The organism is Cupriavidus sp. YR651, from assembly GCF_900101625.1.
Lineage (GTDB): Bacteria > Pseudomonadota > Gammaproteobacteria > Burkholderiales > Burkholderiaceae > Cupriavidus.
In genome coordinates, this window is record NZ_FMYZ01000015.1 from 1 (window position 1) to 113,948 (window position 113,948).

Below are 113,948 nucleotides of genomic sequence, written 5' to 3' on the forward strand. Positions count from 1 at the left end.
AACATGGCCAACACGACGGCTGCACTGATCGGACGCAGCTGGAAGGCAAACGGTTGTACGGCTTTGGGGTTCATCACTATCAACTTCGATGTGGGCAAACTGGCACTTATTCCCAAAGCGGTAACGAAGGCAGCGTGTCCTGAGGTAAATGCTCGCTGGAGCAGCGGCTGGTGCTATGGCTGTGGCGGCGGAACTCGCCCTGGCATGAAGACGAGAGCGCGTTACTTCGGCTGGGGTGCTGCCCCAGACGTTGCGTCGCCTTCCGTGGAGCCGCCGTAGTCGTTGATGGCGCGGTAGTGCACCTTGACGTCGGCGCCCTGCACCGCGTCGCCGGTGAGCGGAAAGACCTTGGTCTCGCCCGGCCCGACCATGCCGCCGTCGTCGGACTTGGCGGTCTTGCCACCACTACGCACTTCAAGCGCGGTGAAGGAGACGTGATACGGGGTGGGATTGCGCGCTTCGACCGCGGGATGATTTCCCGACTGGGTCGCGCGCCAGGTGACTTGCGAGGGAGCGTCGTCCGCCATGCCCTTCAGGCCCGCGGGACGGTAAAAGAATTTGATGCGCGAACGGAAGGCCAGCTGCAGCTGATTGGCATTGGCGGCTTCGCCCGTCGGCTTGGGCGGCACTTCGAGCACGTTGAGCCAGAAGACCGATTCCTTGTCCTGCGGCAGCGGCTCGCCGGTGTAGTGGATGCGCAAGGTCTGACCCTTGCGAGGATCGATACGCGTGACCGGCGGCGTGACGATAAACGGAACATCTACGGAAGACGGCGTGGCCTTGGCGTCGCCGTTGTCGAGCCACGCCTGCGTCAGCGCGGGCGACTGGCCCTCGTTGCTGAGCTTGATCGTGACTTCACTTTCCTTTGCGTGATAAATGACCCGCGTGCCCCCGATGACAACAGAGGCTTGCGCCTGCAGGGCGCCTGCGAGTCCCAGCGCGAGTACGCTGGTGGCCAGAAAATTTCTGATAGCGGGTTTCATTTTGGGGGGGCGAATGATTAATGGCGTAAAACCGGGAGAAATGCGGAGCGGCCGATGGCCGGCTCCGCTGCACTGCGCTACCGCGATTACGGGTAGACGATGGTGTACTGCACCGACGAGTTGACCGCGCCGCCGGTGGCGGCACCGGTCGACACATAACGGGCGATGTAACGCATCGTGGCCGAACCGGCGGAACCGGCCGGCGAGCCGGCAACGAGCGGCACCGAGTGCGAGTTCTGCGAGGCATCGGCAAAGCCAGCCTTGATTTCAGAATCGTCGTCCGCATTGAACAGACCGATTTGCACATTGCTGGCGGCGCCGGAGCCCGAAGCAACGATCAGGCGGCCGGTGGTGGCATCCACGGTCGGGCCCGCTTCAAAGAAGGTGCGGACATTGCCGGAGTCCGGGTTGCAGCCAGTCAGCGAAATGCTGAACGGCGTGGCGCCGGCGACGTTGCCTGCCGTAGCCAGAAGGCCGCTCGACACATTGGGCAGCGCCACGGTGAAGTCCTTGCTGGACGTGCCATTGCCGTTGGCGGTGCAGGTTTGGGCCGTGATGCTGCCCGTGAAGGAGATCGTGCCATCCACGGCTGCGGCATATTGCGATACGGTGGCGGCGGCTGCGAAGGCGAGTGCGGAAAGGAGCTTGGTTTTCATGATGCGGATAAACAATGAGAATTAATGAAGTTTTGCGTAGCAGGGTGAGGAATTAATATTTGCCTCGTGGCATCTGCACGCAAATTTGCAAATGATTTCTGACTTACTGACTTACTGACTTATTACGCTCAGGCTTGAATCTCCATAAAAATCCTTAACTGATCCAATCACAGAATCTTGCGAATCGCCGGTAGCTCGTTCCATCCATTTACGATTTACCTGCCATTCGCGGCGCCACCCATTAGGAATCGACTGGAAGCACTAACTGGGGAGGCGCTGTTTTTCTGATGCCTGTAATGTAGAAAAACGCGCATACCGGGCACATAGAACGATTCCTAAAGTCCCGGACCCCCGGGATATTTAGAAATACTTCGAACACGCCTGCGTGTATTGGCCCGACGAAATGAAATAACAGTCACTTCGGAGTGACGCGGCCGGGATAATCGCCGAGCCTGGGGATGTGCCGAGAAGGGAATTGGGGTGAAATCGTGATCAGAGGATCACTACTGCCGGGTGGGGGTGGGACTTGATCCGCATGTGACGCCTTCGAACAATTCACATGCCGCGGCGTCCGCCATGACGGATCGCCTGGCGAGCCGCTCGGTTGCCGCTTTGCCACCCAGGGGCCACGCACGCCGATTGCCGGCGCCAAACAAAAAACCCGCCGGATTGGCGGGTTTCTTGCTGAAGCAGAGGTCTACAGGTTCAGGACGGCAGCGATTCCGACAACCGGTTGTTGCCTTCGTCGCCTTCCTCATCCGGCCACGTGCGGCCGACCATCCACTCATACAGCGTGGGCAGCACGATCAGCGTCAGCAGCGTGGCGGTGATCAGGCCGCCGATGATGACGATGGCCAGCGGACGCTGCGTCTCGGAGCCGATGGCGCGCGAAATCGCCATCGGGAACAGGCCCAGCATGGCCAGCAGTGCCGTCATCAGCACCGTGCGCAGCCGGTCCATCGACCCCGTCAGCACGGCCTGGCGCACCGGCATGCCTTCGTCGCGCAACTGGTTGAAGTACGTCACCATCACCACGCCGTTCAGCACGGCCTGGCCGAACAGTGCGATAAAGCCGATGGCCGCCGACACCGACAACGGAATGCCGGTGAGGAACAGCGCGAACACACCGCCAATCAGCGCGAACGGGATGTTCGAGATGATCAGCGTGGCGCTCTTGAACGACTTGAACGCGTTGAACAGCAGCAGGAAGATCACCAGCACCGACAGCGGCACCACGATCGACAACCGCGCCATCGCACGTTCCTGGTTCTCGAATTCGCCGGACCAGCTGATCTTGACGTCTTCGGCGTTCACGTTCTTCTTGACCAGCGCCTGCATGTCCTTCACCACGCTACCCATGTCGCGGTCGTGGATGAAGATGCCGATCGACGTGGTGCGCTGGCCGTTTTCGCGGCTGATGTTCATCGCGCCCGATGCGGCACGGAACGTCACCAGCTGCGACAGCGGCACCTGCGCGCCATCCGGGGTCTGCATGAAGATGTTCGGCAGGTTCGGCAGCTCGCGCTCGCCCGGCCTCAGGCGCACGGCCACGCTGAAGTGCTTCTCGCCTTCCCACAGCTCCGTGGCGGCCTTGCCGGCCAGCGCGGTTTCCATCAGGTCCTGCACATCGGCCACGTTGATGCCGTAGCGCGCCGCCTGGGCCCGGTCGAATTCCAGCACGTACTGCGGCAGTTCGCCGTCGCGGTCGATGAACGCGCGCATCACGCCCTTGACCGACTGCACGTTGGCCAGGATCTGGTCGGCCACCTGCTTGTTGTGCTCCAGGCTGTCGCTCTGGACCTTGATGACGATCTGGCCCTTGATCTGCGAAATGCTCTCGAGGATGTTGTCGCGCACCGGCTGCGAGAAGTTGGGCTCGATGCCCGGCAGCTGGCGCAGGTTGCGGTTGATTTCCTCGATGATCTTGCGCTTGTCGTAGCCCGCGCGCCATTGCTTGTCGCCCTTCAGGTCGACCAGGATTTCCACGGTATTGATCAGCTTGGGATCGGTGCCGTCGTCCGGACGGCCCACCTTGGAGATCGTGGTGTTGACCTCCGGCGTCTTGCGGATGACGCTGCGCAGCAGGCGCGCCTGGTCCCGGGCCTCGTCGATCGAGACCGACGCCGGCAGGTCGAAGCTCACCCACATCGATCCCTCGTCCAGTTCCGGCAGGAATTCGCTGCCGAGGAACTTGCCCACGCCCACCGTCGCCACCAGCAGGGCCAGCGCAATGCCGACCACCTTCTTCTTGTTGTCCAGCGCCCAGGCGAGCATCGGTTCGTAGATGCGCTTGCAGTGGCGCACCACGAAATTGTCCTCGTGGGCGATGTTCTTGGTGAGCAGCAGGTGGCACAGCAGCGGCACCACGGTCAGCGACATGATCAGCGAACCGATCAGCGCGCCGGTCACCGTATAGGCCATCGGCGCGAAGATCTTCCCTTCGTGCCGCTGCAGCGTGAAGATCGGAATGTGCGCCGCGATGATGATGACCATCGAGAACACGGTCGGCCGGCCCACTTCCGAGGTCGCCTGCAGGATCGCGTACAGCCGCGCCTTGCTGTCCTTGATCTGGTGCTCCTTCAGCTCGCCCAGTCGCTTGAAGATGTTCTCGACGACGATCACGGCGCCGTCCACGATAATCCCGAAGTCCATCGCGCCGAGCGACAGCAGGTTAGCCGGAATCCCCACCCACGTCAGGCCGATGAACGTCGACAGCAGCGCCAGCGGAATCACCAGCGCCACGATGGCGGCGGCGCGCACATTGGCCAGGAACAGGTACAGCACGGCCATCACCAGCAGCGCGCCCTCCACCAGGTTGCCGAACACCGTGTGCAGCGTCTTGTCGATCAGCGTGGAGCGGTCGTAGTACGGCACGATCTTCACGCCCTTGGGCAGGATCGTGGAGTCCAGCAGTTCGATCTTCTGCTTGAGGGCCTCCAGTACGATGGACGGATTCTCGCCCTTGCGCATCACCACGATGCCCGAGACGATGTCGTCCTCGTTATCCTGGCCCATCAGCCCCTGCGGCGGCGCGGCCCCCACCTTCACTTCGGCAATGTCCTTGACGAGGATCGGCGTGCCGTTGGTCTCCGTCACCACCACGTTGGCGATGTCGGCCGAGGTCCTGAAGCTGCCCAGCGACCGCAGCAGGAACTGCTGGCGGCCCTGCGCCACGGCACCGCCGCCGGCATTGGAGTTGCCACGTTGCAGCGCGGTGAACAGTTGCGACAGCGAGACCTTGGCGTCACGCATGCGCGCCAGGTTCGGATTCACCTCGTACTGCTTGATGGTGCCGCCGATGGTCACCAGGTCCGCCACGCCAGGCACCTGGCGCAGGTTCTTTTCCACCACCCAGTCCTGCAGCGTGCGCAGTTCCTGCGCCGTGTAGCCCTTGCCGGTCAGACGGAAACGGAAGATCTCGCCGATGGCGGTGGAAAGCGGCGCGAGGTCCGGATGGACCCCGTCAGGCAAGTCCACGCTGCGCAGGCGCTCGATGATCTGCTGACGCGCCGTGACGTCGGTGGCCTTGTCGTTGAAGGTCACCATCATGAACGACAGGCCGAACTGGGTGTGCGAGAACACGCGCACCGAATTGGGCGTGCCCGCCAGCGCGGTCTCGATCGGAATCGTGACCTGACGCTCCACTTCTTCCGCGGCACGGCCCGGATAGAGCGTGATGATGTTGACCTGGATGTCGGAAACATCCGGGAAAGCCTCGATGGGCAGGTTCTTGAAGGCGGCCAGGCCGCCGGCGACGAAGATGATCAGGCCCAGCCAGACAAACAGCTTCTGGTGCAGCGCAAAACTGACGATACGGGAAATCATGGGGCCGTCGTCCTCATTGCTTGGACGACGCGCGCGCCGCGTTCACGGCCGTGGCATCGCGCAGGATGTCTTGCAGGTAGAGGTTGCCATCGGTGATCACCACATCGCCATCCTTCAGGCCTTCCACCACCTCGGCGGTGCCGGGCATCTGCACGCCCAGCTTCACCTGGCGACGCTCGAACGTGTTCTGCGCGGTGCGCACGAACACGTAGTTCTTGTTGTCAGCCAGGAACACGGCCTTGGACGGCACCGAGATGCCCTGGAACGACGCTGCCTTCAGCCTCGCCGTGACGAACATTTCCGCCTTCAGGCGGCGGTCGGCATTGGGCACGACCAGCCGCACCTTGATGCTGCGGGAATTGGGATCGACGTAATCGGCGATCTTCACCACGGTGCCCTCGAAGGTCTCGCCCGGATAGGCGGTGCTGGTCAGCCGCACCGTCACGCCGGGCTTGAACAGCCCCATGTCCGCCTCGGCGGCGTCCACCTGCGCCCACAGCGTGGTCGGGTCGGTCACCAGGAACAGCGGCGCGGTGGGCGGCTGGTCGGGACGCAGCTCCATGCCCGAATTGATGTTGCGCTCGACCACCAGCCCCTCGATCGGGCTGCGCAGCGCAAAGCGCTGGTTGACGGCATCGCCACCGGCGGCCGCGCCATACATGCGCAGCGCGGCCTGGGTGCGCTGCTGGTCGGCGGCGGCGCGGGCGCTGTCCGCCTGGGCCTGCTCCAGCTCCTTCTGCGCGATGATGCCGGCGCCGTACAGCTCACGCTGGCGCGCCAGTGACTTGGCGGCCAGGGCACTGTCCGCGGCGGCCTTGCGGGCATCGGCCTGCGCCACGCCGAAATCGGGCGAGGTCAGCATCGCCAGCGGCTGGCCGGCTTTCACGGTGGTCCCGGGCTGGGCCAGGACCTCCATGACACGGCCGGCAAACGGCGTGGTCACGCGCACGGTCTTGTCCTCGTTCCAGACCAGCCGGCCCGGCAGGCTGAGCATGCGGTCGCCGCCGCTCTTGACCGGTTGGCCGACGATGCCCGGCAGGGTCTTGACGCTGGCCGGGAACTGGATCGTCTGCCCGCTGACCTTGGGATCGTCGTCGGGTTCGGGGGCTTCCTTCTTGCCGCAGGCGGCGAGTGCGAGTGCGCACAGCGATAACGCGGCGACCAGCCGCACGGCGCCATTGCGGGGGAAGCTGCGAGACACGGGGGACGGGGACTTCAAATCAAGGACGCGGCGCATCGGTACGGACCTGGGGAAGCTTGTTGATATCGGAATTCGTGGTCTGGAGGGCGGTGAGGTAGGCCGACAGGGCCTTGGCATAGTTGCCCTGCGCCTCGACGGCATCCAGCCGGGTCTGGCGCAGCGCGCGGCGCGCGTCCAGCAAGTCCAGCACGCCGCTGGCACCCTTGGAATAGGCGAACTCGGCGCTGTTGGCAACGGACTCCGCGGCCGGCAGCACGGATTCCCGCATCTGCTGGAGCGATCCGCGTGCCGCATCCAGCTGGCTGCGCAGGCGCTCGATGTCGTTCTGGGCCGACAGCAGGATGCGATTGCGGTCATCCAGCGCCGCGTAGTAGTCCACCTCGGCGCGACGCGCCTCGCCGCCATAGCTGTGGCGCACATACAGCGGGATCGACACGAACACGCCGTAGCTGTTGCCGCTGCCGGTGGTATTGGCTTCGGACACCGGGTAATGCTCGGCCTGCGCCCCGACGGTCACATCCGGCACGCGGCCGGCACGGGCCAGGTCGCGCGCGGCGGAGGCGGCGGCCAGGCGCGCCTCGGCGGCCGTTACGTCCGGGCGGCGCTGTAGCACCTCGGGGTCGATCGGCGGCACCGGGGCGTCCACCGTCGGCCAGTCCGGCACCAGCCGGTTGTCCAGCAGCGTGCCGGGCACGCCGATCGCGGCGGCCAGTGCGGCCTTGTCGCTGACGTGGTCCGCCTGCGCGGCGCGCAGGTCGTTCTGGGCGCGCAGCGTCTCCAGCTGGAGCTTGGTCACGTCGGCGCGGGATACATCGCCGGATTTCAGGCGGGTTTCGTTGGCTTGCTGCGTGCGGCCATACAGGCCGACGGTTTCCGTCAGCACTTCCACGCGCGTCTGGCTGACCACGGCTTCATACCAGGCCTGGTCGACGGCGCCGATCTGCTGCGCCACCACGGCCTGCGTCTGCTCGCCGACGGCGGCGCTGGCCTTGCGGGCCGCATCCACGCGCAGATTGCCCTTGTTGGCGGTTTCGATGACCTGGTCGACCCGCAAGGTCGAATCCACGGTCTTGCTGCGCAGGTTGCCGGACCCGACGCCGAGGTGCGGGTTGATATTGGCCACCCCCAGGCTCAGCACCGGGTTGGGTCGTTGGGAAGCAATCTCGATATCGGCCTGGCTGGCTTCCTCGCCACGGCGGGCGGAAATGATGTCGCGGTTGCAACGCAGCGCGTCAAGGCGCGCCTGGGCCAGCGTCAGGGTTGCCTTGGCAGGCGGGGGAATGCAGGGGCCGTCCGGCGGCATGGGCGCGCTGGCGGCATGGCCAGCGCTGGCCACCAGGGCAAGCAGCGTTGCCGCGGCGGCTCGGGAAACAGGAAAATGCACGATCAGTCTGGCTCGATTCGACAACGATCAGAGGTAAACGACCGTGCCAGTCTAACGGTGCACCGGGATGGCAACTTTTCTCGATATTGATCCCGGAAGCCGTCAAATTTATGTTCGCCTGATGACTGCGCACGATCTCCCGAGCGCATTCAAACCCAATCTCATTACAAACGCCTTTCATCCTGTCGATAAATCTCGGGAATAGCAGGGAAAAGCGGCGTTCAGGGAAAACACCGATTGGCTGGGCAATATTTACGCCCGGATTACCCGGCGCGGCCTAAAGGCGCCATCAAAATGCGGCCCCGAACGGGCGTGGCGAGGGTTGCGGTTGGTCTCTCATGGCTGCCGGGCGGCGACGATCCGCTGGGCACGCTCCAGCACCGGTCGATCGACCATCTTTCCATCCACGGCGATGGCCGCCCCCTGCGCGGCGGCGGCTTGCCCGACCACGCGCGTGGCCCATGCCAGCTCCTCCGCGGAGGGCGCCAGGCCGGCGTGTACGCCCGCCACCTGATTAGGATGGATCAGCAGCTTGGCGCCAAACCCGAAGCGCCGGGCGCGGGCGGTATCCGCCGCCAGCGCTTGCGCATCGCCGATCGCCGTACACACCCCGTCGACCGGCGCGGGCAGCCCGGCCGCCCGGGAGTGCGCCACCAGCTGGCCGCGGAAGTAATGCAAGGGCTCGCCATCGTCGGCCACATCGAGGTCGAACATCAGGTCGATGCTGCCAAACAGCAATCGCGCGATACCGCGCGTGCGCGCGAGCTCCGGCAGGTCGGCAAAACCGGCGGCGGTCTCCAGCAGCGCATGGCAACGCACATCGGGCAGCGTGGCCTGCAGCGCGGCGACCGATCCGGCATCGGCCTTGGGCAACACCAGCGCGGCGACGGCCTGGTCGCGACACCACGCGAGGTCGTCCGCGAAGTACGCCGTATCGGCGCCGTTGATGCGCACCAGCAATGCCACGCCCGCGGCGTCGGCTTCCGCAAGCAGGCCGCGCCACGGTGCGGCGAGTCCCGCACGTGCGTCGGACTTGGCATCCGGCGCCACGGCGTCCTCGAAATCGACAATCACGGCGTCGGCGCCGGCGGCAATCGCCTTGCCGATCCGGTCGGGCCGGGTGGCCGGCACAAACAGGTAGCTGCGCGGCGGGCGGGCGGTGGTGGCACTGGTAGCAGTCATGGCGATCGTGACGGTCGTAGTGGTCATTTTGGTCGTCATTGGCGGCGGCGCGCCACTCAGACCACGCCATCGGCGTGCAGCCGGGCCACCTGCTCGGCGGCGCAGCCCAGCTCGGCCAGGATCGCATCCGTATGCTGGCCCACGGCGGGCACCGGGTCCATGCGCGCATCGGTCACGCCCGGTGGCAGCAGCGCCGGAATGTCGCCCGCCGGCGATGCCACGGACCGCCAGCGCGCCCGCGCGGCCAGTTGGGGATGCTGCCAGACGTCGGCCATGGTGTTGACCCGCGCATTGGCAATCCGGGCATCCTCCAGCCGCTGCACCACCTGCTCCGCCGTCATGCGCGAGAACGCCTCGACAATCCGCTCGCGCAACTGCGCCCGGTTGGCGCTGCGCAGGCTGTTGGTGGCAAACGCCGCATGGCTGGCCAGATCGGGTTCCTCAAGCACCACCTTGCAGAAGATGGCCCATTCGCGCTCGTTCTGCAGGCCCAGCATCACCGTCTTGCCGTCGCCGGTCGGGAACGGTCCGTAGGGATAGATCGTGGCGTGCGCGGCGCCGGCGCGCGGCGGCGGCTCCGCGCCGTCGAACGCGTAATACATCGGGAATCCCATCCACTCGACCATCGACTCCAGCATCGATACGTCGATACGCTTGCCGCGCCCGGTCTGGCCGCGTTCGATCAGCGCGGCCAGCACGTTGGAGTACGCATACATGCCGGCGGCGATATCGGCCACGGAAGCGCCCGCCTTGACGCCCTCGTCCGACGTGCCGGTCACCGACACAAAGCCCGATTCGCTCTGCACCAGCAGGTCGTAGGCCTTCTTGTCGCGATAGGGGCCATCGCCGCCGTAGCCCGAGATGTCACAAACGATCAGGCGCGGATAACGTGTGGAAAGCGTCTCGTAGTCCAGCCCGAGCCTGGCCGCCGCACCCGGCGCCAGGTTCTGCACCAGCACGTCGGCGCGGGCCAGCAGCCCTTCCATCACCGGCCCGGCGGCGGGTGCCTTGACGTCCAGCGTCAGGCTTTCCTTGGAGCGGTTGGTCCAGACGAAGTGCGAGGACAGCCCGCGCACGCGGGAATCGTAGGCCCGCGCAAAGTCGCCGGGGCCGGGACGTTCGATCTTGATGACGCGGGCACCCAGGTCGGCCAGCTGGCGCGTGCAGAACGGCGCGGCAATGGCCTGTTCGAGGGAGACGACGGTAATGCCTTCGAGGGGACGGGACATGGCGGGGCGGGGTCGGTTGCGCAATGCCGCCAATCTACCCGCCAGCCCGGACCCTGTGAAATAGGGATTGCAGAAGGCTCCATAAGTAGAATCAATACCCTTGGCCCAGGGAGACCCGATGGACATCCGAGCAATGCGATATTTCGTGGCGATCGTCGACCACGGCAGCCTGACCCGTGCCGCCGAGGTCGTCTGCGTGGCCCAGCCCGCGCTGAGCCAGCAACTGGCCGCGCTGGAGGAGGAATTCGGCTTGCCGCTGGTGCACCGGGGCGCCAAGGGCGTGCGGCCCACGGAGGCCGGCAAGACGCTTTACCGTCACGTGCGCAACATCCTGCGGCAGGTGGAGATTGCCGGCGCCGATGTGCGCGTGGCCGGCGCGGAGGTGTCCGGCACGGTGGCCATCGGCCTGCCGACCACGGCGGCGGCGGCCTTTGGCATGGCGCTGGTGCGCAGCGTGCGGCAGCGCTACCCGCAGGTGCGGCTGCAGTTGTTCGAGAGCATGAGCGGCTATATCTCCGAGCTGCTAAACCAGAACCGGCTCGACTTCGCCATCCTGTTCCGCGATACGCCGTCACGCGCCGTGGAGCCCGAACCGCTGGCCAGCGAGCCGCTGTACCTGATTGGCACGCCACCCGGGCCGGCACCGAAGCCGGGCAGGCGCGCGGCCGGTGGCCTGGCTTCGGCGGAATCGGCGGCGCTGGCGGCTTCGGCGCCGGCCACCATCGCACTCAAGGCGCTCGACGGCGTGCCGCTGGTGCTGCCGAGCGGCTCACAGGGCCTGCGCGAAGTCGTGGAGCGCAGCTTTGCCAAGGCCGGCATCGCGCTGAACGTGGTGGCGGACCTCGATTCGCTGCCATTCCTGCTGTCCGCCGCGCGCGAAGGGTTGGCCTGCACGATCCTGCCGGAATCCTCGCTGGGCGAAGGCGATGCCGCGGTGGCGCGGCGCCGCATCCTGCCCGAGTTGCGGCGCACGCTGTCCCTGTGCTGGCCCCGCGCCCTGCCACGCTCCAACGCGGCCGAGGCGGTGGCCGAGATCCTGCGCGAGATCGTGGCGGATCGCATCGCTTTGGGCGGATCGCTGGCGCCCCCGGCAACAAGCAAGTGACCACGGGCAAATAACTGCGGGGGGATGACCGCCGTGACAGCGGTATGTCAGACCACCGCATGTCAGGTCTCCGCATGTCAGTTCCCGGTATGTCAGGCCTCCATATGCCGGTTACGCCGCCCGGCGGCCCGCAGGGGGCTTCGCCTTGACATGGCGGCTTCGGCGCACGCATTATCGCCCTCAGCATCTGGCCGTACCCCGTAGCTGTCAGTCAACGCTGTTTCCGCCCCCACCGGCGCCCGCCGCCAGCCTTCGTTGAATCCTCGCGCGCCATGGCGACTGCCCCGGCCAACTACGAGTTCAAGCCTCACGAACGGCCGATGCTGCCGGGGTCTCCGGCCACGCCCGAGCACCCGACGCCGCGGCGCATCGCGTACTTCTGCGTGGGCGTGCTGATCGGCCTGACCGGCGGCTTCGGCAACGCGCTGGTCGTGGCCAACCTCAACAACATCCAGGGTGTGTTCGGCCTGTACAGCGACGAGGCCGCGTGGTTGTCGACGGTGTACGTGATGACCAACGTATGCATGTCGATGCTGCTGATCAAGTTCCGGCAGCAGTACGGCCTGCAGCACTTCACCGGCCTCTTCCTGGTCGGCTACGCGGCGACCACCGCCGCCCACCTGTTCACCCATTCCTTCACCACCGCCCTGCTGGCCCGCGCCGCCAACGGCGTCGCCGCCAGCGGCCTGGCCACGCTGGCGCTGTACTACATCATCCAGGCGTTGCCCGCCAGGCACCGGATGCGCGCCGTCGTCATCGGCTTTGGCGTGCCGCAGCTGGCCACCCCGCTGGCGCGCACGTTTTCCACGACCATGCTGGAAGGCGGCAACTGGCAGACGATGTACCAGTTCGAACTCGGACTCGCGCTGCTCTCCATCGTGGCCGTGGCACTGCTGCGCCTGCCGCCGAACGAGCGCCTCAAGGCCTTCGAGCCTCTCGACTTCGTGACCTTCGCGCTGTTCGCGCCGGGCATGGCGCTGCTATGCGCGGTCCTGGGCGAGGGCCGCATCCTCTGGTGGACGGAAGCGCCGTGGCTGGGCTATGCCTTGTGCGGCGCGGTGGTGCTGATCTCGGCCGCGCTGTGGATCGAGCACAACCGTGTCAACCCGCTGCTCAACACGCGCTGGCTGGGCAGCGCGGCCATGATCCGCTTTGCCGTGGTGGCCACCGCCGTGCGCATGCTGCTGTCCGAGCAGCCTTATGGCGCGGTGGGCCTGCTGACCTCGCTCGGCATGGGCAACGACCAGCTCATCTCGCTCTACATCGTCGTGTCGCTGGCCACCGTGGCCGGCATCGTCACCAGTGCGCTGACCGTGAACCCGAAGAACCTCGGACGGCCGATCCGCATTTCGCTGGTCCTGATCGCCATCGGCGCGTTCATCGATGCCGGCTCCACCAACCTCACGCGGCCGTACAACATGTATTTCACGCAGTCGCTGATCGCGTTTGCCGCCGTCTTCTTCCTGGGGCCGGCGCTGCTGATCGGCATCTCCGTCGCCATCCAGCGCGGCATGAGCCACTACGTGAGCTTTTCGGCCCTGTTCAGCATCACGCAATCGCTGGGCGGGCTGGCGGGGTCGGCCTTGCTCGGCACCTTCCAGACCTATCGGGAGAAATTCCATTCGCACGCGCTGGTGCAGAACATCGTCCTGTCCGATCCCGTGGATGCCGAGCGCCTCCGGCTGCTGGGCAACGTCTACGGCCGCTGGGTCGGCGATCCCACGCTGCGCCAGGCGGAAGCGCTGACGGCGCTGGCCCAGCAGGTGACGCGCGAAGCCAATGTGCTGGCCTTCAATGACGTGTTCCTGCTGATCGGCGTCCTGGCCACCGTCACCTTCGTCGTCCTGCTGGCGCTTTACCTGGCCAATGTCATACCGGGCCATGTGCCGGAGAAGTCCCCGCCTGCCGCACCAGACGAGAAGGAGAAGGCAAAGGAGAGCGCATCGTGACAGACCAGCAGGACCGCCCGTCGCCCGCTCCGGCCGCGCCCGAACGGATGAAGGACCCCGTGGAGGTCGCGGTAGCGCCCAAGGGCTGGGCGCCGCCGAAGGGGACGCTGCGGCTGACCATCCTGATCATCGTGCTGGCCGTGATCGGCGTGCTCATCATCCTCTACGCCTGGGGCCTGCCGCCCTTCACGCCGGCCCTCCAGAGCACCGACAACGCCTATGTGCGCGGCCAGACCACGATCATCAGCCCGCAGGTCAGCGGCTACGTGACCGAGGTGCCCGTGCATGACTTCGAGGTAGCCAAGGCCGGCCAGGTGCTGCTGCGCATCGACGACCGCATCTATCGCCAGCGCGTGGAGCAGGCGCGCGCGTCGCTCAATACGCAGATCGCCAACCTGAACAACTCCGAGCAGACGCAGCGTGCACGCGAGGCCACCGTGGTGTCCCAGCAGGCCAACATCGACAATGCCCGGGCACAGCTCTCGCGTGCGCAGGCCGACATGAAGCGCGTGGACGAGCTGGTGGCCGATGGCTCGGTCTCGCTGCGCGAGCGCGACCAGACCCGTGCGGCGCTGCGTCAGGCGGAAGCCGCACTTGAGCAGGCGCGCGCCGCCATCGAGATTGCCCGGCAGGACGTGCAGTCCGTGCTGGTGGGCCGCGCCGGGCTGAAGGCAGCGGTGGAACAGGCACGCGCGGTGCTGGAACTGGCGGAGATCGATCTGTCGAATACGGTCGTGGTGGCGCCGCAGGCCGGACGGCTGAGCCAGATCGGCGCGCGGCTGGGGCAGTACGTCACCTCCGGCACGCAACTGATGTTCCTGGTGCCGGCCCAGTTGTGGGTCATCGCCAACTTCAAGGAAGCCCAGACGTCCCACATGGCGCCGGGGCAGCCGGCCCACTTCCGGGTGGACGGGCTGGACAACGCGCGACTGAGTGGCCACGTCGAACGCCTGGCACCGGCGGCAGGCTCCGAGTTCGCCGTGATCGTGGCGGACAACGCCACCGGCAATTTCGTCAAGGTCGCGCAGCGGATCTCGGTACGGATCTCCATCGACCCCGGGCAACCGCTGGCGGAACGGCTGCGGCCGGGCATGTCGGTGCAGGCGGAAGTCGACACCAGCGGCGGCAAGCCGCGCGAGCGATGACGCGAGGGAGCAGCCCTCCCCCGCCGTCGGGCGAGATGCCGCGTGGATCGCGAACGCCACCGGCAACCACATTGGCGAGCCCATCGGCGGCCCTATCGGCGGCCAGTCTGGCGACCCGCTTTTTGGCTCGCTTTTTGGCCCGCTTGCTGGCCCGATTGGCCCGCTTGCCGACGGCATTGCCAACGATCTTGCTGGCGGGATGGCTCGCCGGCTGCATGGGTCCTCGGCCGCCCGTGCCCGATGAGGCCGGCGTCACGCCGCCGGTGGCATGGCGCGTGGACGTGGGGCCGACCGCCGCCATCGAGCGAGACTGGTGGCAGACCTACGGCGACCCCGAACTGGCCGCGCTCGTGGCCGAGGCGCTGGAATATAACGACGACATCGCCATCGCCGCCGCCCGGGTGCGCGAAGCCGACGCCCAGGCACGCGCCGCCCGTGCGGACCTGTTTCCCACGCTGGATTTCACGGGCGGCGGCAATCGCGCGCGGGCGATCAATGCCTTCGGGCAGCCCGTCGCGCTCAACACGGGGCAGCTGACGCTGGAGGCCTCCTACGAGGTCGACCTGTTCGGCCGCATCCGCGATGCCGTTGGCGCGGCCCGCGCCAGCGCGCTGGCCAGCCAGGCCGCGCGCGACACCACGATCCTGTCCGTGGCCGCAGCCACGGCGCGCGGCTATATCACGCTGCGCGCGCTCGATGCCCAGCTGGAAGTCGTCAGGCAGACGTTGCTGTCGCGCGCCGATGCGTTGCGGCTGGCGCGGGACCGCGCGCGGGCCGGCTACACCTCCCAACTCGAATACGAGCAGGCCCGCGCCGAGTACGAATCGACGGCACAGGCCGTGCCGCAGGCGGAACTGGCCGTCGCGCGGCAGGAAAACGCACTCGGCGTCCTGATCGGCAAGCCGGACGCCGGCGCCATTGCGCGGGGACGGACACTGCAGTCGCTGCAGCAGCCCGCCGTGCCGGAGGGCCTGCCATCGGACCTGCTGCGCCGCCGCCCGGACATCGCGCAGGCGGAATACAACCTCGCGGCCACCGACGCCAGCCTTTCCGCCGCGCGCAAGGCCTACCTGCCCCGCATTCCGTTGTCGGCAGCGGGCGGACTGGTCTACGTCACCGGCCTGGCCAATCCGATCCGGATCTGGTCGATTGGCGGCAGCGTGCTGGCGCCGATCTTCGAGGGCGGGCGGATCGTGGCGGGTGCCGATGCCGCCGCGGCACGGCGCGACGAGGCCGCCTTCGCTTACCGGCGCGTGGCGCTGACGGCCTTTCGCGAGGTCAACGACAACCTTGCCGCCGTGCAGAAGCTGGGAGAGCAGGAGCAGCGGCTGCAACAGCAGCGCGACGCGCTGGCCGCCGCGTTGCGGCACGCCACCAACCGCTACCGCGCCGGCTATTCGCCCTACCTGGAACAGCTCGACGCCCAGCGCCAGCTGTTCAACGCGGAACTGAGCCTGATCTCCGCCCATGCGGACCGCCTCAATGCCAGCGTCGCGCTCTATCAGGCGATGGGCGGCGGCTGGCGGCAATAAGAATTGCTTATGGCCGTAGTCGGCGATTGAATTTCTCCTGCCGGGCCGGCTCGGCTAGAGTGGGCGCCAGCATGGGCAAGCCCGATGACCGGGCCCCGACAATCGCCCGCTACAGGAGACCACATGCTTCGCACCCACCGCGCCCTGGCAGGCCTTGCCACGGCCCTCGCTCTCGCCGCAACCGGCGCCGCGCACGCCGACACCTATCCGTCCAAGCCCATCCAGATGATCGTGCCGCAGGCACCCGGCGGCACCAACGACATCGTCGCGCGCCTGGTGGCGGCGGACCTGTCGCAGCGGCTGGGGCAGCAGGTCGTGGTGGAAAACCGCCCCGGCGCCGGCGGCAATATCGGCACGCAGACCGCGGCCCGCGCCACGCCGGACGGCTACACGCTGCTGATGACGATCAGCAGCACGCAGGCCATCAACCCGTCGCTGTATCGCCAGATTCCGTTCGATCCCGTCAAGGATTTCGATCCGATCGCCCCGGTGGCCAGCGTGCCCAACGTGCTGGTGGTCAACCCGGCTTTCCCGGCCAAGTCGATGGCCGAGCTGATCGCGCTGGCCAAGGCCAAGCCGGACTTCTACCGCTATGCGTCCGCCGGCAACGGCACGCTGAACCACCTGCTGGGCGAGATGCTGAACAGCATGGCGGGCATCAAGCTGGAGCACGTGCCGTACAAGGGCGTGGCCCCGGCGCTCAATGACGTGCTGGGCAACCAGGTGCCGATGGCATTCGCGAGCCTGCCGTCCGTGCTGGCCCACATCAAGGCGGGCAAAGTACGCGCGCTGGGCGTGAGCTCCGCCAAGCGCTCCCCGTTCGCACCGGATATCCCGGCGATCGGCGAGACCGTGCCCGGCTATAGCGGCGATCTGTGGGTCGGCCTGTTTGCGGTGCGGGGCACCCCGAAGGACGTGACGCAGAAGCTGGCCACCACCCTGCAAGCCGCGCTGGCCGACAAGGCATTGCGCGACAAGCTGGCCGCACAGGGTGCCGAGGTGCTGACCGGCACGCCGCAGCAGTTTGCCGGCATGCTCAAGAGCGACATCGACAAGTGGGGCAAGATCGTCAAGGCCTCCGGCGCACAAGTGGACTAGAGGCACTATCAAAATGATTCTGGCGTCGTTGCGCGGCCTTGCCGTACCACTTGTACTGTCTGCGGCCGCGCCCTTGCAGGGCGCGCATGCGCTGGCAGGCGCATGCCGCTACGCAGGCGGCTCGCAGGTGAGCCGAAACCCCTGCTACGCCCTAGCCAGAACCGCTGACGCTTCACTTTGATAGCGCCTCCAAACCCGCCGGCCGAGTCGAGTGAGTCAATACCAATACACGGTCAGGGATTTCCCGAATGTCTGCGGCATGTCCGCGTATCATCGCGGACGCCTCCGACACGCCTGAAATCCCCGTTCGACCATGCCTGACCATACGTTGCTGTCCGCCCTGCTCATCTTTGGACTCGGGGGGTTGCTCGGCGGCGTGGGCGGGCTCTTTGGCATCGGCGGCGGCCTGATTGCCATCCCCGCGCTGGGCCTGCTCTACGGCATGGACCAGCAGCTGGCGCAGGGCACCTCGCTGGTGATGATCGCGCCGAACGTGGTGATCGGCTTCTGGCAATACCGCAAGCGCGCGAATATCGAACTCAGGACGGCCATCGTCCTGGGTCTTTCCGCCGTGCTGGCCACCTACGCCTCGGCCCGGCTGGCTACTTCCCTCGACGCCCAGCTGCTGCGCCGGATCTTCGCGGTGTTCATGATCGGCCTGGCCCTTTACTTCCTCTGGCGCCTGCTGCCCGGACGCGCGGCAACGCAACCGCAGGCACGGCTCTCATCGCGCTGGATTCCGGCGCTGGGCGCCGTGGGCGGTGCGTTCTCGGGATTCTTCAGCGTGGGCGGCGGCGTCGTGGCCGCACCGGCGCTGGTCGGCCTGTTCGGCATGCGGCAGGCCGTGGCGCAGGGCCTGGCCCTGGCGCTGGTGACGCCCGGCGCCGTCGTTGCGCTTTCCACCTACGCGCAGGCCGGTCACGTCGACTGGTACAGCGGCATTCCGCTGTCCCTCGGCGGCATGCTGACGATCTCCTGGGGCGTGGCGCTGGCGCACCGCATGCCGGAGCGCCGGCTGCGCGCGGCGTTTGCGCTCTGCCTGATCGCCACGGCCATCGTAATGCTGGTGCGCGGCTAGCAACTGGCGGCTGAAGACTCAAGGCTCAAAGCTCCCCCTCTGCCACGGCACGCGGCTGCCGGCACCCGGCCGGACTCGCCGCGCGAAGCGCCCCCTATCCCGCTACGAGTTGCTTGCGCGCGGTCACGCTGTGCATCAGGCCGAAGGACAACATGGTCGCGCCCGCGATCAAGGCCGGGATGCCTACCAGCGCAAACAGCGTCGGCATGCCAAGCCCCATCGACATCATCGTCGCCCCACCCACCGACCCCACGACGGAGCCCATGCGGCCCACGCCATTGGCCCAACTGACGCCGGTGGCGCGGCAATCGGTCGGATAGAAGCCGGCGCTCAGCGCATTGGCGCCCACTTGCGAACCCGAGATGCAGAAGCCCGCCAGGAACACCGCCACGCCGGCGGCGACCGGCGCATCGGCCAGGTTGCCGATGGCGGCGATGAACACGCCCGCCAGCGCATAGCTGCCCGCCAGCACAAAGCGCGGATTGAAGCGGTCCATCAGCCAGCCCAGCGCGATGGCACCGACGGTGCCGCCCACCTGGAACATCGTCGTGACCAGCGCGGCGGTGCGCAACGACATGCCGGTGCTGCGCAGGAACGTCGGCAGCCAGCTGGACAGCAGGTAGATCACCAGCAGGCTCATGAAGAACGTCAGCCAGAACAGCAGCGTGCCGCGCAGCAGTTCTGGCTTGAACAGGTGCCGCGCCGGCGATCCGACCGGGCGTTCGGATACGGTGAATGTGGCGCCGCACAGGTCGGCCGCGGGCGCGATGCGCTGGAGCGTGGCCACCACGCGCGCCGGCTCGGCGCCCGTCATCACCAGGTAGCGCACCGATTCCGGCAGCAGCCTGACGAGCACAACCGCCAGCACCAGCGGCATCACGCCGCCGACCACCAGCACCGATCGCCAGCCATAGGCCTCGATCAGCCCCGCCGATGCCAACCCGCCCAGAGCAGAACCGAGCGTGAAGCCGCAGAACATCGTCGTGACCAGGAACGAGCGGCGCTTTTCCGGACAGAACTCGGAGGTCAGCGTGATGGTGTTCGGCATGGCGCCGCCGAGCCCCAGGCCCGTGAGAAAGCGCAACGCGATCAGCTCCCACAGCTCGCCGGACCACGCCGACGCCAAACTCGCCACGCCGAAGAACAGCACGGAGAAGATGAGGATGCGCTTGCGGCCGTAGCGGTCAGCTAGCGGGCCAAACAGGAACGCGCCCGCCATCAGCCCGGCGAGTCCCGCGCCAAACAGCGGCGCGAGGTGAGCGGGCGAGAGCTGCCAGTCGGCACGGATTGCCGGCGCGATAAAGCCGATGGCGGCCGTGTCGAAGCCGTCGATGGCGACGATCAGAAAGCAGAGCACGACGATCGTGACCTGGAACGCCGATAGCGGCTGACGATCAATGAACGCGGTAACGTTGAGCGGTTGGCTGGCAGGCATGGTGTCTCCTCCGTGGTTGCCAGTGAATGGGCGAGCGAACGGCAGCCGGCGATGTCGATGGCTCGCCTGGCTTGCCGGAAGTACGGCTTGATTCGGAATGCGGTCCGGATGGCGCCCGGGTGCGGTCTTGGTTTCTTGGAGGTTGCTTCAAAATGAAGCGAAGCGGTCCTGGCTAGGCGCGCGGCCGCAGACAGTACAAGTGGTACGGCAAGGCCGCGCAACGACGCCAGGATCTTTTTGAAGCGACCTCTTAGAGCCAAGGCGTCTGGCTCAAAGCGCGTTCGGCGCGCCAGCCATGCAGCCACTGCAGCGCGTCGTAGAACTGCGCTTGCGTGCGGCCGGTCCAGAGCGTGTTGCGCACAAAGCGGTCCACGCCTTTCGCGTGATAGACGCGGCCCATGTCGCGGGCGGCGTACAGCACGCGCGCGGTGCGCGGAATGCGGGCCTGCTCATACAGCCTGAAGGCCTCGACGAAGTCGCCATCGGTCGCTTCCACGGCAGCACCCAGCGTCACCGCATCTTCCAGCGCCTGGCAGGCGCCCTGCGCGACGTATTGCGTCATCGGGTGCGCGGCATCGCCGAGGATCGTGGCGCGGCCAAAGCTCCAGCGCTCCACGGGGTCGCGGTCGGCCGTGGCCCAGCGCTTCCACGATGTCGGGCGGTCCAGCATCTGGTGTGGCAGCGGATGGATGCCTTCGAAGTACGACAGCACTTCCTCCTTGCTGCCATCGCGCACCCCCCACGTCTCCTGCTCGCGGCTGTGGAAGGTGACGACGAGGTTGTACTGCTGGCCGCCGCGCAGCGGGTAATGCACCAGATGGCAATGCGGGCCGGCCCACACCACCGGCGCGTTGACTTGCAGATCCTCGGGCATGTTGCCGACATCGACCACCGCGCGATACACCACGTGGCCGGTCACGCGCGGCTCGTCGCCGATCAGCGCATGACGGATCGCGGATTTCACGCCGTCGCAGCCGATCACCGCATCAGCGGTATGCCGCTCGCCACGCTGGTCGATCACCGTCACGCCGTTGTCGTCCTGATGCAGCGCACTCACCTGCGTGGCCGTGCGGAACGTGATCAGCGGGTGATCTTGCACAGCTTCCAGGATCGACAAGTGAATGTCGGCGCGATGGATCACCGCGTACGGATTGCCGAAGCGCTCGCGATAGGCAGCGCCCACATCGACGCGTGCGATGTCGCTGGCGTCGATGGCATCGCGCAGGTTCAGGTAATCCGTGAAGACGGCGCGGCTGCGGGCCGCCTCGCCCACGCCCAGCGCGTCGAGTGCCGCAAAGGCGTTGGCCGCAAGCTGGATGCCGGCGCCGATTTCGCCGATCTTCTCGGCCTGCTCCAGCAGTTCGACCCGCACGCCCTTGCGCGCGAGAGCCAGCGCCGCAGCCAGCCCGCCGATGCCGCCGCCGACGATCAGGACCTTGCGCGAGGTGTTGGTAGAGAGTTTCATCGTTGTCTCCTGGCCTGCTACGACCTTGTTCGAAAACAGCCGTCAGGCCGTGAAATCGGGTTGGCGGCCCGGGGCCGCCTGGGCAAACGCGGGATGCACGCTGGCATGCGTGTACACCGCCATGGCCCGTTCAAACTTCTCCAGGTCGCAGCCCATGCGCAGCGCGTTGGCCACCTGCGGCACCAGGGCGACGTCGGCCAGCGTCGGCGCGTCGCCAAAGCACCAGCGGCCACGGCCGTGACGCGCCAGCAGCCGCTCCACGGCCGCCATGCCCTCGTCGATCCAGTGCCGATACCAGGCGGACTTCTGCTCGGGCGTCACCTTCAGCACATCCTCCAGATAGCGCAGGATGCGCAGGTTGTTCACCGGGTGCATATCGCAGCTCACCACACTCGTCAGTTCCAGCACCCGGGCGCGCAGCTCGGTCTCCAGCGGAATCAGGCGCGGCACCGGGTGGCGCGCATCGAGGTAGTCGATGATCGCCAGCGACTGGCCGAGCCGGAAATCGCCATCCACCAGCGCGGGCACGGTGGCCGACGGGTTGATGCCCTCGACGTACTCCGCCTCGTGGTGCTGCCCCTTGCGAATGTTCACGGGCAGGTAGTCGTACGGCAGGCCCTTCAGCGCCAGCGCGATGCGCACGCGATAGGACGTGGAACTGTTGAAGAAACTATAGAGCTGCATGATGCGTTCGCCTTTTCCGCCTTGCGACTCAGATGACCGCAACTTTCAGTTCGCCGAGGCCATCTACGCCGGTCACCATGGTGTCGCCACGCTTGACCGCGCCCACGCCTTCCGGAGTGCCCGTGAAGATCACATCGCCCGGTTCCAGGCGGAAGAACTGCGAGAGGTACGCCACGGTTTCCGCCACCGACCAGATCAGGTGCGACACATTGCTGCGCTGCTTCGTCTCGCCGTTCACGGTCAGCCAGACGGCGGCATCCTGCGGGTGGCCGATCTCGCTGGCGCGGTGAATCGGCGCGACCGGCGCGGAGGCGTCGAACGCCTTGCCGATTTCCCACGGCCGGCCCATTTCACGCATCTTCATCTGCAGGTCGCGACGGGTCATGTCCAGGCCGGTGGCGTAGCCCCAGACGTGCGACAGCGCGTCCTCCACGGCGATGTCCGAGCCGCCCTTGCCGATCACCGCCACGAGTTCGGCCTCGTAGTGATAGTTCTGCGTTTGGGTCGGATACGGAAGCTCCAGCGTCTTGCCGTACGGCACCGGCACGATGGCGTCAGCCGGCTTGCAGAAGAAGAACGGCGGCTCGCGATCCGGATCGAAGCCCATTTCGCGAGCATGGGCGGCGTAATTGCGGCCCACGCAGTACACGCGGCGCACGGCGAAGGAGTCATCGCTGCCGACGACGGGGATGGCAACGGTAGCGGGCGGGGGAAAGACGTAGGACATGGTCGGGTCTCGTGAATCGAAAGGGTGAGCGGGGGCTGCGACGGTGCCCGGGGGCACGTCGTGGCAATGGTCTTGAAATGGATGAAGGGCCGGGGTGTTGCGGATCAGGTGCGCGCTTCACGCAGCAGGTTCAGCGCCGACAGCACCGGACGGTCCGAGTAGCTGAACAGCACCGCGTCATCGACGGCGGCAAGCTGCACCGGGGCCCAGGACGGTGCGACGAAAACATCGCGCGGCTCGAACTGGAATTGCTCGTCGCCGATGCGCACGGTGCCGCGACCCTCCACCACGCTGTAGACGGTGGCATCGGTGCTGCGATAGGTCTTGCCCTGGAAGCCTGCGGGCAGGTACTGCATGAACGTGGCGATGGTCGGCATCGGCCAGCCGCCCGTGGCGGGATTGACATAGCGCAGCTTCACGCCGTCCCACGGATCGAGCTCGCCATTGCGGTAGAGCTGGTCGAGCGCTTCGCGCGACCGCGCATAGGGATACGAGAAGATCGGCGAGGTGGGGTCGGTCACGCGATGCCGCACGGGCACCATGTTGTGGCCGAAGCGCGCCAGGCTGTCGCCCTCGGGGCGCGTGACGGGCTGCTGGGCTTCCGGGTAGTTTTCGGCAAACCCGGCGTCGAACTGCTGCACCAGCGGAATGTCCAGGCCATCGAGCCAGATCACCGGCTCGCCGCCTTCGTCCGCCGACGGATTGCCGTGGTCATGCCACGTCCACGACGGCGTGATGATGAAATCGCCGGGATGCATGGTGGTGCGCTCGCCGTTGACGGCGGTCCAGGCGCCCTTGCCTTCCACGATAAAGCGCAGCGCGGATTGCGTATGGCGATGGCTTGGCGCCACTTCGCCCGGCAGGATCAGCTGCAGGCCGGCGTAGAGCGTGGAGGTGATGCTGGACTTGCCGGGAATGCCGGGGTTTTCCAGCACCAGCACGCGGCGCACGGCTTCTTCCGCGCTGATCACGCTGCCGGCCTGCATGACCAGCGGGCGCACCTGCTCGTACTTCCAGATGGCCGGCACGATCTGCGGCCGGGGCTCGCGCGGCACCAGCGCATGCAGGGACTCCCAGAGCGGGGTCATATGGCTGCGGCCGATGCGCTGGTAGTAGGCGACGCGATCCGGTGCGGTCTCCAGACCTTCGACGACGCGGGCAGTGGCGGTATTCGACATGCTGTCTCCGTTACTTTTTTGCCGGCGCCGTTTTGAGGACGCCGATCTGTTGATTGGATTTATACGCCGCGCCCTATAAGATTTGAAATGAAGTTTTGATCTTATGTATATCTTTTACGGTATAGGTGGAACGCAATGGACTGGACCCAGCGGCTCAGGCTGCGCAATCTTCAGATGCTGCTGAGCCTGGCGGAGACCGGCAACATGAGCCAGTCGGCCACGCTGCTCAATACGACGCAGCCGGGGCTGTCGAAGTGGCTCAAGGATCTCGAGGACGATATCGGCCTGCCGCTGTTCGAGCGCCAGGCGCGGGGCCTGCGGCCGACGCCGTATGGCGAATCGCTGATCGAGCATGCGCGCCGGATCGAAGCCCAGCTCGACAGCGCGCGCGACGACCTGCAGGCCATGCGCGATGGCGGCAGCGGGCTGGTGGTGGTGGGCACCTCGGGGGCGTCGTCCGCCGATACCGTGCCGCTGGCGGTGCTGCACCTGTTGCAGCGCCAGCCGCGCGCACAGGTACGGCTGGTGGAGACGACCATGGACCGGCTGATGAGCCAGCTCGCGCGCAGCGAGATCGACATCGTGGTCGGCCGCTCCGCGCCGGAGCTGCAGGACCCGCAGATCCGGGCCGAATCGCTCTACATGGAGCCGATCCACTTTGTCGCGCGGCCACGGCATCCGCTGGCGACCCGCGGCGATGTCACGTGGCAGGACCTGCGCGCGTATCGCTGGGTGGTCTGGCCGCGCGGCACGCCGATCCGCAATGCACTGGAAGGGGCGCTGGCCAGCGCGGAACAGTCGCTGCCGGCCGACATCGTGGAGAGCAATTCGACCGTGCTGAATCTCACGCTGCTGAACAACAGCGACATGATCGGCCTGGCCTCGCACCGGACCGCGCGACGGCTGGAGGAACTGGGCGCGCTGAAGATCGTGCCGCTACGGCTGGCGGGCTTTGGTTCGGTGTCGATGTACTGGCGCGATGACGGGATCAAGCGCGCCGCGGTGGCGACGATGCTGGACTGCCTGCGGCGCGCGGCGGAGCGGGCGCCCGTCGAGGACGTGGCGCCGCTTGGGGCCACCTGACCCGCACGCGCTCTCTTGTCGTCTACTTCCGGAACACCAGGCTGAAATTGTTGGCCGGCATCGCGACGGGCGCGTCGCACGTCATGCCCTGCGCCGCCCCCAGCGCGATGACCGCCTCCATATCCCGCACCCCCCACTCCGCATCGGCCGCGCGCAGTTGCGTGTCGAACGCCTCGTTGCTCGGCGCCGTATGCGCGCCGTTGCGGCGATACGGCCCGTAGAGGTAAAGCACCCCGCCCGGCCCGAGCCGCTTGCCGGCGCCTGCGAACAGCGCCTCGGTGGCCGCCCACGGCGAAATGTGAACCATGTTGATGCAGACCATCGCCGCCACGCCGTCGATCCCCCACGGCTCGGCGCATACGTCGATTGCCAGCGGCGGCAGGACGTTCGGCACGCCGGCATGAGCGGTCCACGCGGCGATCGACTCGCGCGAGGTCGCGTCCGGATCGCTCGGTTGCCATGTCACGCCGGGCAGCGCCGCAGCGAAATGGACCGCATGCTGGCCGGTGCCGCTGGCGATCTCCAGCACGGTGCCGGACGCCGGCAGCACATCACGCAGGACCGCAAGGATCGCCTCGCGGTTGCGATCGGTGGCGGGTGCCATGCGGCGTGCGGAGGGATCGGGGGACGGGCTGGTCATGGGGGCTCCTGTGAAATGCAACCCGGAATGGTGGCACAAATTAGCGCCCCGGATTGGCGGCCCGGATGGCGGCATCCGGGCCGCGTCGCCCACAAGGGTAGCAGGCCCGCTGCCTGTGCACAGATGGCGCGGCGGGCCCGCGCCGTTCAGCCCTTCGACAGACGAATGCTCGACGGCGTGGCCGTCAGGTAGCCCACGGCTGCGCCGAAGCGGTCCTTGTAGTTGGCCCGGATCAACGGATCGAGTGTCGGCTTGACCTTGTCATGCAGCCCCGCTTCCCAGTCGCCCGGATGCTGGAAGTTGCTCATGATGTAGGTCCATCCGTGAATCTCGTCCACCGCATGCAGGCCAGTGGATTCCGCGCCGGCCGGGCAAGAGAGCACGCGCGACAGCACCTTCGTGTCGACGTTGTACGCCCAGAGGAAGTTGTTCACGTGCGTGTTGCTGTCCTCGCCGATAAACAGCGTGCGCAGCGCCTCGGAGAACTTCAGGTTATCCGGCGTCGCCACCTTGTCCGGGTTGGCGAAGTTGCCGAGCGCGTCCTGCGCCTTCCTCGGCCCACCGCCCAGATCCTCCGACACCAGCGCCGGCACCGGCGCCATGTCGACGGGCACCCACTCGCTGTCGATGCGCGCGCCGGCCTGGTCAGACTGGCCGCCACGCAGGTTCAGCTCGTACACCGCGCCCGAATACGGACCTTCCACGCGGATATGGCCGGCATTGGCCGCGTTGCCCGCCAGCATGCTGGTCTCGATGCGCGAGATGGCCGAATACGCCTTCTTGTCGGCGATATTGACCGTAGTGCCTTCCATCTTGGTAAAGCCCAGGCTGCCGCCAGCCAGCGCCGCGTAGCGGTGCGTCTCCAGGAAGGCCGCCGCCTTTTCCTGGCCGGGCATCACCTTCACCCAGTTCGGCTTGCCGTCAAAGAGCACGCGCGTGTAGCTGCCGTCTTCCGGATCGGACCACTTGACGTCCATGATGTCGGCCACCTTGATGCCGCCATCCACGAGCTTGCGGATCTCGGCGCTGCTGGCGCTGCCCAGCGGAATCCAGGACAGCGTGGCCGCGCCCGGGCCGGTGCCCGATGTCTGGTGCCACCGGGCCACGTAGAGCCTGCCGCTGGAGAGGTCGCGCGGCTTGTCGGCGATGAACAGGAACAGGCCGCCGTTGGTGGCGTCATCGCCCATCAGCACGGTGCGCTCGTCCGGCATGACCTGCACGAGTTCATGCGAAATCCGGCCGAGGCAGTAGTGCTTGTGGATCGATCCGGTGCCGTCCGGATGCACGGTGACCTCCGGCAGATGGCCATAGTGATACGGGTTGGCGCGATCGGCGTCGCCATACAGGTTCTGGCTGAAGCCGCGCAGCTTCTTGTCGGTGGCGGCACGCGTGGCGTCCGGCTCGTACTCCTCGCTGGACAGGTGCGTATTCCACGGCGACAGGCTGGCGCCGCACGTGATCCACAGCCCGTTCACGCCCGAGGTATCCACGTTGTGATAGCGCACCGGCGTCAGCTTGCCGGTCTTCGGGTTCTGATCCAGCGTGATGACGGCGATCGGGGACGGCAGCATGCCGTGCATCTCCGCATTGGCCTGGTTGCGCGTGGTGTACTCGAACTGCACGACCGCAAAGACGGGGTTGCCCTTGACGCCCGGCACGCGTGCGCGCGGCAGCGTCAACAGCGAGCTGCCGTCCGGCCCATCGGAGAAGAAATGACGCGCGCGGCCGGGCACCGAGGTATCCATGATCGGCTGGTTGCGGATGTCGTAGTACCCACCTGCCAGCACCGGCTGGCCCTTGGCGTCCGGCAGCATGTCGCCCGTGACGAAGAATGGCTGGTACGCCAGCGTGAAGTCCTGCGCGCTGCCATCGGTGTAGGACACCCTGAGCGAAGATCCGACCGTGGTGGTCGCCATCGCCGCCGGGGTATCGAGCCCGGGGGCCGGCATGCCGTTGAAGGCGGCGGCGGCAAATGTGGCGCCTGCCTTGCGCCGGGGCGCGGCGGCCAGTGCCGCCTCCATCGCCCCCATCCCGCCCAGCAGCCCTGCGGCGGCCGTACCAAGCGGCAGCATCGGTGCGCCACCAAGGATCTTCAAAGCCCGGCGACGGGCGGCTACTGGCATATCGGTCATGGATAAGAGGCACTATAAAAATGATTCTGGCGTCGTTGCGCGGCCTGGCCGTACCACTTGTACTGTCTGCGGCCGCGCGCCTAGCCAGAACCGCTATCGCTTCATTTTTATAGCGCCTCCTGGCGGGCAACGGGAATGAAGCGAGAACCCGGTCCGACGCCGAGCATAAGCCACTTGTGTGACAGCAAGTTGACGTTACTCCAGGCCGTCACAAACCCCGGACCCCGGCTGGGGCGCCGGGCTGCGCTACACTCGCCCTCCTGCACCGCCAGCTTTGACCGACCGGTGCCGCCGGCGCCGCCCGCGCCGCGCGTTTTTGCCCAATTTCGCCGCCTTGCCCACTTATACCCTCGCCGCTCCCGTCCACGCCGACATCGAAATCCGCAAGAGCCGCTTCATCGCGCTGGCCGTGCCGGTGCCGGATCGCGATGCGGCCATGGCCGTCGTCCAGGACCTGCGTACGCAACACCCCACCGCCACGCACGTGTGCTGGGCCCTGCTGGCGGGCGGGCAGTCGGGCATGTCGGACGACGGCGAGCCCTCCGGCACCGCCGGGCGCCCGATCCTGGAGGTGCTGCGCCATCACGACCTGGACGGGGTGCTGGCCGCGGTGGTGCGCTACTACGGCGGCATCAAGCTGGGCGCGGGCGGTCTGGTGCGCGCCTATACCGATGCCATCGCCGGCGCGCTGAAAGATGCCGAACGCGTGGAGCGGATCACCTATGCCACGCTGACCGTCGATGTCGACTACGCCGACGAGCCCCGCGTGCGCCGCTGGCTGGACCAGTCGGCGGGCGAAGGCTGCACGCTGGCCGATACGCACTACGACGCGCTGGCCCGGCTGGTGATCCGGCTGCCGGCCACGCTGCGCGCGCAGGCCATCGACACGCTGCGCGACGCCACGCATGGCCGCGCGCAGTTTCCCGACGCCCCCGACGCGGAGACCTGAGATGGCCGATCCGCACGATGACGACACGGCGTACAGCGCCCGCATCCTGCCCGGCGAGACGTGCTTTGCCGCGCCGGCGTCGCTGAGCCTGCTGGAAGCCGCGCTGCTCGAAGGCATACGCCTGCCAAGCTCCTGCCGCAACGGCACCTGCCGCGCCTGCATCAGCAAGCTCCACGCGGGCACCGTGCGCTACCGGATCGAATGGCCCGGCCTGAGCCCCGACGAGAAGGACGACGGTTTTATCCTGCCCTGCGTGGCCTGCCCGACCAGCGACGTCACGTTCGAACCGGTGGGCATGCCCTGATGTCAGCCGGCCAGACCCGGCCAGCCACCACCCCATCCTGAATGGCTAGTGCTGGCTGGCCCCGGCCGCGCCAATGCCGGTCATCGCCCGCACGAACTGCGCACCGTAGCGCAGGCGTTCGGTGCGCGCCTGCGCGGATCGGTCCAGTACCGATACCAGCCAGGCGCAGGCGAAGGCCAGGGTCATCGAGAACAGCGCCGGATTGGCATAGGGGAAGATCGCCTTGCCATGATGCAGGATCCCCACCCAGACGGTCGGGCCGAGCACCAGCAGCGCCACTGCCGACACCAGCCCGGCCAGGCTGCCCGCCACCGCACCGCGCGTGGTCAGCCCCTTCCAGAACATCGACAGGAACAGCACCGGGAAATTGACCGAGGCCGCAATCGCAAGCACCAACCCGGACAAGAAGGCGATGTTCTGCTTCTCGAACATCACGCCCAGCACCATCGCCAGCAGCCCGATGACCAGCGTGGCAGCCTTGGAGACGCGGATCTCGTCTTTCTCGCTGGCCTGGCCGCTGCGAAACACGTTGGCGTACAGGTCGTGGGAGACCGCCGATGCCCCCGAGAGCGCCAGCCCGGCCACCACGGCCAGGATGGTTGCGAACGCCACCGCCGAGATGAAGCCGAAGAAAAGATTCCCGCCGATCGCATGCGCCAGGTGCACTGCCACCATGTTGCTGCCTCCAATGATCTTTCCGGCCGCGTCGCGATAGGCCGTATCGCCCCCTACCATCACGATCGCGCCGAAGCCCACCACCAGGATCAACACGTAGAAGTAACCGATGAAGCCGGTGGCATAAAGCACGGACTTGCGCGCTTCCTTCGCGTTTGCCACGGTGAAGAAGCGCATCAGGATATGCGGCAGGCCGGCCGTGCCGAAAATCATGCCCACGCCCAGCGAAATCGCGTCGATGGGATTGGACACCAGCCCGCCTGGGGACAGGATCGCCAGCCCTTTCTCGTGCACCTTCGCCGCCCCCGCGAACATGGCTTCCGGGCTGTAGCCGAAATGGGCCAGCACCATCACCGCCATGAAGGTGACGCCACCCAGCAGCAGCACCGCCTTGATGATCTGCACCCAGGTGGTGGCCAGCATGCCGCCGAACATGACGTAAAGCACCATCAGTACGCCGACAATGACCACGGCCGATTCGTAACTCGTGCCAAAGAGCAGCTCGATCAGTTTGCCGGCGCCCACCATCTGCGCCACCAGGTACATGATGACCACGGTCAGCGTGCCAAAGGCGGCGGTGATGCGCACCGGTTTCTGGGCCAGGCGGTACGAGACCACATCGGCGAAGGTATAGCGGCCCAGGTTGCGCAGCCGTTCGGCGACGATGAAGAGGATGATTGGCCATCCTGCCACCACGCCCAGCGCGTAGATCAGCCCGTCATAGCCCTTGTCGAACATCATCGCGGAAATACCGAGGAAGGATGCCGCGGATACCATGTCGCCGGCAATCGCCAGCCCGTTCTGGAAACCGGTGAGGCCGCCGCCGGCCGCATAGAAGTCCGACGCCGAACGCGTGCGCCGTGCGGCCCATCGCGTGATTCCGAGCGTGAAGACCACGAACAGCAGGAACATCGCGATGGCGCTCCAGTTCAATGGCTGCGGCGTGGTGTCGCCCTGGATGGCGGGCGCCGCCATGGCGGCGGTGCCCGCGAGGCCGAGGACAGCGGCGGACAGCAGATGGTGTACGGGCTTCATGCTTTGCACTCCTTGCGCACGCGCTCGTTGAGCGGGTCGAGGTCACGATTGGCGCGGTGCACGTAGATCGCGGTCAGCAGCACGGCCGTGAAGATCACTGCCACCCCAATGGGGATGCCCACCGTCATCACGCCTGATCCGACCGGCGTGCCGAGCGTGGACGGCGAGAATGCCAGCAGCAGGATGAACCCGAAGTAGATGGCCAGCATCGCCACCGTCAACGACCAGCCGAGGCGAGCCCGCCCGCTGGTCAGCCGGATGAAATCGGGGTGATTCTGGATGGATTCCAGTTGTCGCGCGTCCATGATGGTCTCCTTTGGCGCAAAGGCCTGGCGTGGCGGCTCTGGGTGGCCGCCATCGCAAGTGGATCAAGGTGAATGGCGCCCTCTCGTGCTTGCGAGAGGGCTGATTGGTGCGTAAATCGGCGCGTCAGTCGGTGCGTCAGATGGCGCCGACCGGCTGCTCGTGCGTGATCTTCGGGCGCATGTCCACCACGCGCCGCGCCTTGCCGACGACCGTGCGCTCGATACCGTCCGCGGGCACCACCTGCACACGCGTCGTCACGCCCACATAGGTCTTGATCCGCTCCTTCAGCTCACGCTCCAGCCCCGCACGGTCATCGTCCGACAGCGAGACCGAGCGTTCGGGCCGCGCCTCGACGCGCACCTCCAGCTTGTCCAGGTGACCGTCGCGGGTCACCACCAGCTGGTACTGCGGCGCCAGCGCAGGTACCTTGAGGATCAGCTCCTCGATCTGCGATGGAAATACGTTCACGCCACGGATGATCAGCATGTCGTCCGAGCGGCCGGTGATCTTGCCGAGCCGCCGCATCGACCGCGAGGTCGGCGGCAGCAGGCGCGTCAGGTCACGGGTGCGGTAGCGGATCACAGGCAGTGCCTCCTTGGTCAGCGAGGTGAAGACCAGCTCGCCTTCCTCGCCATCGGGCAATACCTCGCCGGTCACCGGGTCGATGATCTCGGCGTAGAAGTGGTCTTCCCAGATCACTGGGCCGTCCTTGCTCTCGACGCATTCGCTGGCCACGCCCGGGCCCATCACCTCCGACAGGCCGTAGATGTCCACCGCATCGATCCCCGCACGCGCCTCGATCTCGGCCCGCATCGCATCGGTCCACGGCTCGGCGCCAAAGATGCCAACCTTCAGCGAGCTCTCGGTCGGGTCCATGCCCTGCCGTTCCATTTCCTCGATCAGGTTCAGCATGTACGACGGCGTCACCATGATGATGTCGGGCTGGAACTCGCGGATCAGTTGCACCTGCTTCTCCGTCTGGCCGCCGGACATCGGGATCACCGTGCAACCGGCCTTCTCCGCGCCATAGTGAGCGCCCAGGCCTCCGGTGAACAGGCCGTAGCCATAGCTGACGTGGACCAGGTCGCCGGGGCGGCCGCCGGCGGCGCGGATGGAGCGTGCCACCACGCTGGCCCAGGTGTCGATGTCCTTCGCCGTGTAGCCGACGACGGTCGGCTTGCCAGTCGTGCCGCTGGATGCATGCACACGCGCCACCTTCTCGCGCGGCACCGCGAACATGCCGAAGGGATAGTTGTCGCGCAACGTCTGCTTGGTCAGGAACGGGAACTTCGACAGGTCGGCGAGCGACTTCAGGTCGTCCGGATGTACCCCTGCCGCGTCGAACGCCTTGCGGTAGTGCGGCACGTTGGCGTAGGCATGGCCCACGCTCCATTTCAGCCGCTGCAGCTGCAGGGCCTGCAATTCGTCACGGCTGGCGCGCTCGATCGGCTCCAGCTCGTTGGGGGTGGGGATACGTTGGACCATTGTCTACTCCATCTCATTATGATTGCGCCGCATGCGTGGGAAGCCCGCACTGGCGTACTACGGCCACTGGCAACACATCAGATATGCGAGCGGCTTTGCACCACGCGGAAGCGGTTGGCGACGAAGGCGGCATCCGACAGCGAGGCATTCGCCGCGGGGTTGGCGCCGGAGGCATGGAAGTCGCTGAACGCCGCCGACTGGTTGACGAACACGCCGCTGGTCAGGTTCAGCGACAGCGCCACGCCCGCATCCTCGGCGGCGTCACGGATCGCCTCCGTCACGCCGGCGTCGGTGGTGTAGGCGGACAGCGTCAGCGCGCCGTGATCCCTGGCGCCGCGATGGGCCAGCGCGATGCTGTGGGCGGTACTGTCGGTGGCAACCACGAAGGAAATCGGGCCGAACAACTCCTGCATGATCTTGCCTTCGTCGCTGGCATCCACTTTCAACACCAGCGGCGTGCGGATGCGCGCGCCGGGAAATTCCGGGTGCTCCAGCACGCGGCTGTCGGCGACGATCTCGCCCAGCGCGCGCGACGCCTCGATGCGCGCCACCACGCCATCGTTCTGAATGGCCCCCAACAGCTCGACGGCCTTCGCCGGGTCGCCCGTAAGGCGAGTCACCGCCTCGCCGATCGCGGCGGCAACCTGGTCGAAGCCCAGATGGCCTTCCGGCGTATCGATGCCATCCTTCGGCACATAGATATTCTGTGGCGCCGTGCACATCTGGCCTGAATACAGCGACAGCGACAGCGCGATATTGCGCACCATGCCCTTGAAGTCGCTGGTGGAGTCGATGACGATCTGGTTGACGCCGGCCTTCTCCGTGTAGACCTGCGCCTGATGCGCATTGCGCTCCAGCCAGTCACCATTGGCGGTGCTGCCGGTGAAATCGATCAGGCGCACTTCGGGGCGCAGCGCCAGCTGCGACGCCATGCGTTCGGTCGGATCATTGGCCACGAGCGTGACCAGATTCGGATCGAAACCCGCTTCCTGCAGCACCTCGCGCGCCACTTCCACGGTGATCGCCAGCGGCAGGATCGCGCCCGGGTGCGGTTTGACCACCACCGCGTTGCCGGTGGCGAGGCTGGCGAACAGCCCCGGGTAACCATTCCAGGTCGGGAACGTGCAGCAGCCGATGACCAGGCCCACGCCGCGCGGCACCACGGCGTAACGCTTCTCCATGCGCAGCGGTTCGTTCTTGCCCTGCGGCTTTTCCCAGATGGCGCGCTTCGGAATCCGGCGCATCTCGTCCCAGGCGTAGGCCACGGCTTCCAGCCCGCGATCCTGCGCATGCGGGCCACCGGCCTGGAAGGCCATCATGAAGGCCTGCCCCGTGGTGTGCATGACCGCATAGGCAATCTCGAAGCTGCGGCGGTTCAGGCGCTGCAGGATTTCCAGCGACACGCCGACCCACGCTTCCGGACCCGCCTTGCGCCACGCGGGCATGCCCTCCGCCACGCCGGCAAAGAGCTGGTCGAGATCGGGCTTCGGATAGGTGATGCCCAGTGCCTGGCCGTAGGGCGAGACTTCCTTGCCAGCCTGCCCGATAACCCCTGGCTGGGTCAGCGCGAACGGCCGGTTCAGCCGCGCCTCGAAGGCGGCCTTGCCATCGGCATTCGCCGTTTCGCCATAGGCCCGGGGGCTGGGCATTTCCGTGAAGGGACTCCAGTAGCCGCGTTCGGCGATGGCTTGGGTGGCTTGGTCCAGCAGCGCCTGGTGGCGCTCGAAAAAGGGATGGGACACGAGTTGCTCCGGGGGGCGAATTGAATTCTTGGTGTCTGAGGCTGGCAGCGAACGGGGCAGGGGCCGCCTCAGGTTTCCTGGTCGAAATCGAGCACCAGCTTGTCGCTGATGGCATAGCTCTGGCAGCTCAGGATGAAGCCGCGCGCCACCTCGTAGTCTTCCAGCGCGAAATTGATGTCCATGTCGACCTCGCCTTCGATGCGCTTGCAGCGGCAGGTCGAGCAAACGCCGCCCTTGCAGGAGTACGGCAGCTCGATGCCCTGCGCCAGCGCGGCGTCCAGCACCGATTCCTTTTGCTTCTCCAGCGTGAAAGACCGTGTGCGACCGTCCTGGATCACCGTGACCTCGCACTGCTGCCGGCCGACTTTGTTGTGGGCACGCGCCGCTGGCCGGGCGGACGGGATGCTGGTGGCAAACAGCTCGCGCTTGATGTGGTGCTGGCTCACGCCGCCGGCGACCAGCGCCTGGGAGACTTCCTCCATCATCGAATGCGGGCCGCAGATGAAGGCCACGTCGATGTCCTGCGGACGGATCCAGTGCCTGAGCAGCGCGTTGACCTTGTCGCCGTCGAGACGGCCGTTGAACAAGTCGATGTCGAGCTGCTCGCGGCTGAGCACGAACACCAGGTTGAAGCGCCGCAGGTAGGTATCCTTCAGGTCTTCCAGCTCTTCCTTGAACAACACGGACGACGAGGCGCGGTTGCCATAGATGAGCGTAAAGCGGCTGTCGGGCTCGGCATGCAGCGTGGTCTTGATGAGCGACAGCATCGGCGTGATGCCGCTGCCGGCGGCGAATGCCACATAGTGCTTCGCGTTGGCGGCGGACAGCGGTACGTGGAAGTTGCCGGACGGCGGCATCACTTGCAGCGTCATGCCCGGCGCCAGGTGCTCATTGGCCCAGTTGGAAAACAGGCCACCGTCGACGCGCTTGATCGCCACGCGCAACTGCTCGTCCTGCACCGCGGAGCAGATCGAGTAAGACCTGCGCACGTCTTCGCCATCGATATCGGTGCGCAGCGTCAGGTGCTGGCCCTGCATGTATCGATAGGTGTGGGCCAGGTCTTCCGGCACGGCAAAGGTCACCGCCACCGCGTCGCGGGTTTCTCGCGTGACCGAGGCTACGGTCAGATCATGGAATTTGCTCATATCGCCATCTCTTTCGCTGCCCGATGCGGGTCAATGCGCCTTGAAGTAGTCGAACGGCTCCTTGCAGTCGCCGCAGCGATACAGGGCCTTGCAAGCGGTGGAGCCAAACTGGCTGACCAGCCGTGTGTGGCGGGAGCCGCAGTGCGGGCAGACCAACACCGGCGCCTGTGACGCCTTGCGGCCGATGCCGCTGATGTCGATCACCTGCTGCGCAGGCGGTGCGATCCCGTAGCCGCGCAAACTGTCCTTGCCGCGCGGCGTCATCCAGTCGGTGGTCCAGGCCGGCGCCAGCCGCGTCTGCACGCGCACCTGGTCGACGCCTCGCGCCAGCAGCGTGCGTTCGATGTCCTCGCGGATCACGGTCATCGCCGGGCAGCCCGAGTACGTGGGCGTGAGGGTGATGACGCAGGCGTCGTCCACCCATGCCACGTCGCGCACGATGCCCAGGTCCACCACCGAGATCACCGGGATCTCGGGGTCCGGTACCGCGTCGAGCCAGGCCCACACCTGTTTCACGTCCGCGCGGGACAACGCTTGCACGGTCATGGCGTTCACCACTGTGCGCCGGGATGGGCGCGCTGCAGGACTTGCATCTCGGCCAGCAGGTAGCCAAGGTGTTCGGTATGGCGGCCATGGCGGCCGCCACTTTGCGACCACGTACCCGAGGGCAGGCGCAGCGTCGCTGCCTCCAGCACTTCGGCGACATGTTGCTGCCACGGCGCGGCCAGCGTAGTCGGATCGGGAACGATGCCGTCGAGCGCCAGCGCGGCCTCGACCTCATCGGCCTCGAACAGCTCGCCGGTGTACATCCACAGGTCGTCGATGGCGTCCTGCATGCGGCGGTGGCTTTCTCCCGTGCCATCGCCCAGGCGCACCATCAGGTCGCCGCTGCGGCGCACGTGGTAGGTCACTTCCTTGAGCGACTTGGCGGCGATCTCGGCAATGCGCGCATCCATGGAGCGCTGCAGCCCTTCCAGCAGGAAGTAATGCCAGGAATCGAACAGGAATTGCCGCGCCAGCGTATCGGCATAGCTGCCGTTGCGCTGCTCCACCAGCAGCAGATTGCGGAACTGGTGCGCGTCGCGCAGAAAGGCGAGCTGGTCGGCGGTGCCGCCCGCCCCCTTCACTTCGGCCGCATAGCCCAGCCACAGGCGGGTCTGGCCGATCAGGTCGAGCGCGACGTTGGTCAGCGCGATGTCTTCTTCCAGCGCCGGGCCACGGCCGCACCATTCCGACAGGCGCTGGCCGAGCACCAGCGTGGAGTCTCCCAGGCGCAGCAGGTATTCGAGCTTGTGGTCATTCATGGCAATGTCTGGCATCGGGATCAGATGTGCTTGACGGCTTCCGGCATCGGAAAGAACGTCGGGTGCCGGTAGACCTTGCTGTTGGCCGGCTCGAACAGCGGGCCCTTGTCGCCCGGGCTGCTGGCCATCACATCGTCGGCCTTCACCACCCAGACACTGACGCCTTCGTTGCGGCGCGTGTAGACGTCGCGGGCGTTATTGATCGCCATTGCGCCGTCGGGCGCGTGCAGGCTGCCCACGTGCTTGTGGGCCAGGCCGTGCTGGCTGCGGATAAAGATCTCCCAAAGCGGCCACTCTTTCATGGCAACCTCCTGTGCAATGCGTTTTCGAGGGGGAGCGGCGCGATGCGCCGCGAAGGATCAGGCGGCAGCCTGTTCAGAGTGCAGGACCTGCTTGTCGGCGTGGGCCACCAGTCCATCGCGGAACCACGCGCCGTCATCCCATGCCTTCACACGCGTGCGCAGACGGTCACGGTTGCAGGGCCCGTTGCCCTGGATGACGTCGTAGAACTCGGACCAGTCGATCTCGCCGAAGTCGTAGTGGCCACGCTCCTCGTTCCAGCTCAACGCGGGATCGGGGATGGTCAGGCCCAGGTACTCGGCCTGCGGCACGGTCTGGTCGACCATCTTCTGGCGCAACTCGTCGTTGGAAAACAGCTTGATACGCCATTGCATGGACTGCGCGCTGTTGGGCGAATCGCCATCGGATGGGCCGAACATCATCAGCGCAGGCCACCACCAGCGATTCAGCGCATCCTGCGCCATCTGCTTCTGCTCCGGCGTGCCGCTGCAAAGCGCCATCATGATGTCGTAGCCCTGGCGCTGGTGGAACGATTCCTCCTTGCACACGCGCACCATGGCACGCGCATAAGGGCCGAACGAGCTGCGGCACAGTGGCACCTGGTTGATGATGGCCGAGCCGTCCACCAGCCAGCCTATCGCGCCAATATCGGCCCACGTGAGCGTCGGATAATTGAAGATGCTGGAGTACTTGGCCTTGCCCACATGCAGGTCACCCAACATCTGGTCACGCGAAACGCCGAGCGTTTCGGCGGCACTGTAGAGATAGAGCCCGTGGCCGGCCTCGTCCTGGATCTTCGCCAGCAACACAGCCTTGCGTTCCAGCGTCGGCGCGCGGGTGACCCAATTGCCTTCGGGCAGCTGGCCCACGATCTCCGAATGTGCATGTTGCGAGATCTGGCGGATCAGGGTCTTGCGGTAGGCCTCGGGCATCCAGTCCTTGGCCTCGATCTTGATGCCGGCGTCCACACGCGCCTGGAACTCTCGCTCCTGCGGCGCCATCTCTTCCATCGTGCGGAGCCTCGTTGCTCCCGTCTCCACCAGCTGTGCGTACATCGTGTGCTCCGCTTTTTTTGCGTCTCAACCCGGGGGTTGATCTGCATCAATCTCGTAAGTTGAAACCGATGGTAGTGATACAATTTGATTCAATCAACCGGCGTTTGTGTATCACTTTCAGGAACCCTATGACGCCCGCCACTGACACCGAAACCGTCTCCCCCCGCATCGCGCGACTCGCGCGCGGCCTGAAGCTGGGCGCCAACTCGATGCTGGTGACGCTGTTCGGCGATGTGGTGGCCCCGCGTCCGCAGGCGGTCTGGCTGGGCAGCCTGATCCGGCTGGCGGCGCCATTCGGCATCAATGACCGTCTGGTGCGCACCGCCACCTTCCGCCTGACCGCTGACGACTGGCTAAGCGCAACCCGAATCGGGCGCCGCAGCTACTACGGGCTTTCCACGACGGGACTGCAGCGTGTGCTGCATGCCGGCAAGCGCATTTATTCCGGCGAAGCCGCCGAATGGGATGGCAACTGGACACTGGTGATGGTGCGCGGCGACGTACGCGCCACGATCCGCCAGAAGCTGCGGCGCGAGTTGCTGTGGGAAGGTTTCGGCGCCATCGCACCAGGGGTGCTGGCGCATCCCAATGCGGACCTCGCCTCGCTACGCGAGATCGTCCTGGCAGCGCACGCGCAGGAATATGTAGCGGTAATGGAGGCCCACGGCCTCGAGGGGTTCTCGATCCGGCCGCTGCAGGTGTTGATGCACCAGACCTTCAAGCTGGGTGACGTGGCCACCGCATGGGGGGCGCTGGTGCGACGGTTTTCTCCACTCGTCGAAGACGCTGCAGGATTGGCCCCGGTGGATGCGTTCTTCGTGCGCACGCTGCTCGTGCATGAGTATCGGCGCGTACTGCTGCGCGATCCCAACCTGCCCGAGGCGTTGCTGCCGCAGGATTGGCCGGGTCGCACGGCGCGAGAACTGAGCCGTACGCTGTACATGGCCCTGGTCGGCCCGAGCGAAGACTATCTGCACCGCGTGGTGGAGGTGGCGGACGGTTCGCTGTTGGACGCGAGCCAGATCTTGCGCGAGCGTTTTGGGGCCGGCCCGCAGGCGGTGCCTTGACTGGCGGGCCAGTCCAACCGGCCTGGCGTGCACCACTGTACGACCGACTTCGCGCAATCGCCAGCGTCCGAATTCGCACCTGGAACGGACTTTCGATCCAGGCCGCCTGACCCTCAGTCCGTGGCGCGGCCGTTCACGGAAAAAAACCGCAGCGCGATCTTGAGCGCATCGGGCCCGGTGGGGTCCGAGAATGCCTGCCCCGGCGCGCCACCGCTCCACGCGTGGCGCAGCCCTTCGATCTTCACCAGCCGCAGGAATGGGCGGACGCCGGCCTGCCAGTCGAACACGTCCACCGCGCGCCGCGCGCCGCGCCGTACGCGCCGGGGTGGCAACGCCTCGGGCGCCGGGCTGCCCGGTGGCAGCAGGTCCAGCCACATGGCGGCCGCCGTGGTGGCGTTGTCGTAGCTCACCACCGTATCGTCGTCACCGTGGAGCAGCAGCAACGGTGGCGGCCTGCGGCCGGCCAGCGCCAGCCGGGCCGCCACCGGGTCCGGCGAGCGCTCGCCGCGCATGGCGCGCGGCGCCTGTGCGGCGTTGGTGGCGCTGTAGGGCACCGCGCCGGAATGGGACCCCACGGCGGCAAAGCGATCCGGATAGCGCAGGCCGAGCATCATCGCCATCGCGCCGCCTGCCGACAAACCCAGCGCGCAGACGCGCTCGCCGACGATCGCATAGCGCCGGCAGACATGGTCGATCATTGACATCAGCAACGCCGCCTCCGATGCGCCATGTGCGCCGGGCCGGAACCAGTTCCAGCAACGCTGGGCATTGGCCTGCACCGATTGCTCGGGCATCAGCACGACCCAGCGGGCATCCCGCGCGATCGTCGCCACGCGGGTGCTGGCGGCAAAGCTGGCGGCGTCCTGCCCGCAGCCATGCAGCAGCACCAGCAGCGGCGCCGGGCGCGCGGCGCTGACGCCGGGCGGCACGAAGATCCGGTAGCGGCGCTGGCCGAGGGACCCGATCCCGAGGCCGAAGCCCCACAAGCCTTCCTCCCAGAAGGCGCCGCCCTTGCTGACCGGCGCCCGCGCGGGCGTGACCACACCGGTCAGGGCCTGCTGCGCTGCCTTGCTCATGGCGCGGCCCATCGCCTTGCTGACCGCGCGGCCTTGCTCCTTGGCCGTACGCAGGACGGAATCCGTCACCGAGCGCTGCAGACGCCTGGCGCTGCGCGCCGCCTGCTTGCCCAGCGTAGTCCACAGTTTGGTACTGCCCGTGCGCCGCTTCATCCCGCATCGCCCTTTCGTAACCGGTGCTCCGTGGCAAGGTGCCACCGTCGCGATCTTGCACCAGTATCGCGGGCGATTGTGTCAGGTTTTCATGGCAGGGCTTGTCAGAAGGCGCCGCGCAGCGCCAGATCGGCACCGAGCAACAGCAGGCCGCAGAAGAACAGGCGGCGGAAACGGTCGGCGCTGATCCGGTGGCGCAGCCACTGGCCGATGAACATGCCGCCGAGCGCCGGCACCAGCGCCAGCGCGGAGGCGCCCAGCACCGGCGTGTGCAGCAGCGCGCCGCCCAGCGCCAGGCTCACGGCCAGCGCGATCGTGGACACCGTGAAGGACAACCCGAGCGCCTGGACCATGCTTTCCTTGTCGAGGCCGAGACCCTGCAGGTAAGGCACGGCCGGGATCACGAACACGCCGGTCACGGCGGTGATGGCCCCGGTGACCAGCCCGGCCAGCGGCGCCATCCAGCCTTCCATGCGCGGCGGCACGGTCAGCCTGACGGCGGCCAGCCCCATGATGGCGTAGACGATCAGCGCCACGCCGAGCGCGTTGGTCGCGTGATCCATCATCTTCGCCGGCACCAGCGCGGCACACAGCCAGGTGCCCGCGCAGATCGCCACCAGCATCGGCCACAGCCGCCGCAGCAGTTGCCCGAAACGCGGCCCGCCAAAAAGCTGGACCACGTTGGTGACCATCGATGGCGCCACCAGCAGCGCGGCGGCCTGCACCGGCGGCATCACGAGCCCAAGCAGGCCCACCGCCACCGTGGGCAGGCCCAGCCCGACCACCCCTTTCACAAATCCGGCCAGCAGGAAGGTCAGGCCGATGAAAACGATCTCCTGGCCGGCGTGGAACGTCGACATGCTCTCTTCTCCAATGCAATGAACGCACTCGGTGGCCGGGCTGAATGCCCGAACCTAATGCTCGAACCTGAGGCCCGAACTTAATGCCCGGCCGCGTCGTGCGCCGCGCGGCTGTCGGCCGGCGCTTCGGCGCGCTCGTTGAGGCCGTAGTCGCGCAGCACCTGCGCAACGCGCAACCGGTAGTTGGCAAACACGCCGCCGCGCCCCGCCGCCTGCGCCTGGCGGTGATCGAGCGTGTTGCGCCACGCAATGACGGCCGCCTCGTCGCGAAAGAACGAGAGCGACAGCAGCTTGCCCGGCGTGGTCAGGCTCTGAAAGCGCTCCACCGAGATAAAACCGTCGATCTGCTCCAGCGTCGGCTTCAGATGGGCGGCGATATCGAGATACGTATCCTGCCGGCCCTGTGCGGGTTCGACTTCAAAAATCACTGCGATCATGCGGGGGCTCCATGGTCTCTGTTAGAGGCGCTATCAAAATGAAGCGACAGCGGTTCTGGCTAGGCGCGCGGCCGCAGACAGTACAAGTGGTACGGCAAGGCCGCGCAACGACGCCAGAATCTTTTTGATAGTGCCTCTTATTCGAATTGCGGAATACGCGCGTTCATGGACGGGCGGTAGCGGAGCGTACCCAGCAGGCGCGCAGGTTGCACGCCGCGCTGCAGCAGTCTCTCAACCGTGCAGGCGGCCAGCACCTGCGCGAGTGCATCGCCCGGGCAGCCGTGCCGGCCGGTGCCGAAGGTCCACGGCTTGCCGGCGGGAGTGGCATGGCGGGTGGCGTGGCTCACCGCATCGGGGTCGTGCGATGCGGCCGCCAGCAGCACCAGCACGGCGTCTCCGGCCTTCACCGGCACCCCGCACAGCGTGGCATCCGCCGCCAGGAAGCGTCGCGTGTTCTGGACGGGCGGATCGGTGCGGGCAACGTCGGCGACCAAGGCATCGAGATTACCCAGGCCCGCGTCTCGTTCGACTTCCAGCCGGCCTTCATGCCCGCCATCCCGCCCGACTTCCGGCCCGCCCTCCCGGCCCAGCCGCACGAGCGTATTGCCCACCAGCCCCGCCGTGGCCTCGCACGCCTGAATCATCAGCCCGATGGCGTTGGCGGTCAGCACGGCCGGATCGATATCGGCTTCGCCCGCCACCGCCAGCATCGCGTGAAGCAGGCCATCGGACGACGCCCCGGCGGCATGCTCGCCCACCCATTGCGTCAGCCAGCGGGCCGCGGCCACGCCGGCCTCCACATCGGCGGGCGTCGCCAGCGGCGACATCGCCGCGGCAAAGGTCGTCACGAATCCGGCGACGCGCGTCGACACGTGGCCGTCTCCATCGCGCTCCAACGGCAGGCCCAGCAGGTCGGCCACGGTCAGCACCGGCAGGGTGAACATCCAGCGATTGGCCTCATGCCCGTCATCGCTGTCGACGCGCGGCAGGCCCGCCGCCAGCGTGCGGGCTCTCGTGCGTGCGGCGCCCAGATCGATGCCGGCCATCTGCCGCAGCAGGATCGTCTTCAGCGACGCATGATTGACGCCATCGTTCATACGGACCAGGCGCCCGAACAGTTCGCCAGCAACATTCCCGGCGAGTGCGGGCGGCACGGGCTGCGCAGGGGGCCGGACACGGCAATCGGGATGATTGAGAACTTCCTCCACGGCCTGCGCGCTCGCGGCCACCCAGAGTCCGAGTGCGTCATGGCGATGGAACGGATGCTGCCGTGCCAGATCCCGGTAATAGGGATAGGGGTCGGCATGCGTGACAGCGGCAATCGGGTCGATGGGGAGCATGGCGTGTCGTGAGATTCCGGGATGCGTGCAGTGTGCTATGCCGCATGAGCCCGAAGTTTCACCGCGACGTGAACAATGGAATGTGCGCGCGACGATCTTTGCTGCCTTGTCAGGGACCCCGAACGCCCCATGACAGCGCGCATCCCCTGTGCAGCGGACGCCGCCGCCGGTTGAGATTTAAGCGATTTCGATACGCCCATTCAAATTAGTCAGTTCGCCTTGGCAGGGTGCGGCTTGTGGTCGAAACTCGACACACCACGGCAAGGCGGTGCCCGTCGCATGCGCCCTTCGCACGGCGCCGCCTGGGTTGTCATGACTCTGGGAGATCACCATGGTACGAATACTGGCGTTGAGCCTGCTGGCGATGTCGCTGGTGGCATGCAGCAGCCCCGCTCCGAAGGCGTCGGCGCCCCCGCCGGCAGCGAAGGCCGCCGCTCCGGCTTCGGCGGCGGCTCCGGCGCCGGCACAGCCCGACGCCAATGCCGTCGACCCGGCCGCGATTCAGGCGCTCAAGACCATGGGCACCTATCTGCAATCGCTGAAGCGCTTCCATGTATCGATCGAACTGTCCGGCGAGCGGGTCCTGACCGACGGTCAGAAGCTGCAGCACACGGCCAGTTCCGAGCTCGACGTCGATCGCCCGAACAAGCTGCGGGCCCAGATGCGCAGCGCCCGCTCCCAGCGCGATCTCTTCTACGACGGCAAGACGGTGACCCTCTATACGCCTGCGCAGAAATACTATTCGAAGGCCGAGTTCAGCGATAACCTCGCCGGGCTGGTCAATCGGCTGGAGGAACGGTATGGCGTCGAGATTCCCACCGCCGATCTGTTCCTCTTCGGCACGCCTGCCGCGCCGCTCAACAATATCGAGTCGGCGATGAATGCCGGACAGGACATCATCAACGGCGAACTGTGCGATCACTACGCGTTCCGCCAGGGCCAGTTCGACTGGCAGATCTGGATCGCCGCCGGCAGCAAGCCGCTGCCACGCAAGCTGGTGATTACCAATCGCGGTGACGAGGCGCGTCCGCAATCTGTCACCCTGCTCAAGTGGAACCTGAATCCCGCGTTCAAGGATTCGACGTTCAGCTTCACGCCGCCGAAGGACGCCAAGATGGCTGAGTTCGTTCCGCTGAAGACCCGGTAAAGGAGATCGCCATGAAATACGGATTCGGCAAGTCGCTCCTGGTCCTGTTGAGCGCGCTCGTTCTGGCGACCTACGGCTGGGCCCCCATGGCTGAAGCCGCACGCGGTGGTGGCGGTGGTGGTGGACACGCGGGCGGAGGGGGTGGACGCGCAGCCGCTACGGGCGGCGGTGGCGGCGGTGGCGGTGGTGGCGGCGGACGCGCGGCCGCAACGGGTGGCGGAGGCCGCCAGATCGACAACAGCCACGCGGACGCGCGGACCAACAATGTCCGCAACACCAGCGTCAACAGCGTCAATTCCAACCGGAACGTCAACGTCAATTCGAACCGCAACGTCAACGTGAACGTCGAGGGCGGGGGCTGCTGTCACGGTGGCTGGGACAATGACTACCATCCGGTGGCCACGGCCGCCGCCGTCACCGCCACCGTTGCCGTGACGTCGGCCATCGTCGGCTCCATGGTCCGCACCGTCCCGCCAGGGTGCGTCCCCGTCAACTACGCCGGCATGGTCTACCAGCAGTGCGGCGCCACCTGGTATCAGCCACAGGGATCGCAATACGTGGTGGTCAACGCGCCCTACTGACGGAAGATACGCAGGAAGATCAGCGATATGAGCGGGGCACCGTTGCGGCGGTCGCCCCGTCTTAGAGGAATCGCTCGGCCATATCGAGCAGATTTGCTGCGGGAACCAACGCCGACCGCGGAAAGCGTATCAGCGCGAATGCGCGGACCATCGGCGGATCACCGGGAATCCGCGCGGACGCCACGTCGATCTCGTCCCCCTCGCCAGTCGCGTCGGGAGGCAACAAGACGTTCATCCGGGTGAGCCGCATCCGGCGGGACTTCACGCGCAAGTGCGATTTCGCGTCGGCGATGACGCCACCCAGGATGTCGAGCTGGCGATCCAGCGTGCCCGTGGTCACGGCCAGACGCGCCAGTTCGTCATCGTTCTCCTGGATCTGGGCATTGAGCTTCGACAGTTCGCCGGGGTCCGGCGCGCTCCCGCCGCCGACCACCGAGGACATCCCTTTTCCCTGTGTCTCCAGCAGCCGCAGGCGTGTCTTGAGCAGGACGATCTCGCGCTTGAGCACATCGCGCCTCGACAGCTTTCCCGCGATCTTCGCGATCCCCTGCACCGCCAGCTGATCGAGTGCGCGCCGCAGGATCTCCTGACGCAGATCCGCTTCCGTCCCCGCACAGATTCGCACCTGATGGTCGCCGAAGCTGATCGTCGTCAGCGGCACGTCCGCGCGCATCACGCCATTCTCAAGCGCGGTGCCCAGCGTCTGCCGCTCCGACATCGCCATGCCAAGCACCGCGTAGGCTTCCTCGGCAAGCGGCGCCGAGTCGAAGAATGCGCGCAAGTCCGCCGACCGGCTGATCGTGGTCTCCACATCCTCGGCGGTCGCGAAGAAGGCGCGGATGCAGGGGTCCGTCGCCCAGGCTGCCCGATTCGCCTCGCGCGCCGCGGGCAGGTCCGCGACCACCTTGCCGACGTAGTCCAGCGCTGCGCCGGCTTGCGGCGCCAACTTCTTCTGGTAGCCGGAGACCAGCCGCAGACGCGGGTTGAGCGCCGTCATCCGCTCGACGATCTCATCGAGGTCGCGGCGCTCATGCACAGGCGGCCGGGACGTGCGCCGGCGCAGCCAGTTCACAATACTCATGAAGCGGCCTGTGGCCTTCGCGCCCGGTTGCTGGCTCGTCCTGTCCTACTTGGCCGGGCCGGGTTGCACGGACACGGCAAGCGCTTCCGTGTAGACCGCCTGGACCCGGTCCCCCTTCTTCACGTTCTTCATCTGCTCGGGGTCTTCCACCATCAGGTCCAGGACGCGCCCCTTGGGCCCCTTGACGGTGACGATCTGCGCTTCCTTGTTCACCGCGACGACGTCCGCCACCACGGTGACTTCACGCCCCACCGTGCCACCGGGCTTTGCCCCCGGCGCGGCGCGGTCCGCGCTCTCGCGCTCCTGCATCGAGGGCGGCCCGCTGCCCTTCTTGAGGCTGACGGTGAGCGCCTCCTTGTACTCGATGGTGACGATATCGCCCACCTTCAGCTGGTCGAAGTTCCGCACGTCCTCACCCACCACGAGGTCCCTCACCTTGCCGGCCTTCGTCTTCAGCGTGACCTTGCGCGACGCGGCATCGATCGCCGTAATCGTCGCGGTCACCTTCGCCACGCCAGTCACGGTCGTCTGGTCAGGTGTGCGGGACACATTCGTCTGCACCTCGGGCTGCGCCACGGCCGGGCCTGCGAAGGCTGCCATCGCGGCCACGACAATCATCGTCTTCCTGATCATGTTTTCTCCTTCATTCACCCATTATTTGATGGTGTAGCCGCGTCCTTCCATACATGCCGAATACGCGCGGTAGTAGGTGCTCATGGCGTTCTGCGTCTGGGCTTGTCCCGATGCCTGCGCATTGCGCTGGTTCTGGCGCGCCCGGGCGCCGCCCGCCATCGTGCCGACCGCCGCACCGGCGGCCGCGCCCTTGCCGGCATCCCCAGCAATGCCACCGATCACCGCGCCACCGAGTGCGCCTCGCGCGGCACCCCCCACCCGTTCGCCGCCGCCAACGGCCGGGCCGGAGGGCCCCGGCGGCGGCGCCGCAGCCACCGCCGCCGGGTCGATCCCGGTATTGGTCTTGGCCCACGAATAGCAATAGCCGTCGTCCTTTTGCTGCTGCTGCGCGCTCTGCCCCTTGGCGGGATAAGGAATGGGCTTCGATTGCGCGGCGGCGCCAAGCGAGACCATCATCGCTATCGCGATGGCCGCACGCCGCATGGTCAATGTCGTCATGATGATTACCTCCTCGCTGTCTCCACGGCCCTGCTCGCCTGCCGGACGGTCATGAGCTGCCTCCGCTGGACGCCGGAACATCGGGCGCGGCCCCCGGCCCCGCCCCATGCGCGGGAGGCTCGGCGGCCTGCTTCTGCGCGGTGCGACGCTCGAGCCCCCAGAAGAACATCGGAATGAAGAAGATGGCGATCACGGTCGCACCGAGCATCCCGCCGATCACGCCCGTGCCGAGCGACTGCCGGCTGGCCGCCGACGCGCCACTGGCAATCGCCAGCGGGATACAGCCAAGAATGAACGCCAGCGACGTCATGATGATCGGACGCAGCCGCAGCTTGGCCGACTTGACCGCGGCGTCATACGCGCTGAGTCCCTCCTTCAGGCGTATTTCGACGGCGAATTCGAAGATCAGGATGGCGTTCTTGGCGGCCAGTGCAATCAGCACCGTCAGGCCAATCTGGAAGTAGACGTCGTTCTGCATGCCCCGTAGCAGGATGCCCACCAACGCGCCAAACAAGGCAAACGGCACCGCCAGGAGCACGCCAAGCGGCAATGACCATTTCTCGTACTGCGCGGCCAGGATCAGGAACACCATGAGCAATGCAAAGGCAAACACCAGCGCCGCCGTCGAGCCGGCCTTCTTCTCCTCATACGCCTGCCCGCTCCAGCCGTAGCTGTAGCCCTGGCCCAGTACTTCCGCCGCCACTTCCTCCATCGCCGTCAAGGCCTGACCCGAGCTGTATCCGGGCGCCGCGTCGCCGGTGATCTTCGCTGCGGGAAAATTGTTGAAGCGCGTCACCAGATCGGCGCCCGGCGTGTAGCGCGACGTCGTGACGGCCTTGATCGGCACCATGTCGCCCTTCGCGTTGCGGACGTAGAGCTTGTCCAGGTCCTCGGGGCGTGAGCGGAACTCCGGCTCCGCCTGCAGGATGACCTGGAACAGCCGGCTGTTCTTGGGAAACTGGCTGACGTACAGCGAGCCGAACATCGTCTGCAGCGCGGAGTAGACCTGATCGACTGGAACGCCCTGCGTCTCGGTGCGCTCCCGGTCAACGTCCACCAGCAATTGCCGGGACCGCGTGTTGATCGTGGAATTGACGCCGCGCAGCTCCGGCCGCTGGCGTGCCTTGGCGATGAAGGCGCGCACGCGCTCCTCGAGCTGCTGATAGGTGCCATCGCCGGTGGATTGCAGCCAGAACTCGAAGCCGCCGGTAGTCCCCAGGCCCGGGATCGATGGCGGATTGACCGGGATGACGACCCCATCGCGATAGGTCGAGAACTCCCGGGTGGCCCTCGCGATCAGGTCCTCCGCGCTTTCCCCTTTGCCGCGCTCGTGAAAGCCCTTGAGCGTCACGAACAGCGTCCCCGCATTGGCCTTGTTCTGGGAATCGATCAGGCTGTAGCCATCGGGCGAGGCCACGGACTTCACGCCCGGCTGCTTGGCAAACCACGCCGCCGCGCGACCGGACAATTCCTGGGTGCGATCCAGGCTGGCCGCGTCTGGCAGGATCACCGCGCCAAACAGATAGCCCTGGTCCTCCACGGGAAGAAACGATGACGGGATGCGCATGAACAGCAACACGCTGACCACGATCAGCGCGGCGACCAGCGCCAGCGAGATCACCACGCGCCGGATCACCAGCTGGATAGCGCTGCCATAGCCCTCGACGAGGCGGTCAAAGCTCCGGTTGAACCAGCGGAAAAAGCGGTTCTTCTCGTGTTCCCCCGGCTTGAGCAGGATGGCGGCCAGCGCCGGTGACAACGTCAGCGCCACCACCCCGGACAGCAGCACGGAAACCGCCAGCGTGATGGCAAACTGCTTGTAGAGCTGCCCCGTGATGCCGGACAGGAAGGCCACCGGGATGAACACCGCCAGCAGCACCAGCACGATGGCGATCACCGGCCCGCCCACTTCATCCATGGCGTGCTTGGCGGCCTCCTTGGGCGGCATCTTGAACTCCACCATGTTCCGCTCGACGTTCTCGATCACCACAATGGCATCGTCCACCACGATCCCGATGGCCAGCACCATGCCGAACAACGTCAGCATGTTCACGGAAAAGCCGAATGCCGACATCGCCATGAACGTGCCGATGATCGACACCGGCACCGCCAGGATCGGCACCAGCGTCGCCCGGAAACTCTGCAGGAAGATGTAGACCACCAGGATCACGAGGATCACGGCGTCACGCAGCGTATGCACCACCTCGTTGATCGATTCGTGCACGAACTCGGTGGTATCGAGCGCGATGTCGTATTCCAGGCCCGGCGGGAACGTCTTCTTCATCTCCGCCAGCGTGTTGCGCACCTGCTCGGCCACGGCCAGCGCATTCGCGCCCGGTTGCTGGTAGACCGCCAGCAGCGTGGCCGTCTTGCCCTTGTAGCGGCTGCGCAGCGAATAGTCCTTCGAGCCCAGCTCCGCGCGGCCGATGTCCTTGAGGCGTACCAGCGCGGCATCGCCCGACGCGGCACGCAGGATGATGTTCTCGAATTCCTCCGGCTCCGTCATGCGACCCTTGGTCGCCACCGGGAAGGTTTGCTTGACCGGGCCCGCCGTCGGCGACTGCCCGATGCGGCCCGCGGAGAACTGCTCGTTCTGCTTGCTCACCGCGTTCTGGACGTCTTCCACCGTGATCCCCAGCCGCGCCATCCGGTCCGGGCGCAGCCAGACCCGCATGGCGTAGTCCGGCGTGCCGAAGATGGAGGCCTGGTTGGCGCCCGGGATGCGCTTGAGCGCATCGAGGATATAGATATTGGTGTAGTTGTCGACGAAGGTCTGCGGGTAGCTGTTGTCCGGCGAGTAGACCGCGATCACCATCATGAATGCCGACGACCGCTTCTGCACCGACACCCCCTGCTTGGTCACCGCGTCCGGCAGCGTCGGCAACGCCAGGTTGACGCGGTTCTGCACGTCGACCTGCGCCAGCGCCGGGTCCGTGCCGATCTCGAAATAGACCGTCAGCGTCAGGTTGCCCGTCGACGAACTGGTCGACGACATATAGAGCATGTTGTCCGCGCCGTTGACCTGCTGCTCGATCGGCGCGGCCACGTTCTGCGCCACCACTTCCGAGCTGGCGCCAGGATAGGTTGTGGTCACCGTGATACTGGGCGGCGTGATGTCCGGGAATTGCGCGATGGGCAGGTTGACCATGGCCACCAGCCCGCCCACCACGATGATGATCGACAGCACCGACGCGAAAATCGGCCGGTCGATGAAGAAGTGGGAGAGCTTCATGGCTTCGCCCCTTCACGCGCCGCTCCCGGGGTGGCGCCCGGCGGATTTGCGCCCGGATTCGCGCCTGGCGCTGCCCCGGCTGCGCGACCCAGGCTTGCCGCACCGGGTCCGCCCGGCGGGGGTCCGGATGTGGCCTGCCCGGCCGGGCGCGGGGCTGCCGGCACGGGCTTGACCGGCGCACCGGGAATCAGCCGCACCGAGCCGTCGACGATCACCTGGTCGCCTTCACGCAGCCCGGACCGTACGACCCAGTTGCCCTCCGACCATTCCCCCACTTCCACCACGCGCGACTCGGCCTTGTTGTCCTTGCCCACGGTCCAGATGGTTTCGCCGCGCTGACCCTGTACCACCGCTTCCTGCGGCACGGTAATGGCGCGCGTCCGCTGTGCGCCAAACAGCTTGACGCGCACGAACTGCCCCGGACGCAGCGATCCGGTCGGGTTGGCCACCTCCGCGCGGACCAGATAGGTCCCGGTCTCGGCATTGAACGATGCATCGGCAAAGGCAATCCGGCCGCGCTGCGGATAGACGCTGCCGTCCGCCAGCACGATCTCCACTTCGAACTTGCCACGCTCCGGCATTTTCAGCGACCCGGAAGCCTGCTGCGATTGCGACTGCAGCACCTCGTTCTCCGACAAGCTGAAATTCACCCACATCGGGTCGAGCTTCGCCACGTACGTCAGCAGGCTGTTGCCCGCATCGATATAGGTGCCGACCTGCTTCTTGGCAAAGCTGCTCAGGCCATTGACCGGTGACATGATGGTCGTATAGCCCAGGTTGAGTTTCGCGCTGACGACGTTGGCCTTGGCCTGCTCGACCGCGGCGGCGGCGGCCTGCTCCTGCCCCGTGGAGTCGTCCAGGTCTTTCTGGCTCAGGGCATTCCTGGCAGCCAGCGGCCGGACGCGATTCAGGTTGGCACGCGCCGTGGTCAGCCGCGCCTGTTGCTGCGCCAGTTCCGCCTCGGCTGCGGACAAGGCGGCCTTGAATGGCTTCTGATCCATCCGGAACAGCACTTCACCGGCCTTCACCAGCGAGCCCTCGGTGTAGAGCCGCTGTTCGAGAAAACCGTTGACCCGCGCGCGGATCTCGACCTGCTGGGAGCTCTGCGTCTCGCCGACAAATTCGAAGGTCAGCGGCACATCGCGCAAGGACACCGTGATGACGCCGACTTCGGCCGCCACGGCCGCTGGTGGCTTGGTTTCCTGCTTGCCACACCCGGCGGCCAGGACGATGGACAGGCCGACGAGGATCCGTTGCCAGTTGTTGTTGTTCAGACCGCTTCGCATCTCGATCTCCTCCCTGGCATGGCGTCGCGATTCTCCGGCGCGCCGCCTCGTCCCCGGCAGGCCATGGCGTCCTGCCGGTGCGCCTTCTACTTGCTGCGACTTCGGATGCCTGACAACGCCCGCACCGGGTGAGCCAAACGACGCCTATCCTGCGGGGCGCGCCGATCTCGTCTCTAAGAGTGCGTCTCGCGCCAGGTCATGACAATTGGACCAAAGTCCAACGCACGGCGGCGTCATGGCGAGCCACTCCATGGCTTGACGGATTGCATCAGATCCATCAGCTGGCCGGCGCTGAACGGCTTGCGCAGGTAGCCGATCGCCCCGGCGGACAGGGCCTTTTCCCGCACATCGGGGACGTCGTACGCTGTAATGAACAGCACGGGCAAGGCTGCCGGCGCCAGGCGCCGCTGGATCTCCAGCCCCCCGATCTCGGGCATGCAGACATCCAGGATGACGCAATCCGGTCGATACCAGGGCTCCCTGGCGATCTTGTCAAGCAGCGCCAGGCCGCTGGTGTAGGTGTCGACCGCGATACCCGCCGCACGCAGCAGCCGCGCGATGGCGCGCGCTACGGACTCGTCATCGTCCACGACGGCGACAAAGGTTTCGGAAGGACCCATGAGGAGGAGACCTGGATGCGTAAGGCAATCGCGGTCATGCGCATGTCATGACAACATGTCTTCTCAACAGGCTATGAAACGCAGGCGCCCGGGGATATTGGACCAAGGTCCATCCGCAGGGGCCCGGCGGGCGCGCTAGTGCGGCGGGCGCCCCTCGTCGATGGCGGCGAGGCCGATCTTGTCGGCGATACGCACCAGTTCCGGCAGCGACGTGACTTCCAGCTTCCGCATGACGCGCGCCCGGTGCGCCTTGATAGTCTTCTCGACGGTGCCCAGCTCACACGCCACCTGCTTGTTGAGCCGGCCAGTCACCACCCAGGCCATGACCTCGCGTTCCCGGGGCGTCAGCCGGTCGACCCGCGCATTCAGTTGCCTGAGCTCGTCGCGTCGCGCGTGGCGCTGCATGGCGACCTCGCACCCCCGGGCCACCGCGGCCAGCAGCACCGTATCCGAGACCGGCTTCAGCAGGAAATCCATCGCCCCGGCCTGCATCGCGACGACGGTCAACGGCACGTCCGCATGGCCGGTCAGGATGATGATGGGCAACTTTTCCCGCAGCATCTGTTGCAGCGCGATGCCGTTCACGCCGGGCATCTCCAGATCCAGCAGCAGGCATGCCGGCTCGCTGTCCGGGTCAACGGCCGCGAAGAAGTCGTTGGCCGAACTGAACGGGATCGCGCAATGCCCGTGCGCCGCCAGCAGCCGGACCAGCGCGCGCCTGACGCTTGCTTCGTCATCAACGATATAGATCTTCGGCATTGTTTCGCTCATTGCGCCCTCCTTCCGAGAAGGAACGATGCATGGCCGCACCCATGGCCGCCGTACGCCCCGCGCCCCGATCCGGCAGCACGGCCTCCGGTGGCAGGGAGAACCGGAAGGTCATGCCGCCTTCCTCGTTATTGCGTGCCTGAAGGTATCCGCCGTGGCGCTCGACGATGGAGCGGCTGATGGAGAGCCCCAGACCCATGCCATGGGGTTTCGAGGTAACGAACGGCACGAACATGTTGTCGAGTTCACCGGACGCGACACCGCAACCGGTGTCGCACACCGAGACCTGCACCATGCCGTCGGCCTCCGCCGCCAGCACGCTCACCTCCCGGGCGCAACCCGCACCGGGGCCGCGTGCATCGCTCGTATTTCTCGCATCGATGGCATCGAAGGCATTCAGCAGCAGGTTCAGCAGGACCTGCTGGATCTGGACCGGATCACCGATGACGCGCGGCAGCGATGGCGCCATGCGGCGCATGACGACGATGTCGCGACTGAGCGCGTCGCCACGGACCAGCGTCATCACATCGTCGATGACGGCATTCAGGTCGACTGGCGCGAACTGGGTGGCCTCGCCCCGGATCAGCGCGCGAATCTGGCGGACCAGCGCGCTCGCGCGACAGGCATCGCTCGCAACATCCGCGAGGATCTCGCGCACCTCCGCCACGTTGGCGGGATCGGTATCGAGGTATTTGAGCGCGGCCTGCGCATTGCTGGTGATGGCGGTCAGGGGCTGGTTGAGTTCATGGGCCAGCGACCCGGCCAGTTCGCCCATGCTGGAGACTCGCGACAAATCCACGAGCCGTCGGTAGTCCGGATCGGATGCCGCCAGCGAACCGGGCGACTTGCCCGTGCCGGACGTGCCGGACGTCGTCCTGCCACGGCCCGCCTGCCAGCCGGCGAACAGGCCACCGATCTTGCAGGCGGCTAGTCCGAACGCCGTCGCGACCGCCAGCCGGATGGGAAGCGTCATGGCGAAATCCCCAGGGGATGTACAGCGCGGCAAACACGATTGCGCGCGACGCGAGGCGCTCGCACGGCGCAAGGTATCCCAGTGCAACGCAGGATGCCTCCACGCTTTGCCCGACGCACATTCTTTGCACCCCTACCACCTTAGGTTTCATTTTTGGCGATTGCAAATTTTGCCAAAGATCATCGCCTCGCCATCGGCGAGATGCTGCGATCACCCGGCCACGCATGGCGAGTGCTGCGTCGGGCGCGGCGATGGCTGCGCGGGAACTGATACGCCTCATGCAGGCCTTGTCTCCGGACGTCTCTCCTCATCCCCTCTCGTTTTCCCGCACTGTCCCAGAATGCAAAAACGTTGTCCCGGATAGTCAAAACCACCGGCAACCAATCTTCGATACTTCGCCGTCATGACTCGACGGTGGCGCGGCCCCGGTGCGAGTCCCACTCGCAACCCTTTCCGCATTCATCATGGATTTTCTCGCTGACACAACCGTCCTGTTCGTGCCCGGCCTGCGTGACCACGTACCGGAACACTGGCAGACACTGCTCCAGGCGCAACTGCCCAACGCCCGCTCGGTGCCCCCGCTCGAGCACGACAAGCTGAGCCGCGCCGCACGCGTGGCCGCACTGGATGAGGCGCTTGCCGCCATCGACGGTCCGGTCGTGCTCGTGGCGCACAGCGCAGGGGTGATGATCACCGCGCATTGGGCCGCGCTCCATCAACGCAAGATTCGCGCCGCACTGCTGGCCGCGCCTGCCGACCTCGAAAGCCCGATGCCCGCTGGCTATCCCACCCACGCGGCCCTCGACGAACACGGCTGGCTGCCAATTCCGCGGCGCCCCCTGCCTTTCCCGAGCATCGTCGCCGCCAGCCGCAACGATCCGTTGGCCGCTTACACGCGCGTGGAACAGATGGCGCGCGACTGGGGTGCCGGACTGGTCGATCTCGGCGAGGTGGGACACCTCAACCCCGCAGCGGGATACGGGCCGTGGCCGCAAGCCATGACCTTGCTCGAACGCCTGCTGCGCAACGCGTAGACGCATAGCCCTGGCCCTATCCAACAACGATTTCGCAGTACCTGGCAGTACCCATTCCGACGGGAACACCCACATCGCATTAGTGAGAAAAAAATGAAAGGAGATACACGTATGAAGTTCAAGGGCATGGCCACGGCCGCATTGCTCGCCTGCGCGGGGAGCGCCTTTGCGCAGTCGAACGTCACGCTATATGGCGTGCTCGACATGAACCTGGAATATGTCAACCACGTGGGTCAGGTGCCAACCGCCGCCAACGGGTTCAATCGGGGTCCGTCGAACCACGTCTATCGGATGGACTCGGGTGGCATGGCCGGTTCCCGCTGGGGTCTGCGCGGCACCGAAGACCTTGGCAATGGCCTCAAGGGCGTGTTCGTGCTGGAGTCCGGCATCAGCGCCGATAACGGCACGCTGCAGCAAAGCGGACGCCTGTTCGGTCGCCAGGCATTCATCGGGCTGCAAAAGGCGGGGATCGGGCAACTGAGCCTGGGCCGCCAGTACACCTCGATGTTCGAGGCGCTGGCCAACTTCTCGCCGACCGCCTACGCCACCCAGTACGAGCCGGTGGTGCTGCAATCGGGCGCGAATTTCCGCGAGGACAACACCGTCAAGTACACCGGTCAGTTCGGCCCCGTCACCGCGCTCGCGCACTTCTCCTTCGGCACCGGCCTGGCCCTGCCCCAGACCGTGGGCGTGGCAACGCCGATCGGCGGCAATGGCGAAGTGCCCGGTCAGTTCCGGCGCGATACCGCCTACGGCACCGCCTTCGCCTATCAGACCGGCCCGTTCGGCGCGACGATCGGCTACGACCAGTGGAACCCGACGATCGGCACCAGCAGTGGCACGATCAAGAAGGCCGTGGTCGGCGCGAGCTATACGTGGAACAACACCGCCAAGATCATGGGCGGCTACCGCTGGGGCCAGAACAAGAACGCGGCCGGCACGCTGATCCAGCGTGACGACTTCTTCTGGATTGGCGCCAACTACCAGGTGACGCCGGCCATCGGCCTGACGCTCGAATACAACTACGACAACGTCAAGAGCCTCTTCGGCAATACCAACGTGGCCAACCCGTGGCAGGTCGCGTTCATCGCGAACTATGCGTTCTCCAAGCGCACCGATGTCTACCTGACCACGGCCTATGCGAAGAACGCTGGCCTGATGATGGAATCGCTCGCCACGGTCTACGCCAACAGCCTGTCACTGGGCAACAGCTATGCGCTGGCCAACGGCCAGAGCAACATGCTCGGCGCGGCCGTCGGTATTCGCCACAAGTTCTGATATTGCTTGTATCGGGAAAAACGGGGATGGGCGGGGATGGGCGATTCAATCCCGTTCCGCCCTCCCATCCCCGATGATTTTCGGCCTGGGCCACGCTGTGTGGCCCTTCTTTTTTTTGTTCGCCGGAACGCTCAGGGGGCAGGCGCAGGCGGCGGCGAGCTGGGCTTGTAGTTGGCAGGTGGCGCCGCGGGTGGCGCCGCAAGCATCTGCCCGTAGACCGGGACCCGGTGTCCTCGGGCGTACATGCACTGCATATAGGCCGCGTCGTATTGGTCCTGCGCACTGTAGCCCGAGTCGCTTGAACTGCTGGCCCCGAACGCCGAACTACTCGCCGCCGCCGTGCCGGACGCTTGCTGCGAGCTCACGCCGCCGACCCGGCCCTGCGCGAACTGGCGGCAATCGATGTCATCGCCGACAAACTGGTCGAACATCTTGTGAGTGCCCGGGAGCACCATCACGCTGGGGGCCGACGGCATTGTCGTACAGGCGCCCACGCCCACGGCAAGCGCGGCCGCCATCAGCAGGGAAACGGAACGTGGCTTCATCAGCGCCCCGGCATTACAGCGACGGCTGGGCCGGCTCCGTCTGCCAGCCGCCCGGACATTCCTTGACGTACGGGTAATAGCCACTGGGCTGGTCGCAGCGGTACCACCACGCGTTCGCCGACGCGCCATCCGACCCATCGCCCTGTTCGATGTATTGCACCGAAGGCGCGTAGTAACTGGCGTAGGCATCGGGGTATGACCAGCCGTAGTATGGATATCCCCACCAGCCCCAGCCGCCACCTACCACGAAAACCGCGTGCCCGTGCCCATGGTGAAAGCCGCCATGATGGAAGCCACCGTGACCGTGAAAGCCGCCGCCTTGCATACCACCGCCCTGCATGCCACCGCCGTGCATGCCACCGCCGCCACCACCGCCACCGCGACCACCGCCCCGACCGGCGGCCAGCGTCGGACCGCCGGCGGCCATCGCCACCCCTGCCACCAATGCCAGGACGATCTGGCAAAACCTGCGCCCGTTCATGATGTGCCCCCTGCTTTGCTGCCCGACGTCCGGGTCACCCGGAACTCGCGCCGGACCTTGGGAGGGCGCCGAGCCTGCATCCCGTAAACCGCTGACAGGTCGGATTTATTCCATCAACCTTCCATCAACCAGCCTCCGGCTTCCTTGTGCTTTCATGACAGGATGAAGAAGTATCCCGGACGATCCTTTGGGGCACGCTGCAAGCGCTAGGGCGGCGTCTTGCCGCCATCGTCCGTGAAGTTGTAGAGGTGCGTGTTGTCGGGCGCTTCCCCGATCCTCGTGCCGCTCGGCCGGAACCCGATGTGGCGACCGTAATTCTCGCTGTCCGACTTCGCGCTTTGGGTGGCGTGCTCGACGGCCTCCGGATAGGCCATCGGCTGCTTGTCCTTCTCGATCTCGAGCAGCTTCGTCTGCGCGTTCACGCGCACGCTGTACCGGCCGAGGTTGTAGAGGAGATACATCGCGAAGAGGTTGTCGACATCCTGATAGGCGCCTTCGTCCCGGCGAAAGTCGAGGGACAAGACCGAGGGGAATCGATTGGGCAGGTCCTTGAAGGCCACCTTGTCTTCCTCAAGGGGGTCCACATAGGTCGAGCCACCGTACTTCTTGTACAGCACGACGTCCATGACGTACCCGCGCTTGCCCCACTCCCGGACCAGCTTCATCGCCATCTCGGTGGGCACATTGGCCCTGGCGGCCGCCACCACCCGCCGTCCGGACAGGAACCTGGCGCTGGTGACCTCCAGGTCCTTGTAGCCCGCGCCAAACTTGAACGCGGCGCCGATGGTTTTCGCGCAGTTGAGGCGCAGGTAGTCGTACTTGATTTCGCCGCTGTGATACTCGGTGTTGCGGGCCCGCCGGTGATAGTCGTCATTGATGCGCCGGAAGTACGCCGCCAGGGCCGCTTTGTCGCTGGCCGGTACGCCGTGGACGCGCACGCCGATCACCGATCGCTTGTAGATTTCGCCGAAGTCGAGCCCAAATGAAGCCGTCTCGTCGACCGAGGAGACGGTCCTGAACAAGTATTCCTTCTTCGGGATGCCTACCATCAGATCCTTCGTGTAGTAACCCTTTTCGTGCTTGCGCGTGCGATCCGCGTAGAAGTTGGCCGAGTAGACCAGATCGTCGCCGGGCACATCGTCCCGGATCGCCACAGCGAAATGGCCGGCCGATCCGCCCTTGGAGGTGCCAAAGCTGATAAGCAGCTCCAGGTCATAGGGATCTTCGCGAAGAAGGTCGGCAATCTGGTCGATGTTGGCAGGCTCGGGCCCGCCCTTGCCGCCGAAGTCGGCTGCGACCGCACCCTCTGACAAGAGCACGGCGATGACTACGAACCAGATCGCTAGCCTCTTCCTCATCGCTCCGCTCCGCTAGGTTGCCTCGTCGCCGCCATTGCCTTGTCCGGCTCGCCACTTCGAGACACTGCAACCAAATTGCCCGCCAAACCAGCGAGAAAACGCACTCAGCGAGGAAAAACCGAGCAGCGTAGCCACTTCCGACAGCGGCCGCGACGGGTTCTCGATATACCGGGTCGCCAGCCCCGCGCGCGCTTCATTGACGATGTCCGAGTAAGTCGTGCCCAGTTGCGCCAGATGCCGATGCACCGTACGCCGATCCACCCCCAGATGCTCGGCCACGCGATCGACAGTGCACAGGCCACCGGGCAGCAGCGCGTGCACGAGCTTGCGCACCTTGTCGTCCATCGTCGTATTCGATTGGGCCAGCAGCGTGCCCAGATAGCGCCTGACCTGCTGCGCCATGACCGGATCGTACGACGGCAGCGGCGCCTCGAGGTCCGAGGCCACGCAGACAATGCCATCGAAATCCTGGTTGAACAATGCCTGCATGCCGAACACGCGCAGATAGGTCGCGTGGCTCTCCGGCGGCGAATGAGAAAAGCAGATGCTGCGCGGCCGCCATGCGGGTCCGAGGAACAGGCTCAGCATCCGGAACATGACGCCCGCGGCCAGTTCCGTGGCCTGACGCAGGGTGCCGGGCTCGTCGCTGAGAATGTGCAGCCGGATCACCACCAGTCCCTCGTCGTCCTCGACGCGCATGGCCAGCGCCTCGTTCTGCAGGCCCATGTATCGCACCATCGATTCGAGCGCACGCCGCAGCGTGGGCTCTTCGCGCACGACGAAGGCCAGCGGGCCGAGGTTGGAGAACTGCCGCTGCTCGGCCAGGCGCAGGCCGAAATCCTCCGCGCGCCCGGCACGCGCCGAAGCCTCGAGCAAGCTCCCCACCCGCGCGGCCGGAATGCGGATATCCGGGTCCAGCAGCGCATCGCGGCTGATCCTTGCCGCACGCAGCATCTGGTGTGGATCGAGCCCCACGGCGCGCGCGACATCCACGTAGTTGGTGAGGCTGGCACTGCGCAGAAAGTAGGACATCGTGTTTTCCCTGACTGTCCCAAAATGTAAAGAGGCCGTCCCGCAATGTCAAATCCCGAAGCGCCATTGTCCGATACTTGCAGCACTGATTCACGTATCCGACATGAGGAGACAGACATGCAATTTCTTGACGATTCGCTGCACCCCGAGAACATGAGCAAGGTGGTCATCACGGTGGCCCCCTACGGCCCCGAGTGGATGCCGGAAGACTTCCCGGAAGACATTCCGGTGACGATGGAAGAACAGATCCAGAAGGCGGTGGACTGCTACAACGCCGGCGCCACCGTGCTGCACCTGCACGTGCGCGAACTGGATGGCAAGGGTTCCAAGCGCCTCTCCAAGTTCAATGAACTGATCGCTGGCGTACGCGCCGCCGTACCCGACATGATCATCCAGGTTGGCGGGTCCATTTCCTTCGCGCCGGAAGACGACGGCCAGGCAGCCAAGTGGCTGTCGGACGACACGCGCCATATGCTGGCCGATCTCGATCCGGCACCGGACCAGGTGACCGTGGCGATCAACACCACGCAGATGAACATCATGGAGCTGCTCTACCCGGAATATCTCGAGGGTACGTCGCTCTCCAATCCTGCGTTCGTCGCGGCCTACCGCGAGATGACCGTGCCGGCGGGCCCGGGTTGGGTCGAGGAACACCTGCGCCGGCTCTCCGCCGCCGGCATCCAGCCGCATTTCCAGCTCACCGGCATGCACGCGCTGGAAACGCTGGAGCGCATGGTTCGTGCCGGCGCCTACAAGGGCCCGCTGAACCTGACCTGGATCGGCATCGGCGGCGGCTTTGACGGCCCGAATCCGTTCAACTTCTTCAACTTCGTCCACCGTGCGCCCGACGGCTGCACGCTGACCGCGGAATCGCTGCTCAAGAACGTGCTGCCGTTCAACATGATGGCGATGTCCATGGGCCTGCATCCGCGTTGCGGCATCGAGGACACGATCATCGACCAGCACGGCAACCGCATGACCTCCGTGCAGCAGATCGAACAATGCGTGCGCGTGGCGCACGAGCTGGGCCGCGAGATTGCTACCGGCAAGGAAGCCCGCGAGATCTATCGCATCGGCACCTGGTACGACAGCGCCGAGGAAACGCTCGCCGCGCACGGCATGGCGCCGAACCGCAAGCCGGGCGAGAAGAACCTGCCGATGCGCGCCGCTGCCTGATCCGCACCATGCCCGCCACCAACCCCTGCATCAACATCTGCCGCATGGACCTGGCGGGCAAGTACTGCCAGGGCTGCCGCAGAACCACGGTCGAAATCGGTCTCTGGGAACGGATGACCGATACGCAACGCGCCGACGTGCTGGCGGCGTTGCCACAGCGCGCGCCCGGGCGCGGCGCTTCCTCCCTGCCGCCCCCAGGTCGACCTTGACCCTCGCGCCGCATCTCACATGCGGCGCTTCCTTTCCCCGGGTCTGCCAATTTCAGACACTTTCCCTGAGTCCAAAGCGAGGCGGACCCGGCTTTTACTCGCTCGTGCAAATTCTTATAAATCAATCACGGAGACAACAATGCTCAAGCGCCCTGCCTTTCTTCGCATGCGTCATGCGGTCATCGCCGCGGCAATGACGCTGGTCATGCCTGCCGCGATGGCCTGGACCAACAAGCCCGTGCGCGTGCTGGTGCCGGCGCCCGCCGGCGGCACCATGGATGTCATGGCGCGCCTGCTGGCCGACCAGCTTTCCGTCGACCTCGGCCAGCCCGTGGTGGTCGACAACAAGCCCGGCGGTGGCGGCGCCATCGCGATTTCCGCGTTGCTCTCGGCACCGGCCGACGGCCAGACCATCATGGTGACGGCGACCAATGTGCTGACGGAAGTCCCGCAGGTACAGAAGGTTGCCTATGACACCATGCGCGATGTCCGGCCGCTGGCAGCGGTAGGCCGCTCGCGGATGGTGCTGGTCGGCACGCCGTCGCTGCCCGCCAAGGATCTGAAGAGCCTGATCTCCTACGTCAAGGCCAATCCGGGCAAGCTCGGCTTTGCCTCGTACAGCGCGGGCACGGCATCGCACTACGCCGGCGTGATCCTGAATCAGGAAGCCGGCATGGACCTGCAGCACGTGCCGTTCGCCGGCTCGGGCCCGGCACTGGCCCAGGTAATGGGCGGACAGATCCCGCTGATGTACGACGGCATGGTGACGTCCCTGCCAATGATCCGCGCCGGCAAGGTCCAGCCGTATGCCGTGGCGTCCAAGTCGCGCTCGCCGCTGCTGCCGCAGGTGCCGACGTTCGCCGAACAAGGCTACCCCGATATCGATTTCAGCAACTGGGTTGGCGTGGTCGCCTCCGCGCAGATGTCGGCCGACATGTCGCAGAAGATCCAGGCGGCGGTCTACAAGGCCGCAGGCACGCCGAAGCTGCGTGAGCGGCTGGAAGGCCTCGGCTATGAGCCGATGCCGCCGGAATCCCTGTCCGAACTCGGCCGCGATCTCCGCACCGAATACGATCGCAATGCCGGCATCGTGAAGACGTTCAACATCAAGCCCTGATTCGGGCACGGAAACGAGCGCGGAAACGAGCCCGGCATCGCGCGTCGATCCACCGCAGTCGGCATTGGGGGGGTGCAGCCGTCACTGGCTGCACTCCTGCCACACAGCCGCCATGCGGGCACGCACCGAGCCGTTCGAGATGTTGCTGTCAGGATAGACGGGGCATCCAATCCGATCGAGATCGGCGCGCCCACGCGCTTCAATCTGCCGGACCATCCTCTATGAACGGCGGCCCGCTCAGTTGCAGCGTGATCAGGTATCGCTCATCGGCAGGCCGGTTTTCGTGGACGAAGCGGCGTACGCCCAGCGAGACCTGATATTTGTCGCCGGCGATCCAGAAGGACTGAGGCGCGTCGTTGCTGCGCATCTGGGCGCGCATGGCCGGCGTGTCAGTGATGGCCGCCGAGTCCTTCGCGCGAATCTGCCGCCACCCTCCGCGTCGGAGCTGATCCTGCAAGTCCAGGAGCAGGGACATAGCCTCATCAAGTGGCAGCGTCTCGACCTGGGGCGACATGGTCACTAGCTCCACAACGCCCTCTCGATTTGCAAAGACGCTGAGAAACTTCGCCGCGGGCGTCGCAAACCCATACTGGGGGTCGTTGAATCGCAGTGCAGCGGGGCGCAGGACAAACAGGTTAATGTAGTTGTACCGTGTCGCCTCGGGTAGCGTAGACCGCGATTGTTGCCGCACCTGCTCGTAGCGCTCACCTATGGTCAGGATGACCTCATCGGTCGGTCGAATCATCGCGTAGCCACACCAAACCGCGCCGCACGCCAGAAAGGCCACTGCGGCCCACCATTTCCATTTCATTACCGTCTCCCATGCGCCAAGAGGAACAGCGAACTTTCCACCGCGTACTTTTCGTGTGGGTGGCGCAGCAGTTCGTCGAATTGTCGTGCGGCCCGCAGCACGAACGCCATCCGTTGCCGCGCATTGGATAGGACGGCAAGCGGCTGTTTGCTGGATTCTCCTGCTCCGCGCTTGCCCCCTGAGACGGGGCATTTATTACCTGCGTGCCCACGCGCTTCAATCTGCCGGACCATCCTCTATGAACGGCGGCCCGCTCACTTGCAGCGTGATCAGGTATCGCTCATCGGCAGGCCGGTTTTCGTGGACGAAGCGGCGTACGCCCAGCGAGACCTGATATTTGTCGCCAGCGATCCAGAAGGACTGAGGCGCGTCGTTGCTGCGCATCTGGGCGCGCATGGCCGGCGTGTCAGTGATGGCCGGCGAATCCTTCGCGCGAATCTGCCGCCACCCTCCGCGTCGGAGCTGATCCTGCAAGCCCACCAGGACAGCCATGGTCTCATCAAGCGGCAGTGTTTCCAGTTGTGGGGAGAGTTCTACGCCCTCAACCATCCCTCCGCTGTCGTAGTGCACCACGAAGTACTTCGCGGGTGGCGTTGTGAAGCCGTATTTCGGATCCAAAAGATGCAGGGTTGCCGGACGACTCAGGACACCTACCCAGTTTGCGCCGGGCTCTGCGGGTGGCAGCGTCGATTCGGATTGCTTTCGCACCTGCTCGTACGGCTCACCTATGGTCAGCAGCACCTTGTCGGTGGGGCGCAACGCGGCGTAAGCCCCCAACACGCCGCACACCAGAATGGCCGCTGCGATGTACCCATGCCGTCTCACTCTCGGAGATCTCATTTCCACCTCCCGTCCGCGATCAAGAACAGCGAACTTTCCACCGCGTACTTTTCGTGTGGGTGGCGCAGCAGTTCGTCAAAGCGTTGCGCGGCCCGCAGCACGAACGCCATCCGTTGCTGCACGCTTGACAAGTCGGCAAGCGGGTGTTTGCTGAATCTCTCCCGCGCCGCGTTTGCCCCGGAGACTGTGCATTGATTAGCCAGGATCAACTGGACTTCCTGAGCGGACCCCGTGGGAAGATGGAGCGCCCAGGCTAGCTGGTTCGCTCGCATCAGCATCGCGAACACTGGATCGTCGTACATGGAAGACTGCAGGATATTCGCCTGCTCATGCCAAGCCAGCAGTTCCACCCCCCTTTGGATGTCGCCGACGTTGATCGCCCGAAAGCCGCCGCGCACTTCCTTGGTGACTTCAGCAAACCGTACCCTGTCGCCGATAGGCCAGAGCACCGAACCGCGCAATTGCTGACGCGCCGGCAAGCAGCTCTCAAACCGTTGCAGGCCAAATTTCTTGTAGAACATGTGCAAGGGCCAGATGTCGAGAAACAACGCCGTGTTGCCCTTGGCCAGCATCGTATGGACCTTATGTGCCCCTGCGCCGTTGGTTTGGTCGATGGTCGGCATTCGCGGCGAGCCATAGGGCGACAGGCGATCCAGGGGCGAACTGCTTCGCTCCCAGAGTTGATAGGCATCACGCTGACTGTTCGACTTGCGAACTAGTTCGGCAGCATTGAGCAGGCCACACCCTACCTGCTTTGACGCAAAGGCGGCCAGGCCGGCCCATTGGAAGCGGCGGTCGTCAAGCCAGAGCCTGGCATAGGCGGCATTGATCCGACGGTTGCGCGCCATCGGATCGTCGACCGCAACAATGGCCTCCGCCTGCTTCTGGAAGAAGCGCCAGCAGTCGATGCAGTCCTGCCTGTCTTCCTCGGCCAGCGTCTTCGCGGCGGCTTCTTCCTCTTTCCAGTTCGGGTAGCAAACCGGACATTTCCGGTCAATGCATTTCTGCCTCTCGCTCATCCAGTTGGCTCATTGTTGGCAATCAACCATTTGTGCGCGGAGAGCTACCGGAATCAATCGCCCTATTCTGAAAGCAGATAAGACTTCTTGTGATCTGTGCTGCGTATCTTTTATTTCTGATGGAGGCGGCCCATCCACTCAAAGCCGCTCCAATCCACAGTGCGCCCATGCCGAGCGCAAAGAAGAAACGCCCCGATACGGGGCGTGCTGACGAATTCGTCGGCAGTCCTTTTGCCAGCATCTCGCGCGTCTGCGCCGGGTTGCCGTGAGCCTGCCAAGGCCTGGGAGCGCGGCACCGCCGCGGCACGCCCAGCGGTCCCATATGCCGGAATAGCGACTACTATGAACAGACGCACTGCTGCGTGGGATAACCGCAACGCTGAGGGGGACCGCAATGGCGAGAAGACTAAGCCGGCTCGCAGTGATGGCTACGGCACTCATGACACTAACATTGGCGATTGGCTCCCGCGCCGATGAAATCCCGCTGATTACCGGCAAGCAGTGGACAGACTCCTCTGAACTGACAAAAAAAGCCTACCTTGTAGGCATTGCCAACGTGCTTCAGGTTGATATCGCCTATCACGAAGGCAAGCCGCCGCCCGATGGGCAGAGCATCGTTCCCCGCTTTGCAAGGGGGCTCAAGGGCCATTCGCTCGACTCCGTGCGCCAGGGCCTGGATCGCTGGTACGCGGCACATCCTGACCAGTTGCAGCGGCCGGTCATTGAAACGATCTGGTTCGAAATGGTTGTTCCCGGTCTGCAGACCAAGAAGTAAGGTGACGCCATGAAACGACTCCAACTGATTGGTGCGGTGCTGGTCGCCGCTGGCGCTGCAGGATGCACGAATATGACGCCGCAGCAGCAAGGCACCGTGACCGGTGCCGGCATCGGTGCCGCAGCGGGTGCGGGCATCGCGGCCATTGCCGGAGGTAGTGGCTGGACTGGCGCGGCGATCGGCGCCGTAGCCGGCGGCGTAGCGGGCAACATCAAGGGAAGCAAGCAGCAGCAGTGGTAAATCGCCCTGCCGGGCGCCACTCGACTGCAGTGCTCCACCTCGACGCGCGATATCGCGCTCCACGTGGGCGACAACCATATGGCAGAGCGAAGGCGTGAACCATGAAGGCGGTGCAACGAGGTAGTCGCTTCGATTGGGGCAATATCAAGGCGCCTCTTGCAGGCCTCGGCGGGAAGCGTCTCGGCGTCGCCATCCTCCTTGCAATTGCTACCGGCCCGGGACACGCCGAATCGCCGGATGCGAACGGCTGGAAATTTGCAATTGCGCCGTACCTCTGGTTACCCAACGTGAGTGGAGCCCTGAGCTTCTCCGGCAACTCATCCACCGGGGGCGGCAGACTTGACCTCGGAACAGGGCCGGACAGTTATCTGCAGAATTTGCAGTTCCTTCTGATGCTGCAGGCCGAAGCCAGCAAAGGGGACTGGGCCATCGTGGCCGATGCGGCATACCTTGACTTCAGCCACCAGCAAACCACCCTCAATTCCGTCGGCGCAGGGAACGGCGCCGCGATTGCCATCCCGCGCGAGTTGGCAACCAATACAGGCAGCAGCCTGAGCGGGGGGCTGTTCGGACTTGCCGGGGTCTATACCGCGCTGCGGGCGCAATGGGGAACGGTCGAGCCGCTCGGTGGGCTTAGATACCTGAACCTGAGTGCCAACGCGAACTGGGCGCTATCTGCCACGTTCACGCAACAAGGCGCGACGCTGGCGACGCAGGGAAGCCTGTCGCAGACAGCAAATATTGTGGACGGCATCATTGGCGTTCGTGGGCGAATACGCGTCGGAGGCAATGACAGATGGTATGTGCCGTATTACCTCGACGTCGGGACCGGCTCTTCCAGATATACGGTGCAAGCGTCCGGAGGCGCCGCCTATGCGGCAAAGTGGGGGGATATACAACTGATTTATCGCTACCTGACGTACCAACTCGGTAGCGGCGACCTGGTTCAAAGGCTTACCCTGAAGGGCCCCATGCTGAGTGTCGCGTTTCGCTTCTGAATTCCCTCCAGCGCAGAACCCTTTGTTTGCTGGTAAAAAAAACGGGCCCCATCGGAAAGACGGGTCCCGTTTTGCGTTTCAACGAATGTTGTCAGCGGCTAGCCGATATGGGCCGCTTTCACATTCACACTGCCTCTGGCTGCTTATCGGTTCCGCAGTCGCTTCTTGTCGATCTTCCCGACGCTGGTCTTCGGAATTTCCGCCACGAAGGCGATACGGTCAGCCTCGGGCACCGCGAACTTGCTCAGGCGCTGCGCCGCCACCTGGTCCAGCAGTTGTGCACGGATCTGGTCCGCGCCAACCTCGGCGCCGTCCTTGCGCACCACGAACGCCATCGGCCGTTCGCCCCAGCGGGCATCGGGCACGCCGATCACCGCGCATTCCAGCACGCCCGGCACACGGGTCACGAGATGTTCGATCTCGATCGACGACACCCATTCGCCGCCGGTCTTGATCACATCCTTGAGTCGATCGACGATCTGCACGAAGCCATCCTTGCCCATCACGGCCACGTCCTGCGTGTGCAGGTAGCCACCGGCCCAGAGCTCCTCGGACGCTTCCGGCTTCCGGAAATACCCGCGCGTCAGGTACGGCGCGCGCAGAACGATCTCGCCCTGGCTCTGGCGATCGCGCGGAAGATCGCCCATATCCGTGTCAACGATGCGGAAGTCGACCAGCGTGACGGGCCGCCCCGTGGAACAACGCATACGGACCTCTTCCTGGCGACTCGCGGGCACGACGCCCGGGGGAATCTGGGCCAGCGCGACGATCGGCCCCGTTTCCGACATGCCATAGCCCGCGAAGATGTCGATGCCACGTGTCAGCGCTGCCTCGCAGAGCGAAGGCGGCAGGGCCGAACCACCGATGATCATCTTCCAGCCCGACAGGTCCTGTCCGCCCGTCTCCGCAGCCTGCAGCAGCATCTGGAGGATGGTCGGCACGCAGTGCGAGAACGAAACCTTCTCGGCGTCGCGCAGCTTCAGCAGCAAGTCCGGCTGGTAGCGACCGGGCAGTACCGTGCGCAGGCCGAGCATGATCGCCACATACGGCATGCCCCACGCCATGACGTGGAACATCGGCGTGATCGGCATATACACGTCCTCGCGGTGCATGCGCTGGCCTTCGCGCGGCGAGCACAGACTCGTCGCGGTAGTCAGCGTGTGCAGCACGATGTCGCGATGGCTGTAGCAGACGCCCTTGGGATCTCCCGTGGTACCGGTGGTGTAGAACGTCGCCGCTTTCGTGCGTTCGTCGAACTCGGGAAAATCGAAGTCCGCTGACGCGTCACCAAGCAACGCCTCGTACTCGCCGGCAAACGGGATGGCGCTATCCGGTGCCGGCTGGCCGTCGGCCATCAGCACGAAGCGTGGCGAGCAAGTGAGATCGCCACGGATCTGTTCGAGCACCGGCACGAAGTCCGGATGCACGAGCACCACGTCAGCGCCCGCATCATTGAGTGTGTAGAGGATCTGCTGCGGCGACAGGCGGACGTTCACCGTGAAGAGGGTGGCGCCCATCATCGGCACGCCGAAGTAGCACTCCAGGTAGCGATGGCTGTCCCAGTCCATCACCGCAACGGTGGAACCGTGGCGCACGTCGAGCCGGGTCAGCGCGGAAGCCAGCCGGCCCACGCGCTCGCGGAAGGTTCGGTACGTATAGCGCATCTCGCCGCGATAGGTGATCTCCTGGTCGCCATAGAGGCTCATCGCATTGGTCAGCAACTGCTTGACCAGCAGCGGATAGGCGTAAGCCGAAGGCGTCGGCTCAATCAGGTTTTGCTCCATGTTTCTTCCTGGATAATCGATCAGTACGGCACGGTGCCGATGATGCCGGCGCGCTCCATCTTGCGATGGCATGGCGGATAGTCCATCACCGCGTAGTGTTGGGTGGCGGTGTTGTCCCAGATCGCCACACTGCCCGGCTGCCAGCGCCAGCGTACCTGGTACTCGGGGATGTACACCTGGGAGACCAGATAGCGCAGCAGATCCGACGCGCCGGGATTGGCGTCCTGGCCGAATCGCACGCGCGACGCCGTGTGGAAGTTCGTGAAATGCGTGGTGAACGCATTGACGTAGAGGATCTTCTCGCCGGTGTCCGGATGCGTGCGCACCACCGGGTGCTCGGCATCGGGATACATCGCCTTGAGCGCGAGCCGCTTTTCGATCGGCATCGCCGCGCCGAAGCTGGCTTCGATGCTGTGGCGCGCGCGCAGGTCGGCGATTTGCACCTTGATGTGATCGGGCAGGTTTTCGTAGGCGAGCGCCATGTTCGCCCACATCGTGTCCCCGCCCACCGGCGGGCACTCCACGCAGCGCAGCACGGCGCCGAACTGCGGGGCTTCACGCCACGTGGTGTCGGAGTGCCATGCGTTTTCGTAGCGGTCGTTCGGCTGGTCGGGCGACTTGTAGATGCGGACCAGGCCGGGATGCTCGGGATCGCTGCCGGCAACCGGATGATCCTCCAGCTCGCCGAAGCGGCGCGCAAACGCGACGTGCTCGGCGCGGCTGAATGTCTGGTCGCGCAGGCACAGCACGCGGTGCTTCAGCAGCAGGTTGCGGATGTTGCCGAACAGGTCGTCGTTGTCGATGGCCTCGGCCAGATTCACGCCGACGAGTTCAGCGCCGATTGAGTGGGTCAGTAGTTTGACTTGCATGACGTGGTCCTCAGAGAACAAAGATCGACGAGCCGGTGGTCTTGCGCGATTCGAGGTCGCGATGCGCCTGCACGGCGTCTTCCAGCGCATAGCGCTGATTGATCTCGATGCGGATGCGGCCGGAGCCCACGTGGTCGAACAGCTCGCCAGCCAGTTCGGCCTTTTCCGCCGGGTCGGCGATGTAATCGGCCAGCGCCGGGCGCGTGACGTACACCGATCCCTTCATCGCCAGCAGCACGGGATCGAACGGGGGAATCGGTCCCGATGCAGTACCCACGCATACCAGCAGCCCGCGACGCTTGAGCGAATCGAGCGACGCCATGAAAGTGCTTTTGCCCACGCTGTCGAACACCACCGAGACGCCCACGCCATCGGTCAGCTCGCGCACGCGGCGGGCCACGTCCTCATGGCTGTAGTTGATGACGTGATCGCAACCGTGCGCGCGCGCCACCTCGCCCTTGGCCTCGGACGACACCGTGCCGATCACGTTCAGGCCCAGCAGCTTCGCCCATTGCGACACGATCAGCCCGACGCCACCCGCGGCGGCGTGCAGCAGAATCGTATCGCCGCGCTTGAACGAGTGGATACGACGCATCAGGTAGGCCGAGGTCAGCCCGCGCATGGTCATGGCCGCGGCGGTCTCGAAGCCGATGGTCTCGGGCAGGCGGATCAGCGGCGCGGCCGGCACCAGGCGCTCGGTGCTATAGGCACCCAGCGTATTCAGGAAGCCCGTGTAGGTCACGCGATCTCCCACCGCTACATTGGTCACGCCAGCGCCGATGGCCTGCACCACGCCAGATGCTTCCACGCCCATGCCGGCGGGCATCGGTACCGGATAGGTGCCGTTACGGAAATAGGTATCGGCGTAGTTCAGGCCGACTGCCACGTGGCGGATGCGAACCTCGCCCGGACCGGGATTTCCCACTTCCACGTCTTCGTAGCGAAGCACCTCCGGTCCGCCGGTTTCATACATGCGCACTGCCTTGGCCATCATCTTGTCTCCTGGATTTGCTGCGGCACGACGCGTGCCGCCATGACTGCAAATTTAGGGCGTCAGGCACCTTTCCGCTTTGCAATAGCCACATCCGACTTTGCATTTCATGCCAGCGCCGCCTATCATCTTCCGCACCATCACGCGGCGCACTGGATGCGCCGCGTACATAACAAAAGCGGAGACAAGATTGAGAACGCTGCTGCGAGCGGCCGCCCTGACGAACTTCTTCGAGGTGGCGGAAGCGCTGAAGCTGAATCCACAGCCATTGCTGCAAAAGGTGGGGTTGACCCGGGCGATGCTGGCCGATCCTGAACAACGTGTGCCGGCCGAGGCCTGCGCGAGATTGCTGGAAGCGGCGGCCGAGGCATCGGGGTGCCAGACCTTCGGCCTGCGCATGGCCGAATCGCGGCAGTTGTCGGATTACGGCGTCATGAGCCTGCTGATCAGCCAGCAGCCGACGCTACGCAGCGCGCTCGAGACGAGCATCCGCTACCGTCACCTGGTCAATGAGTCCGTGGCGACCCTGCTGGAGGATATGGGCAAGATCGTGCTGATTCGCCAGGAGGTGGTGCTGAATATGCCATCCCGGCAAGGCACGGAGCTGGCCATCGGCGTGATCTTCCGCCTTTGCCGGGCGCTGCTCGGGCCGAACTGGCGGCCGCTCAGCGTCAGTTTCACGCATGCCGCGCCGCCCGACCTGCAGGTGTACCGCCGCCTGTTTGGCTGCCCGGTCGAGTTCCGCCAGGAGTTCAACGGGATCTCCTGCCTGGCTGCCGATCTCGACGCGCCGAACCCGACCGGCGATCCGGCGATGGCGCGGCACGCCCAGCGGCTTGTCGAAACACTGCCGCGTGTCAACGAGCCATCGATCGGTCGCGAGGTGCGCAACGCGGTCATGCTGTTGTTGCCGATGGGGCGGGCCACCAGCGAGGCCGTGGCGCAGGGACTCGGCCTGAGCCTGCGCACGATGCAGCGCCAGCTCGACGCGTCCAACGAGACCTTTACCGATATCCTGAATGACGTACGGCGCGAACTGGCGCTGCGCTATGTGAGCAACACGTCGTATTCGTTGCTGCGCGTGGCCGAGCTGCTCGGCTACGGGTCGGCCAGCTCCTTCACGCGCTGGTTCTCGACGCAGTTTGGCGAGGCACCGGTGGTCTGGCGGCGGCACCACGGCACCGGTCACTGACGCGTGCCATCGCTGCCCGCAGTCAGCTGTGGCCCTGCACGCGGGCCATGTTGCTCTTGATGACGTCGAGCACGGCGGCAGTCAGCAGTGCCGTCGACTGGCCGAACATCAGGATGCCGTGCGCGGCCTCTATCGGCCCGAGCATGCGCCAGCGCGCGGACATCACGATATCGCCGTAACCCAGCGTCGCGAAATTGACGGCCGAGTGATAGAGCGCGCTCGCGAAGCTGTCGAACTCGCCAAGCACCATGAACAGCCCGGCCCAGACCATCATCTGCGCGAAGTTGCACGCCAGCGCGAGCAGCATGACGATCATCAGCAGCGAAATATCCATCCAGAGCGGCTCGCGCCCCTCCCAGCGAGCGCGAAAGCCCGCGTAGTGGCGCAGACAGATGGCCACGGCGATCCCCTGCAGCAGCAGGCACAGCAGCATGACCGGGATGGCGACCAACAATTGATGTCCCATTGCCGCCCCTCAGGTTGATGCACCCACCGGTGCAGTGCGTCGCCGATCCAGCCAGCGCAGCATCACCACGGCATACAGCGACACGCCGATAAACAGCCCCATCCGGATGGCAAAGGCGCGGTAGACGTCCTTGCCTGCCGCGCTGTCCTCGACGGACTGTCCCAGCAGGATGATCAGCGTGACGAGGCTGTTGAGCCAGAAGCCCGGCGTCGCGCGCGTCGGCCGGATGGCGTAGAGCCTGCGCGCGATGACCAGCGCGAACAGCAGCGTCCACAGAAAGAACATCCAGAGGTGAACAAACAGGCCGAGTGCAAACCAGAAAACGATGGCCAGCAACCCGCCCAGCAACGTGGAGCCGAGCAGTTCCATTGCGGCGCTGCGTGCCGTCGTGCAACTCTGCCTGCCAAGGCTGACCGCTTTCATGATGATCGGCAGGTAGCTGGCGGGATCGGTCAGGGCCAGCAGGAATGCCGGCATGACGACCAGCGTCGCGCGCCACGCCATGCGGTCGGCATCGTGCGCACTGACCGCAGGACGCGCGGCGGGCGGGGACGCGTCCCGATCCGGGATCAGCCAGTGGCAGACATTGAGCGCCAGCGCGCCGAGCAGCAAGCCCCTGGCCAGCGCGCCGATCACGCTGAGCGCCAGGCCCGTATCCAGGGTGCCGGCCACCGGGATCAGCGCGATGCCTGCCGCAAGGAACGTGGCCACCAGGTTGTTGCCGCCACGCAAGCCGTAGCGGAACGCAAGGAACAGTGCCAGCCCCGCCATCAGCACACCGCTCAGTGATGCATACAGCAGGAACGGGACCAGCAGCAAACCGCTCGCGGTGGTCAGCGCCACCAGCACCGCCATCGCCAATGCCGCTTTGGCCGTCACGGGGCGATCGAGCGAGGCGAACAGGAACACGGCCAGCACGGGCGCCACCATCGGAATCGGCCACTGGAAACCGAAGCTGATGGTCAGGCTGAGCGCAGTGCCAAGCGCCAGCCGTAGCGCGCGGCGGGCGCGGTGGTCGCGCCGCGCGGCGGCGCTGGCGATGGTGGCCTCAGTAGACATAGGACAGCCAGCTCATCAGATGCACGAACAGGCGACCCAGTGGATTAAGCGGGTTGCCTGTCAGCGGAAACGCCATAACCTCCGCCTGTCCGCCGACACGGATACCCCGCAGCGTGCGCAGTTGCCCGGGGTCGATCTCGATCACCACGGGAAATCGCTGGGCTGGCCGCAACCAGTCGCGACTGTTCTGCACCGTCGGCAGGCTGCCGGGCGGCGGCGCCTGCCCCGCACTGACGCCAAAGCCGATGCTGCGCACCTTTCCCTGCAGCACCTTGCCAGGCAAGGTATCGAGCACGATCGCCACCGGCGTGCCCGGTTCGACATGGCCAAGGTTGTTCTCGGTCATGTCGGCGGTAATCCAGACATCGTGGATGGCGATCAGCGTCATGACCGGATTGCCGGCTGCGGCGTATTGCCCGGCTTCCGTGCGCAGATCCGTGATCAGGCCCGCCGTGCGCGCGCGTACCTGCGCGTTGGCAAGATCCAGCTCGGCCTTTTCCAGCGCCGCGGCGGCGCTGCGCAGCTTCGCATTGTCTTCGTCGCTGCCACCCTGCTGCTCCCGCGCCCGATCCACCTCGGCACGCGCGGCGGCGGTCTGGCTGATGGCCTGCGTGTGGGTGGCCCGTGCCACTTCAAGCCGGCGCACGGAAACCGTCCCCGGGTCCTCGCGATACAGCCGCTCCAGCCGCTCGCTGTCCTGGCGCGCCTTGAGTTCGTTGGCCTGCGCCGCACGCAACGATGCCTGCGCGGAGGCGATGCCGGCGGTATTGGCACCGATCTGGCGTCGCGTGGCTTCGAGATCGGCGCGCGCGCGGTCGACCGCAATGCGGTAGTGCTGGGGATCGACCTCGAACAACAGCGCGCCCGCCTCGACGTTCTGGTTGTTGCGCACGTGTACGCGCGTGACGCGTCCCGGCACCTCCGACGCCACCGCGATGACAAAGGCCTGCACACGTGCCTGTTGCGTGTAGGGCGTGAGGCGGTCGGCGAGCAGATACCAGAGCAGGCTCACCAGGATCAGCACGACGGTCCAGCGGACACCCCTGCGCGATGCATCCGCGGCAGGCGCTGGTGATGGCGTAGGCGCTGGCGTTGGCGTTGGCGTGCCAGGCTCCCCGGGCTGCCCGGGCGACGTCGCATCACTCATGGCCACCCGCTCCCGGAGTCTCTTCCAGCAATCGACCCCAGTCCGTACGTTGCTGCATCTGCTGACGCGTCGCCGCATCGACCAGTGGCGCTTCCGTATGCCATCCGCCTCCGAGCGCCTTGTATAGATCGATCAGGGAATCGACCGCGCTGCTGCGATTGACCAGATAGGCGTCCTGCTGAGCGAAGAGCGCCCGCTGGGCATCGAGCACGCGCTGGAAGTCGCTATATCCCTCGCGAAACAAGGCGTTGGCCAAGGTCAGGGAGCGGTTGGCGGCCTGGGCGGCCTCGCGCAGGATGTCCTCCCGCTCCAGCGCCTTGAGCAGGCCGTTCGCAGCGTCATCGGCCTCGCGTGCCGCCTGCCGTACCTCGTTCTGATAGCTGACGATCAGTTGCTGCAACCGGGCATCCTGCACGCGAATGTTGTTGGTGATACGGCCGTAGTCGAAGATATTCCAGCGCAGGCTGGGCCCGCCCACCAGCAGCAGGCCGTTCTGGGTGCCCGGCAGGGAACTGGCCGACCACCCGATGCTGCCGAGCAGCGTCAGCGACGGATACAGATCGGCCTTTGCGACGCCGATCAACGCCGACTGTGCGGCGATCCGCAACTCCGCGGCCCGGATATCGGGGCGCCGCAGCAGCAGATTGGCGGGCACGTCCTGCAGGATCGCGCGGTCGATCCTCGGCAGTACGCCTTCCTTGTCCTGCGCATCGGCCAGTTCCGGCACGGGCCCGGGCGGCCTGCCGATCAGGATAACGATGGCGTTGCGCGCCAACGCCATCTGCCGCTCCAGTTCGGGAATGGCGCTCAGCGTGCCGAAATACTGAGTCTTGGCCTGCTGCAGATCGAGCTCGTCGCTTTCGCCGGCCTTGAACAGCCGCTCGGTGATCTCGTAGCTGCGCTTCTGCAGACGCGCGTTCTCGCGCGCGATGTTCACGCGAGCCTCGGCCGTGCGCATCGCGAAGTAGGTCCTGGCAAGCTGCGCGTGCAGCAGCACCAGCACGTCCTCATGATTGGCCTGGGCGGCAAAGTATGCGGCGTCGGCGGATTCGATGGCGCGCGCAAACCGGCCCCAAAAATCCAGCTCCCATCCGATATCGACGCCGGCGCTGTACTCCCAGACGCGGCTGCTCTGCGCCGACGGCCCCGACTGGCGGCTATGGATATACATGACATCCGCACCCGCCTGCTGGCGTTGCGGATAGCGCGCCGCCAATGCCATGCCGAGCTGGGCGCGCGCCTCCATGACGCGCAGTCCGGCGATCATCACGCCGGCGTCATGGGCGTCCGCCTCGACGATCAGCCGTTCCAGCACCGGGTCGCCGAAGATCTGCCACCACTGCCGCATCTCGGGTTGCGCGCGCGATTCGCTGGCCTGCGTGACTGCCGGGCTAGTCCACTGCCCGCTCCACGCTTCGCGCTGCGGCTGGAAATCCGGCCCCACGTGCGCGCAACCGCCGAGCATCGCCGTGGACACGATAGCGATGACGATCCAGCACTGATGCGCGCGCACCGGGGATGGCATCGCTATCCGCCAGCGGCCCCGCTATCGCCACGGCTCCCCGATTCGTTTTCCGGCAGGGGCGGGTTCTCGACCCATTGCCAGAACAGCTGATAGCCGACCGCCAGCGCCACGGGCCCGATGAACAGGCCGATGACCCCGCCGCTCACCATCCCGCCCAGCGCGCCGATCAGCACCACCGGCATCGGCACGTCCACGCCGCGGCCAAGCATCATCGGCTTCAGTACGTTATCGGCCAGGCCGGCGATAAAGATGTAGACCGCGAAGATGATATTGATGGCGCTGACCTCTTCGGTCGCAAAGACATAGATGATGACCGGCACCGTGATGAGCGTGGCGGGAAGCTGCATGATGCCGAGCAACAGCACCACGAGCGCCAGAACCCCGGCGCCCGGCACGCCCTTGACGATAAAGCCGATGCCGATCAGCAGCATCTGGATAAAGGCGATGCCCACCACGCCCTGGGCCACCGCGCGCACGGTGGCGGTACACAGCGCAGTCAGGCGCGGGCCCCGGTCCGGCCCTGAAATGCGCGAGGCGATCTGGATCGCGCTGCGGGTGCCGAGCTCGCCATAGGCCATGAAGATCCCGGCGACGATCAATGCGCCGACAAAGATCAGCAGCCCCGCGCCGACGCCGCGCATCGCGCCGAGCAATGTGACCGCCGTGGCCTTGATCTGGGGCGTCAGCCTTTCGGCAACGGCAGCGACATCCGTGGCGGCAAGCGTCCAGAAATCAAAGACTTTCTGCCCGATCAGCGGCCAGCCCGCCACCGATTCCGGCGGCGGCGGAATTTGGATGTTGCCGCTGTGGGCAATGTCCATGGCCCGCTCCACGGAGTCGATCAACGCGATGCCGAGCATGCAGGACGGCACGAGAACGACGCAGATGGCCACGAAGATGATCAGCGTGGCGGTGCGCCCTTCGCTCGAGAAGATCTTGCCTCGCAGGCGCGTTTGAAGCGGGTAGAACGTGATCGCGAGAATCATCGACCACAGGATCAGGCTCAGGAATGGCTTGAAGATCTCGAAGCAGGACATCGCCAGCAAGGCGATCAGGCCGAAGCGGATCAGCACATCGATCAGCGTGCGGGAGAATAGTGGGAGCGTGATTCGTCCAAGCGGCATCATCGGTGCGGGAACCTGAGTGCGTTCGCGAATGGGGAAAAGGGTCAACTGGGCGGCGCGGGATACGACGTCCCGCGCCACCCGACGATCTACGGTGAAACCTTGTTCCAGCCGGGCACGGGGTTGAACGATTCGATCGCCTCCGCGCGTGCGTTGGTGTCATTGCCCAGATCGCGCTCATAGACCTGGCCCTGATGATTGACGATAAAGCTCTTGATGCCCGTATCGCCATATCGCACCGGCCAGGCGAGCACGCCAAAGCCGCCGAAGAGATAGCCGTTGGCCAGGTAGGAATACTGGCCGCCATCGGCGGCGGGTCCTTGCGACGTCAGCAGCTTGTAGCGGTAGCCGTGATAGCCGTCGGAGCCGATGTTGCGACCCACGGCCTCAATAAAGGCCGGGCCCAGCGGGCTGGGCGGCTCGCCTTGCGCGGTGGGCCAGAAGAGGCCGTCGCGTTTGCCCGGCGTGCTGACGAGCCGTTTGGCGTAGACCGCCAGTCCGTTACCGCCGTGGTCTGTCTGCGCGTATTCGCGCTGCGCGTCGTAGACCGCGAGCATGGTCTGGATCGTCGACAACTCGTTCCGACCGATACGCCGCAGGCGGATCTCGGCGATCCCCGCCTGCGTGTCGAAATACCAGCGCTTGTTGCGCTCGACCAGCGGAATCGGCAACGTCCATCCGTCGTCGCCGACGACGATCCGCGCGGTGCGGGCATCGACCGCCTGAATCGAGTGCGCGCGACCCCAGGCCGCGAGGAACCGGTAGCGCAGGTCGGCGCCCAGCGGTGGAATGACCCGCCGCGACGCGGAGCCCAGCAATGCATCCATGGCGGCATCGTTACTGGTGGTCACCGCATCGCCAAACGCCTGCATCGCCGCTTCGGGCGAATCGAACGCCTTCTGCGCATGCGCGGCCGACGCCAGTCCGAAAGCCAGCGACAGCGGGAATGCGGCGGCCGCGAAGGTCGCTCGCCAGGTTCGTGTCAATGCGCGCATGGATGCCCCCTTCCGCATACGTCAGTGGTTGAGCTCAACGCCGTCCGCCGCCACGGCCACCGCCACCGCCACGCCCACCGCCGCCGCCGCCGAAGCCACCTCCTCCTCCGCCGCGCCCGCCACCACCGCTGAAGCCACCGCCACCGCCGTGCTGGCCGCCGCCGCTGAAGCCGCCGCCTCCGCCACCACCATGCTGGCCGCCACCGAAGCCCGAGGCGCTCGAACTTGCCCGGCCGCGATCGAAATCGCGCTGCGCGGTATTGGCGCCGCCGCCAACCCCCTGGAACGCGTTATCACGTCCGCCGCCGCCCGCGCCACGATTGCCGGCGCCCGCCCGGTCGCCACCCGACCTGTCAGCCACGCTCGCGCGATCGCCCGATCGGTTCCCCGCGCGGTCCCCGCTCGACCTGTCGGCCACGCCGGCACGATCTCCCGATCGATCCCCGGCGCGATTGCCGGCGCGATCACCCGCACGGTCTCCGGCTCTGTCGCCGGCCCGGTCTCCCGTCCTGTCTCCGGTGCGATTCCCCGCACGGTCGCTCACGCCGGCCCCGTCACGCCCCCGGAACTCATTGCGACGGTCCGCGCCACCCACGTTGTTGCCGAATTTCTCGCGCGTGGCGTTGTCCCGGTAAGACACGCCCTTACGATGGCTCGAATCGTGTTGCCAGCGATCGCCGCCCTGAACCTTGGTCCGGTCAAAGTTACGATCGATATTCGTGGCGCGATTCACATTGACGTTGACGTCGCCGCCGCCCCAATTGCAGCCGCCGAAGATCGCCCCGGCGGCGGCGAGCCCGACCCCCCAGGCGAAGCCGGTCATCAACGCGGCGCCCGGGTAATAAGCGGGATATGGCGGCCAGTAGTACGGCGGATACGTCGGATAGCTCCACGCGCCATACACCACGGTGGGGTTATAGGCCGGTACGTAGATGACCTGCGGATTGGTCGGTTCGATCCGCACGACGGTCTGCGTGGTGCCGGTGCCTTGCGCAGGGGCGGCACCGGCAGCGGGCGCAGGCGCGGGCTCGACGATGACTTTCTGCTGCTCGTTGGATTTCAGGTTGCCCGCGTCACGGGCCTTGGCTCTCAACCGTTGCACGGCGGCCAGGACATCCTTTTCCTGCGCCAGGAAGGCGTCCCCGAGCTTCTGGGTCCAGTCGAGCTTGTCGTTCATCGCCTCCAGCACCTGCGGAAAGGCCACCAGCGACTTCACGCTGACGTCCCAGCTCTGGCTCTCGACCGCCTTGAGCGCGGCATCCCCTTTGACATTGGGATTGGCCTTGACCCATCGCGCGGCCTGCACCACTTCAAGCGGATAGGTCGACGCCATCAGCGACTGCGCAAGCACGGAGTCCGGGTAGAGCGCGATGGGCGCCACCAGCGCCTCGATTTCCTCGGGCTTGAACGTGGGAGCCTGGGCCTGGCTGGACGACTGGCCAGACGGCTGGGTGGAAGGCTGGGCGGGAGGCTGAGTGGATGCACCTTGCGCCCTCGCGCCGTCAATGCTCGCGATCAGGCAGGCAAGAATCCACGCTCCGGTCCAGCGGAGTCTTCGCGCGCTACAGAGGGTCATGGCCTCCTCCTTGACGGCGCATGCTGCCATCATGCTGATCTTATAGATGCCACGGCCACCGTCCGCAATGGCACCTTGGTCCAATATCGGCCAAGCCAGGCGCCACTGCGCTGCCATCCAATCCTCCGCAGCGTCCGGCGGCCTTCCGCGGGTAGACACGTCCAGTCACGGGAATCGCCGGATTGCCGGGCGCGCCGTATCGGCTGGCCGATCCTGGCTGTGATCTACCTGATACTTGTCGACCGCCATGTCGCATGGCGATGCAGACCCGGGGGCTTCGCCATTTCGAAACGTTTCAACAAAGAATGGCGTGTAGTCGCTAAAAATTTGCGTCTGGTGACTCAATAATGCGGTGTGCGTTTCGCCGAATTTGATCGTTGCTGGCCAGATGAGGGAGGAAGATATGCGCTTTGCGGCATTCCACGCATCGTACTTGTCGATGTTTCTGCTAGCGGCTTGCGGTCCCCGCGAGCAACCGGCCACTCCCGGCGGCAGCAAGGTCGCGGCATCGGGGAGCAGCGAGGCCGCTGTCGCCATCGCACCGCAACAAGCCGCCGAGAGACCAGCGATCGCAGGGCCAGGACGATACACAATCGCCATGAGTCCTCAGGGCCGTGCGGGGCCCCTGCTCCTCGACACACAGACGGGTCGGGTCTGGCAATTGAGGGACTTCCCAGGCCTGGAAGGCAACCCGACCGCATGGCAGGAAATGACGATCATCGACGACAAGGCCGGGATGGGGATCACGACCGGGCAGTTCCAGAAACTCTATCCCCCGCGCGACAGCGCGTCGCGGGGAGAGGCAAGCCGACACAGGCGATGAAAAAGCCCAAAGCGCGCTCGCGGAGCCCAGGTGCGACGCAGCCCGTCATTGCCTATGAATCGTGGCCATCATGCGATCGCATGTGCGATTGCTAGTCAGCCCAAGCAGCGTGGAGACGCTGTCGCGCGGCACGCCGGAGAGCAGCGCGCGGCGACAGTACGTGTTTCTGAGGATGCGTGGACTCATATCATCGGCCTCGTAGGCAATGGCCTCAAACGCGTCGCGCACGATGTTACCGAGACTCATGTCGGTAATCGGCGCGCCGCACGGCCGCAGCGCGAAGAGCAGATTTCCAGCGATCGGGAGAGAAGCTCGCACGGTCTTCCATGCATCCATGGCGGGAACGGCGAACGGTTCCAGTGGAACGGACCGCGCAGCCTTCGCGCCCAGCTCCGGCACATGGAGGCAGGGATGCGCGGATAAATCCTGAAGGTCATGAAGGGCCGCGGCACGGCCTTCCGCCGCCGTGACGCCGGTACCCAGAAACAATGCCAGGATGGCCCGCATGCGAAGTTGCGGGATGTCATCACCCGGAAGTGGCTGGACGAAGTCCTGTAGCTGTTCATCGACCGCCTTCGGCAGGAAGAGCGGAGGTGATCCGTCATTCGACCAGCTACCCTCACGTGCAAGCTCGGCTGCAGGGTTGGTTTCGCGCATGCCGATCTCAACGAGGTGACGACAGAGCCGATCCAGCAAATGCAAATAGCGCATGCGTGTACTCGGTGTGTAGGTCGCTGCCGAGGGACCACGCCAGAAGGCTGCGATGTGGTCCGATTCGAAGTCTGCCAGCGTCACGCCGTGGTCAACCAGGTGTCGATGAAAGCGATCCAGCATCGCGCGATGCTGGATGATCGACTGCCGCGCGAAACGACGGGTGCCAGTGTCGGTCGACAGGCGATCTTGCCAGTCGGCATAAGCAAGAGACGGATTCTTGAGCCACAGATTGTTCATAAAGCATGACCTGCCGAGGCAAAAAAGGAAAAACAGAGTCCTCGCGGCTGCGCCGGAAGGCGAGCCGCAATGCCACTGCAGTCAGGCAGTGGGGTGGCGATAGGGAAGGTGTGCTACGCCGGGGAATGCGGTGAGCCCGCAATCCTCAGGCGATGGGGATGGGTATAGATAACGAGGCTGCCGGTGCGAACGAAGCCGAGAAGCGTCAGTCCGGCCGATTCCGCCAGGCGCCCCGCCAGCGCGGTGGGCCCCGACACGGCGGCAAGAACACCCGCCCCAAGTGCCGCGGTCTTCAGTACCATTTCGTAGCTCGCACGGCTGGTCACGAGCACCGCGCCATGCGCCACGTCTATGCTATTGCGAGCCATGGCACCGGCCAGTTTGTCGAGCGCGTTGTGGCGCCCCACATCCTCGCGCACCAGTATCAACTGTCCGTCGGCGCGCATCCATGCGGCAGCATGCGTGGCGCCAGTGCTGCGCTGCAGGTTCTGCCTTGCGCTCAGCGCCATAAATGCTTGATCGAATACCGCCGGGTCGAACGACGCGCCACTGCGCACCCGTGCCGGCGTGCGCATCACCTCGTCAAGCGACTCGGTGCCGCACAAACCGCACCCCGTGCGTCCGGCCAAGGCACGGCGACGGACCTTGAGCGCGACGAACGCTCCCGTCGCAAGCTGCACCTTCAGCGTCACGCCGTTGGCGCCCGACTCCACGTCAATCGCGTAGATATCGCGTGCGCTGTCGACAATGCCTTCGGTCAGGCTAAAGCCGATCGCGAAGTCCTCAAGGTCCGACGGCGTGGCCAACATGACCGCATGCGCGATGCCGTTGTACTCCAGCGCGACCGGAACCTCCTCTGCCAGACAATCCACTTCCGCGGACACAGCGCCGGCGCGCCATCGCCTCACTTCGCGCGTACATTGCGTCAACGGCGTCGTCATGTCGGGGGTCAGATCCTCGCCGGTGGGGTCGTTCATCATTGCCTACCTCTCAGCTGCTTCGCGCCATGCGGCACCGGCCTGCACCGGGCGCGCTGCATGTGACGGAAGCGTGGTCACGTCGACGCAGGCACCGGGGCCTCGATAGGTTGAATACTAGAATAGGAAGGCGCGCCGACGAGATTACAGACCAGCCATTGCTCCGACGGAACAGTTGCAGCGGATGTCGATCGCCCTGCCGACTCGGTCGCCTTGTCACCCCCCACCGCATGGACGAGGGATCATGCAAGTCGCGTCAATGACCGCAACTCGTCAGCCACGAAGACCCGAGCCATGGTTATCCATGGAAAGCGCAGCGAGGTGCCCGGGCGATAGAACGAAATCATCGGGAAATGCCCGTCAAGCATGCACTTGAAGTGGCGAATACCTTTTTGCGGATGCGTGACCGTGTAGCTGGCGCCGTGAGCCAATTCAAACTCTACAGGTCCTTGATGGAACACGATGGAGTGACCGCCGACGATGCCCTTTGCGCCGCCACTCGATTCCCCATCTTCAGTTCGAGAAAGTCTGAGTACGAACCAATCCTCGAAGGCCAGCGTTGTCTTCCCTGCACCGACCTCCATGAGCCATTGATCCACGCGCAAGCATGGAGGAGATATCGCATCCAGGTTAATCGATTGACGCTTTTTCTTCATTCCGCTTTCGAGCCAAGTTGCATGCCATGCGTGCCGCATGCACGGCTACCCGTGCGAGTCCCTATGACGGGACTGTATCCGTAGACGACTGCAGAGCACGGATACAGTTCGCCGTGGCGATGGCCGGAACAGTCAGCAAGCCGGAGACCCTGCTATTCCTGTCAGCAGTTGAACCGGCTCCAATCGACATCGAGAGACACCTGCGCTGGCAGCGCTGCCATGTCGAAAGTAAGCCATCCAACTACTGTCGAAAGACAGCGATGCTTAGACACTCAAGAATGACCGGATGAGTCAGACTTTTCGTCTACGGCGTGTTTCGAAGCTGGCATCGGAGCATTCTCCCATCCACCGCCAAGCGCCTCGAACAATGCAACCTGCTTCAGCGCAACCTGAGCATCGGAATCCGCAAGTGTCTGCTCCAGGCTGACCAGCGACCGGTCGGCATTCAGGCTGACCAGGTACGAAACCTTGCCGCCCGCATACAGGATTCTCTTTTCCCTCGCTGCGTCCGCTGCCGCATCACGTGCCTTCCGGAGCCCCGCGTTGCGCTCCAGCTCAAAGCCATAGGCACTCAGCGCGGTTCGCGTCTCCTCCAGGGCCTTCAGTACCACGCCGTCAAATCTTGCGAGGACCGCATCGGACTCGGCCTTCATGCCGTGAATGTGGGGAATCGCGCCATTGCTCGGGAAATTCCACGTAATCATTGGCCCGACGCCCCAATGCACCGTGGACCCCGAGCCCAGGTCGGAGAGCACGCCCGTCACCCCTGCGGAAGCGCCGAGGCGAATGGTCGGGAAGAGATCAGCGGTAGCGACGCCGACGCGCGCCACGGAAGACGCCAGCTCGCGCTCTGCCTGGCGCACGTCAGGCCGGCGTCTGAGTAGCGCCGCGCCGTCGCCGACCGGCAGCGGCTTCCTCAAGGTCGGTAGCCCATGACAGACATACTCCGTCTGCGCAGGAGGCAGACCCAGCATGACTGAAAGACGATAGGCTGCCGCGGCTCTCCTGGCCTTGAATTGCGGCAGCGCCGCGCGCAGGCTACCGGCCTCCGCATTGGCCTGGTCCAGGTCACCGGGTTCGCTGCGGCCGGCGACGACCAGCTTGCGTGTCAGATCGACGGCTCGCTCCTGTAGCGCCAACTGGCGCTCCGCCACATGCAGTTCGTCCGTGGCCGCGCAACCTTCGACATAGGCCTTTACGGTCTGCGCGACCACCGCCACTCGCACGGCATCCAGCGCTGCCTGGCTCGCCTCGGCATTCGCCAGCGCCGCCTCGTCCGCGCGGGCCAGCTTTCCAAACAGGTCGACAAGATATGACACGCCGATCCCGTAGTTGCCGATGTTGAGCACGGGGACCTTCTCCTTGAGCAGGAAGGCTTCGCCTGCCAGCTGCGTGCGCTCCGTGCTGGCATTGATACTGCCCTGAACCAGGTTCTCGGCCTCGACCTCGTGGTAGTTGGCAATCGAGCGCTGCAGATTGGCGGCGGCCACGCGCAGGTTCGTATTGGCCACGAGCGCGCGCTGCACCAGCGCGTTCACTTCCGGGTCGTCATACAGCCGCCACCACGCATCCGGCACCGCCTCGCTTGAGGCTGCCGTGTTACCGGCTTCGACCAGTCCCGCGTTTGCTTCCGGCGCCTGAACCAAGGCCTTTTCTGGCACCTTGTAGTCGGGTCCAACCGTCATACACGCAAACAACATGGGCAACACACTACCGATGAGTGCCAAGCCAAGCGCATTCCGTTTCATCGCGCTGCCCCCACCTGTTTTGCCGCAGGCAAGGCGCCCGCCTTGTGCCCCGCTTCGCGCACCCATACCGAAGCCGTTCTGCCCGAGATGAGACGAACTTCCTGCGGAACGTCCTGCAACACCACACGTACAGGGATGCGCTGTGCCAGACGAACCCAGTTGAAGGTGGGATTCACATTCGGCAGCAGGTTCGATCCCGCGCTACGGTCTCGGTCCTCGATGCCCGCCGAGAGACTCTGGACCACGCCATGAAGTATCGTGGACTCGCCCATGAGCCGAACATCGACGGCATCGCCGACGTGGATGCGCGCCAGCTTGGTCTCTTCGAAATACCCTTCGACATACAGCGCATCCTTGTCGACCATCGACAGCGCTGGCTTTCCGGTGACCACGTAGTCTCCCACGCGCGGCAGCCGGTCATTGAGGTATCCATCGACTGGCGCCACCACATGCGAGCGCTCCAGATCGAGACGCGCGACATCCACGGCCGCAAGGGCCTGCGCCGCTTCAGCCTCTCCTTCGTCCACTCTCGCCTGCGTCATCTCGGTGGCTTCCGTCGCCACCACGGCTGACAGTGCCCGGTTGCGCGCCAGTTCCCTGCGGGCCTGCGCCAACGTTGCCCGCTTCTGCGCAAGTGTCGCTTCGGCTTTGCGCAATGCCAGCGTAAAGCGGTCGGGGTCGACGATGAACAGAAGTTGCCCGCGATGAACCTGCGCATTGTCTTTCACGAGCACTTGCGTGACGAGCCCCGAGACATCCGGCGAGATCTGGACGACATCCGCTCTGACATGACCGTCGCGCGTCCACGGCGCCGCCTTGTAGTAATCCCAAAGATGCAGCGCCACGGGCACGGCACAAATCACCGCGAGGAGCGTAACCAATACGGGAACGAGTAGTAGGGGCTTCTGTTTCATACCTGTCCTGACGCACAACACCAAGATGAGCAACTGGCAGCGAACACGGGAGGAGACAGGCAGAGGTGCATCCTGTGGTCGGGGACGATGCCGTCCCCACATTGGCGCACACCACCGCCTCGTCATGCGTGGATTCCTCGATGGACCTTGCGCGCGACATACCGGCTTCACATCCCGCAGAGTAGAGAATCCAGGGCTCGCCGTAGGCATACAGAATCTGGGAAAGGCGCCCAGATCAGTTGCGCTTCACCAATCCGGCGTGCGCACCACGCGGATGCCATGTAGTGACACGACCAGCGAAGGCAGAGGAACAGGCGTCACAGTCGGCCCGCGCAACTGTTCTGCTCCAAATGGGCGAACTTTGTATGCGAAACCGTTCCAGTCATTCTCCTACCATGGTCTCCACAGGCAAGCACTGCTGGCAAGCGAAGCCACCGCAGGCGTGGTGAACGCAGACATCAACGTCGCCGTACTGTTCCAAGCGACAACCATTCAAAGGAATCCAAATCATGAAAGCCGCTGACCTCTCCACTTTTCTCTCGAGCGTTATCCTGGGCGCCAGTGTCCTGGTCTATGCCCCGGTACATGCGCAAGACGTCGTGCAGCACAACGCAAGCGCCGACAGCTACGGCTATGTGTTTCACAAAGCCGGCTTCAACACCTATACGGATGGCGCGAACGGCATCAAGCGCCCCGACCCCTACACCGATGGCGCAAACGGCATCAAGCGCCCCGATCCGTACACGGACGGCGCCAACGGCCTGAGCAAGCGCGACCCGTTCACCGATGGCGCACACGGCAGCACGGCCTTGCAGCTTGCCGGCATGGATCGGACCGGCGTATCCGCGCCCCCGTCACATGGCGCCGCAGCCGATAACGCCGATGCTGCCTGACAAGGCTTGCAGGATTGGAGATTGCGGAAACAAGCAATCCCGTCAAGACGGTGAGGGGGCTTTGAGGAACAGGCTCCCGTTACCGCCACCATCCACTTACTCACGCCTTCCCACGCTTTCGACATGAAGACAACACTTTTCCTGCTGCTCACAGCAATCACAATGGGCGCAAGTTTCAGCGCGAACGCCGGCCCGGACTGGCATGTCATCGAGACCGCCCGCGCCAACGCACACAAGCTCGAGAAGCACCAGTGCGTGCTTCCCGATGGCGGCACTGCAACGCCTGCGCGTTGAATCACCTGCAGGCCGCTGCAACGGCTTCAAGGCTCCCCGGCGCTTTCGATGGGCCCGTCGAAACGCACCCCAAACCTGATCGCCGAATCGAACCTGTTTCCTGCGACGACCGCTCCTGATTCAAGTTTTCCTGCCGTGATCCGTTGACGTGTGCATCTCACCCCTGGTGGATGCGAATTGTCCTCAACGAAAAGCCCCCTCCAAATCGACCGCAAGCCCCCCATTGCAGAGGCAGCCGCGCGTGCGCATACCGAGTCTCCAGTCCTCGAATGGTTGCTGCACGATGACCAGGTCATGCGGGAGTGCTTCCGGCACGCTACGGCCATCCTGAAAAGCGTGACCGGCGCGTCCGTTTCCGCGGTACTGCTGCTCGACGCCGAACATCAGCACTACCGCGCGGAAGTGGGCCTGTCCGTCTTCCCGATCCCCCGCAAGCGGTCGCTCTGTAACTACGCAATTCAGAGTGACGAGGTGTTCGTCGTGGAAGACGCCAGCACAGACGCTCGCTTTGCGGATTGCACGCTGGTGCATGCCGCCCCCTTTGTGCGCTCCTATGCCGCCATCCCGCTTCGCGGCCCCGATGGTGAGATCGTGGGAGCGCTATGTGCCATGGATCCGGCGCCGGCACGCCTGCTAAATGCACCCATTGACGTCTTCCGGCACTTGCGCGCAATGATCGAGAACGACCTGCGGCTGCGCACCGCAACGGCCACGGACCCGCTCACACAGCTGTTCAACCGGCGTCATATGCTGGAAAGCGTCCGACGAACCTGGGACGGCGCAGCAGATGGGGAAGCGATGGGTGCCGTCATGGTCGATATCGACTGGTTCAAGCAGTACAACGACACCTATGGACATCCGGCGGGCGACGCGTGCCTTCGCCAGGTGGCATCGGTACTTCAAGCCATTGCCGATGAACACAGGATGATTGCGGGACGCCTGGGTGGCGAGGAGTTTGGACTGCTGCTGTGCGGCCTGCCGCGCCTGGCCTTCGAAGCCGCACTGGAAAAACTGCGTGCCAGCGTCATGAAGCTGGCGATTGACCATTGCCGGTCGCCGACTGGCGTCGTGACCGTCAGTGTCGGCGCTACCGTGACGCACCGCGCCGGGAGTACGGATCTGGCGCGCCAGACGACCTTCGCGGCGGCCGACCGTGCCCTGTACAAGGCCAAGGAGGGCGGGCGCAATCGGGTCGTGATCCTCTGACTGACCAGCCGCTACGCTTCAAGCCAGCTACATCGTCGATCAGGTGCCCACCTAGTGCAACCATCTGTCGAGTTCGTAGAACGGCAACGTGTTTGTCGCCCGGGTGCCGACATGTGGCCCCACGCGAACGAATCCCATGGCTTCGCCTAGCGACGAAACCGACGCGGGCGCTTGTTGCGCGTGAATTCTCACACGATCAAAACCAGTGCCAGGCCCCGACACGGAGGCCCGGAAGAATTCATCACGCTGGCTTCGCCTCGTGTCTGGCAGTTCAGTCTGAACAGACCTGACCGGCGGATAGATCTGCCCTCGCCCCTGGAGCCTCCTAAGCATCGGGGTGACCAGCAGCGCAAACGTCGTGAATGCGGTGGCGGGATTTCCTGGCATGCATACCACTGCCTTGTCGCGCAGACGACCAAGCGCAATTGGCATGCCCGGTTTCATATTGACCTGATGGCACAGCAGTTGCCCACCGGCCGAAATCAGGGCCGGTTCGACGAGATCCCGCTCCCCGCCCGACGTGCCGCCCGTAATCAGGACGATATCGGCCTCGTCAGACATTTCGAGCATCGCCTCATGCAGGTCCTGTTCATCGTCACGCACATGCCTTCGGCTGACGACCATCGCACCAAGCGACTCCACCATGGATTCCAGCATCGGCCCGTTGACATCGTTCACGCAATGTGACGCTGGGATGACATCCTCGAACGAGAGCTCATCGCCAGTGATCAGCAGGGAGACTTCCACCAGTCGGTACACCCGCAACGCATCGATACCCTGAGATGCGAGCGAGGCGATATGCCCGGATGTCAGAACGGCACCCGCCCGAATCAGCAACGCGCCTGACCTGACATCCTCGCCTTTGCGCCGCACGTGTGCGCCTCGGGCCGGCGCGACGCACAGGCGCACCCCTCCCTCGACCTTCTGAACCGCCTCTTCCGGTATCACGGTGTCGGCGCCGTCCGGCATCACCGATCCCGTGAAAAGACGAATGGCATGGCCGGGCTTGAGCCGCTGGGGTGCCATGCCGGCATAGCAAACCTGTTGGATCGGAAACGTCTGCCCGTCGACATAATCCGCCATGGCGATGGCATAGCCGTCCATGGCACTCTTGTCGACGGACGGAGTGTCGACACAAGCCACGATATCCTGAGCCAGCACTCTTCCCGCCGCGCCACCGAGCCAGATCCGCTCGGTTTCGGCGACCGGCTCAACACATGACGCAAAGAAGGCTTGCGCCTCATCAAAACTCAGCATCGCGCATCTCCGTTGATATTGAGCGCCCCTGCCTGCACCGTCGCACAGCGCAGGCAGGGGCGCACGGGTCGGTTCCCGGGCCAAGGCGCCCACGTTCCACCGACATCACTGACGCGAACCGGGGCCAGCCTTCAAGAACGCTCAGACGCCAGGATGAGTCTGGCCGGAGGCGGGTTTTCCCGTGGAGTACAGATGAATACAATCTCGCCGGCTACAGACCCCTTGGCAGCTGGCACGGTGCCTTTCCCACCTTTCCCGCGACGCCTTCCCTCTCACAACGATCCCCATTGCACTGCGCGCGCCCGATGCGTTGAAGCGCATCGTTGTCATTTGAATCCTTCGCCCCCACGCATCCGCGGCCAGGCGCATGTCTGGCCGCGCGCGCCTGCGCAATCCGCGTGCCGACGCATCACAGTTCCCCACTTGTCTCAGGAGAACAGATCCACTGCGCGGATATCGTCCTTTGCGTGAAACCGGCTCCAGGCAACGCCTGCAGCCCGATGACCAACTGAGTATTCACGATTCATCCGAAACTGTATCTACCTCTGACCTGCTGCAATCCCTACTCTGCGTTATCGCGTCACGCGGCGTTGCCACCGACGTCATTTCGAGGAGTCATACGATGCACGCACTTACCGCACTGGATCTGGCACGAATACAGTTCGCCTTCACAGTGTCGTTTCACATCATCTTTCCAGCGATCACGATCGGCCTCGCGAGTTTTCTCGCATTCCTTGAGGCGCGATGGCTGATGACGAAGAACCCCGTCTACCGGACGCTGTTCGATTTCTGGGTCAAGATCTTCGCGCTGAACTTCGGCATGGGTGTCGTATCCGGTCTGGTCATGGCCTATGAGTTCGGCACGAACTGGAGCTTCTTCTCGGAGTTTGCAGGTGGCATCACCGGCCCATTGCTCACATACGAAGTACTGACCGCGTTCTTCCTGGAAGCGGGCTTCCTTGGTGTCATGCTGTTCGGATGGAATCGCGTGGGACCCGGTCTGCATTTCTTCTCGACGCTGATGGTGGCGCTCGGCACCATGATCTCCGCGACATGGATTCTCGTGTCCAACAGCTGGATGCAGACGCCGACGGGCTACGCGATCATCGACGGCAAGATCGTGCCAACCGACTGGCTGGCCGTCATCTTCAATCCGTCGTTCCCCTATCGCCTCGCCCACATGGTCGTGGCAGCGATGCTCTCCACCGCGCTGTTCGTCGCGGCGGCTGGCGCATGGCAACTGCTGCGCGGCAAGAACACGCCGGCGGTGCGCAAAATGTTCTCGATGGCAATGTGGATGGTGCTGATCGTTGCGCCGATCCAGGCGGTGGTCGGCGACGCCCACGGCCTCAACACGCTTGAGCACCAGCCCGCGAAGATCGCCGCCATGGAAGGCCACTGGGAAACGGCCAAGCCGGGCGACAAGGGCGGCTTCCCGCTGATCGTCTTCGGCATCCCGGACATGGAGCACGAGGTCACGCGCTATGCGATCGAGATCCCGCGCCTCGGCAGCCTGATCCTCACCCACAGCCTCGATGGACAGATCCCCGGCCTGAAGGACTTCCCCAGGGAAGACCGGCCGAACTCGACCATCCTGTTCTTCACGTTCCGCGCCATGGTGGGCCTGGGTGTGCTGATGATCCTGTACGGCGTGCTGGGCTGCCTGCTGCGTCGCAAGGAGGCCCTCTATCGGGCCAAGCCGTTCCTGCGCATGGCCGTGGTGATGGGTCCGAGCGGCCTGGTGGCGCTGCTGGCCGGCTGGATGACGACCGAGATTGGCCGTCAACCGTGGGTGGTCTATGGACTGCTGCGTACTCGCGACGCGGTGTCGGCGCATGACCTCGGTCCGGTCGCCATTTCGCTGGCGCTGTTCGTGGTGGTGTACTTCCTGGTGTTCGGCGTGGGCATCCGCTACATGCTCAGGCTGGTGAACAAGGGGCCGGCGGAGGGCGATCACGCCGATCCGCACGCTGATCCGCTCCCGGTTTCGATCGCGCGTACCGTCCCTCCGCTGAGCGGCGCCCACAACTAATCAGGTGACAACCATGGGTATCAATCTTCCCGTCATATGGGCCGTGCTGATCTTCTTCGGCGTGATGATGTACGTCATCATGGACGGTTTCGATCTCGGCATCGGCATCCTCTTTCCGTTCATCGGCGACCGTCACGATCGCGACGTGATGATGAACACGGTTGCCCCCGTCTGGGATGGCAATGAAACCTGGCTGGTCCTCGGCGGGGCGGCCATGCTCGCCGCGTTCCCGCTAGCCTACTCGGTCCTGCTCAGCGCGTTCTACCTGCCGCTGATGTTCATGCTGATGGGACTGATCTTCCGCGGCGTTGCCTTCGAGTTCCGCTTCAAGGCCAGCGACCGCAGCCGCCCGCACTGGGACAAGGCCTTTATCGGTGGCTCCCTCACGGCCGCGTTCTTCCAGGGCGTCACGCTTGGCGCGTACATCGATGGCATCGCCATGAACGGCCGTCATTTCGCCGGCGGTGCGTTCGACTGGGTGGCGCCGTTTCCGATCTTCACGGGTATCGGTGTCGTGGTGGCCTACGCCTTCCTGGGCGTCACCTGGCTCATCATGAAGACGGAAGGCCGCCTGCAATGGACGATGCTGCGCCTGGCCAATCCGCTGACCGGCGCCATGCTCGTCTTCATCGCCGCCGTGAGTGTCTGGACGCCGCTGACGCATCCGGAAATCGCCCAGCGCTGGTTCTCGATGCCGAACCTGTTCTTCTTCCTGCCTGTGCCGCTGCTCGTGGCGGGCGCCGCGATGGGGATCTATCGCGCACTGGGCAACCGCCCGAACGTCTCGCCGTTCCTGTTCGCGCTGGTCATCATCTTCATGGGATACACCGGCCTGGCGATCAGCATCTGGCCGAACATCATCCCGCCGGGCATTTCGATCTGGGACGCTTCGTCGGCGCCGCAAAGCCAGGGCTTCGCGCTGGTCGGGACGCTGTTCATCGTGCCGATCATCCTGACCTATACGTCCTGGTCCTATTACGTGTTCCGCGGCAAGGTCAAGCGCGGCGAGGGGTATCACTGATGGCTACGCAAAAACGCTCCGGAATGGGCACGCGCCTGACCTGGCTGGTTGCCCTGTGGGTGGGTGGTGTCGGCGCGGTGGGCCTGGCGGCCGGCCTGATCCGATTCGCCATGCATCTTGCGGGAATGACCCCCTGAGGCCATGCCCATGTCCATCGCGCGCCCGATGAAGGCGATCACGATCCAGGCGCCGCAACGCAAGAGCGCGAGCACACAACCGTGGCTGTTCTCCGTCAAGGTGTTCGCCGCCGCCATGCTCGCACTCTATGTGGCGCTGGCCCTGGGCCTGTCACGGCCCTACTGGGCCATGGCGACGGTCTACCTGGTCTCCAGCCCGCTGACCGCCGCCACTCGTTCCAAGGGCCTATATCGGGTCGCCGGCACCTTGCTCGGTGCCTCGGCGGCGGTGGCCATGGTGCCCAACCTCGTCAACGAGCCATTGTTGTTGATGGCGGCGATCGCCTTGTGGACAGGTGCCATGCTCTACCTGTCCTTGCTGGAACGGTCGCCACGCAGCTACGTGTTCCTGCTGGCTGCCTATACGCTGCCGATCGTGGCGCTGCCGGCCGTGACCGATCCCGCCAGCATCTTTGACATCGCGCTGCTACGGGTCGAAGAGATTGTGATCGGGATTGTCAGCGCGGGCCTGGTCAGTGCGCTGGTGTTCCCGGCCACGATCGCGCCGGTGTTGCGCGAGCAGTCGGGTACCTGGATGGCGCATGCCGCGACGTGGACGACCGAGATCCTGACTGGTCCGGCCGACTCGGTGGATTCGCACGATAGCCGTCGCAAGCTGACGGGCGATCTGCGCACGATGTCCAATCTGATCGCCCAGCTCGCCCACGAGCCGGGCAGTTCGCAGACGCTCGCGCTTGCCACGGCACTGCGTGAGCGGATGCTCGCCCTGCTGCCATTGCTTGAAACACTGACGAGAATCATCGGCGCATTGCGTGCGCACCCAATGGGTGTGCCCCCTGCGCTCGATGACTGGATGCGCGACATCGCCGCATGGCTCCACTCGCCTTCGCCATCGACCGCTGACCGCCCTCGGCCTGCGGCCGCGCTGACCGGTCTCCACATGACGGACCCGTGGCACAGCCAACTGATCGCTGGGGCATGCCACGACCTCGACGCCCTGCTCGATATCTGGGAGGAAGGTCGACGCCTGCATCGCGGCATCGGTCATCCCGACGCGGCGGCCAACCTGTCTGGCTCGTGCAACGATCGTGGCCAGGGAAATCCGGAGATTCGGCCGGCGATTCAGCCGGCGGCTCACATTGACCACGGCCTGCTGCTGATCCAGGCGGCGACGGCGGCATCGGCCACCTTCCTGGCCGGCCTGGCGTGGATGCTTTCGGGATGGATTGATGGCGCCGGTGCCGTGAGCCTGGCCGCGCTGACCGCCTGCTTCGTGAGCACGGTGGATGTACCACGGGCCGCCGTCAGACGCGTGGTGGTTGCCAGCATGGCCTGCCTGCTGCTTTCCTGCTTCTACCAGTTCGTCGTATTGCCGAACGCGACGGACTTCTACTCGCTGGCCGTGCTGCTGGCGGTGCCCTATCTCTGCATCGGGGTCCTGATGGCACGACCCGATTTCGGGCTCACCGGCGTGCTGCTCGCGGTCACCACGGCATCGTTTGCCAACGTACAGCAAATCTATGAAGCCAACTTTGCGGATCTCTTCAACAGCAGCCTCGCGGCGTGCAGCGCCATCCTGTTCGCGGCCATCTGGGTGGTTCTGGCCAGGCCGGCGGAGATGGACTTTGTCGCACGCCGGATCCTGAGGGCCAGCTGGAAAAGCATCGGTGCCGGATTCGTTCCACGCCTGGCCGCCATGTCTTCCCCGACTTCGGGCCAGATGCGGGGCCAGATGCTCGACCAGATGCTCGACCGGATGAGCCAGCTGATCTCGATCATTCCGCCCAGACACAACGCTCCCATGAACGACGGAATTTCCGAACTGCTGGTGAGTTTCGGTGCACTGACACTCCAGCGCGACTTTGATGCGCTCTCTTCGCAATCCCGACGCGCCATCGCCTATGTGCTCGGGGAACTGGCACGCTACTACCGCCAGTGCACCCGCGCGGACGCGGTGCTGCCACCGCCCGCGCGACTGGCGGCACGCGTCGATGCGGCACTGATGACCTTGCCCGACGCATCCGACACATTGCACGGTGCGCAAAGCGATGTCCTGGCCGCGCTGCTGGCCATCCGGCTCGCACTGTTCCCGCACGCCACCCCTGACAGCGGAGCCTGGCATGATGTTCGGTGAATTCGATATCTACGGGGTGTTCGTGCCGGCCCTGCTCGTGTGGATGCTCATCGCCCTTGGCCTTACGGCGGCGATTCGCGGCGTGCTTGCGACGACCCGCTTCTATCTGAAGGTGTGGCACCGGTCCTTGTTCAACGTCTCGATGTACGTGATCGTCCTCGGCATCGTGGTCAGAATGGCACATCACGCCTGACGCGGCCCGACCCGCCACGGGGCGGCGGGGTGGATCGGATCAGCGCCGGATCAGCGGCTCCGCTCAAGCAGGTTCGTCGCCAGTCGCCCCAGGGTCTGCAAAGCGGTATCGAGCTCCGCCGTCCATTCCCAGCTGTAGTTCAGGCGAATGCAATGGCTATAGGTGAAGCCCGGCGCAAACATATGGCCGGGCGCAACCGTGATACGGGACGCGAGCGCGGCGTGGTAAAGGTCCATGGCATCGATGCCTTCCGGCATTTGCACCCACAGGACATAGCCCCCGGCGGGGTGCGATGTCGAGGTGCCTTCGGGAAAGAACCGGCGCACGCTGGCGCTCATGATCTTCGCCTGCTGCGAGTAAGCCTTGCGGACTCGTCTGAGGTGATAGTCGTATCCATCGTTCTTGAGAAACTCGGCGATGGCCAGTTGCGGGAGCGAAGGCGTGGTCAGCGTGTTCAGGAATTTCAACCGTTCCACGTGTTCGTGGTAGCGACCCGCCAGGGTCCAGCCGATTCGGGAGGCGTTCGTCAGCGTTTTGGAGAACGACGAGCAATGCAGGATGATCCCGGCCTTGTCGTAGGTTTTCAGGGAGCTCGGATGGCTGGTGCCGTAGTAGAGCTCGCCATACACGTCGTTTTCAATCGCCGGTATGTCCTTCTCGGTGAGCAGTTCGACAAGCCTTTTCTTCTTCTCGTCGGGCATCTGAAATCCGAGGGGATTCTGGAAGTTCGGCATGACCATGCAGGCAGCAATCTTCTTCTCGTCGATCAGCTTCGCCAGCGCGTCGATATCGATGCCTTCCACCGGGTCTGTCGCCACCTCGACGGCGCGCATGCCAAGTCTTTCGATCGCGTGGAGCATCGCATAGTACGTGGGAGATTCCACGGCAATCGTATCGCCGGGCTTGGCTACCGCCTGCAGGCACAGGTTGATCGCCTCGGTGGCCCCGATCGTGATAATCATCTCGTTGGGGTCAATGGCGTAGCCGTTCTCGAGGTAGCGGCGTGAAATCTGCCGGATCAACTGCGGACTGCCCGGGGGCAAATCATCGAGCACGTTCCACTTGGTATAACGCCTCGCGATATTGTTGGAGTACTGGGTGATCCGCTGCCATGGGAAGAGCGAGGAATCGGGATAGGGCGAGCCCAGCGCCACCGCCTCGTCCGAGCGGATGGAGCGCAGCGTCGATAGCACCAACGCGCTCACGTCGACCGCCGATGGTCGCGGGTTCGGTCGGGAGGCTCGCAGTTCGATGGTGGATTCCCCGGATCGCGCGCGGACGAAGTATCCCGATTGCGGCCGGCTTTCGATGATCCCCCGGCTTTCAAGCTGTGCGTAGGCCCGGATCACCGTGGTAAGACTTATCCGATGATGCTGGCTGGTTTGCCGCACCGACGGTATGCGCTCCCCTGGGAGCAAGACACCTTGCTGGACCAGCGCCTCGATGTCTTCCGCAAGCTTTTCATACAGTTTCACAAACACCCCTCTTGCTTATCTGATTGTGATGAAAAGCACGCTCCCCCGCGCCCCTTGGCCTGGCGCGGCGTACGCGCCGCGAGGCCACTCCCTGCAGCCTGGCGAAGCCATCGAGACAACTTATAGTATGCAAGCCGTTGCGCCTCGCCCAAATCGGCCAACGGTGCCTTAGCTCTCAGAATACTGGCGGCCTGCCCCAACGAGGTTACGGAGAAGGCACGAATGTGCAGGGCGAGCCCGGCGAATCGGGCGACGGGTCGGCTTGAGCGGATTGAGCGGCTTGAGCGGCTTGAGCCGATAGAGCGGGAATGGCGGATACCTCAGATCCCCCAGGGCTCGGATCTTGTGCAACGCATCAGAGAATCTGGCACAAGACGTCTGTGCGGGGTTAGCCCGCTCGTGCGTACCTTGCCGGGCCGAGCCCGGATATTTCCAACCATCGCCCACACGACGAAGAAAGGCCTCGCGGACACACGCAACGCGCGCGACCCCCTGCCGCCGCCAGGTGCCGTCGTGCGCCACGTGATCTCCATCTATTCCACGTGTCCTGCCTCTTGGTCATCCTCACTTGGAAAGATGCAGCAGGACCGGAACGGACTTGGACGTTGGCGTGCCGCACCCGTCGCCCGTGCTCTCGAGCGGCACCAGCGGATTGGTCTCCGGATAGTAGGCGCCGACGCAGCCCGCCGGGATGTCATATTCCACGAGCTCGAAGTCCTCGACACGGCGTCTGATGCCGTCTTCCCAAACACTGGTGATATCCACCTTTTGCCCGGCCTTGAAGCCCAGCCTGGCGAGGTCCGCGGCATTGATGAACACCACGCGCCGCAGGCCAAACACGCCGCGATAACGGTCATCCAGCCCGTAGATCGTGGTGTTGTACTGGTCATGGGAGCGCGTCGTCATCATGACCAGGAGATCGTCACCATACGCCAGGCGGGCGCGGTGGATCGGCGTGTCCTTGTCGATCCGGTTGATCTTGAACTCGGCCTTGCCCGAAGGCGTATGCCACACGCGATGGTTCGCTGCGGGCGTCAAATGAAAGCCTCCCGGAATCGCGACACGCTCGTTGTAGTTCTCGAAGCCGTCCAGGACCTTTTCGATGACATCCCGGATACGCGCGTAATCCTGCGCGTACCACAACCAGTCGATCTTGCCGGAACCGAGCGTGGCCTCGGCCATGTGCGCGACGATGGCGGTCTCGGAGCGCAGATGCGGCGAGGCCGGCGCGTTCATGCCGAACGAGACGTGCACCATGCAAACCGAATCCTCGACGGTCACGCCTTGTGCGACGCCATGCTGCATATCGATCTCGGTGCGGCCGATGGTCGGCAGAATCAGCGAATCCTTGCCGTGCACCAGGTGACTGCGATTGAGTTTCGTGGCGATGTTCACGGTCAGGTCGCACTGTCGTAATGCTTCGAACGTGCGCTGTGTATCGGGCGTGGCGGCCGCGAAGTTGCCACCCAGCCCCACGAACACCCTGACCTCGCCTTCGAGCATCGCGCCGATCGTCTTGACGACGTCATAGCCGTGTCCGCGGGGCGGCTCGAAGCCGAAGACCTCCTTGAGCCTGTCCAGGAACGCCTGCTCCGGCCGCTCCTCGATTCCCACGGTCCGGTTGCCCTGCACATTGGAATGGCCGCGCACCGGCAGAAGTCCCGCACCGGGACGGCCGATGTTCCCGCGCATCATCATCAGGTTGGACAGGATCTGGATCGTCGGAACGGAGTTCTTGTGCTGCGTCAGACCCATGCCCCAGCAAGCGATAACACGCTCGCCCTTTGCATAGACCTGCGTGAGCGCATCGATGTCTTCGTACGAAATACCCGACTCCGCGACGATGTCCGCCCAGGATTCCGCGCGGAGGTCCTCCACGAATGCCTCATAGCCGTCCGTGTGCTCCCGCACGAAGTCAACGTCGATGAGACGGGTATGACCGTGCAACACGGCTACGTCGTCCATTTCGACGAGCCGCTTTGCCATCCCCTTGATCAAGGCGAAGTCCCCGCCCAACTTTGGCTGAAGGAACATCGACGCGATCTTGGTGCTGCTGCCCGTGAGCATTTCCACCGGGTGCTGCGGGCTCGTGAAGCGTTCCATCCCGCGCTCGCGCAACGGATTGATCGAGACGATCCTGGCACCACGCCGCGCGCATTCCCGAAGCTCGCCGAGCATGCGCGGATGGTTGGTGGCGGCGTTGTGCCCAAAGATCAGGATCGTGTCGGCATGCTCGAAATCATCGAGGAGCACCGTGGCCTTGCCGACGCCGATGGTGGTCGGCAGCCCGCGACTAGTCGCCTCGTGACACATGTTCGAGCAATCCGGGAAATTGTTCGTCCCATAGGCGCGCACGAACAGCTGATAGAGGAAGGCAGCTTCGTTGCTGGCGCGACCCGACGTATAGAAGGCGGCCCGGTTGGGATTGTCCAGCGCTTTCAGGTGCCGCCCGATCATGGCAAACGCCTCGGACCATTCGATCTGGCGATACTTGTCGCTCTTCGCGTCGTAGACCATCGGATGGGTCAGCCGACCGTGCTGTTCCAGCTCGAAGTCGGTCTGTTCCATCAACGACGTCACGGTATGCGCCGCAAAGAATTCCGGCGTGACGCGCTTGCTGGTTGCTTCGGCCGCCACGGCCTTGACACCGTTCTCGCAGAACTCGAACGTCGACGCGTGTTCGCGGTCCGGCCATGCGCAACCAGGACAATCGAAGCCATCCGCCTGATTCTGCTTGAACAGGAGTGTGTACTTTCCTGCTGCGACCTTTTCCTTGATCAGGTTGATGGCGACATACTTCAATGCCCCCCAGCCTGCTGCCGGGTGGGTATACGGTGCGATTTTTCCTTTCTCGGGTGCTGGAGAGCTCATGGGGGCGGTTCCTATCAGAGGCGCAAGTTTTCGGCCAGCCTGGCGGTCAAGCACGCGGTGCGTGCGTATGCGATGACGATAGGGTAGGAGCAGAGGGCAACAGGAAGCGCATACAAAAGACCGGCGAGGATTGGAGTACAGTGCCGGACCGCATCCCAATGCCGGGAGACGGCGGAACTGACTACCTCCGCAAAGCAACGGTCTGTACCTGTACTTGCCGGATGTAGCGAGGAATCCATCGTCACGCCGGAGTCGGTTCAGACGATCCTCGATTTGCGCCAGTTTCTGATTGTGTTTCGGCCATCCGCGTACGCTAGCTCAGCGCTTCCGGCTCACGTTCCGAAAGGTTTTCCAGCAGTGCGGCCGATGGTACGAAAAACAGCCCACCCGTTACCGCCTTGCTGAAGTCGAGAAGCCTGTCATAGTTGCCCGGCGGCCTCCCGACAAACATGTTCTCGAGCATTTTCTCGATAGGTTCCGGACTGCGGGCATAGCCAATAAAGAAGGTCCCAAACTCTCCCTTGCCCGGGTGACCAAAGGGCATGTTGTCGCGCAGGATCTTCACTTCCTCCCCATCCTTTTCGATGGTGGTCAGTGAGCTGTGCGAGCAGGACGGCTTGACTGACTCATCAAGCTCGATGTCTTCGAGCTTGGTGCGACCGATGACTCGTTCTTGCTCTTCCACGGTCAGGTCATTCCACGCATCCATGTTGTGAATGTACTTCTGGATAAGGACGTAGCTACCGCCGGCGAATGCCGAATCCTCTTCGCCGATGATGGTGAATTTCGCAATATCACTGCCCTCGGGATTCTCGGTTCCATCGACAAAACCCACCATGCTGCGCATGTCGAAATTTCGGAATCCGTGCACCTCATCGACGACCGAAAGGGCATCGCCGAGACGCTTCATGAGCTGAGTCGCCAGTTCGAAGCACAAGTCCATCTGCTCGGCCCGGATATGCAGAAGCACGTCCCCCGGCGTCGCGATGGCGCGACGGTTGCCCGGACCGAACTCCCGGAACTTATGCAACGACAGCGGCTTCGGCCTTCCGAAGAGTCGGTCCCATGCGTCCGATCCGAAGCCACAGACACATGACAGGTTGCCTGCCGGCTGCCGCTTGCCGACAGACCGAACCAGTGCCGCGACGTCGGCGCACAGCGTTCTGACCGTCGCGGCATGTTGACTTCCGGGAGCCAGAGTTGCCACGATGAAAATCGCAGTGCGGGTGATGGGACTGCACACCGCCTGCGGCATTGGGACGTTTTCCATTTCTTTTTGGATTGCTCTGACTATGGATAGGGTTTCACTTGCGACGTCACGTCCAGGTGCCGCCCATTGTCAACCTGGCTCGGCGCGTACCACCCGCACCGGGATCGACTTATAGGATGGCGTGCCACTTTCTGGATCGATATAGTCGAGTGGCACAAGGACATTGGCTTCGGGGTAATAGGCGGCGACTGAACCACGTGCAATGTTGTCGTACGCGATTGCAGTCAGTCCCTTGAGATGAAGTTTTCGATTGGAAACGATGGTTTCAATATCGACGACGTCTCCATGCTCGAGTCCGCGTCCGTCCATGTCCGCCGCATTCATGAACAGTACATCGCGCCGGCCAAATACACCGCGGTAGCGATCGTCCAGAGCATAAATCGTCGTGTTGTATTGGTCGTGACTACGAATCGTCATGAGCCGCAGGACCTCCTCTCCTCCCAGGACATCGGCATCCTCCTTCACCCCGCCAAATACCGAGAATACGGCCTTCCCCGAGGGCGTCGTCCATTTGCGCTCGGTGGGCGGCAATGGCAAACGAAAGCCACCAGGCACCCGGATACGCGCATTGAAGTCTTGGAAACCCGGTACGGTTTTCTCAATCAGGTCGCGGATCCTGTCGTAGTCGGCAACCAGATCCGTCCACGGCACCTTGCTGTTCGGCAAGGTCGCCTCTGCCATGCCGGCAATGATCGACGGTTCAGAGCGCAGATGCTCGGATGCGGGTGTCAGCTTGCCCGCCGACGCATGCACCATCGACATTGAATCTTCAACTGTCACCGATTGGGGGCCGTTTGCCTGGATGTCTAACTCTGTTCGCCCGAGACATGGGAACAGGTACGTTTCCTTACCCACCAGCAGATGGGTGCGATTGAGTTTTGTACCGATATGCACGCTTAGATCAAGGCTCCCCATCGCGGGGAACGATTGATCCGAATCAGGTAGGGCCACGGCGAAGTTTCCACCCAGGCAGATCAACGCCTTGGACTTGCCATCTATCATCGCCTGCATCGCTTTCACCGCGTCATGACCATGCTGCCGCGGCGGCTTGAATCCAAGCGAGTTTTCGATTGCATCGAGAAAGGCTTCGGACGGCTTCTCCGTAATTCCAACCGTCCGATTCCCCTGGACGTTCGAATGCCCACGCAGTGGACAGATTCCCGCACCCGGCTTGCCGAAGTTCCCGCGCAAGAAGAGCAAGTCAGCTATCAACCGAACGTTCGCTGTTCCTCTGCAATGCTGGGTGACCCCCATGCCGTAAGTCACAATTGTTGCATTGGACTTCGCATAGAGCTTAGCGACAGCTTCGAGATCCGCACGAGTGAGCCCACTCGCCTTCTCGATGTCTTCCCAGGATGTCGTGTCCATATCCTTTGAAAACGCGTCGAATCCCTCCGTGTTCAGGGCGATAAAGTCCTTATCCAGAATATCTCCCTGATCGGCCTCCATCGCCAGAAGCGCCTTCATGATTCCTTTCAGGGCAGCCGCGTCGCCGCCGGCGGCAACCTGATAGTAGGTCGAGGCAATTTGCGTTGACCCATAGGTGGCCATCTCCAGCCAGTTCTGAGGATCAGCAAATCTTTCCAACGCCCTTTCCTTCAACGGATTGAAAACAATAATCGGAACATTCCTCCTGGCAACCTCATGTAGTGTGCCCATCATGCGGGGATGATTCGTTCCGGGATTATGACCAATGGCGAGAATCAGCTCGCAGTTGTCGAAATCGTCTAGCGAGACCGTTCCCTTGCCGATTCCGATCGACAAAGGCAATCCGACACTGGTTGGCTCATGGCACATATTGGAACAGTCCGGAAAATTATTGGAGCCATATTCCCGCGCAAATAGCTGGAACAAATAGGCTGCCTCATTAGAGGCTCTTCCCGATGTGTAGAACTCAACCTGCTCTGGGGGGAGCCCACGAAGAATCTCCCCGATCCGATTGAAGGCATCCGCCCATTCAACTGGGCGAAACGTGTCCGTTGGCCGGTCATACACCATTGGATTGGTAATACGCCCCATATCCTCCAGCTGATAATCAGACATTTGCAGGAGGGATGTCACGGTGTTGCTGGCGAAGAAATCGGGCCGCACGCGTTTGGTCGTGGCTTCCCATGTCACCGCCTTCGCACCGTTCTCACAGAACTGGAAGGTGGAGCGGTGTTCCTTGTCAGGCCAGGCGCATCCAGGGCAATCGAAACCGTCTGGCTGGTTGGTTCGAAGGAGTGTTATGGGGGCCTTGACACTCTCCATTTGCGTGCGAATCGCCAGTGTCGTTGCCCGCAACGCTCCCCATCCCCCAGCTGGTCCGTCATAAGGCCGCACGCCGGGTACTTCGCGTCGAATTGCCATGATCACTCCCCTGGGAATATGCGCCGAGCTCCACGCTCAGGCGCAAATAAGCAAACGCTCCTGACTGAATGAAACGATAGCGCTGCCTATTCAAACTCGGCATCGGCTGTTACAAATTAGGCCTCATGAATTGTCCAATGTGATGACATCACTACGCTGAGCCACTCCGGTATATAAAATGCGGTCAAGCAGTATATAAACCAAGAATCATCGGCGACGATCTTTCTTGCGAAGCGCCAGCTTAGCGACCATATCGAAATCCCCTCTTCTGGCCGAAGATATTTGCCATAAATTTCGGAATGGGTGTTGTTTCCGGGTTAGTCATGGTTTATCAATTTGGCACTAATTGGTGTATGCCCCTGCTCCGGGGCGAAAGTCACACACAATCTTCCGCAGCGGACCCTTGCTGGCACGCGCAGCCGACCCACGACCTGGTGCGGTGAAAATCACACGCGCCATGTCCTGCACTTCCGTACCAAGCGCTTTGATGTTTGGAACGGGGCTTTGATGTGCAAGCAGGGCTTTAATGTCCGAAGTCGACATTCCCCCAACCCCCGACCTATACTGCATCCGTTCCTTCATCAGGCAATGAACTATGGAATACGCACCTGGCATCAGCCAGCTGGCCGGACTGCTGGCCGACCCCGGGCGTGCAGCGATGCTGTGGGCTCTCATGGACGGCAGCGCGCGGCCTGCGGGTGAGTTGGCGTTGATCGCCGGCCTGTCCGCCTCCTCGACCAGCGGCCACCTCGCGCGCTTGTCAGAAGGTGGTCTGCTGGCCGTGGAAACTCGCGGGCGCAATCGCTACTATCGGCTGTCCGCGCCGGAAATCGGCGTCGCCATCGAGGCACTTGCCTCCGCATCGCTGGCCAGCCAGCCGCCCCGCGTGCGCGCGGTGCCGGTGTCGCGCACCGCACCGCCCGCCCTGAAACAGGCACGCACCTGCTATGACCACCTGGCCGGGGAACTTGCGGTGGGTCTTTTCGAACGAATGTCGCAGGCGGGCTGGCTGGTGGTGGAAGGCACCGCCGTGGATCTGACCGGAGACGGTGCGCAGGCGATGGCCCAGTTGGGGATCGACCTGGGCGCCGCGCGCCGCAAGCGCAGGCAGTTTGCGTGCACGTGCCCGGACTGGAGCGAGCGCAAGCCGCATCTGGGCGGCGCGCTCGGCGCCGCGTTGCTGGAGAATCTGCTGGCACGTGGCTGGATCGAACCCACCGCGACATCGCGTGCACTGCGCGTGACGCCACGGGGACAACGCGAAATTGAGAAGGTGGCGGCATGAGCCGCAAAGGAGGAGCAGATGGCCATTGAACTGGAGGACGACGCGCAGGACGCGGTAAGCCGGCTGTTCGCGCTGATCAATCTTGGTGACGCGGCACAGACGAGCCGCCAGCTTTCCTTGTTCGAGGAAGCGTTGGAAGACGCGGAGGAGGAGGAGGCCAGCGCGGCGGAGCTGCTCTGGCAGATCAAGGACGTGATCGACTGGGAGTCCGGCTTCCATGTCGACTGGAAGGATGCCGAGTCCTTCATCGGCTGCCTGAACCAGCTGTGCGAGCGGATCGACCTGGAGATCGACTGGGGCACCGACGACACGGAGGACGAGGATTTCCTGGAGGGCACGAGCGTCCCCGAGCTGATGGAGATCGCGACCAACCAGCTGCGTGTGGCGGGCTATACGTTGTGGAACTGGGACGCCGGTGACGATGCCTACGCGGGCTGGATCACGCGCAGCGAAGACGATGAAGAGATGACGGAAATCGCCGATACGCTGGGCTTCGACCTGAAGGCCGGCGACCAGCCGTTCTGAGCCGCTCGCCGCACCAGGATCTTCTTGAAGCGAGCGCCTAGTCGAGGCTGATGACGGTCGGCGAGCCTTCATCGCCATCGGAATCCGCCGGCGATGAAAGCGATGCAGGCGTCGCGCGCGGGCGCGGCGCCGGACGGCGTGTCTCCGGCACGCCCAGCGTTTCCTCCAGCACGGTCAGCAAGGCGCGCACGCTGGCGGGCATCAGCTTGCGCGCGGGCATCAGCACGTAGACCTTCAGCGGGGACGACGTATAGCCCGGCAGCACGCGAACGAGTTGGCCCTGCACCAGCTGGTCATGCACGAAGCGCGGCGAGAGGCGAGCCGCGCCCAGTCCGTCGATGGCGGCCTTGAGCCGGACTTCGGCATTGTGGGTGCAGATGCGTGGCGCCACGTCCATCGCAAACGTCTGCACGCCATCTCGCAGGAATTCCCATTGGACATCGTCGATATTGCCCAGCGTCGGCCAGCCCTGCAGGTCCTGCGGCACGCGCGGCAGGCCGCGCTCGCGAATCAGCGCCGGGGCCGCGTAGAACGCCCGCTCGATCAGCACCACGCGCTTGCTGGCGAACGAGCTGTCGTGCAGGCTCGTATCGGTCATCACGAATGCCAGGTCGTAACCGTGGCGGATCAGGTCAGGCTGGTCCCAGCTGACGTCCAGCTGCACGCGCAGCGAAGGGTGGAGCTTGAGCAGGCGCGACAGCGACGGCGACAGGTGTTGGGAGCCAACTTCATAGGGCGTGGCGATACGGAGCGTGCCGCCGACTTCCTCGCTGACCGATGCGGCCTCCGCACTGATCTCGCGCAGTTCGCCGAACAGCGGCGCGACGCGGTCATAGAGTTGCTGGCCGCGCTGCGTGACGCGCACCCGACGCGTGGTGCGCTCGAAGAGGCGCACGCCGAGCTGCCCTTCCAGACGGGCCACCGCCGCGCTGGCGGACGACTTCGGGACCTCGGCCAGTTCGGCGCCTTGTGTGAAGCCGCCCCCTTCCACCACGCGGCAGAAGATTTCCCAGTCCTTCCAGTCGATCGATTTCATGCAATACCTTCAGTCAGCCAGCGCCCGGTGAGCGCGCCGCGATTGTCCCACAGCACGGACAATGATGAAGTCCACGTTTCGCGTGTGGGCAATGCGGAATGACGTGACTCGGGTCAACGTTGGGGAAAGTCATAGTTGAGAATCGATCTCATTTAAGGCTAGCATTCCGCTGTCGCCCGAAAACGGGCTTTTTTGTCGGAGAAGAAGATGCTGAAGATTGCCGTTCTCGTACTCGCTGGTGCGTTCTCCACCGGCGCGCTGGCCAGCGCAAAGTGCGTCGCGCATCCCAAGGCCGAATGGATGTCGGAGGCCGACGCCAAGGCCAAGATCGAAGCGCAGGGCTACACCATCAAGAAGTTCAAGGTGGACGGCAACTGCTACGAGATTTATGGCACCACGAAGGATGGCAAGAAGGCGGAGATCTACTTCGACACCAAGACACTGGACATCGTGAAGTCCGAGATCGGCAAGTAAGCAAGACCATGTCGATTCCCGCGGAAGCGGTACGCGAGACCGGATCGATCCGCGTCTGGGACGCGGTGGTGCGCATCACGCATTGGAGCGTGGCGGCCATCGTGTGCTATGACCTGATCGACGATTCCGGCGACGAGGTGCATCGGCTGCTCGGCTACGTCGCCGCCGGCCTCGTCCTGTTCCGCATCCTGTGGGGCTTCATCGGCAGCGAGCACGCGCGGTTCAGTGCCTGGCTGCCACGCCCGGCCGGTGTTCTGGCATACGCCAGGGCGCTGGCCAGGCGCCGCGCGCCGCGCTTTGTCAGCCACACGCCGCTGGGCGCCGTGATGATGCTGGCGATGTGGGCGCTGATCCTGGCGCTTGGCGTGACCGGATGGATGTCGCGCCTGGACCCGTTCTGGGGCGAGGACTGGCCGATCGACATCCACCGCTGGCTGTCGAATACGCTGCTCGCGCTGATTGTCGTGCACGTGCTGGCGGCCATCCTGTTCAGCGTGGTCGGCAAGGAAAACCTGATCGGCGCCATGGTGACCGGCAGGAAGCGTCGCGAACCACGACCGTAGTCGATCCCCCTTCCGCTCAATCCGTCGCCGCGCCCTGAATCGCCTGCGCGCTGACCACATCTTGTATCTGCTGGCGCAGCCACTGCCGCAACCGGTCCGCATCGGTGCGCGCATGCCAGATCTGCATGACCTCGACCTGCGGCAACGCGAATGGCACCGGCAGCATCACCAGTTCCGGGTCACGACTGACGGCCTCCTCCGCCACGGAACGCAGGCAGGTCAGCAGCAGGTCCGTGCCACGGATGACGCGCGTCGGCGCGACAAAGCTGGACAGCCCCGCCACGACGTTCCGCACCAGGCCGCGCGCCGCCAGCGCACGGTCGACGATGCCGTTGAGGTCGCCGGTCAGCGTGGTCAGCAAATGCTCGCACGCCAGGAAGGCATCGAGATCCAGCCCCTGCGCCAGACGCTCGTTGGCGCGGGAGGCCAGCACCAGGAAGTCCTCGCTGCGCAGCCGCTGCTGGTGGAACGTGTCCGGCAGGTTCTCGTAGAAGCCGGCGATCGCCAGGTCGCACGTGCCTTTTTCCAGCTCGTCGCGCGGCAGCACCCCACGTGTGTTGTGCGTGACCAGCACCACGCCCGGGGCATGGCGACGCAGCCGGGGCAACAGGTTCGGCAACAGCACCTGCTCCATGTAGTCCGTGGTGTAGATGTGGATGTGTTCGGACCGCGCCAGATAGTCACGGCCATCGCACGCGTCATAGAAGGCATCCAGATCCCCCACCAGCCGTTGTACCTGCGGCGCCAGTTCATGCGCACGCGGCGTGGGCGACAACCCGCGCGGTGCACGCACGAACAACGGATCGCCCAGTTCCTCTCGCAACCGGTTGAGCTTGTGGCTCAACGCCGGCTGACTCAGGGCCATGCGGGACGCGGCGCGTGACGCATTGCATTCCTGATACAGCACATGGAACACGTAGAGCAGGTTCAGGTCCTTGCTTCCAATATTCATATTTTGGATAGCAGAAATCGAATCTTCGAAGTTTGCGAATCATAGTCCTCTGACTAGGATGTTGCCATCGCCGGGACATGCCCGGTGGGCTCTGACCTGCAACTGGAGATGGATGATGAAGATCCTGATGGTGCTGACCTCACACGACCAGCTTGGCAATACTGGCAAGAAGACGGGCTTCTGGCTGGAGGAACTTGCGGCACCTTATTACGTGTTCAAGGAGGCTGGCGTGGAATTGACGCTGGCGTCGCCCAAGGGCGGTCAGCCACCGCTCGACCCGAAGAGCGATGACCCCACGATGCAGACCGATCACACGCGCCGCTTCCATGGCGATGCCGCCGCCAAGCAAGTGCTGGCCAACACCCTGACGCTGGATCAGGTGAAGGCGGATGACTTCGACGCCGTCTTCTATCCCGGTGGTCACGGCCCGCTGTGGGACCTGACCGAGGACAAGCGCTCCGTCGCCCTGATCGAGGCATTCGTCCGGGCCGGCAAGCCCGTAGCCGCCGTCTGCCATGCCCCGGGGGTGCTGCGGGACGTGAAGGGTACCGACGGCCAGCCGCTGGTCAAGGGTAAGCGGGTGACGGGATTCACCAACAGCGAGGAAGAGGCGGTGCAGCTGACCAACGTCGTGCCGTACCTGGTGGAGGACGTCCTGAAAGCCAAGGGCGGCATCTTCTCGCGCGGGGAAGACTGGGCCAGCTATGTATTGACCGATGGACAACTGGTGACGGGGCAGAATCCGGCATCGTCGGAGGCAGGGGCCCGCGCACTGCTGCAGCTGCTGCGGTAGTCACTTGCGCTGACTGTTCCTTGCCGGGGTTTCCTGCACCGGGTTTCCTACGCCCCGGTTTCAGATCGACGTGAGCTGGACGACGCAGGATGCCGCGCGCGCATCGGGATGGCCCCAATCGCCATCCCGGTCCGTCATGTGGCATAGTTGGCGCCGCTGTACCCGCTTTACCCGCAGTACCCGCGATATCGGGAGAGCCTGTTCCTGCCGCCCGGCAGGTGCAGCGCCGAAGGAGCAACCGCCCCGGAAACTCTCAGGCAAAAGGACCGGTATCCGCCATCGAACTCTGAAGAACCCCGGCATCACGTCAGCCGGCGGTACCGAAGGAGCAAGCGATGCGCGCCCATGCGCGCCATCGTGAATCTCTCAGGTCAAGGACAGAGGGGGCGTTCGTCGCGCATGGTGCGCCACGGACTCCCACTCACGACGTCCTGAAAGACCTGACATCATGAAGACAATCGCTGTTATCGGCGGTGGCATCACCGGCGTCACCACGGCTTACGCCCTGGCCAAGCGCGGATTCTCCGTCACGCTGTTCGAACGGCACCGCTATGCCGCCATGGAAACGTCGTTCGCCAACGGCGGCCAGCTGTCGGCGTCCAACGCCGAAGTCTGGACACACTGGTCCACACTGGCCAAGGGCATCAAGTGGATGCTGCGCAGCGACGCGCCATTGCTCGTCAATCCGCGCCCCACGTGGCACAAGCTGAGCTGGTTCGCGGAGTTCATCGCATCCATGCCGCATTACCGCACCAACACGATCGAAACGGCGCGGCTCGCCATCGCCGCGCGCCAGCACCTGTTCGCGTGGGCCGAGGCGGAAGGCATCGACTTCGATCTCAAGAAAAAGGGCATCCTCCACATCTACCGGAACAAGGCGGGCTTCGACCACGCCGGGCAGGTGTCGAAGCTGCTGGCTGCGGGCGGGCTGGATCGCCGCGCCGTGACGCCCGACGAGATGCGCGCGATCGAACCCACGCTGGCCGGGCAGTACTACGGCGGCTACTACACGGAAAGCGATGCCACGGGCGATATCCACAAGTTCACTTCGGGGCTGGCAGCCGCGGTCCGCCGGCTGGGTGTGACCACGCTGTACAACCAGGACGTGAAGTCGGTGACCTCGGATGGCCGGCATGTCACCGTGGTGGCCGCCGACGGCGCCCAGACCGCATCGCGCGTGTTCGACGGCGTGGTGGTCTGCGCAGGCGTGGCCAGCCGCGAGATGGCCCGGCAGCTTGGCGACCGCGTGAACATCTACCCCGTCAAGGGCTACTCGATCACGGTCAACCTGAACGATGCGGAAAGCCAGGCCTCGGCGCCGACGGTCAGCCTGCTTGATGACGAGACCAAGCTCGTGACCAGCCGGCTTGGCGCGGACCGGTTTCGCATCGCGGGCACGGCCGAATTCAATGGTATCGACCGGGACATCCGGTCCGATCGCATCCGTCCGCTGATTGACTGGGTGCATGCATGCTTCCCGGGCGTGAGCACGCGCAGCGTGGTGCCCTGGGCGGGATTGCGGCCGATGATGCCGAACATGATGCCGCGCGTGGGACGGGGCCATCGGGCCAACGTGTTCTACAACACTGGCCACGGCCATCTCGGATGGACCTTGTCGGCAGTCACGGCGGATATGGTGGGAGAGGTGATACGGCAGGCAGCGGAGCCGCACGCGTCGTCGATCGCGGGCGCGAGACTGGAGACCGTCAAGGCCTGACGCCAACGTCGCGGAGGGCTGCAAAAATGAAGAAAGGCCTGCGATTGCAGGCCTTTCTTTTAATGCTGGTGCCCAGGAGAGGACTCGAACCTCCACAGTGTTGCCACCGCTAGGACCTGAACCTAGTGCGTCTACCAATTCCGCCACCTGGGCAAGGTGAGCGGCGCATTTTACAGAACATTTTGCAGATTGCAAGCCCCTCCCGCATCAAGCCGCCCAGCCATCTCGCATCAGTTCAGGCTGCCCGGATCCTGCGCGGTCTTGCGCTGCTTGGCCTTGGCCACGAAGTAGGCGCCGATCTGCCGCTGCGTGACCGCGCCCGTCTTCTTCGTATCGATCTGGTCGAACTGCTTGGCGACCTCAGGCATGCCCGCCTCCGCCTCTGCACGCGTCAGCTTGCCATCATGGTCGACATCGGCGGCCTTGAATTTTTCCGCGAACATCGCCTTGGCCTCTTTCGCATTGGCCGGCCGCGGTTCGGCCGGCGCCTGCTGCGCGCCTGCCGTGCCAAACACCAGACATGCCGCCAGCATCAGGCTGGCCCGGATCCGTTGCAGTGGAATCATCGTCGTCTCCTCGAACTCTCTTGCGGAAAGCGGCCATGGGGTACGGCGCTCGCGAAGACATCGCCCCGGCCGGGATTATCAGGAACAGGGACCTGTGCGAAACGCATCCCCGCGAGATCATCGCCCCGATCGGACCGCTCGGGAATTCAGTTGTTTTGGAGACCCATGTAAATATTTCCATCCAGCACAAAGCGATTCCGTCCCGCCCGCTTGGCGCGGTACATGGCGCTGTCCGCACGGTGCAACAGCGGCTCCAGCCCCGGCGCCTCGGGCACCGCGCACACCGCGCCCACGCTGATCGTCACGAACGGCTGAACCGGCGTGCCATTGTGGGCAATGCCAAGGTCCCGCACCGCAGCAACCATGCGCCGGGCGATGTTGCGGGTTTCGTCCTGGGTCGATGCCGGCAGCAACACCGCGAACTCCTCCCCGCCCAGCCGCGCACAGAACTGCGTACCGGTCAGCACCTGCGTCAGGGCCAGCGCCACCTCGCGCAGGCACTCGTCGCCGCGCGGGTGGCCATAGAGGTCGTTGTATTGCTTGAACAGGTCGACGTCGAGGATCAGCAGGCCCAGTTCCTCGTTCCGTTCAAACGCCCGTGTGACGGCCGCCAGCGACTCCCGCTGGAAGTAGCGCCGGTTGGGAATGCCCGTCAGCGCGTCGATGTCGAGATCGGCCTGCACGCGTGACAGGCGCTCCTCGGTCTGGCCCAGCTGCGCGGTCAGCGCCAGTTCGCGCGACTGGTAGCGGCTGATGTCGCGCATGAACACGAGAGTGCCGATCACCTTCCCATCCAGCCGGCAGACCGACTCCACGGTCAGCTCGTAGTGCGCTCCGGCAGGAATGCGGGGCGTCGGCGCGGCATCGGGCTCGTCGCAGGTCAGCGGGACCCACAACGCCTCCGCCCAATGCGCCGGTGGCGGATGGCCGCGACGCAGTTCGGGCAACAGGCGAGCCGCCGCCGGATTGAACTCGACGATCTGGCCGTCCCGGCCAAGAATCACGCAACCCTCACCGATGGCATCGAACACGCGCAGCCGTGCGTAATGGCCGATATCGTCCAGATGGGTGCGCAGCGCGCAGAACCAGACGAGGACGGTCATCAGGGAAAACGTGGCCGGCGTCAGATCGCCGCCCAGCACGCCGGTCCAGCGTTGCAGGTAGGCAATGTGGGTCAGCAGCGGCAAGGCCAGCCCCCACGCCAGGATATTGCGCCCGCGCCGGGACAATGCGGCGTTGGGCACCTCGGCGGTCAACAGGAAGTACAGGCTCAGCCCGAGCAGCAGGTAGGACCAGGTGGCCACCAGCGTATAGCCGGCGCCGTGACGAAAGACCGCTCCGGGCGCCACGCCCGGCGGCATCAACTCGATCGATGTCCAGATCCAGTGGTGGCGTTCGTTGGTGAAGACCAGCACGACGGTCAGCACCGCCGCCAGGACGGGAACCGACAACATCGACCACGGCACCACGAAGCGGGGCCGGCTCAGGTGCACCATCGCCACCAGCCAGCCGATCGGCACGCCCACGATGCCCACGTACTGGAGCTTGGCCCAGAAGATGCGCCCGGCCAGGTCCGTCGAACTGATCTCCAGCAGCCGGCCGCCGCTCCAGATGACCACGCCGCCGGCCAGGACCAGGAAGGCCTTGACGGTGGGGTCATCGCGGCGCGGCCAGGTGGCGACGGCCATGCCCACACTGCACACCACGGCGATGGTCAGGCAAAGGACGAAAGGATACGATGGCATGAAAAGGTCGGCCGAACCAGAGCAAGGCCCCGTATCAGGCGATGCGGGGCGACCCATTATAGGGCGCGACGGTCCGGCCTGGCGACGCGCCCGAGCGCCGCCATCCCCCACTCACGCACCAGACGCATCGGACACCAACGTGCCACTCATCCTTGCCGGACTGGCGTTGATCGCCGCCTTTGTCTACGGCGTCGTCAAGATGTACCAGAAGGTGGCCGCCGCGTTCGGCGTGGTGGCCGGCGCGGCAGCCGTCATCGCGTTGCTGGCCGCGCTGACCGCGCTTGGCATGATGGCCTTGCGACGCTACCAGGCGGTCCACGGCAAGCGGATCCAGCGCGAACGCGTCCTTTCACTGTCGGGCGACTGGGGCAGCCTGCGCGTCGATGCCGAGCGCAAGAATGGTGTGCTGGAAATGGACGGGCAACGGATCGTCATGATCTTTGCCGACATCGCGCAAGCGCGGGCCGTCCGGCAGGAGAGTGGATGGACGGTGGCCCTGACACTGGACCATCACGCCCAGGCGGATTGGAGCATTCCCGTCAAGGATGCCGGAACAGCCAGGCGATGGGCCAAGATCTTCACGCTGGCGGCGGCGCAAAAACTCTGACGTTGCCTCCCGCCGTCCACATCATGCTGCAGCCAGTGTAGGCGACCGGCCGGCGTTGCCAAACCCGGTGACGCGCCGCGATTTTCGACTAAGCTGTTTCCACCGCATCCCCTCATGAGGACCCGCATGACCCTGCTCCGACGCCAATCGACCCGTCACCTATCCGTGCTCCGTTCCGTGTCGCGCCGCATGTCTGGCCACGTCGCCGCAAGCGCGCTCGTGTTCTCCACCGTTGTGGCCGGCTGTGCGGCCCAGCCGCCCGCGGCGCCGGTCGCCAACCCGGGTCCGCAAGGCAGTCGCGGGACGCCCGAGGGCTGCCAGGCCGACAAGCTTGGCGACGATGCGCTGATCGGCAAGACCGAAGCCGACGCCATCGCCTTGCTCAAGGGCTGCGCGTGGCGATTCGGCAACCGCGAGGGCCAGAGCATGCCCGGCACGATGGATTACAACCCGCAACGCCGCACGCTCGATGTGCTGGGGGGCAAGGTCACGGCCGTGCGCCGGGGCTGAGGCGACGGGGACGGCGAGGCGGCCGGGCGCGACGACGTCGCTGATCGCATCGACCGTCCATGTTCGGCATCATCATCGGTGTCGTTCACGTCTTCTCGGGCACGCTCAGCACGCCTTCAGCCGCTGCAGGCAAACCCCGGACAAATGCGCGGAGCGCTTCGCCGATCTCGTGCGGCGAATCTTCCTGCAGATAGTGCACGCCACCGACGGTCACCTCCCGCTGGTTCGGCCACGTACGGCTGAACGCCAGCGCACGCCCGGTGAGCAGCGCGCCCGGCTCCGCGCTGACCAGCAGCTTCGGCAATTCGCTCGCGGCCAGCCAGTTGCCATACGCCTCGACCACCGCCGCCACGTCTTCCGGATCGCCATCGATCGGCAGGTCCCGCGCCAGCGACAGCGTCGGCAGGCGCGATGCCCGCGTGGCGAACGGCTTCCGGTACACCGCCATTTCCTCCGCCGACAGCGGCCGCAATACGCTGCGCGGCAGCACGGTCTCGACAAACGCGTTGTCGTCGAGGATCAGCCGTTCGCCGGCATCGCCACGCAACGCCCGGAAGATCTGCTCGCGGG

General features: G+C 64.9%; 105 protein-coding genes, 1 tRNA gene, 1 pseudogene and 1 riboswitch (1 of these 108 running past the window's edge). Of the genes and pseudogenes, 38 read left to right on the forward strand and 69 right to left on the reverse strand.

Features of this window, described 5'->3' with window-relative positions; translation table 11 throughout:
- Positions 1-221 precede the first annotated feature (221 nt).
- The 7 genes from BLR29_RS27145 to BLR29_RS27175 all read right to left on the reverse strand — a co-directional run bounded on the left by BLR29_RS27145 (position 222) and on the right by BLR29_RS27175 (position 10,460).
- Positions 222-983, reverse strand: coding sequence for a fimbrial chaperone (locus tag BLR29_RS27145; protein ID WP_092141635.1), 762 nt, complete (start codon positions 981-983; stop codon positions 222-224).
- Between the two features lie 86 nt (positions 984-1,069).
- Positions 1,070-1,639: a fimbrial protein gene (locus BLR29_RS27150; protein ID WP_092141638.1), complete on the reverse strand. Its 570-nt coding sequence runs from the start codon at positions 1,637-1,639 to the stop codon at positions 1,070-1,072.
- A gap of 705 nt (positions 1,640-2,344) precedes the next feature.
- Positions 2,345-5,464 (reverse strand): efflux RND transporter permease subunit, encoded by a 3,120-nt coding sequence (locus BLR29_RS27155; RefSeq protein ID WP_092141641.1) that lies wholly within the window; start codon positions 5,462-5,464, stop codon positions 2,345-2,347.
- Between the two features lie 13 nt (positions 5,465-5,477).
- Positions 5,478-6,701, reverse strand: a complete 1,224-nt coding sequence (locus BLR29_RS27160) for an efflux RND transporter periplasmic adaptor subunit (RefSeq protein ID WP_092141644.1) — start codon at positions 6,699-6,701, stop codon at positions 5,478-5,480.
- Positions 6,685-7,968 carry a TolC family protein gene (locus tag BLR29_RS27165; RefSeq protein ID WP_092141922.1) on the reverse strand — a complete coding sequence of 428 codons (1,284 nt, stop codon included), beginning with the start codon at positions 7,966-7,968 and terminating at the stop codon, positions 6,685-6,687. Before BLR29_RS27165 ends, BLR29_RS27160 begins: the two co-directional genes overlap by 17 nt.
- A 417-nt stretch (positions 7,969-8,385) precedes the next feature.
- Positions 8,386-9,258 carry an HpcH/HpaI aldolase/citrate lyase family protein gene (locus BLR29_RS27170; protein ID WP_255371462.1) on the reverse strand — a complete coding sequence of 291 codons (873 nt, stop codon included), beginning with the start codon at positions 9,256-9,258 and terminating at the stop codon, positions 8,386-8,388.
- A gap of 29 nt (positions 9,259-9,287) precedes the next feature.
- On the reverse strand, positions 9,288-10,460 hold the full coding sequence (locus BLR29_RS27175) for a CaiB/BaiF CoA transferase family protein (RefSeq protein ID WP_092141647.1): 1,173 nt from the start codon (positions 10,458-10,460) through the stop codon (positions 9,288-9,290).
- A gap of 118 nt (positions 10,461-10,578) precedes the next feature.
- Here BLR29_RS27175 and BLR29_RS27180 point away from each other — a divergent pair, with 118 nt between their 5' ends.
- From BLR29_RS27180 to BLR29_RS27210, 6 genes are all read left to right on the forward strand, one after another.
- The gene (locus BLR29_RS27180; RefSeq protein WP_092141650.1) at positions 10,579-11,565 is read left to right on the forward strand and encodes a LysR substrate-binding domain-containing protein; all 987 of its coding nucleotides are present in this window, start codon (positions 10,579-10,581) and stop codon (positions 11,563-11,565) included.
- A 272-nt stretch (positions 11,566-11,837) separates the two neighbouring features.
- Positions 11,838-13,514, forward strand: a complete 1,677-nt coding sequence (locus tag BLR29_RS27185) for an MFS transporter (protein ID WP_092141652.1) — start codon at positions 11,838-11,840, stop codon at positions 13,512-13,514.
- Positions 13,511-14,659: an HlyD family secretion protein gene (locus tag BLR29_RS27190; protein WP_255371463.1), complete on the forward strand. Its 1,149-nt coding sequence runs from the start codon at positions 13,511-13,513 to the stop codon at positions 14,657-14,659. Before BLR29_RS27185 ends, BLR29_RS27190 begins: the two co-directional genes overlap by 4 nt.
- 176 nt (positions 14,660-14,835) lie before the next feature.
- Positions 14,836-16,191 (forward strand): efflux transporter outer membrane subunit, encoded by a 1,356-nt coding sequence (locus BLR29_RS27195; RefSeq protein ID WP_255371464.1) that lies wholly within the window; start codon positions 14,836-14,838, stop codon positions 16,189-16,191.
- A 123-nt stretch (positions 16,192-16,314) separates the two neighbouring features.
- Positions 16,315-17,289 carry a tripartite tricarboxylate transporter substrate binding protein gene (locus BLR29_RS27200; RefSeq protein WP_092141655.1) on the forward strand — a complete coding sequence of 325 codons (975 nt, stop codon included), beginning with the start codon at positions 16,315-16,317 and terminating at the stop codon, positions 17,287-17,289.
- Between the two features lie 313 nt (positions 17,290-17,602).
- Positions 17,603-18,367 (forward strand): sulfite exporter TauE/SafE family protein, encoded by a 765-nt coding sequence (locus BLR29_RS27210; RefSeq protein WP_092141658.1) that lies wholly within the window; start codon positions 17,603-17,605, stop codon positions 18,365-18,367.
- A gap of 94 nt (positions 18,368-18,461) precedes the next feature.
- On the opposite strand, the gene BLR29_RS27215 is transcribed toward BLR29_RS27210, so the two are convergent.
- The 5 genes from BLR29_RS27215 to gtdA form a co-directional block, all read right to left on the reverse strand.
- Entirely contained in the window at positions 18,462-19,802 is a 1,341-nt protein-coding gene (locus BLR29_RS27215; RefSeq protein ID WP_092141661.1) for an MFS transporter, read from the reverse strand.
- A gap of 250 nt (positions 19,803-20,052) precedes the next feature.
- Positions 20,053-21,267, reverse strand: coding sequence for a 3-hydroxybenzoate 6-monooxygenase (locus BLR29_RS27220; RefSeq protein WP_092141664.1), 1,215 nt, complete (start codon positions 21,265-21,267; stop codon positions 20,053-20,055).
- Between the two features lie 42 nt (positions 21,268-21,309).
- Positions 21,310-21,951: a maleylacetoacetate isomerase gene (gene maiA, locus BLR29_RS27225; protein WP_092141667.1), complete on the reverse strand. Its 642-nt coding sequence runs from the start codon at positions 21,949-21,951 to the stop codon at positions 21,310-21,312.
- A gap of 28 nt (positions 21,952-21,979) precedes the next feature.
- Positions 21,980-22,678 (reverse strand): fumarylacetoacetate hydrolase family protein, encoded by a 699-nt coding sequence (locus BLR29_RS27230; RefSeq protein WP_092141670.1) that lies wholly within the window; start codon positions 22,676-22,678, stop codon positions 21,980-21,982.
- 104 nt (positions 22,679-22,782) lie between these two features.
- Positions 22,783-23,856 carry a gentisate 1,2-dioxygenase gene (gtdA, locus tag BLR29_RS27235; RefSeq protein ID WP_092141673.1) on the reverse strand — a complete coding sequence of 358 codons (1,074 nt, stop codon included), beginning with the start codon at positions 23,854-23,856 and terminating at the stop codon, positions 22,783-22,785.
- Positions 23,857-23,991: 135 nt separating this feature from the next.
- Between gtdA and BLR29_RS27240 the strand changes: the two genes are divergently transcribed.
- Positions 23,992-24,939 carry a LysR family transcriptional regulator gene (locus BLR29_RS27240; protein WP_092141676.1) on the forward strand — a complete coding sequence of 316 codons (948 nt, stop codon included), beginning with the start codon at positions 23,992-23,994 and terminating at the stop codon, positions 24,937-24,939.
- Positions 24,940-24,961: 22 nt separating this feature from the next.
- On the opposite strand, the gene BLR29_RS27245 is transcribed toward BLR29_RS27240, so the two are convergent.
- Together BLR29_RS27245 and BLR29_RS27250 are read right to left on the reverse strand one after the other, a co-directional pair.
- Positions 24,962-25,579 (reverse strand): DUF938 domain-containing protein, encoded by a 618-nt coding sequence (locus BLR29_RS27245; protein WP_092141679.1) that lies wholly within the window; start codon positions 25,577-25,579, stop codon positions 24,962-24,964.
- Positions 25,580-25,725: 146 nt separating this feature from the next.
- Positions 25,726-27,711 carry a PhoX family protein gene (locus BLR29_RS27250; RefSeq protein ID WP_092141682.1) on the reverse strand — a complete coding sequence of 662 codons (1,986 nt, stop codon included), beginning with the start codon at positions 27,709-27,711 and terminating at the stop codon, positions 25,726-25,728.
- A 334-nt stretch (positions 27,712-28,045) separates the two neighbouring features.
- On the opposite strand from BLR29_RS27250, the gene BLR29_RS27255 reads away from it, so the two are divergent.
- Together BLR29_RS27255 and BLR29_RS27260 are read left to right on the forward strand one after the other, a co-directional pair.
- Positions 28,046-28,660: an IMPACT family protein gene (locus tag BLR29_RS27255; protein ID WP_092141934.1), complete on the forward strand. Its 615-nt coding sequence runs from the start codon at positions 28,046-28,048 to the stop codon at positions 28,658-28,660.
- A 1-nt stretch (position 28,661) separates the two neighbouring features.
- Entirely contained in the window at positions 28,662-28,964 is a 303-nt protein-coding gene (locus tag BLR29_RS27260) for a 2Fe-2S iron-sulfur cluster-binding protein (RefSeq protein WP_092141685.1), read from the forward strand.
- A 45-nt stretch (positions 28,965-29,009) separates the two neighbouring features.
- Here the strand turns inward: BLR29_RS27260 and BLR29_RS27265 are convergent, their stop codons facing one another.
- The 9 genes from BLR29_RS27265 to paaA form a co-directional block, all read right to left on the reverse strand.
- Complete coding sequence (locus tag BLR29_RS27265) at positions 29,010-30,674, reverse strand: cation acetate symporter (RefSeq protein WP_092141688.1); 1,665 nt, start codon at positions 30,672-30,674, stop codon at positions 29,010-29,012.
- Positions 30,671-30,979 (reverse strand): DUF485 domain-containing protein, encoded by a 309-nt coding sequence (locus BLR29_RS27270; protein ID WP_092141691.1) that lies wholly within the window; start codon positions 30,977-30,979, stop codon positions 30,671-30,673. Before BLR29_RS27270 ends, BLR29_RS27265 begins: the two co-directional genes overlap by 4 nt.
- Before the next feature lie 136 nt (positions 30,980-31,115).
- Positions 31,116-32,465 carry a phenylacetate--CoA ligase PaaK gene (paaK, locus tag BLR29_RS27275; protein WP_092141694.1) on the reverse strand — a complete coding sequence of 450 codons (1,350 nt, stop codon included), beginning with the start codon at positions 32,463-32,465 and terminating at the stop codon, positions 31,116-31,118.
- A gap of 77 nt (positions 32,466-32,542) precedes the next feature.
- Positions 32,543-34,207 (reverse strand): phenylacetic acid degradation protein PaaN, encoded by a 1,665-nt coding sequence (gene paaN / locus BLR29_RS27280; RefSeq protein WP_092141697.1) that lies wholly within the window; start codon positions 34,205-34,207, stop codon positions 32,543-32,545.
- 68 nt (positions 34,208-34,275) lie between these two features.
- Positions 34,276-35,352: a 1,2-phenylacetyl-CoA epoxidase subunit PaaE gene (paaE, locus tag BLR29_RS27285; protein WP_092141700.1), complete on the reverse strand. Its 1,077-nt coding sequence runs from the start codon at positions 35,350-35,352 to the stop codon at positions 34,276-34,278.
- A 30-nt stretch (positions 35,353-35,382) separates the two neighbouring features.
- A complete protein-coding gene (gene paaD / locus BLR29_RS27290; protein ID WP_092141937.1) occupies positions 35,383-35,898 on the reverse strand; it encodes a 1,2-phenylacetyl-CoA epoxidase subunit PaaD in 516 nt (171 codons plus the stop codon).
- A 5-nt stretch (positions 35,899-35,903) separates the two neighbouring features.
- On the reverse strand, positions 35,904-36,656 hold the full coding sequence (paaC, locus tag BLR29_RS27295; RefSeq protein ID WP_092141940.1) for a 1,2-phenylacetyl-CoA epoxidase subunit PaaC: 753 nt from the start codon (positions 36,654-36,656) through the stop codon (positions 35,904-35,906).
- Positions 36,657-36,676: 20 nt separating this feature from the next.
- Positions 36,677-36,958, reverse strand: coding sequence for a 1,2-phenylacetyl-CoA epoxidase subunit PaaB (gene paaB / locus BLR29_RS27300; protein ID WP_092141702.1), 282 nt, complete (start codon positions 36,956-36,958; stop codon positions 36,677-36,679).
- A 57-nt stretch (positions 36,959-37,015) separates the two neighbouring features.
- Positions 37,016-38,011 carry a 1,2-phenylacetyl-CoA epoxidase subunit PaaA gene (gene paaA / locus BLR29_RS27305; protein WP_092141705.1) on the reverse strand — a complete coding sequence of 332 codons (996 nt, stop codon included), beginning with the start codon at positions 38,009-38,011 and terminating at the stop codon, positions 37,016-37,018.
- 128 nt (positions 38,012-38,139) lie between these two features.
- Between paaA and paaX the strand changes: the two genes are divergently transcribed.
- A complete protein-coding gene (paaX, locus tag BLR29_RS27310) occupies positions 38,140-39,078 on the forward strand; it encodes a phenylacetic acid degradation operon negative regulatory protein PaaX (RefSeq protein WP_092141708.1) in 939 nt (312 codons plus the stop codon).
- A 113-nt stretch (positions 39,079-39,191) separates the two neighbouring features.
- Here the strand turns inward: paaX and BLR29_RS27315 are convergent, their stop codons facing one another.
- The 4 genes from BLR29_RS27315 to BLR29_RS27330 all read right to left on the reverse strand — a co-directional run bounded on the left by BLR29_RS27315 (position 39,192) and on the right by BLR29_RS27330 (position 42,944).
- Positions 39,192-40,307: an extracellular catalytic domain type 1 short-chain-length polyhydroxyalkanoate depolymerase gene (locus tag BLR29_RS27315; RefSeq protein ID WP_092141711.1), complete on the reverse strand. Its 1,116-nt coding sequence runs from the start codon at positions 40,305-40,307 to the stop codon at positions 39,192-39,194.
- 104 nt (positions 40,308-40,411) lie between these two features.
- Entirely contained in the window at positions 40,412-41,167 is a 756-nt protein-coding gene (locus BLR29_RS27320) for a sulfite exporter TauE/SafE family protein (RefSeq protein WP_092141714.1), read from the reverse strand.
- Positions 41,168-41,247: 80 nt separating this feature from the next.
- Entirely contained in the window at positions 41,248-41,604 is a 357-nt protein-coding gene (locus BLR29_RS27325; protein ID WP_092141717.1) for an antibiotic biosynthesis monooxygenase family protein, read from the reverse strand.
- A gap of 137 nt (positions 41,605-41,741) precedes the next feature.
- Entirely contained in the window at positions 41,742-42,944 is a 1,203-nt protein-coding gene (locus BLR29_RS27330) for a cytochrome P450 (RefSeq protein ID WP_092141720.1), read from the reverse strand.
- 331 nt (positions 42,945-43,275) lie between these two features.
- On the opposite strand from BLR29_RS27330, the gene BLR29_RS27335 reads away from it, so the two are divergent.
- Both BLR29_RS27335 and BLR29_RS32580 read left to right on the forward strand, forming a co-directional pair.
- A complete protein-coding gene (locus tag BLR29_RS27335) occupies positions 43,276-44,091 on the forward strand; it encodes a DUF2092 domain-containing protein (protein ID WP_092141723.1) in 816 nt (271 codons plus the stop codon).
- An 11-nt stretch (positions 44,092-44,102) separates the two neighbouring features.
- Positions 44,103-44,672, forward strand: a complete 570-nt coding sequence (locus BLR29_RS32580) for a hypothetical protein (RefSeq protein WP_176861075.1) — start codon at positions 44,103-44,105, stop codon at positions 44,670-44,672.
- Between the two features lie 61 nt (positions 44,673-44,733).
- On the opposite strand, the gene BLR29_RS27345 is transcribed toward BLR29_RS32580, so the two are convergent.
- The 8 genes from BLR29_RS27345 to BLR29_RS27380 form a co-directional block, all read right to left on the reverse strand.
- The gene (locus BLR29_RS27345) at positions 44,734-45,753 is read right to left on the reverse strand and encodes a hypothetical protein (protein ID WP_092141726.1); all 1,020 of its coding nucleotides are present in this window, start codon (positions 45,751-45,753) and stop codon (positions 44,734-44,736) included.
- Positions 45,754-45,798: 45 nt separating this feature from the next.
- Positions 45,799-46,386, reverse strand: coding sequence for a hypothetical protein (locus tag BLR29_RS27350; RefSeq protein ID WP_092141729.1), 588 nt, complete (start codon positions 46,384-46,386; stop codon positions 45,799-45,801).
- A gap of 21 nt (positions 46,387-46,407) precedes the next feature.
- Positions 46,408-46,884 (reverse strand): glycine zipper domain-containing protein, encoded by a 477-nt coding sequence (locus BLR29_RS27355; protein WP_092141732.1) that lies wholly within the window; start codon positions 46,882-46,884, stop codon positions 46,408-46,410.
- Positions 46,885-46,933: 49 nt separating this feature from the next.
- Complete coding sequence (locus BLR29_RS27360; RefSeq protein ID WP_092141735.1) at positions 46,934-50,116, reverse strand: efflux RND transporter permease subunit; 3,183 nt, start codon at positions 50,114-50,116, stop codon at positions 46,934-46,936.
- Entirely contained in the window at positions 50,113-51,402 is a 1,290-nt protein-coding gene (locus BLR29_RS27365; protein ID WP_092141737.1) for an efflux RND transporter periplasmic adaptor subunit, read from the reverse strand. Before BLR29_RS27365 ends, BLR29_RS27360 begins: the two co-directional genes overlap by 4 nt.
- 233 nt (positions 51,403-51,635) lie before the next feature.
- Positions 51,636-52,022: a response regulator transcription factor gene (locus tag BLR29_RS27370; RefSeq protein ID WP_092141740.1), complete on the reverse strand. Its 387-nt coding sequence runs from the start codon at positions 52,020-52,022 to the stop codon at positions 51,636-51,638.
- A 135-nt stretch (positions 52,023-52,157) separates the two neighbouring features.
- The gene (locus BLR29_RS27375) at positions 52,158-52,793 is read right to left on the reverse strand and encodes a response regulator transcription factor (RefSeq protein WP_092141743.1); all 636 of its coding nucleotides are present in this window, start codon (positions 52,791-52,793) and stop codon (positions 52,158-52,160) included.
- On the reverse strand, positions 52,759-53,763 hold the full coding sequence (locus BLR29_RS27380) for a sensor histidine kinase (RefSeq protein ID WP_092141746.1): 1,005 nt from the start codon (positions 53,761-53,763) through the stop codon (positions 52,759-52,761). Before BLR29_RS27380 ends, BLR29_RS27375 begins: the two co-directional genes overlap by 35 nt.
- A 464-nt stretch (positions 53,764-54,227) precedes the next feature.
- On the opposite strand from BLR29_RS27380, the gene BLR29_RS27385 reads away from it, so the two are divergent.
- Complete coding sequence (locus BLR29_RS27385) at positions 54,228-54,797, forward strand: RBBP9/YdeN family alpha/beta hydrolase (protein WP_092141749.1); 570 nt, start codon at positions 54,228-54,230, stop codon at positions 54,795-54,797.
- A gap of 111 nt (positions 54,798-54,908) precedes the next feature.
- A complete protein-coding gene (locus BLR29_RS27390; protein WP_092141752.1) occupies positions 54,909-56,075 on the forward strand; it encodes a porin in 1,167 nt (388 codons plus the stop codon).
- Positions 56,076-56,206: 131 nt separating this feature from the next.
- On the opposite strand, the gene BLR29_RS27395 is transcribed toward BLR29_RS27390, so the two are convergent.
- From BLR29_RS27395 to BLR29_RS27410, 4 genes are all read right to left on the reverse strand, one after another.
- Positions 56,207-56,620 carry a glycine zipper family protein gene (locus BLR29_RS27395; protein ID WP_092141755.1) on the reverse strand — a complete coding sequence of 138 codons (414 nt, stop codon included), beginning with the start codon at positions 56,618-56,620 and terminating at the stop codon, positions 56,207-56,209.
- 13 nt (positions 56,621-56,633) lie between these two features.
- Positions 56,634-57,101 carry a hypothetical protein gene (locus BLR29_RS27400; RefSeq protein WP_092141758.1) on the reverse strand — a complete coding sequence of 156 codons (468 nt, stop codon included), beginning with the start codon at positions 57,099-57,101 and terminating at the stop codon, positions 56,634-56,636.
- A 206-nt stretch (positions 57,102-57,307) separates the two neighbouring features.
- A complete protein-coding gene (locus BLR29_RS27405) occupies positions 57,308-58,459 on the reverse strand; it encodes a hypothetical protein (RefSeq protein ID WP_092141761.1) in 1,152 nt (383 codons plus the stop codon).
- A gap of 12 nt (positions 58,460-58,471) precedes the next feature.
- Complete coding sequence (locus BLR29_RS27410; protein WP_092141764.1) at positions 58,472-59,491, reverse strand: AraC family transcriptional regulator; 1,020 nt, start codon at positions 59,489-59,491, stop codon at positions 58,472-58,474.
- Between the two features lie 117 nt (positions 59,492-59,608).
- On the opposite strand from BLR29_RS27410, the gene BLR29_RS27415 reads away from it, so the two are divergent.
- The 3 genes from BLR29_RS27415 (at position 59,609) to BLR29_RS27425 (ending at position 61,993) form a co-directional block, all read left to right on the forward strand.
- Complete coding sequence (locus tag BLR29_RS27415; RefSeq protein WP_092141768.1) at positions 59,609-60,667, forward strand: beta-keto acid cleavage family enzyme; 1,059 nt, start codon at positions 59,609-59,611, stop codon at positions 60,665-60,667.
- Between the two features lie 8 nt (positions 60,668-60,675).
- Complete coding sequence (locus BLR29_RS27420) at positions 60,676-60,876, forward strand: DUF1289 domain-containing protein (protein WP_092141770.1); 201 nt, start codon at positions 60,676-60,678, stop codon at positions 60,874-60,876.
- Between the two features lie 139 nt (positions 60,877-61,015).
- Positions 61,016-61,993, forward strand: coding sequence for a Bug family tripartite tricarboxylate transporter substrate binding protein (locus tag BLR29_RS27425; protein ID WP_092141773.1), 978 nt, complete (start codon positions 61,016-61,018; stop codon positions 61,991-61,993).
- 199 nt (positions 61,994-62,192) lie between these two features.
- Here the strand turns inward: BLR29_RS27425 and BLR29_RS27430 are convergent, their stop codons facing one another.
- The 3 genes from BLR29_RS27430 to BLR29_RS27440 all read right to left on the reverse strand — a co-directional run bounded on the left by BLR29_RS27430 (position 62,193) and on the right by BLR29_RS27440 (position 64,663).
- Positions 62,193-62,804, reverse strand: a complete 612-nt coding sequence (locus tag BLR29_RS27430) for a flagellar biosynthesis sigma factor (RefSeq protein ID WP_092141776.1) — start codon at positions 62,802-62,804, stop codon at positions 62,193-62,195.
- A gap of 216 nt (positions 62,805-63,020) precedes the next feature.
- Entirely contained in the window at positions 63,021-63,644 is a 624-nt protein-coding gene (locus BLR29_RS27435; RefSeq protein WP_092141779.1) for a flagellar biosynthesis sigma factor, read from the reverse strand.
- The gene (locus BLR29_RS27440) at positions 63,641-64,663 is read right to left on the reverse strand and encodes a DUF2515 family protein (RefSeq protein ID WP_092141782.1); all 1,023 of its coding nucleotides are present in this window, start codon (positions 64,661-64,663) and stop codon (positions 63,641-63,643) included. The genes BLR29_RS27435 and BLR29_RS27440 overlap by 4 nt, the downstream gene beginning before the upstream one ends.
- Positions 64,664-65,087: 424 nt before the next feature.
- Between BLR29_RS27440 and BLR29_RS27445 the strand changes: the two genes are divergently transcribed.
- The 3 genes from BLR29_RS27445 (at position 65,088) to BLR29_RS27455 (ending at position 66,676) form a co-directional block, all read left to right on the forward strand.
- Positions 65,088-65,438, forward strand: a complete 351-nt coding sequence (locus tag BLR29_RS27445; RefSeq protein ID WP_255371465.1) for a hypothetical protein — start codon at positions 65,088-65,090, stop codon at positions 65,436-65,438.
- Positions 65,439-65,447: 9 nt separating this feature from the next.
- On the forward strand, positions 65,448-65,678 hold the full coding sequence (locus tag BLR29_RS27450) for a YMGG-like glycine zipper-containing protein (protein ID WP_092141786.1): 231 nt from the start codon (positions 65,448-65,450) through the stop codon (positions 65,676-65,678).
- Between the two features lie 101 nt (positions 65,679-65,779).
- Complete coding sequence (locus BLR29_RS27455) at positions 65,780-66,676, forward strand: hypothetical protein (protein ID WP_092141789.1); 897 nt, start codon at positions 65,780-65,782, stop codon at positions 66,674-66,676.
- Positions 66,677-66,819: 143 nt separating this feature from the next.
- Here BLR29_RS27455 and BLR29_RS27460 read toward each other — a convergent pair whose 3' ends face one another.
- The 3 genes from BLR29_RS27460 to BLR29_RS27470 are packed head-to-tail and all read right to left on the reverse strand — an operon-like array spanning position 66,820 to position 70,320.
- Positions 66,820-68,460, reverse strand: coding sequence for a fatty acid--CoA ligase (locus BLR29_RS27460; RefSeq protein WP_092141792.1), 1,641 nt, complete (start codon positions 68,458-68,460; stop codon positions 66,820-66,822).
- Positions 68,461-68,480: 20 nt separating this feature from the next.
- On the reverse strand, positions 68,481-69,329 hold the full coding sequence (locus BLR29_RS27465) for a TauD/TfdA dioxygenase family protein (protein ID WP_092141795.1): 849 nt from the start codon (positions 69,327-69,329) through the stop codon (positions 68,481-68,483).
- 10 nt (positions 69,330-69,339) lie between these two features.
- A complete protein-coding gene (locus tag BLR29_RS27470; RefSeq protein ID WP_092141943.1) occupies positions 69,340-70,320 on the reverse strand; it encodes a quinone oxidoreductase family protein in 981 nt (326 codons plus the stop codon).
- 190 nt (positions 70,321-70,510) lie between these two features.
- On the opposite strand from BLR29_RS27470, the gene BLR29_RS27475 reads away from it, so the two are divergent.
- The gene (locus tag BLR29_RS27475; protein WP_092141798.1) at positions 70,511-71,512 is read left to right on the forward strand and encodes an AraC family transcriptional regulator; all 1,002 of its coding nucleotides are present in this window, start codon (positions 70,511-70,513) and stop codon (positions 71,510-71,512) included.
- Between the two features lie 22 nt (positions 71,513-71,534).
- On the opposite strand, the gene BLR29_RS27480 is transcribed toward BLR29_RS27475, so the two are convergent.
- The 13 genes from BLR29_RS27480 to BLR29_RS27540 form a co-directional block, all read right to left on the reverse strand.
- On the reverse strand, positions 71,535-71,978 hold the full coding sequence (locus BLR29_RS27480; RefSeq protein WP_092141801.1) for an ion channel: 444 nt from the start codon (positions 71,976-71,978) through the stop codon (positions 71,535-71,537).
- Positions 71,979-71,987: 9 nt separating this feature from the next.
- Positions 71,988-73,037 carry a DUF2955 domain-containing protein gene (locus BLR29_RS27485; protein ID WP_092141804.1) on the reverse strand — a complete coding sequence of 350 codons (1,050 nt, stop codon included), beginning with the start codon at positions 73,035-73,037 and terminating at the stop codon, positions 71,988-71,990.
- Positions 73,027-74,184, reverse strand: a complete 1,158-nt coding sequence (locus BLR29_RS27490) for an HlyD family secretion protein (protein ID WP_092141807.1) — start codon at positions 74,182-74,184, stop codon at positions 73,027-73,029. The genes BLR29_RS27485 and BLR29_RS27490 overlap by 11 nt, the downstream gene beginning before the upstream one ends.
- Positions 74,177-75,649: an efflux transporter outer membrane subunit gene (locus BLR29_RS27495; protein WP_369804726.1), complete on the reverse strand. Its 1,473-nt coding sequence runs from the start codon at positions 75,647-75,649 to the stop codon at positions 74,177-74,179. The genes BLR29_RS27490 and BLR29_RS27495 overlap by 8 nt, the downstream gene beginning before the upstream one ends.
- Before the next feature lie 62 nt (positions 75,650-75,711).
- Positions 75,712-76,836 (reverse strand): AI-2E family transporter, encoded by a 1,125-nt coding sequence (locus tag BLR29_RS27500; RefSeq protein ID WP_369804724.1) that lies wholly within the window; start codon positions 76,834-76,836, stop codon positions 75,712-75,714.
- A gap of 86 nt (positions 76,837-76,922) precedes the next feature.
- Positions 76,923-77,828, reverse strand: coding sequence for a DUF2950 domain-containing protein (locus BLR29_RS27505; protein WP_092141813.1), 906 nt, complete (start codon positions 77,826-77,828; stop codon positions 76,923-76,925).
- 34 nt (positions 77,829-77,862) lie between these two features.
- Positions 77,863-79,404, reverse strand: coding sequence for a DUF3300 domain-containing protein (locus tag BLR29_RS27510; RefSeq protein ID WP_092141949.1), 1,542 nt, complete (start codon positions 79,402-79,404; stop codon positions 77,863-77,865).
- A gap of 165 nt (positions 79,405-79,569) precedes the next feature.
- Entirely contained in the window at positions 79,570-80,004 is a 435-nt protein-coding gene (locus BLR29_RS32585) for a hypothetical protein (protein ID WP_176861076.1), read from the reverse strand.
- A 268-nt stretch (positions 80,005-80,272) separates the two neighbouring features.
- Positions 80,273-81,178: a tyrosine-type recombinase/integrase gene (locus BLR29_RS27520; protein WP_092141816.1), complete on the reverse strand. Its 906-nt coding sequence runs from the start codon at positions 81,176-81,178 to the stop codon at positions 80,273-80,275.
- A 113-nt stretch (positions 81,179-81,291) separates the two neighbouring features.
- Positions 81,292-82,158, reverse strand: a complete 867-nt coding sequence (gene fdhD, locus BLR29_RS27525; protein WP_092141819.1) for a formate dehydrogenase accessory sulfurtransferase FdhD — start codon at positions 82,156-82,158, stop codon at positions 81,292-81,294.
- Positions 82,159-82,397: 239 nt separating this feature from the next.
- Positions 82,398-82,811 carry a hypothetical protein gene (locus BLR29_RS27530; protein WP_092141821.1) on the reverse strand — a complete coding sequence of 138 codons (414 nt, stop codon included), beginning with the start codon at positions 82,809-82,811 and terminating at the stop codon, positions 82,398-82,400.
- A gap of 272 nt (positions 82,812-83,083) precedes the next feature.
- Complete coding sequence (locus BLR29_RS27535) at positions 83,084-84,559, reverse strand: efflux transporter outer membrane subunit (protein ID WP_092141824.1); 1,476 nt, start codon at positions 84,557-84,559, stop codon at positions 83,084-83,086.
- Positions 84,556-85,473 (reverse strand): efflux RND transporter periplasmic adaptor subunit, encoded by a 918-nt coding sequence (locus BLR29_RS27540; protein ID WP_092141827.1) that lies wholly within the window; start codon positions 85,471-85,473, stop codon positions 84,556-84,558. The genes BLR29_RS27535 and BLR29_RS27540 overlap by 4 nt, the downstream gene beginning before the upstream one ends.
- A 509-nt stretch (positions 85,474-85,982) precedes the next feature.
- Here BLR29_RS27540 and BLR29_RS27545 point away from each other — a divergent pair.
- The 3 genes from BLR29_RS27545 to BLR29_RS27550 all read left to right on the forward strand — a co-directional run bounded on the left by BLR29_RS27545 (position 85,983) and on the right by BLR29_RS27550 (position 87,866).
- A complete protein-coding gene (locus BLR29_RS27545) occupies positions 85,983-86,366 on the forward strand; it encodes a hypothetical protein (RefSeq protein ID WP_092141830.1) in 384 nt (127 codons plus the stop codon).
- 123 nt (positions 86,367-86,489) lie between these two features.
- The gene (locus tag BLR29_RS32590) at positions 86,490-86,660 is read left to right on the forward strand and encodes a hypothetical protein (RefSeq protein WP_176861077.1); all 171 of its coding nucleotides are present in this window, start codon (positions 86,490-86,492) and stop codon (positions 86,658-86,660) included.
- 177 nt (positions 86,661-86,837) lie between these two features.
- Positions 86,838-87,866: a sensor domain-containing diguanylate cyclase gene (locus tag BLR29_RS27550; RefSeq protein WP_255371466.1), complete on the forward strand. Its 1,029-nt coding sequence runs from the start codon at positions 86,838-86,840 to the stop codon at positions 87,864-87,866.
- A 51-nt stretch (positions 87,867-87,917) separates the two neighbouring features.
- Here BLR29_RS27550 and BLR29_RS27555 read toward each other — a convergent pair whose 3' ends face one another.
- Positions 87,918-89,123, reverse strand: coding sequence for a molybdopterin molybdotransferase MoeA (locus BLR29_RS27555; protein ID WP_092141833.1), 1,206 nt, complete (start codon positions 89,121-89,123; stop codon positions 87,918-87,920).
- 622 nt (positions 89,124-89,745) lie between these two features.
- Here BLR29_RS27555 and BLR29_RS27560 point away from each other — a divergent pair.
- Genes BLR29_RS27560 through BLR29_RS27575 form a run of 5 tightly spaced genes read left to right on the forward strand, consistent with a single transcriptional unit; the run spans position 89,746 to position 94,640 of the window.
- Positions 89,746-91,155 carry a cytochrome ubiquinol oxidase subunit I gene (locus tag BLR29_RS27560; RefSeq protein ID WP_092141836.1) on the forward strand — a complete coding sequence of 470 codons (1,410 nt, stop codon included), beginning with the start codon at positions 89,746-89,748 and terminating at the stop codon, positions 91,153-91,155.
- Positions 91,156-91,168: 13 nt separating this feature from the next.
- Positions 91,169-92,176 carry a cytochrome d ubiquinol oxidase subunit II gene (gene cydB, locus BLR29_RS27565; protein ID WP_092141839.1) on the forward strand — a complete coding sequence of 336 codons (1,008 nt, stop codon included), beginning with the start codon at positions 91,169-91,171 and terminating at the stop codon, positions 92,174-92,176.
- The gene (locus BLR29_RS32165; RefSeq protein ID WP_143018545.1) at positions 92,176-92,313 is read left to right on the forward strand and encodes a DUF2474 family protein; all 138 of its coding nucleotides are present in this window, start codon (positions 92,176-92,178) and stop codon (positions 92,311-92,313) included. The genes cydB and BLR29_RS32165 overlap by 1 nt, the downstream gene beginning before the upstream one ends.
- A gap of 10 nt (positions 92,314-92,323) precedes the next feature.
- The gene (locus BLR29_RS27570) at positions 92,324-94,447 is read left to right on the forward strand and encodes an FUSC family protein (protein WP_255371467.1); all 2,124 of its coding nucleotides are present in this window, start codon (positions 92,324-92,326) and stop codon (positions 94,445-94,447) included.
- Positions 94,437-94,640, forward strand: coding sequence for a DUF1656 domain-containing protein (locus tag BLR29_RS27575; protein ID WP_092141958.1), 204 nt, complete (start codon positions 94,437-94,439; stop codon positions 94,638-94,640). Before BLR29_RS27570 ends, BLR29_RS27575 begins: the two co-directional genes overlap by 11 nt.
- 50 nt (positions 94,641-94,690) lie before the next feature.
- Here the strand turns inward: BLR29_RS27575 and BLR29_RS27580 are convergent, their stop codons facing one another.
- The 4 genes from BLR29_RS27580 to BLR29_RS27595 form a co-directional block, all read right to left on the reverse strand.
- On the reverse strand, positions 94,691-96,115 hold the full coding sequence (locus BLR29_RS27580; protein WP_092141961.1) for an aminotransferase-like domain-containing protein: 1,425 nt from the start codon (positions 96,113-96,115) through the stop codon (positions 94,691-94,693).
- 564 nt (positions 96,116-96,679) lie between these two features.
- On the reverse strand, positions 96,680-98,986 hold the full coding sequence (locus BLR29_RS27585) for an FdhF/YdeP family oxidoreductase (RefSeq protein WP_092141845.1): 2,307 nt from the start codon (positions 98,984-98,986) through the stop codon (positions 96,680-96,682).
- Between the two features lie 313 nt (positions 98,987-99,299).
- Positions 99,300-100,256 carry a Dyp-type peroxidase gene (locus BLR29_RS27590; protein ID WP_092141848.1) on the reverse strand — a complete coding sequence of 319 codons (957 nt, stop codon included), beginning with the start codon at positions 100,254-100,256 and terminating at the stop codon, positions 99,300-99,302.
- Positions 100,257-100,325: 69 nt separating this feature from the next.
- Complete coding sequence (locus tag BLR29_RS27595; protein ID WP_092141851.1) at positions 100,326-102,605, reverse strand: FdhF/YdeP family oxidoreductase; 2,280 nt, start codon at positions 102,603-102,605, stop codon at positions 100,326-100,328.
- A gap of 266 nt (positions 102,606-102,871) precedes the next feature.
- Here BLR29_RS27595 and BLR29_RS27600 point away from each other — a divergent pair.
- The 3 genes and pseudogenes from BLR29_RS27600 to BLR29_RS27610 all read left to right on the forward strand — a co-directional run.
- Positions 102,872-102,955, forward strand: a pseudogene (locus BLR29_RS27600) (cytochrome ubiquinol oxidase subunit I); the annotation flags it as partial.
- A 245-nt stretch (positions 102,956-103,200) separates the two neighbouring features.
- Positions 103,201-103,890 (forward strand): ArsR/SmtB family transcription factor, encoded by a 690-nt coding sequence (locus BLR29_RS27605; RefSeq protein ID WP_092141854.1) that lies wholly within the window; start codon positions 103,201-103,203, stop codon positions 103,888-103,890.
- An 18-nt stretch (positions 103,891-103,908) separates the two neighbouring features.
- Positions 103,909-104,415 (forward strand): DUF6630 family protein, encoded by a 507-nt coding sequence (locus tag BLR29_RS27610; protein ID WP_092141857.1) that lies wholly within the window; start codon positions 103,909-103,911, stop codon positions 104,413-104,415.
- 37 nt (positions 104,416-104,452) lie between these two features.
- On the opposite strand, the gene BLR29_RS27615 is transcribed toward BLR29_RS27610, so the two are convergent.
- The gene (locus BLR29_RS27615) at positions 104,453-105,451 is read right to left on the reverse strand and encodes a LysR family transcriptional regulator (RefSeq protein ID WP_092141860.1); all 999 of its coding nucleotides are present in this window, start codon (positions 105,449-105,451) and stop codon (positions 104,453-104,455) included.
- A gap of 207 nt (positions 105,452-105,658) precedes the next feature.
- On the opposite strand from BLR29_RS27615, the gene BLR29_RS27620 reads away from it, so the two are divergent.
- Complete coding sequence (locus BLR29_RS27620; RefSeq protein WP_092141863.1) at positions 105,659-105,925, forward strand: PepSY domain-containing protein; 267 nt, start codon at positions 105,659-105,661, stop codon at positions 105,923-105,925.
- Positions 105,926-105,933: 8 nt separating this feature from the next.
- Positions 105,934-106,488 (forward strand): cytochrome b/b6 domain-containing protein, encoded by a 555-nt coding sequence (locus BLR29_RS27625; protein WP_092141866.1) that lies wholly within the window; start codon positions 105,934-105,936, stop codon positions 106,486-106,488.
- A 16-nt stretch (positions 106,489-106,504) separates the two neighbouring features.
- Here the strand turns inward: BLR29_RS27625 and BLR29_RS27630 are convergent, their stop codons facing one another.
- On the reverse strand, positions 106,505-107,440 hold the full coding sequence (locus tag BLR29_RS27630) for a LysR family transcriptional regulator (RefSeq protein ID WP_092141869.1): 936 nt from the start codon (positions 107,438-107,440) through the stop codon (positions 106,505-106,507).
- A 115-nt stretch (positions 107,441-107,555) separates the two neighbouring features.
- Between BLR29_RS27630 and BLR29_RS27635 the strand changes: the two genes are divergently transcribed.
- Positions 107,556-108,233 (forward strand): type 1 glutamine amidotransferase domain-containing protein, encoded by a 678-nt coding sequence (locus BLR29_RS27635; RefSeq protein ID WP_092141872.1) that lies wholly within the window; start codon positions 107,556-107,558, stop codon positions 108,231-108,233.
- Positions 108,234-108,412: 179 nt separating this feature from the next.
- Positions 108,413-108,512: riboswitch (glycine riboswitch) on the forward strand.
- A 169-nt stretch (positions 108,513-108,681) separates the two neighbouring features.
- Positions 108,682-109,950 (forward strand): D-amino acid dehydrogenase, encoded by a 1,269-nt coding sequence (locus tag BLR29_RS27640; RefSeq protein WP_092141875.1) that lies wholly within the window; start codon positions 108,682-108,684, stop codon positions 109,948-109,950.
- Positions 109,951-110,016: 66 nt separating this feature from the next.
- On the opposite strand, the gene BLR29_RS27645 is transcribed toward BLR29_RS27640, so the two are convergent.
- The 3 genes from BLR29_RS27645 to BLR29_RS27655 form a co-directional block, all read right to left on the reverse strand.
- Positions 110,017-110,103 (reverse strand) — tRNA-Leu (locus BLR29_RS27645).
- Positions 110,104-110,180: 77 nt separating this feature from the next.
- The gene (locus tag BLR29_RS27650; RefSeq protein WP_092141878.1) at positions 110,181-110,516 is read right to left on the reverse strand and encodes an EF-hand domain-containing protein; all 336 of its coding nucleotides are present in this window, start codon (positions 110,514-110,516) and stop codon (positions 110,181-110,183) included.
- A gap of 146 nt (positions 110,517-110,662) precedes the next feature.
- Positions 110,663-112,261 carry a GGDEF domain-containing protein gene (locus BLR29_RS27655; RefSeq protein ID WP_092141881.1) on the reverse strand — a complete coding sequence of 533 codons (1,599 nt, stop codon included), beginning with the start codon at positions 112,259-112,261 and terminating at the stop codon, positions 110,663-110,665.
- 139 nt (positions 112,262-112,400) lie between these two features.
- On the opposite strand from BLR29_RS27655, the gene BLR29_RS27660 reads away from it, so the two are divergent.
- Positions 112,401-112,868, forward strand: a complete 468-nt coding sequence (locus BLR29_RS27660) for a hypothetical protein (RefSeq protein WP_092141884.1) — start codon at positions 112,401-112,403, stop codon at positions 112,866-112,868.
- 189 nt (positions 112,869-113,057) lie between these two features.
- Complete coding sequence (locus tag BLR29_RS27665; protein WP_092141964.1) at positions 113,058-113,378, forward strand: hypothetical protein; 321 nt, start codon at positions 113,058-113,060, stop codon at positions 113,376-113,378.
- An 85-nt stretch (positions 113,379-113,463) separates the two neighbouring features.
- Here the strand turns inward: BLR29_RS27665 and BLR29_RS27670 are convergent, their stop codons facing one another.
- Positions 113,464-113,948, reverse strand: partial view of a haloalkane dehalogenase gene (locus BLR29_RS27670; RefSeq protein ID WP_092141887.1) — the 3' portion only. 436 nt of this gene lie beyond the right edge of the window; only the last 485 of its 921 coding nucleotides appear in the window; its start codon lies beyond the right edge, outside the window — the gene reads right to left on this strand; the stop codon is at positions 113,464-113,466.

Bases quoted from the DNA above. Each gene is read 5' to 3' on its own strand.
- BLR29_RS27335 (WP_092141723.1), top strand. From the start codon at position 43,276: ATGGTACGAATACTGGCGTTGAGCCTGCTGGCGATGTCGCTGGTGGCA.
- BLR29_RS27480 (WP_092141801.1), bottom strand. From the start codon at position 71,978: ATGGGACATCAATTGTTGGTCGCCATCCCGGTCATGCTGCTGTGCCTG.
- BLR29_RS27440 (WP_092141782.1), bottom strand. From the start codon at position 64,663: ATGAGCGAGAGGCAGAAATGCATTGACCGGAAATGTCCGGTTTGCTAC.
- BLR29_RS27465 (WP_092141795.1), bottom strand. From the start codon at position 69,329: ATGCAAGTCAAACTACTGACCCACTCAATCGGCGCTGAACTCGTCGGC.
- BLR29_RS27620 (WP_092141863.1), top strand. From the start codon at position 105,659: ATGCTGAAGATTGCCGTTCTCGTACTCGCTGGTGCGTTCTCCACCGGC.
- BLR29_RS27640 (WP_092141875.1), top strand. From the start codon at position 108,682: ATGAAGACAATCGCTGTTATCGGCGGTGGCATCACCGGCGTCACCACG.
- BLR29_RS27370 (WP_092141740.1), bottom strand. From the start codon at position 52,022: ATGGGTCCTTCCGAAACCTTTGTCGCCGTCGTGGACGATGACGAGTCC.
- BLR29_RS27380 (WP_092141746.1), bottom strand. From the start codon at position 53,763: ATGACGCTTCCCATCCGGCTGGCGGTCGCGACGGCGTTCGGACTAGCC.
- gtdA (WP_092141673.1), bottom strand. From the start codon at position 23,856: ATGTCGAATACCGCCACTGCCCGCGTCGTCGAAGGTCTGGAGACCGCA.
- BLR29_RS27180 (WP_092141650.1), top strand. From the start codon at position 10,579: ATGGACATCCGAGCAATGCGATATTTCGTGGCGATCGTCGACCACGGC.
- BLR29_RS32580 (WP_176861075.1), top strand. From the start codon at position 44,103: ATGAAATACGGATTCGGCAAGTCGCTCCTGGTCCTGTTGAGCGCGCTC.
- BLR29_RS27345 (WP_092141726.1), bottom strand. From the start codon at position 45,753: ATGAGTATTGTGAACTGGCTGCGCCGGCGCACGTCCCGGCCGCCTGTG.
- BLR29_RS27615 (WP_092141860.1), bottom strand. From the start codon at position 105,451: ATGAAATCGATCGACTGGAAGGACTGGGAAATCTTCTGCCGCGTGGTG.
- BLR29_RS27590 (WP_092141848.1), bottom strand. From the start codon at position 100,256: ATGGAAAACGTCCCAATGCCGCAGGCGGTGTGCAGTCCCATCACCCGC.
- BLR29_RS27505 (WP_092141813.1), bottom strand. From the start codon at position 77,828: ATGCGCGCATTGACACGAACCTGGCGAGCGACCTTCGCGGCCGCCGCA.
- fdhD (WP_092141819.1), bottom strand. From the start codon at position 82,158: ATGATGAACGACCCCACCGGCGAGGATCTGACCCCCGACATGACGACG.
- BLR29_RS27175 (WP_092141647.1), bottom strand. From the start codon at position 10,460: ATGTCCCGTCCCCTCGAAGGCATTACCGTCGTCTCCCTCGAACAGGCC.
- BLR29_RS27650 (WP_092141878.1), bottom strand. From the start codon at position 110,516: ATGATTCCACTGCAACGGATCCGGGCCAGCCTGATGCTGGCGGCATGT.
- BLR29_RS27430 (WP_092141776.1), bottom strand. From the start codon at position 62,804: ATGAAATGGAAATGGTGGGCCGCAGTGGCCTTTCTGGCGTGCGGCGCG.
- BLR29_RS27155 (WP_092141641.1), bottom strand. From the start codon at position 5,464: ATGATTTCCCGTATCGTCAGTTTTGCGCTGCACCAGAAGCTGTTTGTC.
- BLR29_RS27185 (WP_092141652.1), top strand. From the start codon at position 11,838: ATGGCGACTGCCCCGGCCAACTACGAGTTCAAGCCTCACGAACGGCCG.
- BLR29_RS27570 (WP_255371467.1), top strand. From the start codon at position 92,324: ATGTCCATCGCGCGCCCGATGAAGGCGATCACGATCCAGGCGCCGCAA.
- BLR29_RS27445 (WP_255371465.1), top strand. From the start codon at position 65,088: ATGGCTACGGCACTCATGACACTAACATTGGCGATTGGCTCCCGCGCC.
- BLR29_RS27365 (WP_092141737.1), bottom strand. From the start codon at position 51,402: ATGCGAAGCGGTCTGAACAACAACAACTGGCAACGGATCCTCGTCGGC.
- BLR29_RS27585 (WP_092141845.1), bottom strand. From the start codon at position 98,986: ATGAGCTCTCCAGCACCCGAGAAAGGAAAAATCGCACCGTATACCCAC.
- BLR29_RS27415 (WP_092141768.1), top strand. From the start codon at position 59,609: ATGCAATTTCTTGACGATTCGCTGCACCCCGAGAACATGAGCAAGGTG.
- BLR29_RS27420 (WP_092141770.1), top strand. From the start codon at position 60,676: ATGCCCGCCACCAACCCCTGCATCAACATCTGCCGCATGGACCTGGCG.
- BLR29_RS27400 (WP_092141758.1), bottom strand. From the start codon at position 57,101: ATGAACGGGCGCAGGTTTTGCCAGATCGTCCTGGCATTGGTGGCAGGG.
- BLR29_RS27455 (WP_092141789.1), top strand. From the start codon at position 65,780: ATGAAGGCGGTGCAACGAGGTAGTCGCTTCGATTGGGGCAATATCAAG.
- BLR29_RS27405 (WP_092141761.1), bottom strand. From the start codon at position 58,459: ATGAGGAAGAGGCTAGCGATCTGGTTCGTAGTCATCGCCGTGCTCTTG.
- paaC (WP_092141940.1), bottom strand. From the start codon at position 36,656: ATGAATGACCACAAGCTCGAATACCTGCTGCGCCTGGGAGACTCCACG.
- BLR29_RS27545 (WP_092141830.1), top strand. From the start codon at position 85,983: ATGAAAGCCGCTGACCTCTCCACTTTTCTCTCGAGCGTTATCCTGGGC.
- BLR29_RS27655 (WP_092141881.1), bottom strand. From the start codon at position 112,261: ATGCCATCGTATCCTTTCGTCCTTTGCCTGACCATCGCCGTGGTGTGC.
- BLR29_RS27495 (WP_369804726.1), bottom strand. From the start codon at position 75,649: ATGCTCGGCGGTTGCGCGCACGTGGGGCCGGATTTCCAGCCGCAGCGC.
- BLR29_RS27240 (WP_092141676.1), top strand. From the start codon at position 23,992: ATGGACTGGACCCAGCGGCTCAGGCTGCGCAATCTTCAGATGCTGCTG.
- paaD (WP_092141937.1), bottom strand. From the start codon at position 35,898: ATGACCGTGCAAGCGTTGTCCCGCGCGGACGTGAAACAGGTGTGGGCC.
- BLR29_RS27410 (WP_092141764.1), bottom strand. From the start codon at position 59,491: ATGTCCTACTTTCTGCGCAGTGCCAGCCTCACCAACTACGTGGATGTC.
- BLR29_RS27145 (WP_092141635.1), bottom strand. From the start codon at position 983: ATGAAACCCGCTATCAGAAATTTTCTGGCCACCAGCGTACTCGCGCTG.
- paaX (WP_092141708.1), top strand. From the start codon at position 38,140: ATGACGCCCGCCACTGACACCGAAACCGTCTCCCCCCGCATCGCGCGA.
- BLR29_RS27535 (WP_092141824.1), bottom strand. From the start codon at position 84,559: ATGAAACGGAATGCGCTTGGCTTGGCACTCATCGGTAGTGTGTTGCCC.
- BLR29_RS27150 (WP_092141638.1), bottom strand. From the start codon at position 1,639: ATGAAAACCAAGCTCCTTTCCGCACTCGCCTTCGCAGCCGCCGCCACC.
- BLR29_RS27330 (WP_092141720.1), bottom strand. From the start codon at position 42,944: ATGCTCCCCATCGACCCGATTGCCGCTGTCACGCATGCCGACCCCTAT.
- BLR29_RS27490 (WP_092141807.1), bottom strand. From the start codon at position 74,184: ATGAGTGATGCGACGTCGCCCGGGCAGCCCGGGGAGCCTGGCACGCCA.
- maiA (WP_092141667.1), bottom strand. From the start codon at position 21,951: ATGCAGCTCTATAGTTTCTTCAACAGTTCCACGTCCTATCGCGTGCGC.
- BLR29_RS27395 (WP_092141755.1), bottom strand. From the start codon at position 56,620: ATGAAGCCACGTTCCGTTTCCCTGCTGATGGCGGCCGCGCTTGCCGTG.
- BLR29_RS27450 (WP_092141786.1), top strand. From the start codon at position 65,448: ATGAAACGACTCCAACTGATTGGTGCGGTGCTGGTCGCCGCTGGCGCT.
- BLR29_RS27165 (WP_092141922.1), bottom strand. From the start codon at position 7,968: ATGCCGCCGGACGGCCCCTGCATTCCCCCGCCTGCCAAGGCAACCCTG.
- BLR29_RS27460 (WP_092141792.1), bottom strand. From the start codon at position 68,460: ATGGAGCAAAACCTGATTGAGCCGACGCCTTCGGCTTACGCCTATCCG.
- BLR29_RS27485 (WP_092141804.1), bottom strand. From the start codon at position 73,037: ATGTCTACTGAGGCCACCATCGCCAGCGCCGCCGCGCGGCGCGACCAC.
- BLR29_RS27245 (WP_092141679.1), bottom strand. From the start codon at position 25,579: ATGACCAGCCCGTCCCCCGATCCCTCCGCACGCCGCATGGCACCCGCC.
- BLR29_RS32590 (WP_176861077.1), top strand. From the start codon at position 86,490: ATGAAGACAACACTTTTCCTGCTGCTCACAGCAATCACAATGGGCGCA.
- BLR29_RS27500 (WP_369804724.1), bottom strand. From the start codon at position 76,836: ATGATGCCGCTTGGACGAATCACGCTCCCACTATTCTCCCGCACGCTG.
- BLR29_RS27265 (WP_092141688.1), bottom strand. From the start codon at position 30,674: ATGAAGCCCGTACACCATCTGCTGTCCGCCGCTGTCCTCGGCCTCGCG.
- BLR29_RS27230 (WP_092141670.1), bottom strand. From the start codon at position 22,678: ATGTCCTACGTCTTTCCCCCGCCCGCTACCGTTGCCATCCCCGTCGTC.
- BLR29_RS27435 (WP_092141779.1), bottom strand. From the start codon at position 63,644: ATGAGATCTCCGAGAGTGAGACGGCATGGGTACATCGCAGCGGCCATT.
- BLR29_RS27160 (WP_092141644.1), bottom strand. From the start codon at position 6,701: ATGCGCCGCGTCCTTGATTTGAAGTCCCCGTCCCCCGTGTCTCGCAGC.
- BLR29_RS27385 (WP_092141749.1), top strand. From the start codon at position 54,228: ATGGATTTTCTCGCTGACACAACCGTCCTGTTCGTGCCCGGCCTGCGT.
- BLR29_RS27390 (WP_092141752.1), top strand. From the start codon at position 54,909: ATGAAGTTCAAGGGCATGGCCACGGCCGCATTGCTCGCCTGCGCGGGG.
- BLR29_RS27530 (WP_092141821.1), bottom strand. From the start codon at position 82,811: ATGAAGAAAAAGCGTCAATCGATTAACCTGGATGCGATATCTCCTCCA.
- BLR29_RS27200 (WP_092141655.1), top strand. From the start codon at position 16,315: ATGCTTCGCACCCACCGCGCCCTGGCAGGCCTTGCCACGGCCCTCGCT.
- paaB (WP_092141702.1), bottom strand. From the start codon at position 36,958: ATGAAAGAGTGGCCGCTTTGGGAGATCTTTATCCGCAGCCAGCACGGC.
- BLR29_RS27630 (WP_092141869.1), bottom strand. From the start codon at position 107,440: ATGAATATTGGAAGCAAGGACCTGAACCTGCTCTACGTGTTCCATGTG.
- BLR29_RS27260 (WP_092141685.1), top strand. From the start codon at position 28,662: ATGGCCGATCCGCACGATGACGACACGGCGTACAGCGCCCGCATCCTG.
- BLR29_RS32165 (WP_143018545.1), top strand. From the start codon at position 92,176: ATGGCTACGCAAAAACGCTCCGGAATGGGCACGCGCCTGACCTGGCTG.
- paaE (WP_092141700.1), bottom strand. From the start codon at position 35,352: ATGAGCAAATTCCATGATCTGACCGTAGCCTCGGTCACGCGAGAAACC.
- BLR29_RS27215 (WP_092141661.1), bottom strand. From the start codon at position 19,802: ATGCCTGCCAGCCAACCGCTCAACGTTACCGCGTTCATTGATCGTCAG.
- BLR29_RS27470 (WP_092141943.1), bottom strand. From the start codon at position 70,320: ATGGCCAAGGCAGTGCGCATGTATGAAACCGGCGGACCGGAGGTGCTT.
- paaA (WP_092141705.1), bottom strand. From the start codon at position 38,011: ATGTACGCACAGCTGGTGGAGACGGGAGCAACGAGGCTCCGCACGATG.
- BLR29_RS27595 (WP_092141851.1), bottom strand. From the start codon at position 102,605: ATGGCAATTCGACGCGAAGTACCCGGCGTGCGGCCTTATGACGGACCA.
- cydB (WP_092141839.1), top strand. From the start codon at position 91,169: ATGGGTATCAATCTTCCCGTCATATGGGCCGTGCTGATCTTCTTCGGC.
- BLR29_RS27170 (WP_255371462.1), bottom strand. From the start codon at position 9,258: ATGACCACTACGACCGTCACGATCGCCATGACTGCTACCAGTGCCACC.
- BLR29_RS27325 (WP_092141717.1), bottom strand. From the start codon at position 41,604: ATGATCGCAGTGATTTTTGAAGTCGAACCCGCACAGGGCCGGCAGGAT.
- BLR29_RS27555 (WP_092141833.1), bottom strand. From the start codon at position 89,123: ATGCTGAGTTTTGATGAGGCGCAAGCCTTCTTTGCGTCATGTGTTGAG.
- BLR29_RS27320 (WP_092141714.1), bottom strand. From the start codon at position 41,167: ATGTCGACGTTCCACGCCGGCCAGGAGATCGTTTTCATCGGCCTGACC.
- BLR29_RS27520 (WP_092141816.1), bottom strand. From the start codon at position 81,178: ATGAACAATCTGTGGCTCAAGAATCCGTCTCTTGCTTATGCCGACTGG.
- paaK (WP_092141694.1), bottom strand. From the start codon at position 32,465: ATGGTCCAACGTATCCCCACCCCCAACGAGCTGGAGCCGATCGAGCGC.
- BLR29_RS27540 (WP_092141827.1), bottom strand. From the start codon at position 85,473: ATGAAACAGAAGCCCCTACTACTCGTTCCCGTATTGGTTACGCTCCTC.
- BLR29_RS27575 (WP_092141958.1), top strand. From the start codon at position 94,437: ATGTTCGGTGAATTCGATATCTACGGGGTGTTCGTGCCGGCCCTGCTC.
- BLR29_RS27635 (WP_092141872.1), top strand. From the start codon at position 107,556: ATGAAGATCCTGATGGTGCTGACCTCACACGACCAGCTTGGCAATACT.
- BLR29_RS27210 (WP_092141658.1), top strand. From the start codon at position 17,603: ATGCCTGACCATACGTTGCTGTCCGCCCTGCTCATCTTTGGACTCGGG.
- BLR29_RS27610 (WP_092141857.1), top strand. From the start codon at position 103,909: ATGGCCATTGAACTGGAGGACGACGCGCAGGACGCGGTAAGCCGGCTG.
- BLR29_RS27270 (WP_092141691.1), bottom strand. From the start codon at position 30,979: ATGGACGCGCGACAACTGGAATCCATCCAGAATCACCCCGATTTCATC.
- BLR29_RS27605 (WP_092141854.1), top strand. From the start codon at position 103,201: ATGGAATACGCACCTGGCATCAGCCAGCTGGCCGGACTGCTGGCCGAC.
- BLR29_RS27375 (WP_092141743.1), bottom strand. From the start codon at position 52,793: ATGAGCGAAACAATGCCGAAGATCTATATCGTTGATGACGAAGCAAGC.
- BLR29_RS27350 (WP_092141729.1), bottom strand. From the start codon at position 46,386: ATGATCAGGAAGACGATGATTGTCGTGGCCGCGATGGCAGCCTTCGCA.
- BLR29_RS27355 (WP_092141732.1), bottom strand. From the start codon at position 46,884: ATGACGACATTGACCATGCGGCGTGCGGCCATCGCGATAGCGATGATG.
- BLR29_RS27560 (WP_092141836.1), top strand. From the start codon at position 89,746: ATGCACGCACTTACCGCACTGGATCTGGCACGAATACAGTTCGCCTTC.
- BLR29_RS27360 (WP_092141735.1), bottom strand. From the start codon at position 50,116: ATGAAGCTCTCCCACTTCTTCATCGACCGGCCGATTTTCGCGTCGGTG.
- BLR29_RS27220 (WP_092141664.1), bottom strand. From the start codon at position 21,267: ATGAAACTCTCTACCAACACCTCGCGCAAGGTCCTGATCGTCGGCGGC.
- BLR29_RS27665 (WP_092141964.1), top strand. From the start codon at position 113,058: ATGTCTGGCCACGTCGCCGCAAGCGCGCTCGTGTTCTCCACCGTTGTG.
- BLR29_RS27510 (WP_092141949.1), bottom strand. From the start codon at position 79,404: ATGACCCTCTGTAGCGCGCGAAGACTCCGCTGGACCGGAGCGTGGATT.
- BLR29_RS27315 (WP_092141711.1), bottom strand. From the start codon at position 40,307: ATGAAGCGGCGCACGGGCAGTACCAAACTGTGGACTACGCTGGGCAAG.
- BLR29_RS27625 (WP_092141866.1), top strand. From the start codon at position 105,934: ATGTCGATTCCCGCGGAAGCGGTACGCGAGACCGGATCGATCCGCGTC.
- BLR29_RS27250 (WP_092141682.1), bottom strand. From the start codon at position 27,711: ATGACCGATATGCCAGTAGCCGCCCGTCGCCGGGCTTTGAAGATCCTT.
- BLR29_RS32585 (WP_176861076.1), bottom strand. From the start codon at position 80,004: ATGGCGATTGTGTATCGTCCTGGCCCTGCGATCGCTGGTCTCTCGGCG.
- BLR29_RS27425 (WP_092141773.1), top strand. From the start codon at position 61,016: ATGCTCAAGCGCCCTGCCTTTCTTCGCATGCGTCATGCGGTCATCGCC.